General features: G+C 58.3%; 107 protein-coding genes, 2 tRNA genes and 1 pseudogene (1 of these 110 running past the window's edge). 62 read left to right on the top strand and 48 right to left on the bottom strand.

Features of this window, described 5'->3' with window-relative positions; translation table 11 throughout:
* Positions 1–1,269: the 5' portion of a hypothetical protein gene (locus A3709_RS00545; RefSeq protein WP_066048433.1), read on the bottom strand. The gene continues 1,815 nt to the left of window position 1, outside the view; only the first 1,269 of its 3,084 coding nucleotides appear in the window; the start codon lies at positions 1,267–1,269; its stop codon lies off the left edge, out of view.
* Between the two features lie 85 nt (positions 1,270–1,354).
* Complete coding sequence (locus A3709_RS00540) at positions 1,355–2,905, bottom strand: peptide MFS transporter (protein ID WP_066048432.1); 1,551 nt, start codon at positions 2,903–2,905, stop codon at positions 1,355–1,357.
* Between the two features lie 122 nt (positions 2,906–3,027).
* Between A3709_RS00540 and A3709_RS22945 the strand changes: the two genes are divergently transcribed.
* From A3709_RS22945 to A3709_RS00530, 3 genes are all read left to right on the top strand, one after another.
* Positions 3,028–3,171, top strand: a complete 144-nt coding sequence (locus tag A3709_RS22945) for a hypothetical protein (protein WP_156507507.1) — start codon at positions 3,028–3,030, stop codon at positions 3,169–3,171.
* Positions 3,172–3,190: 19 nt separating this feature from the next.
* A complete protein-coding gene (locus A3709_RS00535) occupies positions 3,191–4,750 on the top strand; it encodes an acetolactate synthase large subunit (protein WP_066048428.1) in 1,560 nt (519 codons plus the stop codon).
* 208 nt (positions 4,751–4,958) lie between these two features.
* Positions 4,959–5,429, top strand: a complete 471-nt coding sequence (locus A3709_RS00530) for a hypothetical protein (protein ID WP_066048423.1) — start codon at positions 4,959–4,961, stop codon at positions 5,427–5,429.
* Between the two features lie 6 nt (positions 5,430–5,435).
* Here A3709_RS00530 and A3709_RS00525 read toward each other — a convergent pair whose 3' ends face one another.
* Positions 5,436–6,416: a tRNA-dihydrouridine synthase gene (locus A3709_RS00525; protein ID WP_066048421.1), complete on the bottom strand. Its 981-nt coding sequence runs from the start codon at positions 6,414–6,416 to the stop codon at positions 5,436–5,438.
* 173 nt (positions 6,417–6,589) lie between these two features.
* Here A3709_RS00525 and A3709_RS00520 point away from each other — a divergent pair, with 173 nt between their 5' ends.
* Genes A3709_RS00520 through A3709_RS00505 form a run of 4 tightly spaced genes read left to right on the top strand, consistent with a single transcriptional unit; the run spans position 6,590 to position 10,348 of the window.
* Positions 6,590–6,835 carry an OadG family protein gene (locus tag A3709_RS00520; RefSeq protein WP_066048418.1) on the top strand — a complete coding sequence of 82 codons (246 nt, stop codon included), beginning with the start codon at positions 6,590–6,592 and terminating at the stop codon, positions 6,833–6,835.
* A gap of 13 nt (positions 6,836–6,848) precedes the next feature.
* Positions 6,849–8,645 (top strand): sodium-extruding oxaloacetate decarboxylase subunit alpha, encoded by a 1,797-nt coding sequence (gene oadA, locus A3709_RS00515; protein WP_066048416.1) that lies wholly within the window; start codon positions 6,849–6,851, stop codon positions 8,643–8,645.
* Between the two features lie 7 nt (positions 8,646–8,652).
* Entirely contained in the window at positions 8,653–9,957 is a 1,305-nt protein-coding gene (locus tag A3709_RS00510) for a sodium ion-translocating decarboxylase subunit beta (RefSeq protein ID WP_066048413.1), read from the top strand.
* 4 nt (positions 9,958–9,961) lie between these two features.
* Positions 9,962–10,348, top strand: a complete 387-nt coding sequence (locus A3709_RS00505; protein WP_082849780.1) for a thioesterase family protein — start codon at positions 9,962–9,964, stop codon at positions 10,346–10,348.
* Between the two features lie 3 nt (positions 10,349–10,351).
* On the opposite strand, the gene A3709_RS00500 is transcribed toward A3709_RS00505, so the two are convergent.
* The 9 genes from A3709_RS00500 to A3709_RS00460 form a co-directional block, all read right to left on the bottom strand.
* Positions 10,352–10,795: a GNAT family N-acetyltransferase gene (locus A3709_RS00500; RefSeq protein WP_197484017.1), complete on the bottom strand. Its 444-nt coding sequence runs from the start codon at positions 10,793–10,795 to the stop codon at positions 10,352–10,354.
* Positions 10,788–11,804, bottom strand: a complete 1,017-nt coding sequence (locus tag A3709_RS00495; protein ID WP_156507506.1) for a hypothetical protein — start codon at positions 11,802–11,804, stop codon at positions 10,788–10,790. The genes A3709_RS00500 and A3709_RS00495 overlap by 8 nt, the downstream gene beginning before the upstream one ends.
* Before the next feature lie 77 nt (positions 11,805–11,881).
* Positions 11,882–12,145 carry a hypothetical protein gene (locus tag A3709_RS00490; RefSeq protein ID WP_066048407.1) on the bottom strand — a complete coding sequence of 88 codons (264 nt, stop codon included), beginning with the start codon at positions 12,143–12,145 and terminating at the stop codon, positions 11,882–11,884.
* Between the two features lie 34 nt (positions 12,146–12,179).
* Positions 12,180–12,719 (bottom strand): nuclear transport factor 2 family protein, encoded by a 540-nt coding sequence (locus tag A3709_RS00485; protein ID WP_082849779.1) that lies wholly within the window; start codon positions 12,717–12,719, stop codon positions 12,180–12,182.
* The gene (locus A3709_RS00480; protein ID WP_066048400.1) at positions 12,719–13,483 is read right to left on the bottom strand and encodes a pyridoxine 5'-phosphate synthase; all 765 of its coding nucleotides are present in this window, start codon (positions 13,481–13,483) and stop codon (positions 12,719–12,721) included. Before A3709_RS00480 ends, A3709_RS00485 begins: the two co-directional genes overlap by 1 nt.
* Positions 13,480–14,061 carry a peptidylprolyl isomerase gene (locus A3709_RS00475; RefSeq protein WP_066048397.1) on the bottom strand — a complete coding sequence of 194 codons (582 nt, stop codon included), beginning with the start codon at positions 14,059–14,061 and terminating at the stop codon, positions 13,480–13,482. Before A3709_RS00475 ends, A3709_RS00480 begins: the two co-directional genes overlap by 4 nt.
* A 28-nt stretch (positions 14,062–14,089) precedes the next feature.
* Positions 14,090–14,764, bottom strand: coding sequence for a TIGR04211 family SH3 domain-containing protein (locus A3709_RS00470; protein WP_066048394.1), 675 nt, complete (start codon positions 14,762–14,764; stop codon positions 14,090–14,092).
* A gap of 114 nt (positions 14,765–14,878) precedes the next feature.
* The gene (locus tag A3709_RS00465; RefSeq protein WP_066048393.1) at positions 14,879–15,178 is read right to left on the bottom strand and encodes a YciI family protein; all 300 of its coding nucleotides are present in this window, start codon (positions 15,176–15,178) and stop codon (positions 14,879–14,881) included.
* A 3-nt stretch (positions 15,179–15,181) separates the two neighbouring features.
* Complete coding sequence (locus A3709_RS00460) at positions 15,182–15,781, bottom strand: inner membrane-spanning protein YciB (protein WP_066048390.1); 600 nt, start codon at positions 15,779–15,781, stop codon at positions 15,182–15,184.
* Positions 15,782–15,875: 94 nt separating this feature from the next.
* Here A3709_RS00460 and A3709_RS00455 point away from each other — a divergent pair, with 94 nt between their 5' ends.
* The 5 genes from A3709_RS00455 (at position 15,876) to rluB (ending at position 20,159) form a co-directional block, all read left to right on the top strand.
* A complete protein-coding gene (locus A3709_RS00455) occupies positions 15,876–16,742 on the top strand; it encodes a PHP domain-containing protein (protein ID WP_066048387.1) in 867 nt (288 codons plus the stop codon).
* Positions 16,739–17,362, top strand: a complete 624-nt coding sequence (locus A3709_RS00450) for an L-threonylcarbamoyladenylate synthase (RefSeq protein WP_066048384.1) — start codon at positions 16,739–16,741, stop codon at positions 17,360–17,362. The genes A3709_RS00455 and A3709_RS00450 overlap by 4 nt, the downstream gene beginning before the upstream one ends.
* A 112-nt stretch (positions 17,363–17,474) precedes the next feature.
* Entirely contained in the window at positions 17,475–18,281 is an 807-nt protein-coding gene (locus A3709_RS00445) for a ScpA family protein (protein WP_229801628.1), read from the top strand.
* 1 nt (position 18,282) lies between these two features.
* Positions 18,283–19,200 (top strand): SMC-Scp complex subunit ScpB, encoded by a 918-nt coding sequence (gene scpB, locus A3709_RS00440; protein WP_066048380.1) that lies wholly within the window; start codon positions 18,283–18,285, stop codon positions 19,198–19,200.
* Between the two features lie 5 nt (positions 19,201–19,205).
* Positions 19,206–20,159: a 23S rRNA pseudouridine(2605) synthase RluB gene (gene rluB, locus A3709_RS00435; RefSeq protein WP_082849778.1), complete on the top strand. Its 954-nt coding sequence runs from the start codon at positions 19,206–19,208 to the stop codon at positions 20,157–20,159.
* 441 nt (positions 20,160–20,600) lie between these two features.
* Here rluB and A3709_RS00425 read toward each other — a convergent pair whose 3' ends face one another.
* Genes A3709_RS00425 through A3709_RS00410 form a run of 4 tightly spaced genes read right to left on the bottom strand, consistent with a single transcriptional unit; the run spans position 20,601 to position 24,076 of the window.
* Positions 20,601–21,362: a YciK family oxidoreductase gene (locus A3709_RS00425; protein WP_066048374.1), complete on the bottom strand. Its 762-nt coding sequence runs from the start codon at positions 21,360–21,362 to the stop codon at positions 20,601–20,603.
* Between the two features lie 13 nt (positions 21,363–21,375).
* Positions 21,376–22,029, bottom strand: a complete 654-nt coding sequence (locus tag A3709_RS00420; RefSeq protein ID WP_231871058.1) for an HAD family hydrolase — start codon at positions 22,027–22,029, stop codon at positions 21,376–21,378.
* Positions 22,030–22,034: 5 nt separating this feature from the next.
* On the bottom strand, positions 22,035–22,745 hold the full coding sequence (gene ubiG, locus A3709_RS00415; protein WP_066048368.1) for a bifunctional 2-polyprenyl-6-hydroxyphenol methylase/3-demethylubiquinol 3-O-methyltransferase UbiG: 711 nt from the start codon (positions 22,743–22,745) through the stop codon (positions 22,035–22,037).
* Positions 22,742–24,076, bottom strand: a complete 1,335-nt coding sequence (locus A3709_RS00410) for a TRZ/ATZ family hydrolase (protein ID WP_066048365.1) — start codon at positions 24,074–24,076, stop codon at positions 22,742–22,744. Before A3709_RS00410 ends, ubiG begins: the two co-directional genes overlap by 4 nt.
* Positions 24,077–24,365: 289 nt before the next feature.
* Here A3709_RS00410 and gyrA point away from each other — a divergent pair, with 289 nt between their 5' ends.
* From gyrA to rpsA, 7 genes are all read left to right on the top strand, one after another.
* Positions 24,366–27,002 carry a DNA gyrase subunit A gene (gene gyrA, locus A3709_RS00405; RefSeq protein WP_066048362.1) on the top strand — a complete coding sequence of 879 codons (2,637 nt, stop codon included), beginning with the start codon at positions 24,366–24,368 and terminating at the stop codon, positions 27,000–27,002.
* 75 nt (positions 27,003–27,077) lie between these two features.
* On the top strand, positions 27,078–28,157 hold the full coding sequence (gene serC, locus A3709_RS00400; RefSeq protein ID WP_066048361.1) for a 3-phosphoserine/phosphohydroxythreonine transaminase: 1,080 nt from the start codon (positions 27,078–27,080) through the stop codon (positions 28,155–28,157).
* 4 nt (positions 28,158–28,161) lie between these two features.
* Positions 28,162–29,289: a prephenate dehydratase gene (gene pheA / locus A3709_RS00395; RefSeq protein ID WP_066048358.1), complete on the top strand. Its 1,128-nt coding sequence runs from the start codon at positions 28,162–28,164 to the stop codon at positions 29,287–29,289.
* Between the two features lie 18 nt (positions 29,290–29,307).
* Entirely contained in the window at positions 29,308–30,201 is an 894-nt protein-coding gene (locus A3709_RS00390; protein ID WP_369795097.1) for a prephenate dehydrogenase/arogenate dehydrogenase family protein, read from the top strand.
* A gap of 121 nt (positions 30,202–30,322) precedes the next feature.
* Positions 30,323–31,627 (top strand): 3-phosphoshikimate 1-carboxyvinyltransferase, encoded by a 1,305-nt coding sequence (aroA, locus tag A3709_RS00385; RefSeq protein WP_066048352.1) that lies wholly within the window; start codon positions 30,323–30,325, stop codon positions 31,625–31,627.
* A 6-nt stretch (positions 31,628–31,633) separates the two neighbouring features.
* Positions 31,634–32,311 (top strand): (d)CMP kinase, encoded by a 678-nt coding sequence (gene cmk, locus A3709_RS00380; protein WP_066048349.1) that lies wholly within the window; start codon positions 31,634–31,636, stop codon positions 32,309–32,311.
* 141 nt (positions 32,312–32,452) lie between these two features.
* The gene (gene rpsA / locus A3709_RS00375; RefSeq protein WP_066048346.1) at positions 32,453–34,129 is read left to right on the top strand and encodes a 30S ribosomal protein S1; all 1,677 of its coding nucleotides are present in this window, start codon (positions 32,453–32,455) and stop codon (positions 34,127–34,129) included.
* Positions 34,130–34,206: 77 nt separating this feature from the next.
* On the opposite strand, the gene A3709_RS00370 is transcribed toward rpsA, so the two are convergent.
* Positions 34,207–35,091, bottom strand: coding sequence for a hypothetical protein (locus A3709_RS00370; RefSeq protein WP_066048343.1), 885 nt, complete (start codon positions 35,089–35,091; stop codon positions 34,207–34,209).
* A 280-nt stretch (positions 35,092–35,371) separates the two neighbouring features.
* Between A3709_RS00370 and ihfB the strand changes: the two genes are divergently transcribed.
* The 8 genes from ihfB (at position 35,372) to A3709_RS00330 (ending at position 42,399) form a co-directional block, all read left to right on the top strand.
* Positions 35,372–35,668, top strand: a complete 297-nt coding sequence (gene ihfB / locus A3709_RS00365; RefSeq protein ID WP_066048341.1) for an integration host factor subunit beta — start codon at positions 35,372–35,374, stop codon at positions 35,666–35,668.
* A gap of 77 nt (positions 35,669–35,745) precedes the next feature.
* Positions 35,746–36,051, top strand: coding sequence for a lipopolysaccharide assembly LapA domain-containing protein (locus A3709_RS00360; protein ID WP_066048335.1), 306 nt, complete (start codon positions 35,746–35,748; stop codon positions 36,049–36,051).
* Positions 36,044–37,249: a lipopolysaccharide assembly protein LapB gene (gene lapB / locus A3709_RS00355; RefSeq protein WP_066048332.1), complete on the top strand. Its 1,206-nt coding sequence runs from the start codon at positions 36,044–36,046 to the stop codon at positions 37,247–37,249. Before A3709_RS00360 ends, lapB begins: the two co-directional genes overlap by 8 nt.
* Before the next feature lie 7 nt (positions 37,250–37,256).
* Positions 37,257–37,964: an orotidine-5'-phosphate decarboxylase gene (gene pyrF, locus A3709_RS00350; protein ID WP_369795102.1), complete on the top strand. Its 708-nt coding sequence runs from the start codon at positions 37,257–37,259 to the stop codon at positions 37,962–37,964.
* 116 nt (positions 37,965–38,080) lie between these two features.
* Positions 38,081–38,377, top strand: a complete 297-nt coding sequence (locus tag A3709_RS00345; protein ID WP_066048327.1) for a helix-hairpin-helix domain-containing protein — start codon at positions 38,081–38,083, stop codon at positions 38,375–38,377.
* 59 nt (positions 38,378–38,436) lie between these two features.
* A complete protein-coding gene (locus A3709_RS00340) occupies positions 38,437–39,333 on the top strand; it encodes an NAD-dependent epimerase/dehydratase family protein (protein WP_066048324.1) in 897 nt (298 codons plus the stop codon).
* Positions 39,333–40,304 carry a glycosyltransferase family 4 protein gene (locus tag A3709_RS00335; protein WP_197484016.1) on the top strand — a complete coding sequence of 324 codons (972 nt, stop codon included), beginning with the start codon at positions 39,333–39,335 and terminating at the stop codon, positions 40,302–40,304. Before A3709_RS00340 ends, A3709_RS00335 begins: the two co-directional genes overlap by 1 nt.
* Before the next feature lie 70 nt (positions 40,305–40,374).
* Entirely contained in the window at positions 40,375–42,399 is a 2,025-nt protein-coding gene (locus A3709_RS00330) for a nucleoside-diphosphate sugar epimerase/dehydratase (RefSeq protein ID WP_082849776.1), read from the top strand.
* Between the two features lie 9 nt (positions 42,400–42,408).
* On the opposite strand, the gene A3709_RS00325 is transcribed toward A3709_RS00330, so the two are convergent.
* From A3709_RS00325 to A3709_RS00315, 3 genes are read right to left on the bottom strand one after another with little or no spacing between them, the layout of a single operon-like run.
* Positions 42,409–42,825, bottom strand: coding sequence for a DUF6524 family protein (locus tag A3709_RS00325; RefSeq protein WP_066048803.1), 417 nt, complete (start codon positions 42,823–42,825; stop codon positions 42,409–42,411).
* Positions 42,826–42,859: 34 nt separating this feature from the next.
* A complete protein-coding gene (locus A3709_RS00320; protein WP_066048319.1) occupies positions 42,860–44,062 on the bottom strand; it encodes an iron-containing alcohol dehydrogenase in 1,203 nt (400 codons plus the stop codon).
* Between the two features lie 55 nt (positions 44,063–44,117).
* Positions 44,118–46,352 (bottom strand): 6-phosphogluconolactonase, encoded by a 2,235-nt coding sequence (locus tag A3709_RS00315; RefSeq protein WP_197484015.1) that lies wholly within the window; start codon positions 46,350–46,352, stop codon positions 44,118–44,120.
* A 260-nt stretch (positions 46,353–46,612) separates the two neighbouring features.
* Between A3709_RS00315 and A3709_RS00310 the strand changes: the two genes are divergently transcribed.
* Positions 46,613–48,814, top strand: coding sequence for a PQQ-dependent dehydrogenase, methanol/ethanol family (locus A3709_RS00310; protein ID WP_066048313.1), 2,202 nt, complete (start codon positions 46,613–46,615; stop codon positions 48,812–48,814).
* A gap of 134 nt (positions 48,815–48,948) precedes the next feature.
* On the opposite strand, the gene A3709_RS00305 is transcribed toward A3709_RS00310, so the two are convergent.
* From A3709_RS00305 to A3709_RS00290, 4 genes are all read right to left on the bottom strand, one after another.
* The gene (locus A3709_RS00305) at positions 48,949–49,305 is read right to left on the bottom strand and encodes a hypothetical protein (RefSeq protein ID WP_066048310.1); all 357 of its coding nucleotides are present in this window, start codon (positions 49,303–49,305) and stop codon (positions 48,949–48,951) included.
* A 448-nt stretch (positions 49,306–49,753) separates the two neighbouring features.
* Entirely contained in the window at positions 49,754–52,360 is a 2,607-nt protein-coding gene (locus tag A3709_RS00300) for a TonB-dependent receptor (RefSeq protein WP_066048307.1), read from the bottom strand.
* A gap of 128 nt (positions 52,361–52,488) precedes the next feature.
* Entirely contained in the window at positions 52,489–54,891 is a 2,403-nt protein-coding gene (locus A3709_RS00295) for a glycosyl hydrolase (protein WP_197484014.1), read from the bottom strand.
* 204 nt (positions 54,892–55,095) lie between these two features.
* A tRNA-Asn gene (locus A3709_RS00290) sits at positions 55,096–55,171 on the bottom strand.
* A gap of 164 nt (positions 55,172–55,335) precedes the next feature.
* On the opposite strand from A3709_RS00290, the gene uvrB reads away from it, so the two are divergent.
* Positions 55,336–57,360, top strand: a complete 2,025-nt coding sequence (uvrB, locus tag A3709_RS00285; RefSeq protein WP_066048301.1) for an excinuclease ABC subunit UvrB — start codon at positions 55,336–55,338, stop codon at positions 57,358–57,360.
* On the opposite strand, the gene A3709_RS00280 is transcribed toward uvrB, so the two are convergent.
* Entirely contained in the window at positions 57,357–57,680 is a 324-nt protein-coding gene (locus tag A3709_RS00280) for a hypothetical protein (protein ID WP_066048296.1), read from the bottom strand. The two genes, uvrB and A3709_RS00280, sit on opposite strands and share 4 nt — an antisense overlap.
* Before the next feature lie 186 nt (positions 57,681–57,866).
* On the opposite strand from A3709_RS00280, the gene A3709_RS00275 reads away from it, so the two are divergent.
* Positions 57,867–59,423, top strand: a complete 1,557-nt coding sequence (locus A3709_RS00275) for an arylsulfatase (RefSeq protein WP_066048293.1) — start codon at positions 57,867–57,869, stop codon at positions 59,421–59,423.
* Between the two features lie 79 nt (positions 59,424–59,502).
* Here the strand turns inward: A3709_RS00275 and A3709_RS00270 are convergent, their stop codons facing one another.
* Both A3709_RS00270 and pdsR read right to left on the bottom strand, forming a co-directional pair.
* Positions 59,503–61,566, bottom strand: a complete 2,064-nt coding sequence (locus tag A3709_RS00270; protein ID WP_066048289.1) for an ATP-binding protein — start codon at positions 61,564–61,566, stop codon at positions 59,503–59,505.
* Positions 61,554–62,243 carry a proteobacterial dedicated sortase system response regulator gene (gene pdsR, locus A3709_RS00265; RefSeq protein WP_066048287.1) on the bottom strand — a complete coding sequence of 230 codons (690 nt, stop codon included), beginning with the start codon at positions 62,241–62,243 and terminating at the stop codon, positions 61,554–61,556. Before pdsR ends, A3709_RS00270 begins: the two co-directional genes overlap by 13 nt.
* A gap of 142 nt (positions 62,244–62,385) precedes the next feature.
* Here pdsR and A3709_RS00260 point away from each other — a divergent pair, with 142 nt between their 5' ends.
* From A3709_RS00260 to A3709_RS00190, 15 genes are all read left to right on the top strand, one after another.
* Positions 62,386–64,578, top strand: a complete 2,193-nt coding sequence (locus A3709_RS00260; RefSeq protein WP_066048283.1) for a marine proteobacterial sortase target protein — start codon at positions 62,386–62,388, stop codon at positions 64,576–64,578.
* Complete coding sequence (locus tag A3709_RS00255) at positions 64,571–65,158, top strand: class GN sortase (protein ID WP_156507505.1); 588 nt, start codon at positions 64,571–64,573, stop codon at positions 65,156–65,158. The genes A3709_RS00260 and A3709_RS00255 overlap by 8 nt, the downstream gene beginning before the upstream one ends.
* Before the next feature lie 73 nt (positions 65,159–65,231).
* Entirely contained in the window at positions 65,232–66,608 is a 1,377-nt protein-coding gene (locus A3709_RS00250) for a wax ester/triacylglycerol synthase family O-acyltransferase (protein WP_066048280.1), read from the top strand.
* On the top strand, positions 66,608–67,870 hold the full coding sequence (locus A3709_RS00245) for an alpha/beta fold hydrolase (protein ID WP_066048277.1): 1,263 nt from the start codon (positions 66,608–66,610) through the stop codon (positions 67,868–67,870). Before A3709_RS00250 ends, A3709_RS00245 begins: the two co-directional genes overlap by 1 nt.
* A 285-nt stretch (positions 67,871–68,155) precedes the next feature.
* Complete coding sequence (gene thrS, locus A3709_RS00240; RefSeq protein WP_066048274.1) at positions 68,156–70,084, top strand: threonine--tRNA ligase; 1,929 nt, start codon at positions 68,156–68,158, stop codon at positions 70,082–70,084.
* 12 nt (positions 70,085–70,096) lie between these two features.
* Positions 70,097–70,630: a translation initiation factor IF-3 gene (infC, locus tag A3709_RS00235; protein ID WP_231871069.1), complete on the top strand. Its 534-nt coding sequence runs from the start codon at positions 70,097–70,099 to the stop codon at positions 70,628–70,630.
* 56 nt (positions 70,631–70,686) lie between these two features.
* Positions 70,687–70,881 (top strand): 50S ribosomal protein L35, encoded by a 195-nt coding sequence (gene rpmI / locus A3709_RS00230; protein ID WP_066048269.1) that lies wholly within the window; start codon positions 70,687–70,689, stop codon positions 70,879–70,881.
* A gap of 25 nt (positions 70,882–70,906) precedes the next feature.
* Complete coding sequence (gene rplT / locus A3709_RS00225) at positions 70,907–71,263, top strand: 50S ribosomal protein L20 (RefSeq protein ID WP_066048266.1); 357 nt, start codon at positions 70,907–70,909, stop codon at positions 71,261–71,263.
* A gap of 208 nt (positions 71,264–71,471) precedes the next feature.
* Positions 71,472–72,485 (top strand): phenylalanine--tRNA ligase subunit alpha, encoded by a 1,014-nt coding sequence (gene pheS, locus A3709_RS00220; RefSeq protein WP_066048263.1) that lies wholly within the window; start codon positions 71,472–71,474, stop codon positions 72,483–72,485.
* Positions 72,486–72,512: 27 nt separating this feature from the next.
* Positions 72,513–74,888 (top strand): phenylalanine--tRNA ligase subunit beta, encoded by a 2,376-nt coding sequence (gene pheT / locus A3709_RS00215; protein WP_066048259.1) that lies wholly within the window; start codon positions 72,513–72,515, stop codon positions 74,886–74,888.
* Positions 74,889–74,898: 10 nt separating this feature from the next.
* Positions 74,899–75,207, top strand: coding sequence for an integration host factor subunit alpha (gene ihfA, locus A3709_RS00210; RefSeq protein WP_007228977.1), 309 nt, complete (start codon positions 74,899–74,901; stop codon positions 75,205–75,207).
* Positions 75,182–75,544 (top strand): MerR family transcriptional regulator, encoded by a 363-nt coding sequence (locus tag A3709_RS00205; protein ID WP_066048258.1) that lies wholly within the window; start codon positions 75,182–75,184, stop codon positions 75,542–75,544. Before ihfA ends, A3709_RS00205 begins: the two co-directional genes overlap by 26 nt.
* 58 nt (positions 75,545–75,602) lie before the next feature.
* Positions 75,603–75,679: transfer RNA gene (locus A3709_RS00200), tRNA-Pro, on the top strand.
* 424 nt (positions 75,680–76,103) lie between these two features.
* Entirely contained in the window at positions 76,104–76,739 is a 636-nt protein-coding gene (locus tag A3709_RS00195) for a CoA pyrophosphatase (RefSeq protein WP_066048255.1), read from the top strand.
* A gap of 258 nt (positions 76,740–76,997) precedes the next feature.
* The gene (locus A3709_RS00190; RefSeq protein WP_066048254.1) at positions 76,998–77,870 is read left to right on the top strand and encodes a DMT family transporter; all 873 of its coding nucleotides are present in this window, start codon (positions 76,998–77,000) and stop codon (positions 77,868–77,870) included.
* Here the strand turns inward: A3709_RS00190 and A3709_RS00185 are convergent.
* Entirely contained in the window at positions 77,854–78,120 is a 267-nt protein-coding gene (locus A3709_RS00185; RefSeq protein WP_231871057.1) for a hypothetical protein, read from the bottom strand. The genes A3709_RS00190 and A3709_RS00185 overlap by 17 nt on opposite strands.
* 139 nt (positions 78,121–78,259) lie before the next feature.
* On the opposite strand from A3709_RS00185, the gene A3709_RS00180 reads away from it, so the two are divergent.
* Positions 78,260–79,582 carry a M24 family metallopeptidase gene (locus A3709_RS00180; RefSeq protein ID WP_066048249.1) on the top strand — a complete coding sequence of 441 codons (1,323 nt, stop codon included), beginning with the start codon at positions 78,260–78,262 and terminating at the stop codon, positions 79,580–79,582.
* Positions 79,583–79,675: 93 nt separating this feature from the next.
* Here the strand turns inward: A3709_RS00180 and A3709_RS00175 are convergent, their stop codons facing one another.
* Positions 79,676–82,054 carry a TonB-dependent receptor gene (locus tag A3709_RS00175; RefSeq protein WP_066048245.1) on the bottom strand — a complete coding sequence of 793 codons (2,379 nt, stop codon included), beginning with the start codon at positions 82,052–82,054 and terminating at the stop codon, positions 79,676–79,678.
* Between the two features lie 114 nt (positions 82,055–82,168).
* On the opposite strand from A3709_RS00175, the gene A3709_RS00170 reads away from it, so the two are divergent.
* Complete coding sequence (locus A3709_RS00170; RefSeq protein WP_066048240.1) at positions 82,169–82,960, top strand: SDR family oxidoreductase; 792 nt, start codon at positions 82,169–82,171, stop codon at positions 82,958–82,960.
* Here A3709_RS00170 and A3709_RS00165 read toward each other — a convergent pair.
* The 3 genes from A3709_RS00165 to A3709_RS00155 all read right to left on the bottom strand — a co-directional run bounded on the left by A3709_RS00165 (position 82,957) and on the right by A3709_RS00155 (position 85,568).
* Entirely contained in the window at positions 82,957–84,126 is a 1,170-nt protein-coding gene (locus A3709_RS00165; protein ID WP_066048238.1) for a GGDEF domain-containing protein, read from the bottom strand. The two genes, A3709_RS00170 and A3709_RS00165, sit on opposite strands and share 4 nt — an antisense overlap.
* A gap of 93 nt (positions 84,127–84,219) precedes the next feature.
* The gene (locus tag A3709_RS00160) at positions 84,220–84,987 is read right to left on the bottom strand and encodes an SDR family NAD(P)-dependent oxidoreductase (protein ID WP_066048236.1); all 768 of its coding nucleotides are present in this window, start codon (positions 84,985–84,987) and stop codon (positions 84,220–84,222) included.
* Between the two features lie 92 nt (positions 84,988–85,079).
* Entirely contained in the window at positions 85,080–85,568 is a 489-nt protein-coding gene (locus A3709_RS00155) for an Lrp/AsnC ligand binding domain-containing protein (RefSeq protein ID WP_066048233.1), read from the bottom strand.
* 117 nt (positions 85,569–85,685) lie between these two features.
* On the opposite strand from A3709_RS00155, the gene putA reads away from it, so the two are divergent.
* The 3 genes from putA to A3709_RS23515 are packed head-to-tail and all read left to right on the top strand — an operon-like array spanning position 85,686 to position 89,546.
* The gene (gene putA / locus A3709_RS00150) at positions 85,686–88,820 is read left to right on the top strand and encodes a bifunctional proline dehydrogenase/L-glutamate gamma-semialdehyde dehydrogenase PutA (RefSeq protein ID WP_231871056.1); all 3,135 of its coding nucleotides are present in this window, start codon (positions 85,686–85,688) and stop codon (positions 88,818–88,820) included.
* A 24-nt stretch (positions 88,821–88,844) separates the two neighbouring features.
* Positions 88,845–89,333, top strand: coding sequence for an SDR family NAD(P)-dependent oxidoreductase (locus tag A3709_RS23520; protein WP_197484013.1), 489 nt, complete (start codon positions 88,845–88,847; stop codon positions 89,331–89,333).
* A 12-nt stretch (positions 89,334–89,345) separates the two neighbouring features.
* Positions 89,346–89,546, top strand: coding sequence for a hypothetical protein (locus tag A3709_RS23515; protein WP_197484012.1), 201 nt, complete (start codon positions 89,346–89,348; stop codon positions 89,544–89,546).
* 484 nt (positions 89,547–90,030) lie between these two features.
* Here A3709_RS23515 and A3709_RS00140 read toward each other — a convergent pair whose 3' ends face one another.
* From A3709_RS00140 to A3709_RS00130, 3 genes are read right to left on the bottom strand one after another with little or no spacing between them, the layout of a single operon-like run.
* Positions 90,031–90,792: a heme ABC transporter ATP-binding protein gene (locus tag A3709_RS00140; RefSeq protein WP_066048226.1), complete on the bottom strand. Its 762-nt coding sequence runs from the start codon at positions 90,790–90,792 to the stop codon at positions 90,031–90,033.
* 4 nt (positions 90,793–90,796) lie between these two features.
* Positions 90,797–91,780, bottom strand: coding sequence for an iron ABC transporter permease (locus A3709_RS00135; RefSeq protein ID WP_231871055.1), 984 nt, complete (start codon positions 91,778–91,780; stop codon positions 90,797–90,799).
* Between the two features lie 35 nt (positions 91,781–91,815).
* Positions 91,816–92,652, bottom strand: coding sequence for a hemin ABC transporter substrate-binding protein (locus A3709_RS00130; protein WP_082849772.1), 837 nt, complete (start codon positions 92,650–92,652; stop codon positions 91,816–91,818).
* Between the two features lie 176 nt (positions 92,653–92,828).
* On the opposite strand from A3709_RS00130, the gene A3709_RS00125 reads away from it, so the two are divergent.
* The 3 genes from A3709_RS00125 to A3709_RS00115 are packed head-to-tail and all read left to right on the top strand — an operon-like array spanning position 92,829 to position 95,808.
* Positions 92,829–94,853 (top strand): TonB-dependent hemoglobin/transferrin/lactoferrin family receptor, encoded by a 2,025-nt coding sequence (locus A3709_RS00125; protein WP_197484011.1) that lies wholly within the window; start codon positions 92,829–92,831, stop codon positions 94,851–94,853.
* 11 nt (positions 94,854–94,864) lie between these two features.
* On the top strand, positions 94,865–95,266 hold the full coding sequence (gene hutX, locus A3709_RS00120) for a heme utilization cystosolic carrier protein HutX (protein ID WP_066048221.1): 402 nt from the start codon (positions 94,865–94,867) through the stop codon (positions 95,264–95,266).
* Between the two features lie 8 nt (positions 95,267–95,274).
* Entirely contained in the window at positions 95,275–95,808 is a 534-nt protein-coding gene (locus A3709_RS00115; RefSeq protein WP_066048218.1) for a HugZ family protein, read from the top strand.
* Positions 95,809–95,816: 8 nt separating this feature from the next.
* Here A3709_RS00115 and A3709_RS00110 read toward each other — a convergent pair whose 3' ends face one another.
* A complete protein-coding gene (locus tag A3709_RS00110; RefSeq protein WP_066048215.1) occupies positions 95,817–96,497 on the bottom strand; it encodes an SDR family oxidoreductase in 681 nt (226 codons plus the stop codon).
* On the bottom strand, positions 96,494–97,381 hold the full coding sequence (locus A3709_RS00105) for a patatin-like phospholipase family protein (protein ID WP_066048210.1): 888 nt from the start codon (positions 97,379–97,381) through the stop codon (positions 96,494–96,496). Before A3709_RS00105 ends, A3709_RS00110 begins: the two co-directional genes overlap by 4 nt.
* A 519-nt stretch (positions 97,382–97,900) precedes the next feature.
* Here A3709_RS00105 and A3709_RS00095 point away from each other — a divergent pair.
* Entirely contained in the window at positions 97,901–98,707 is an 807-nt protein-coding gene (locus tag A3709_RS00095; protein WP_066048203.1) for an alpha/beta fold hydrolase, read from the top strand.
* 387 nt (positions 98,708–99,094) lie between these two features.
* Here the strand turns inward: A3709_RS00095 and A3709_RS00090 are convergent, their stop codons facing one another.
* Genes A3709_RS00090 through A3709_RS00080 form a run of 3 tightly spaced genes read right to left on the bottom strand, consistent with a single transcriptional unit; the run spans position 99,095 to position 100,308 of the window.
* Positions 99,095–99,397 carry an aminotransferase class III-fold pyridoxal phosphate-dependent enzyme gene (locus tag A3709_RS00090; RefSeq protein WP_066048199.1) on the bottom strand — a complete coding sequence of 101 codons (303 nt, stop codon included), beginning with the start codon at positions 99,395–99,397 and terminating at the stop codon, positions 99,095–99,097.
* A 6-nt stretch (positions 99,398–99,403) separates the two neighbouring features.
* Entirely contained in the window at positions 99,404–100,099 is a 696-nt protein-coding gene (locus tag A3709_RS00085; RefSeq protein WP_066048196.1) for a class II aldolase/adducin family protein, read from the bottom strand.
* Positions 100,096–100,308 (bottom strand): hypothetical protein, encoded by a 213-nt coding sequence (locus tag A3709_RS00080; RefSeq protein WP_066048193.1) that lies wholly within the window; start codon positions 100,306–100,308, stop codon positions 100,096–100,098. Before A3709_RS00080 ends, A3709_RS00085 begins: the two co-directional genes overlap by 4 nt.
* A 138-nt stretch (positions 100,309–100,446) precedes the next feature.
* Between A3709_RS00080 and A3709_RS00075 the strand changes: the two genes are divergently transcribed.
* Positions 100,447–101,463 carry an AraC family transcriptional regulator gene (locus tag A3709_RS00075; RefSeq protein ID WP_197484010.1) on the top strand — a complete coding sequence of 339 codons (1,017 nt, stop codon included), beginning with the start codon at positions 100,447–100,449 and terminating at the stop codon, positions 101,461–101,463.
* On the opposite strand, the gene A3709_RS00070 is transcribed toward A3709_RS00075, so the two are convergent.
* Complete coding sequence (locus A3709_RS00070) at positions 101,460–101,984, bottom strand: aminoacyl-tRNA deacylase (RefSeq protein WP_066048187.1); 525 nt, start codon at positions 101,982–101,984, stop codon at positions 101,460–101,462. The two genes, A3709_RS00075 and A3709_RS00070, sit on opposite strands and share 4 nt — an antisense overlap.
* A gap of 84 nt (positions 101,985–102,068) precedes the next feature.
* The gene (locus tag A3709_RS00065) at positions 102,069–103,118 is read right to left on the bottom strand and encodes an isoaspartyl peptidase/L-asparaginase family protein (RefSeq protein WP_066048184.1); all 1,050 of its coding nucleotides are present in this window, start codon (positions 103,116–103,118) and stop codon (positions 102,069–102,071) included.
* Between the two features lie 78 nt (positions 103,119–103,196).
* Between A3709_RS00065 and A3709_RS00060 the strand changes: the two genes are divergently transcribed.
* The gene (locus tag A3709_RS00060; protein WP_066048181.1) at positions 103,197–104,237 is read left to right on the top strand and encodes a phosphotransferase; all 1,041 of its coding nucleotides are present in this window, start codon (positions 103,197–103,199) and stop codon (positions 104,235–104,237) included.
* 773 nt (positions 104,238–105,010) lie between these two features.
* On the opposite strand, the gene A3709_RS00055 is transcribed toward A3709_RS00060, so the two are convergent.
* Entirely contained in the window at positions 105,011–105,703 is a 693-nt protein-coding gene (locus A3709_RS00055; protein WP_066048178.1) for an anti-sigma factor, read from the bottom strand.
* Positions 105,704–105,716: 13 nt separating this feature from the next.
* Positions 105,717–106,217 carry an RNA polymerase sigma factor gene (locus tag A3709_RS00050; RefSeq protein WP_066048175.1) on the bottom strand — a complete coding sequence of 167 codons (501 nt, stop codon included), beginning with the start codon at positions 106,215–106,217 and terminating at the stop codon, positions 105,717–105,719.
* Positions 106,218–106,424: 207 nt separating this feature from the next.
* Between A3709_RS00050 and A3709_RS00045 the strand changes: the two genes are divergently transcribed.
* Positions 106,425–108,146 (top strand): S8 family serine peptidase, encoded by a 1,722-nt coding sequence (locus A3709_RS00045; RefSeq protein WP_231871068.1) that lies wholly within the window; start codon positions 106,425–106,427, stop codon positions 108,144–108,146.
* 1 nt (position 108,147) lies between these two features.
* On the opposite strand, the gene A3709_RS00040 is transcribed toward A3709_RS00045, so the two are convergent.
* Complete coding sequence (locus A3709_RS00040) at positions 108,148–109,065, bottom strand: surface lipoprotein assembly modifier (RefSeq protein ID WP_156507504.1); 918 nt, start codon at positions 109,063–109,065, stop codon at positions 108,148–108,150.
* A 158-nt stretch (positions 109,066–109,223) separates the two neighbouring features.
* Here A3709_RS00040 and A3709_RS00035 point away from each other — a divergent pair, with 158 nt between their 5' ends.
* From A3709_RS00035 to A3709_RS00020, 4 genes are all read left to right on the top strand, one after another.
* Positions 109,224–109,838: a triacylglycerol lipase gene (locus tag A3709_RS00035; protein WP_066048165.1), complete on the top strand. Its 615-nt coding sequence runs from the start codon at positions 109,224–109,226 to the stop codon at positions 109,836–109,838.
* Between the two features lie 84 nt (positions 109,839–109,922).
* Positions 109,923–110,195 carry a DUF3144 domain-containing protein gene (locus A3709_RS00030; protein ID WP_066048162.1) on the top strand — a complete coding sequence of 91 codons (273 nt, stop codon included), beginning with the start codon at positions 109,923–109,925 and terminating at the stop codon, positions 110,193–110,195.
* 16 nt (positions 110,196–110,211) lie between these two features.
* On the top strand, positions 110,212–111,690 hold the full coding sequence (locus tag A3709_RS00025; protein ID WP_066048160.1) for a pyridoxal-dependent decarboxylase: 1,479 nt from the start codon (positions 110,212–110,214) through the stop codon (positions 111,688–111,690).
* Positions 111,691–111,784: 94 nt separating this feature from the next.
* Positions 111,785–113,089, top strand: coding sequence for a nucleotide sugar dehydrogenase (locus tag A3709_RS00020; RefSeq protein ID WP_066048157.1), 1,305 nt, complete (start codon positions 111,785–111,787; stop codon positions 113,087–113,089).
* A 13-nt stretch (positions 113,090–113,102) separates the two neighbouring features.
* Here the strand turns inward: A3709_RS00020 and A3709_RS00015 are convergent, their stop codons facing one another.
* Together A3709_RS00015 and A3709_RS24360 are read right to left on the bottom strand one after the other, a co-directional pair.
* Positions 113,103–114,635 (bottom strand): FMN-binding glutamate synthase family protein, encoded by a 1,533-nt coding sequence (locus A3709_RS00015; protein WP_197484009.1) that lies wholly within the window; start codon positions 114,633–114,635, stop codon positions 113,103–113,105.
* Between the two features lie 252 nt (positions 114,636–114,887).
* A complete protein-coding gene (locus A3709_RS24360; protein WP_066048154.1) occupies positions 114,888–115,097 on the bottom strand; it encodes a hypothetical protein in 210 nt (69 codons plus the stop codon).
* Between A3709_RS24360 and A3709_RS24355 the strand changes: the two genes are divergently transcribed.
* The gene (locus tag A3709_RS24355; RefSeq protein ID WP_082849770.1) at positions 114,996–115,247 is read left to right on the top strand and encodes an aconitase family protein; all 252 of its coding nucleotides are present in this window, start codon (positions 114,996–114,998) and stop codon (positions 115,245–115,247) included. The two genes, A3709_RS24360 and A3709_RS24355, sit on opposite strands and share 102 nt — an antisense overlap.
* Here A3709_RS24355 and A3709_RS24920 read toward each other — a convergent pair.
* Positions 115,209–115,298 (bottom strand): annotated as a pseudogene (locus tag A3709_RS24920) (hypothetical protein); the annotation flags it as partial. The gene A3709_RS24355 and the pseudogene A3709_RS24920 overlap by 39 nt on opposite strands.
* Positions 115,299–115,343 lie beyond the last annotated feature (45 nt).

The following is a 115,343-nucleotide window of genomic DNA, read 5'->3' as shown; positions in this document are numbered from 1 at the left end:
GCCGCGGACAATGGCCTGTTCTTCGAGACGTTGGCGTTCGGTCTCGCGTTCTTTTTCCAGCGCCAGCTCGAGTGCCTTGCGTGCCTCTTCTTGCTGCTTGATATGCGCTTTTTCGGCTCTTCGTGCCTCGCGCTCCGCCTCTTGTGCCGCCCTTCTTGCATCGGCCTCGCGTTGGCGCCGGGCCGCTTCCTCGACCCGCTGGCGCTCAATTTTCTGCTGCTCGATACGTTTCTGCTCGGCGGCTTTGGCAGCGACGAGTGCCTCGGCCTGTTCGCGCTCTCGGCGCTCAGCGGCCTCTCGCGCTTTCTTTTCCCCCAACAGACGGGCTTTTTCCTTTGCCGCCGCTTCCTTTTCGGCTTTGCGTTTTGCGGCAGCCTCCTGCTCGGCTTTTTTGCGCGCCGCCTTTTCCGCCCGTCGCTTTTCGGCCTCTGCCTCGCGCCGCGCTTGATCTTCGCGTCGCCGGGCCTCTTCTTCGGCTTTGCGCTGCCTGGCTTCTGCTTTGCGCCGGGCCTCGGCTTCGGCCTTGGCCCGGCGTTGTGCCTCTGCCTCGGCTTCCTTGCGGGCTCGCTGCTCTGCCTTCACCCTGGCTCGCTCGTCGGCTTCGGCTTGCTTGCGGGCGGCCTCCTCGGCCTTGCGTTGCGCTATCGTCGCAGCGGCTGCCTGGCGTTGGGCTTCTTCTTCGGCCAGCTGGCGGGCGCGCGCAGCCGCTTCTTCCTGTTTGCGCCGGGCCTTCTCCTTGCGCAGCATGGCTTGCTTTTCTCGCTCGGCCTTGCGCCTTGCCGCCTGGGCGAGTTGCTCACGCTCCAGCTTTTGCTGGCGTGCTTTCCACTGCGCTTCCTGGGATTCGCGTCGTTCGCGCTGCTGGCGCTGGCGGCTGCTCTCGAGTTTACGTTGTGGCTCGCGAGCGATGCGCTCCTGGGCCTCTTGCTCGGCCTGGAGCCGGGCCTCTTCCCATTTGGCTTGTTTGGATTGGCTTTCCTGTTCTGCCGATTCCTCAACCTTGCGTGGGGCGTCGGGTTCGCTGGTCATACCGGAGGCATCGATCTTGCGCAGCTCTGCCTCAACGCCCAGCTTGCGCAGCTTGGCGTAGTATTCGGCGGCGACTTTGCGCTCGATATTGCGGCGAAGAATAATGGTTTCGCCGGAGAAGAAGCGTTCGAGTTGCTCCGGATCTCGGATGTCGAACATTTTGGCAAAGCGAGCCTTTACCTTTGCCGGGTCACGGCCCGGCAGAATCTCACCCCAGAACGTGAGGTTGAACTTATTCACCTCGCGTTTTCCATCCCCGTGTTATGTCGTTGTAAAGGGGCAATGTACGGCGTGCAATGCCCCTTTGCCAAGCGAGAACTTGCGTTTAGTGCACTCCGTGCATCAGGCGACGCAGAACAGGGGAAACCAGGAACAAGAGCACGGCAACGCCCAGGCCAACCCACAGCAGGTCGGTGAACAGGCTGTTGTAGCTGGCCAGCGCTGCACTCACATCGGTGACGCCGCCATCAACGGTCTCGATAGCGGCAAGTTTGGCCAGCTGGGCTGCGACAAATTCGGAGTAGGCGGTTGCCAGGAACCAGGCGCCCATCATCACGCCAACAACGCTAGGCACCGACAATTTGGTGACAGCTGACAGGCCCACTGGCGATAGACACAGCTCACCTGTGGTGTGCAGGAGATAGGCCAGTACCATCCACCATGCAGCGACTAGGCCTGCCTCGTCCGGGTTGGCAGCACCCCAGACCAGGGCACCGAAGCCGAGACCGGCCTGGGCGATACCCAGGGCGAACTTGACCGGTGTTGAAGGCTCCAGACCGCGTTTATCCAGCGCCGTCCACAGCCAGGCAAAGAAGGGCGCCAGGGTCATGATGAAGAAGGCGTTGAGGGAGCCGAACTGCGATGCGGTAAATTCAATACCGAACAAGGTGCGGTCCATAACCCGGTCTGCGAACAGGGTCATGGAGGCGGCGGCCTGTTCGAACAGGGCCCAGAACACCACCGTGGACATCGTCAATACGATGAGCGCAATCATGCGGCCACGTTCAACGGCGTTACAGCGCGTGGTAATAAACCAGGCGAGGCCGACCAGAACGACGACTGACAGTATGTTCAGCAGCGTGCCCACCGCACCGTGGAATTGCAGCATTTGCCAGGCCGCAAACACACCGAGCAGGGACCCCAGGTAAATGCTCCACTCTTTGTTCAGGCCAATCGGGGATTTCTCCTGCAATACTTCCGGGTTGGCTGGCTCAGCGTGCCCATGCAGGTGCTTCTGACCGAGAATAAAAGTGACCAGGCCGATCAGCATGCCGATACCCGCTGCGCCAAAGCCATAGGCCCAGCCGTAGGTCTCGCCCAGGTAGCCACACAGCAGCGTGGCCACAAACGAGCCGATGTTAATGCCCATGTAGAAAATGGTGAAACCGGAATCCCGACGGTGATCGTCTTCCGCGTAGAGGCGGCCGACAATGGTTGAGATATTGGGTTTCAGGAAACCGACGCCCATGACAATCAGGGCCAGGGAGAAATAAAAGACCTGTAGCGCCCCTTCATCGCGCACTACCTCGCCTTCCACGTAGCGCGCCTGCTCGCCTTCCACGGCCATACCCAGGTGGCCCGCCACCAGTAGTAGACCGCCAAATATGACCGCCTTGCGCATGCCGAGGTAACGGTCTGCCAACAAGCCGCCAATCACGGGCATTGCGTAAACCAGTGCAGCATAGCTGCCCAGAACTTCCAGGCCATTGGCGTCAGAGAACAGGTGATACTTGGTGAGGTATAGCAGTAACAGATACTTCATGCCGTAGAAGGAAAATCGCTCCCACAGCTCGGTGGCGAAGCAGACGAAAAGGCCACGCGGATGGCCGAAGAAGCCGGTGTCATCCGCCGGCAGAACGGCGCTGTTGCTGGTCATGTAAAGTCCTTGTGTTCCGAGGCCAAGTCAGGCGTTGGATTGTAAACGAACGAGAGCGCCAATACCGCAATCGAATAATTGTCCGTATGATATCGCTCCACGCCCTCAATAGGAGACATCTCATGCGAAAAATCATCCCTGTTTTGGGGGCAGCCCTCCTGGTGGCCGCCTGTGGTCCTGCGCTGCAATCTACGTCGGCGACGGTTGATCCTGTCGAAGCGAGCGGGGCATTCAGCCCCGAGGCCAGACTCACGGCAAGCCACTGACACTTTTGGGAACCAAATTATGAATGGTGCAGAGAGTCTGCTCACAACCTTGACGAACAATGGCATCGAGGTGTGCTTTACCAATCCAGGCACATCCGAAATGCATTTTGTCGCGGCGCTGGATGAGGTGCCCGAGATGCGCTGCGTACTGTGCCTGTTTGAAGGCGTCCTCAGTGGCGCCGCAGATGGCTACGCCCGTATGGCCGGAAAGCCGGCATCGACGCTGCTGCATCTGGGGCCGGGCCTGGGCAACGCGCTGGCCAATATCCACAACGCCAAGAAAGGCTTCTCTCCCATGGTGAATATTGTCGGCGATCACGCGACTTATCACCTGGAGTACGATGCGCCTCTCACGTCCGACATTGAAGGTATTGCAGGCCCGGTTTCGCATTGGGTGCACACTTCAACGTCATCTGGCGACATCGCGCGTGATGCGGCCGAGGCCGTGCGCCAAGCAGGAGTATCGCGGGTCGCAACACTGATGTTGCCGGCGGATGTCTCCTGGAGCGACAACCCCAATGGGCCCGAGGCTGTAGTCGAGGTGGCGACACCACCCTCGGTGTCTGTCGAGCGGATTGAGGAGGCGGTCGCAGCGCTGCAGTCGGGCGCGAACACGCTGATTCTTCTCGGTGGCCGGGAGGTGGGTATGCCCCATGGGCATTTGGCGGATCGCATCGCGCAGGCGACTGGCGCGCGTGTGCTGATTGAAGTGCTGCCCGCGAAGATTGCCCGCGGTGAGGGCACGGCGAACATCGATCGGCTCGCCTATCTCGCTGAGCTGGCAATCGACAGTATCAGGGACATTGAGCAGTTGATTCTGGTGGGGGCCGCCGACCCGGTATCCTTCTTTGCCTATCCTGGTGTCCCCAGTGCTATCGCGCCGGCCACTGCCCGGCGGATGGTGCTGGCCGGGCCGCGAGATGACACAGAGGGAGCGCTGACCGCGCTGGCAGAGGCCCTGGGCGCCATGGCAACGGAGCCGCGCGTACACGCGCTTAATTTACCGGACCTCCCTGCTGGTGAACTGGATGCAGCCAAGGTGGGCATGGCCATTGCTCATCATATGCCTGAGAACGCCATTCTCGTGGATGAAGGCATTACCTGCGGCATGATGGTCAACATGTTTACCGGCACGGCCCGATATCACGAGCAGCTCAACCAGACCGGCGGTAGTATCGGCTGGGGGCTGCCGGCGGCGCTCGGTGCCGCAGTGGCCTGCCCGGATCGCAAGGTGGTCTGCATCGAGGGCGACGGCAGTGCGATGTATACCATTCAGGCGCTGTGGAGTATGGCGCGTGAAAATACCGATATCACCGTCGTAATTTTCAGTAACCGCAAGTATTCCATTCTTGAGATGGAGTATGGGCGCACGGGTGCGCGGGACGGTGTGCCCGGCCCCAGTGCCGCCAGCACCCTAGATATTGGCAGCCCGGATATGGATTTTGTTGCCATGGCCCGGGGCATGGGCGTCCAGGCCGATCGCGCCACTACCGCTGAAGCGTTTAGCACGCTGTTTGAGCAGGCTATGGCCGAGCGCGGACCTCGTCTGATCGACGCCATTGTACCGCCGGTTTTTTAGTACTCTGACGTGGCGAAAGCGCTGGTTTTCGCTGCGCCGTCTAAATTAGCTGAAGTCTCCCAGCTAGTCTTTCTGCGCCGCAGGTGCCGAGCCAAATGGCGCCCATAAACATGCAGCTGTCGTGAACGGCAATGCAATCTGTCGCCTCGATGCGATGCAATAGACAGCATGGAAGACATGCCCTGCAGTGCATTGAGGAGGCAACGTGATGGCAATTTTTACCCGTATCTTCGGTCGGGGACGAGTGGAGGAGAAGCAACTGGGTTATGTCGATGCTCAGCGCAAGGTACTGGACTACGCCCGTTACCTGGAAATGCAGCCCCCCATGCCGGGACGTATTGTTGATCAGGATTCCCTGCCACATCCCAAGATTGAACTGAAAGTCGCGTTGAAGATGTGCATTGCCAATAGCGAGGACGTGCGCCTGGCCGAGCATCTCAAAAGCGGCTATCTGATGCTCTCTGCGTTTCAGGCCGGTGTCGGCGTCAAGGCGCTGGGCACGGATTTCGGTGTGCTCGATCTCGAGCGCGACCCACTGGATATCGCCACCCAGATTGAAGAGGAAGCAGAGATTGCCAGCTTCTGGAAAGCCTGTGTGCAGTCGGAGTTGGAACAGCTTCAGCAGGACATTTATGCCCTGGAGCTGGAGGTCAGTCAGCCCGCCAAAGTCTCCGCCTGATTCAGCTCAGGCCGCACTGCGTCCGGTAACGGGCGCAGCTTCTATTTCGTCGTCCAGTAGTCTACGCAGTTCCTCGGGGGTTCGCAGACGCTTGATACGCTCAAACAGCACCGCAGCCTGTGGGTAATAGCAACGCAGGTACACCAGCCATTGCTTGATCGGATTGCCCACGCAGCGTGCATCGTATGCCTCGATCGTGGCATCCAGATAGCCACTCACCAGCAGCAATACGTGCTCCCAGCGCAATGCATGCGCCGGTTCACCGTTGTCCAGTGCCCGGATGATAGCGGGCAGATCGGGGCGGCACAGGGCGCCGCGACCTAGCATGAGATCATCGCAGCCGCTGACCTCGCGGCAGCGCTGGGCATCCTCTGGGCTCCATATCTCACCGTTGGCTATTACCGGAATGTCGAGCAGCTCGCGCGCAGTAGCAATCTCTTCCCAGTAGGCTGGGGGCCGATAACCGTGACGCTTGGTGCGCGCATGCACCGTCAATTCAGTTGCGCCGGCCTCCCCAATGCCGCGGACGATGTCCTTGAACAATTGACTGTCTTCGTAGCCAAGGCGGGTCTTAACGGTCAGCGGGACGTGGCTGGGCACTGCCTGTCGCGCCGCCGCAGCGATGGCAGCAACCCGCTCAGGCTCGCGCAAAAGTATGGAGCCGCCATTGGAGTTGTTCACGGTTTTGGCCGGGCAGCCAAAGTTGAGGTCGATACCCGGTGCACCCAGTTCTGCGGCACGCGCAGCATTCTCGGCCACCACCTGGGGGTCGCCGCCCAGAATCTGAACATATACTGGCGCGCCTGACGGGGTGGTGCCACCGTCGTGCAGCTCGGGACACAGGCGATAGAACACCCGCGGTGGCAGCAGTTGATTACTGACGCGAACAAATTCAGTGACACAGCGATCCACCCTGCTCACAGAGGAGAGCAGAGTACGCATGGTGTGATCAACAACGCCCTCCATTGGGGCGATCATCAGGCGCATCGCGCGGTACCGGTCAGGGGGAGGCCGCGGATTATACGCTGGCCTACCCCCATAGGGGAATGTCAACCGCAAGCCCCGCCAATGGCGCAATAAGCCCGACTGATTTATTATTATGAACTTTCGGTGGGAGCCTCAATCGGCTCCCGCAATCCCTTTCCGGTTACGGTAGTGAAATGACAGACGATATTGTTGGCCAGGGCGTTGAGCTGATGGTGTACGGCATGGGCACCGTTGTGGTATTTCTGGCGCTGCTGGTGGTGATTACCACCATGATGTCACGCCTGATGACACGTTATTTTCCCGAGTTGCCAGCCCCCGAGCCCGCACCGCGCAAGCCCGTATCCGCCGCGCCCGCGGAAGGTGAGGTCGTCGCTGCGATAACGGCCGCCATTCATCAGCACCGCAATAAAAAGTCGTAATAGAGGTATGTCCATGGAAGAGAACAAACGCCCCTTGGGCCTTACGGATGTCGTGCTGCGGGATGCTTCCCAATCGCTGTTGGCGACCCGGGTGCGCATTGAAGATATGCTGCCGATTGCTGCCAAGCTCGATCAGGTGGGCTTCTGGTCTCTGGAAACATGGGGTGGGGCGACTTTCGATGCCTGTATTCGCTATCTCGGTGAAGATCCCTGGGAGCGCATTCGCGAACTGAAAAAGGCGATGCCGAACACACCGCAGCAGATGCTGTTTCGCGGCCAGAATATTCTCGGTTACCGCCACTATGCCGACGATGTCGTCGAGAAATTTGTGGAGCGGGCGGCATTAAACGGTGTAGACGTATTCCGGGTGTTTGACGCCATGAACGATATGCGCAATATCGACGTTGCGCTGCGGGCGGTTAAGGCTGTCGACAAGCATGCCCAGGGCACCATCTCCTATACGTCCAGCCCCGTTCACAATATCGATACCTGGGTGGACCAGGGCAAGCGTATTGAGGACATGGGGGCGGACTCGATCGCCATTAAGGATATGGCCGGTCTGCTCCATCCCTATGAAGGCTATGAGTTGGTCAAGCGCCTCAAAGACGCCTGTGATATTCCTATCGGGCTGCACTGTCACGCGACCACCGGTTTATCAACGTCCACGATTTTGAAATGTGTGGAAGCCGGAATTGATAACGTGGATACCTCCATATCGTCAATGTCTATGACTTACGGCCATTCACCCACCGAAACGGTGGTGGCTATGCTCAAGGGCACCGATCGCGACCCGGGGCTCGATATCAATCTGCTGGAAGAAATCGCCTCCTACTTCCGCGACGTGCGCAAAAAGTACGCCAAGCATGAAGGTTCACTGCGGGGTGTCGATTCGCGCATTTTGGTCGCCCAGGTGCCCGGCGGTATGCTGACCAATATGGAGAGCCAGCTCAAGGAGCAGGGCGCAGCGGACAAACTCGACCAGGTGCTCGAAGAGATACCACGCGTGCGCGAAGACCTCGGTTATATTCCGCTGGTGACACCGACCTCTCAGATCGTTGGTACCCAGGCGGTACTCAACGTATTAACCGGAGAGCGTTACAAGTCCATTTCCAAGGAAACCTCCGGGGTACTCAAGGGCGAGTATGGCGCGACGCCGGCAGCCGTAAATGCCGAATTACAGGCACGGGTGCTTGACGGCGAAGAAGCCATTACCTGCCGCCCCGCAGACCTGCTCGAACCCGAGTTGGATGTGCTGCGCGATGAACTGCTGAAGCTGGCGGCAGAGAAAGACCTGTCCCTGGCAACAGGCGATGGCGAAATCGATGACGTGTTGACTTACGCGCTGTTCCCGCAGATTGGTCTCAAGTTTCTCGAAAACCGCGGTAATCCGGATGCCTTTGAACCAGCACCGGGCAATGAACCGGAGCCGGTGCCCGCAGCCCCGGTTGCAGCGCCTGGCGAGGCCGAGGTTTACACAGTGAAGGTCAACGGCAACGCCTATGTTGTCGAGGTGAGCGAAGGCGGCGATATCTCCAGCATTGCCCCCGTTGCAACACCTGCGGCAGCGCCCGCGCCAGCTGCTGCTGTGGGCGGCGCGGGCGAACCGCTGCCAGCGCCGCTGGCCGGTAATATTTTCAAGGTGAACGTCGCCCCCGGTGACAGCGTTTCTGCCGGCGATGTCATTATTATTCTCGAGGCGATGAAGATGGAAACCGAGGTTCGCGCCAGTCGCGATGGCACAGTGGCCAGTGTCGATGTGAAAGTCGGCGATACGGTGGCTGTCGGCGACTCCCTGATTACCCTGGACTAAGTCAGCGATGGATAATCTTCTCGTTCTTTGGAATTCTTCTGGACTCGCCCAGATACAGGTGGGCCAGGTCGTCATGATGCTCATCGGCCTGGGGCTTCTGTTTTTGGCCATTCGCAAAAACTTTGAACCACTGCTACTGGTGCCAATCGGCTTTGGCGGTATTCTCGCCAATATTCCCGGTGCAGGGCTGGCGTACTCCGCCGTCGAAAATGCGTTGCATGCAGCTGACCCGGCGATGCTGGCAGAATTTGCCCGTGCATTGGGCGTGACAGTCTACGACAGTGCCAAAGATATCCAGGTCGCCTATGACAATGCCGGGGCCGGCGCACATCTTGCGGCGCAGCAACTGGCAATGGATGCCGGCTACGGCAACGGTATGTTGTACAGCTTTTACTCGGTCGCTATCGCCTCGGGCATTGCCCCGCTGGTCATCTTTATGGGCGTGGGCGCTATGACTGATTTCGGGCCGTTGCTGGCGAATCCAAAAACCCTGTTTCTGGGTGCCGCGGCGCAGTTCGGCATATTTGCCACGGTATTGGGCGCGGTGACCCTGACCTCGCTGGGCGTGATGGACTTCAGCGTTGCGGATGCCGCTGCGATAGGCATTATTGGTGGCGCCGACGGCCCCACGGCCATTTATGTCTCCAGCGTTCTGGCGCCAGACCTTCTCGGAGCGATTGCCGTGGCAGCCTACTCTTACATGGCGTTGGTGCCGCTGATTCAGCCGCCGATTATGCGTGCCCTGACCACGGAAGAAGAGCGCAAAATTGAAATGGTGCAGCTACGGCCGGTTTCCCAGCGTGAGAAAATTGTTTTTCCACTGGCGTTGCTCATTCTGGTTGCCTTGCTATTGCCCGACGCAGCGCCGCTGTTGGGTATGTTCTGCTTCGGTAATCTCATGAAAGAGTGTGGTGTTGTCGACCGGCTGTCGGACACGGTGCAGAACGCGCTGATAAACATCACTACCATTTTTCTCGGGCTGTCTGTCGGCTCCAAACTGGTTGCGGATAAGTTCCTGGACATGAATACGTTGGGTATCCTCGGCCTGGGCATTGTCGCCTTTGGCATTGGCACCGCTTCTGGCGTACTCATTGCCAAGCTCATGAATCGCCTGAGTGCCACGCCGATCAATCCGCTGATTGGGTCAGCCGGTGTTTCTGCGGTACCCATGGCCGCCCGAGTCAGCAACAAATTGGGCCTGGAAGCCAACCCCCATAATTTCCTGTTAATGCATGCCATGGGACCCAATGTGGCGGGTGTGATTGGGTCTGCGGTGGCTGCCGGCGTCATGATCAGCCTCGTCGGAGGCTGATGGCGTGGGAATTCCTGTTACGCGGATTACGCCGCGTTTTAATGAGACCGATGCCCTGGGTCACATCAACAATGCGGTGATGTCCGTGTGGTTTGAGGTGGCGCGCACCGACGCATTGAGTTACCTGCGCGATGGCCCTCGGTCTGAGGGGCGTTGGCTGGTGGCTTCTGTCACCCTGGATTATCTTCGCGAAACTTTCTACGGCTCAGATGTGACTATCAACATGTCGCGCGTTTTTGCCGGCAACACCTCGCTTACGATGGAATGTGAAATGCACCAGAACAATGAGCTGGTTGTGAAGGGCAAGGCGGTGCTGGTACACGTGGATATGGAAAGCAAAGCCAAGCTGCGGGTGCCTGATGTAATGCGCGAGAAACTCGCAACGCTGTAAACGCTAGATTGCCAGCGTCATTTCGACCCGGTGCATATCTGGTCCCCAGCCATGCTCAAGCTCCGAAAGGAAGTTCGCTCCGAATCGTGCGAAGAACGGCGCGGATTTATGGCTGGCAGCGATGGTGATTGCGCTGGCACCATGTTGGCGAGCTGCCGCGATAGCCCGCGTCATGATGGCCGAACCGAGACCACTGCCCTGATGATGCGGAGACAGTAGAATCCAGTTAAGGCTTGCTTCCTGCCCGCTCTGGGAATAGATCCCGTAGGCACCTACTGTGGTCTCTCCCTCCGTACACACTTCGTAGCCAGTGCCCGCGCTGCGTAAAAAGGCAAGATAGTCTTCCCTTTCATAGGGGGCGGAAAACATCGGACAATTGTCATCGAAAATCGCCAGGCATGCCGCTTCATCGCTGCGCTGAAAAGCGCGGAACACCGGGTCAGGCACGGCCGTTCGCCGTGCACGACGGCGCATCATCGCCCAGCGCCATGACCATCGACGCAACCCCACCTTCAGAGGTCGTAACGGGTTGCTGAATCGCTTCTGCCAACCAATCCAATGCGGAGGGCGGTACTGCTAATAGATCTTCCTCAGAGCTAATAGCACCAGCATCGTTGGCGCACAGATCCTCGTCAACGGAAAAGCCGACGCGCTTCTCAAATTCGTCCATGTCACGGGATTTGCGCCGCAATAGCTTGTCGTACAGGGTGCTATGAAAGCGCAGGGGCGGACCTTCGAGTTCGGTGAGACGGCGGACGATCTTGCGGTCGTTAATGTCCCTGGCCGGTTGCGCCTTGCGGTAGTGATACAACAATTGGATTGCCGGCAGGGACAAGCTTTCATTGTCCACAGAGAGCGTTTGAGCCGTGTGGTTTTCGCCGATAGCATTGAGAAAATGCTGAACGATATTGCCATCCGGAAAGTGGCGGCGATCAAACTTGTGCACATGGACCTGGCTTTTGCCGAAGACCTTGTCGAGAATTCTGATTCTGGAGGGATAGGCAAACGCGTAGTCTTCCTCCAGGTTGGTGTGGCGATGCTTCAGGCGTTCTTGAAACGAGCTCTCCATGAGTGACTTCATGGGCCTGAAGTAGATGTGGGTGGCGATATCCGTGAAGCGCTGGCTGAAGAAAGTGCGTGCCTCCGCCAGTTCTTCCTCGCTCATGGACGCCATCACCTCTGCTGATAGCACAGCGTCTTTTGAACCCAGCTTATTAATTTGCCGGGACAGACCCCAGCGAGCCAGCTCGCGCAGTCGTGCCAGTTCTTCCGGTGAAAGGTTTCGTCCTTTATAGATGCCTTTGTCACCGAGGTTGTCGCTAAATGCCTGGGTCATCCATAGTGAAGAGTTGGGGTCGCCGCGGTGCAGGAAGTGCCTGGAGAGGTCTTGCTGATGCTTCGCCAGGTACTGTTGAATGGCGGTCGTGCCGGTTTTACGTGTCCCCAGGTGGAGCACGATTTGATGGTCGGGCCGCTTCCGCAGACGTTGCAAGCGAGTAAGTAAAGCGCGCGGCCCGAGCATAGTGAGTGAGCTTATTCGGAAGGTGAGCTGATGGCCTCTTTGACCTTGTCCACATCGACAGAATCTGCGGCCTTTTCCATGTCGACAGCATCGTAGGCTTTCTTGTAGTCGATATTGTCGCCACTCACGGCATCCGTCATCTTGTCGGTATCGACCGAATCTACGGCCTTCTCTTTGTCCACTGCCTCGACCAGTTTGCCGAGATCTTGAGCGAAACTGACAGAGGCCAGCGGCAGCAGTGCCAGGGTCATGATTTGTAGGGTACGTTTGTTCATAGGGATTACCTTGTGTTGTTGTTACTGTTTGACATTATTTTGTCCGTTCACCGCGTCGCAACAGCCGGAAGAATGAGTAAGAGGGGTCTTGTGGCCCCGGGCAGCCGAGATGCGATCCGTCGATCAGTGGATGGGATAAATCCACCGCCGAAGGTGAGGTAATTGTAGCCCAGTCCGCCACCACCGCGCGCTCGGAAAATTTCCATTGGCCTGCGCGCTTGGTGTATTTATCGAAGTAGCGGCCGCCAACCATCAAGTCCAGGGTACCTTCTTCTGTGCGCACCTTGTGGAAGGCCAACACGTAGATTTCACCTTCCGCGTAGTCAACTTCCAGCGCCAGGTTCACGGTAGTTACATTGTGATGGAGAATTTCCATGGGGGCCTGGATTTGCGGCAACTGGTCGATGAATTCCATGGCCAGGCCCTTAAAGAAGGCTCCGTGGTCATCGGTAGCATCCGGGTGGTAAAGCTCACGCAGTTTGTCGTGATCATGCCGGTCAGAGGCATTGCAGTAGGCGTGCACCAGTTCAGTGATGGCCTGCTTGTCCAGCAGGGCCTGAAGCTGCGGGTCCACTATTTACCCAACGCGCGCTGATAGGCAGCGACAGTAGTGGCAAGGCCCACACGAATGGCATCGACGGTTAATGCGTGGCCGATAGAGACCTCCAGCAGTGCGGGAACCTCAGCGGCGAAGCGCGGCAGGTTATGCAGGTCCAGATCGTGTCCGGCGTTCAGTCCCAGGCCTTCTTCCGCGGCCACTTCACCGGCACGAACAAACCTGGCGAGTGTCTCTTCAACTTGTTCACCTGTCTTCACGGCGTGCGCGTAGCTCTCGGTATACAGCTCTATGCGCTGTGTGCCCGTTTGCGCGGCGAGGCGAATCTGCTCTTCATCCGGGTCCATGAACAGGCTGGTGCGAATGCCCAGCGATTGCAGCTCGGTTACCAGAGGGGCTACACGATCACCATCTTTTTTGAGGTCAAAGCCGTGGTCAGAGGTGAGCTGGCCATCCCCATCCGGTACCAGGGTGACCTGGGCTGGACGGATTTCCCGCACGAGCTCCATAAAGCCTGGGTAGTCGCTAACGCCTGGGCGCTCGCTTTTGCGCGCAGCAGTGAAGGGGTTGCCTTCGATGTTGAACTCCACCTCGAGCATCGCGGCCAGGTCGAAGCAGTCCTGGGCGCGGATGTGTCGCTGGTCCGGCCGCGGATGGACGGTAATCCCGTCGGCACCTGCATCAATACACATTTGCGCGTGCTCGGGAACGCTGGGATTGGTCGTATCCCTAGAATTGCGGATTAGCGCAATTTTGTTGAGGTTGACCGACAGGGCGATCACAGAATGGATTTCCGTTTGACCTCGATAATGGTCACGGTTTCTGTGGGTACGTCGCTGTGCGGCCCGGCCTGACCGGTGGGAACAGTAGCGATGAAGTCGATCACTTTCATGCCTTCAATGACTTCGCCAAACACGGTGTAGCCGTCGCGTCCCGGTGCCCAGTCCAGGCGCAGGTTATTGCGCAGATTGACAAAGAACTGGGAGGTGGCTGAGTCGGGATCATTGGTTCGCGCCATCGCCACTGTGCCGCGGGTATTGTGCAGGCGGTTGCGAGATTCGTTCTTGATGGGCTCGTGGGTTTCTTTCTCGCTCATGTCGGCGACAAATCCGCCGCCCTGAATCATGAAGTCAGGGATGACACGATGGAAAATGGTTCCATTGTAAAAACCCTCATCGACGTATTTGAGGAAATTCTCCACTGTGGCTGGCGCCTTGTCGCGGAACAGGCGCAGGGTAAACGTGCCATCGGAGGTTTTTACCGTGACCAGTGGATTGGGCAGCGGCGTCTCTTCTTTGTCAGCCGCGACAGCGGCGGGGGCCAGGACCAGGGCCAGGATCAGGGTAAACGTCTTCAGCATTTCTTGTCTCCGTATGCGCGGCGGTGGGCTACCAACTGGAGCCCCAGCTTGAGGGTTTGCGGCGTTTTGGCCACAGGCGGGGCACAACCAGCGTGATGATGACGCCCAGCAAAACAGCAAGTGCCCCATTCATGAACGCCTCGCTCTTGACCTTGTCGTTCAGGCGCAGGTTTTCTGCTTCGAGAGTGTCTACGTCAGCGCGCAGCTTCTCAGATTCTTCCACCAGGCGCCGATTGTCCAAGTCCAGTTGCACAGCATTACCGGAAATGGTCTTGAGTTCGGACAGCTCCCCACTGACCGCGGCCAGCTCGGCTTCGGTGCTGGCAATGCGATTGAGTAAATCGTTTTTCTCAGCCTGCAGTGAGCCAAGATCGCTATTGAGCGTGGCATTTTGTTCGGAGAGTTGGTCGGCACGCGCGACGGCAGCGGTTAGTTGTACCTGGGCGGGGCGTTCTGCCGTCAGAAATTCGGTGCGTACCCAGCCGGGGGTGCCCCGCGCTGTGGTGACTTCGGTCCAGTCACCCTGTGTGCTCCCAGCGTTGAGACGTGTGCCCGGTGTCAGTTTTGCAGCCCAGCGATATTCTGCGCCCGGGCCCTTGTGCAGAACAATGAACACCTGGTCACTGACGTAACGGGTTTCCTGCGCCTGGGTACCCATGGTGAGAAATAGAGAGAACAACAAGATGGGCAAAGAGCGCAACAAAACATGAACCTTTTTAGCGTGTGGTGGAGGGGCTCTAGTTTAGCGCCGAATCAGGTGTATTAGTAGGCGTGGCATGTGCCCGCGTTGCAGCCGTCGACACGATGCCAGCAGGGGTCAGGGCAGCACTTTCTTGTAGGGCTTGACCGTGACTTTGGCAAAAACACCGGCATCGACATAGGGGTCGGCGTCGGCCCAGGCGGTGGCTGCCTCGAGGCTATCAAATTCAGCGACAATCAGACTCCCGGTAAAGCCGGCTTCACCGGGATCTTCGGAGTCCAGGGCCGGGTGGGGGCCTGCGACCAGCAGACGGCCGGCATCGACCAGTTCCTGGATGCGCTCCAGGTGGGCCGGTCGCGCTTCGGCGCGCAACGGCAGGCTGTTTTCGACGTCTTCGCAGAGAATGGCATACAACATGTTTCAGGCTTCCTGATTGTCAGTCACGGGGGTGTCTTCTTTGAGATGGGGGCTGATGATAATGGCAGTAAGAATGGTCAGCGCCAGGGTAAAGCCGATAGCGGAGTAGAGCTTATAGCTCACCCATGTGGCTTCAGAGAAACTGTATGCGACGACCAGATTGAGCGCTCCCACCAGGGTGAAATTGCCCACCCAGAGCATGTTCAGGCGCGTCCAGACATAGCGGGGCAGGACGATCTGGCTGCCGAGAGTGCGCTCCATCAGGTTCTTGTCGCCGATAAATTGCGAGCCACCAAACGCCAGTGCCAGCACCCAGTTGAAAATGGTCGGCTTCCACTGGATAAACAATTCATTTCTCAACACCAGCGTGGCGCCGCCGAAGATAATGATGGCGGCCGCCATCCACAGGGCGCGTTTTTCCAGTTCCCGGGTCAGTGCCCAGGAGAGCCCCACTTGCACAAGAGTGGCTACCATGAGGACGGCGGTGGCGGTGAAAATACCGTCAAAGGTGTATTCCCATCCACCCAGGGCAAGGGTTTCGCCGTCCAACTGGTAGACGATGAAAAAGAGGGCGATGGGGATGAATTCTGCCAATTGCTTCATGGTGTGCCGTATACCTCGGCTGTTACTATGTGGGTTGTCCACTGATTATTGTTGATCCGGCACTGAAGTGTCGGAGCGCCTAAGTGTAAAGATTGTGTTGATTGACTTCCATACCCATACCACAGCTTCAGATGGTGCCCTCGCGCCGCGCGAACTGTTACAGCGCGCCAGCGATGCCGGTATTGAGCTGTTTGCCATGACCGACCACGACACCGTGGCCGGGTATCTTGAGGCACGCCAGTATCAATCAGACTTCCCGGGCGTAGAACTGGTGCCTGGCATCGAGTATTCCTGCCGCTGGTCCGGCACCACAATTCACGTTGTGGGTCTGGGTATGGACTGCAGTCACCCCGCGATGCAGGAAGGCCTCGCAGAATTGGACGTGGCCCGGGCTGAGCGCGGCGTCAAAATCGGCAAAAAGCTGGCGGATCGTGGCTTTACCGGTGCACTGGAGGGCGCCCTGGCAGAGGCGGGTAACAGCCAGTTGGGGCGGCCGCACTTCGCGGCCTGGATGGTGGCTCAGGGACATGTGCCAGACCACAACACGGCCTTCGACAAATACCTGGGGCAGGGCAAGCCCGGCGATGTCAAAGCCTTCTGGCCCGAGCTTGCCCGCGCCGTTGGCTGGATTGTCGACGCCGGTGGCATTGCGGTGCTGGCGCATCCCCTCAAGTACAAATACACGCGCATGAAACTGCGTCGGCTGGTGAAGGACTTTGCCATCGCAGGCGGCAGCGCCATTGAGGTGCTCAGCGGGCGGCAAACGCCCGACCAGGTGGCCCAGTTACTGCGCCTGGCGGAAGATTTCGAGCTGGAAATTTCAGTCGGCAGCGATTTTCATCGCGACGGCCCCTATAGCCCGTCCCTGGGTGTAGAATTGCAGCGTCTCGAGGCCCGGGCCGGGGTGTGGCAACACTTCGGCCCCGGCCGTTCGGCAGTGCAATCGCAGGAGGCCCGGTGAGCCAGTTTTTCCAGATACATCCCGAAACCCCGCAGAAACGCCTGATACGCCAGGCTACCGATATCGTGCGCGAGGGCGGTGTGGTGGCCTATCCAACGGATTCCGCCTATGCCCTGGGCTGCCATCTGGGGGACAAGAATGCCCTGGACCGGATCCGCCGCATTCGCAAGCTCGATGATCGCCACAACTTCACCCTGGTCTGCCGTGACCTGTCGGAGATTGCCAGTTACGCGCGAGTCGACAATGCCGCATACCGGCTGCTCAAGCACTGCACGCCGGGCCCCTACACGTTTATTCTGCGGGCCACTTCTGAGGTGCCGCGGCGTCTCATGCACCCCAAGCGGAAAACCGTGGGCCTGAGGGTGCCGGACAACGCTATCGCCCAGGCCCTGCTGGCGGATCTGGGTGAACCCATGATGAGTGTCACCATGATTATGCCCGGTGATGAGTATCCGCTGATTGACCCCTACGATATTCGCGAAACCCTGCAGCACGATGTCGATCTGGTCATCGATGGCGGCTATTGCGGTATGGAGGCCACCACGGTGGTGGACATGGTCGAAGATACCCCGCTGGTGATGCGTGCCGGCAAGGGCGATATTGCCCCATTCGAGGACTGATCCTGTATACTGTTGGAAGATAACCACAGGTAATCCCGTGTCTGCCAACGAACCCGAATCCGAAGTACCCACCGAAGCCCCCGAGGGGGCCGCCGACGCGCCTGAATCCCCGGTGACTGCCGGACCGGATTTTCCTCAGCAGGGCGAGATGCCATTCGCCGTGGTGATGGGGCAGGCGGTCACTGAACTGCCCAAGGATTTGTACATCCCCCCACAGGCGCTGGAGGTGTTTCTGGAGGCATTCGAAGGCCCCCTCGACCTGCTCCTGTACCTGATTAAACGCCAGAATCTCGATATTCTCGATATTGACGTATCCAAGATCACCGAGCAGTACATGCACTACGTCGATCTCATGGATGCCATGCAGTTTGAGCTGGCGGCGGAGTATCTGCTGATGGCGGCTATGCTGGCAGAGATCAAGTCACGCATGCTGTTGCCGCGCTCCACGGACGTCGACGAGGACGAGGAAGATCCTCGCGCCCAGCTGATCCGGCGCTTGCAGGAGTACGAGCGGTTCAAGAAGGCCGCAGAGGATATCGAGGAAATGCCGCGCATGGAGCGCGACACCTGGGTCGGCAGCGCCAATCCGCCGGATATCAACCGGGTCCGCCCCGATCCCGACGTCGATATGCGCGAGTTGCTGGTGGCGTTGTCGGAAGTGCTGCGCCGCGCCGATATGTACGAGAGCCACCATATTCAGCGCGAGGCCCTGTCGACGCGTGAGCGTATGTCGGATGTTCTGGAGCAGCTCGCAGGGCAACAATTTGTGCCTTTCGTGGCGTTGTTTACTGCTGAGGAAGGTCGCCTGGGCGTGGTGGTCACGTTCCTGGCGGTGATGGAATTGATCAAGGAATCATTGGTGGAAATTGTGCAGACCGATTCATTCGGTCCCATCCACGTTAAGGCAAGGTCCGAATAACATGTCAGAAACTGGTCTGGTACAGATTCTCGAAGGTGCATTGCTGGCCGCAGGTAAGCCGCTGTCGGTGGCGCAGCTGGCCGAGTTGTTCGAGGAGCGCGAACGGCCAGAGAACGCCGCGATTCGCGAGGCCATGAAAGAAGTGGCTGAGCGCTGTGAGGATCGTGGTTTCGAAGTGGTAGAGGTCGCCAGCGGCTTTCGTTTTCAGGTGCGCCAGAATCTCAGTCCCTGGGTGGCCCGACTGTGGCAGGAACGCCCGGTCAAATACTCGCGTGCGCTGCTCGAGACGCTGGCACTGATTGCCTATCGGCAGCCCATTACCCGCGGTGAGATTGAGGAGATTCGCGGCGTGGCGGTGAGCTCCAACATCATCAAGACTTTGCACGAGCGTGAGTGGATTCGCGTTGTGGGGCATCGCGATGTACCAGGGCGCCCGGCCATGTATGCGACGACGCGTCAATTCTTGGACTATTTCAATTTGAAGAACCTCGATCAACTGCCGGCCCTGGCAGAGATTCGCGATCTGGAAACGCTCAATGCCGAGCTGGGCTTCAGTGAGCCGCTCAAGGACAGTGAAAAAAATGCCACCGGTGAAGAGGGCAGTGCCCCGCAGGATGCACCGGAATTGACCGTGGTAGGCGGTACCGATCACGTCGCCGCTGATGAGCCCTACGCCGACTTTATCGCCGCTGCCCCGGCGCCTGTAGACTCCGACGAGGCAGCGCCGGAGACCCCCGAATCTGCTGATGACCTGGCTGAGGCCATGTCTGACCTGACCGACAGCGCCGAGCCCGTGGATAGCGCTGAGCCGGTCGACAGCCCTGAGACGGTAGACAGCTCTGAGCCTGTAGACAGCCCTGAGCTCATAGATGGTCAAGACAACCTGGCGGGACTCGCCAAGCCCGAAAACCAGGCCTGATTAGTATGTCATCTACCTATGGAAAGGCGCGAGGCAGCGCCGGTAAGCCCAGCTCCAAGCGCAAGCCCAGCGACAATGTCGTGGAGGTGGGTGCGGATGCAGCGCCTGAAGAGAAACCTGTTGCGGGTGAAAAACTGCAGAAGGTGCTGGCGCGAACCGGTATCGGCTCGCGTCGCGAGATGGAGCGTTGGATTGAGTCCGGCCGCGTAGCGGTTAATGGCAAGCCGGCCCGTCTGGGTGACCGGGTAGAGGATCGCGATCGGATTACTGTCGACGGTCGACCGCTGGATCGCGCGTCGGCACAGGAAACCCGCTGCATTTTGTATCACAAGCCCACCGGCGAGGTTTCGTCGCGCAAGGATCCCCAGGGGCGCCGCACGGTGTTCGAGCGCCTGCCGAAACTCAAGGCCGGGCGCTGGATATCCATTGGTCGTCTCGACTACAACACTTCGGGCCTGCTGCTGTTCACCACCGATGGCGAGCTGGCCAACACGTTGATGCATCCCTCGGCCAATATCGAACGCGAGTACATGGTTCGAGTCATGGGTGAATGGGATGAAGAGATGCTCAAGCGCCTGCTTGAGGGGGTGATGCTGGAAGACGGTGTCGCTCGCTTTACCGATATTCAGGACGGCGGTGGCGACGGTATAAATCACTGGTTTTACGTTGTCATTATGGAAGGCCGCAATCGCGAAGTGCGCCGTCTTTGGGAGTCCCAGGGCCTCACCGTGTCACGTCTGAAGCGCGTTCGCTACGGCGATGTTTTCATTCCCTCCAAGGTCAAGCAGGGGCAGTGGGTGGAACTGGAGCCCAAGGAATTGAAAAGCCTGTATCGCATGGCCGATATGGAGCTGAAGAATCAGAAGCGCGGCACCCACAAAGAGCGCGAAAAGATGGAGCGCCAGTTCACCAAACGCAAAGGCCCCGGTGCGGCCAAGTCGCGGCGGCGTCCCCGTTAGCTGCGGCTCTTCTGCGAGGGCGAACAGGTGCCCTCGAATGTTTGTTTCCCAATTGCCTTATTGTGCCGTGTTGCAGTGGCCTCATACCTGATGGCGCCGCTTGAGGGGGTGTAGCTCAGACTGCGGGTGCCGAGCATGTTGGGCTCATCGCTGTAGGCGAGCTGCTTGCCGTTATCACTGGCCTCGATGAGTGCCCCTTTTCCCAGCCCCAGATACATTTTGCCCTCGTGGCGGCGAATCAGCAGCGTATTGTGCTCGGAGCGCGATTCGCCACGCTGTCCGGTTTCCAAATTGTGCGCCTGGCTGGTGCCGACGCACTCCAGCACCTGGTCAGCCGCATACAGAGGGGCGGCTGCAAATGTGAGCAGGGGCGCGAGGAGGGGGGTGAGCAGGCTGCGCAGGTTCATTTCGCTGGCGGGTATCTTGGTCCGGGNGCCAGCGTTACGGCTGAGCATCGAAGGAACTACCGCTGATCTCTCCGCTATCCTTGCCCATCAAGTACAGGTAAACCCCCATGATGTCTTCCGGTGCAGGGTTGGTGTCCGGGTGTTCCGCCGGATAGGCAGAGCGGCGCATGGCCGTGTTGGTAGCGCCTGGGTTGATACAGTTCACCCGGATGTTGGACGTTTCATCGAGCTCCGCCGCGAGGACTTCCATCAGACCTTCGGTGGCAAATTTGGAGACCGCATAGGCTCCCCAGAAAGCCCGGCCCGTGCGGCCTACGCCGGAGGATGTGAATACGATGGAGGCGCTGGGCGCCGCCTGGAGCAGCGGCAACAGGTGACGTGTCAGCAGGAACGTGGCATTCACATTGACCTGCATGACTTCCTGCCAGGCTGCATAGGTGGCGCTTTCGATCGGGCGCCGCTCGCCGAGCACGCTGGCGTTGTGCAGCAGTCCGTCGATATGCCCGAACTCGTCTGCCAGTTGGGCCACCAGTTGCATGCATTGCTCTTCAGACACGGTCAGCAGATCCATCGGCACAATGGCCGGTTTCGGGTAGCCTGCCGCTTCGATCTGGTCGTAGAGGGCGTCCAGTTTACTCTCTGTGCGCCCCAGCAGGATGACAGTAGCGCCGTGGGCGGCGTAGGCGAGGCTGGCGGCCCGACCAATGCCGTCGCCGGCGCCGGTGACCAGTATCGTTCTGCCCTCCAGCAGGGCGGCTGAAGGCTGGTAGTCGGCGGGCGCGGGTACGATGTTCATAAGGGGTGCTCGGTCAGTCGTTGAGTATCAGTGAGTAGAGGTCTTCGCTGCGCGCGGCGACGACATCAGCGCCCCAGTCGGCGGCGTTGTCGCCCGGCTCGATATAGCCATAGGCGGCGGCGATGGTGTACATGCTGGCCCGTTTGCCCGCTTCAATATCCCGTAGGTGATCGCCCACGTAAATAGCTTCATGGGGTGCGCAGTCCAGTTCCCGGCAGTTGAGGTATAGCGATTCCGGGTGGGGCTTGCGGTCCTGGACATCGTCGGGGCAGACCAGACTTGGGCAGTCCAGCCCGATCCGGGGTAGCAATGGCTCTGCATAGGCTCTGGGCTTGTTGGTGGCAACACCCCAACGGATGCCGCGCTCCGCAAAAGCGTCCAGCAAGTCCCTGATGCCCGGGTAGGGTGCCGCCGCAGTGCCGAGCACCTCGGCGTACAGCTCGAGCAGGCGCAGGCGCTTGGATTCGAATTCCGGTGCGTCAAAATCGATACCCAGGCTCAGGTTGACCAGCGCCCTGGCGCCGTTGGAGACCGAAGCTCGAATCCGTTCCGGGTCCATGGTATCGAGGCCGTGCTCGGCGCGCAGTTGCTGCACAACCACTACAAATTCAGCCGCAGTATCAACCAGTGTGCCGTCCAGATCGAACAGCACTGCTTTCAGGTTCATGGGCTTCATGCGGGTTTTACCGCGTGCACCATGTAGTTCACGCTGACATCCCGGGGGTTGAGTCGATAGGTCTGGGTGATTGGGTTGTATGTCAGCCCGGTCTGGTCCTTCAACAACAGGCCTGCGTCACGAATCCAGCCAGCTAGCTCCGAGGGTTTGATGAACTTGTCGTATTCGTGGGTACCCGCCGGTAGCAAGCGCAGAATGTGCTCGGCGCCGACGATGGCAAAGGCGTAGGCCTTGAGGTTGCGGTTGATCGTGGAAAAGTAGAGATTTGCACCGGGTTTGGCCATGTCGGCACAGGCCTGAATGATAGCACCCGGGTCGGGTACGTGCTCAAGCATTTCCAGGCAGCACACGATGTCGAAGGCCGCCGCTTCATTTTCCGCCAGCGCTTCGGCAGTGCTCTGGAAGTAATCGACCTCTACGCCGGACTCCAGGCCGTGCAATTTGGCGACAGACAGTGGCGCTTCGCCCATATCGATGCCCGTGACGTTGGCGCCACGCTGGGCCATGGCTTCTGCCAGAATGCCGCCGCCGCAACCCACATCTACCAGGCGCTTGCCCGCCACCGGTGAGAGCCGGTCGATGTAATTGGCGCGCAGGGGGTTGATGTCGTGCAGGGGTTTGAATTCGCTGTTGCGGTCCCACCAGCGCGATGCCAGTTCTTCAAATTTGGCGATTTCCGCCGGGTCTACATTCTTGTGTGTGCTCATGCTTGTTGGATCATCTCAATTTTAATGCGCCAGTCTTTCGCTCGGGCGAGCAGCTCTGGCAAGTCTATACGGGTCAGGTGACGATCACGGAGCAGTTGGCTGCCGGCCACCCAGCTGTGGCGCACCTGGCTGCCATTGCATGCATAGACCAGCTGCGACAGCGGGTTGTAGAGCGGCTGGCATTCCGGGCCGGACAAATCCACGGCGATGACGTCTGCCTGTTTGCCCGTTTCCAGACTGCCAATCTTGTCGTCCAGGCCCATGGCTCGGGCGCCGCCCAGGGTGGCCATGTAGAGGGCGTCTGCGGCGGTGAGAGCGGTGGCATCCTCGCTGGAGAGTTTGGCCAGGAAGGCGGCGCTCTGCATTTCACCAAACATGTTCAGGTCGTTATTGCTGGCGGCGCTGTCGGTGCCCAGGGCCAAGTTGACGCCGGCCTCCAGCAGTTTCTTCACTGGTGCTGCCCCGGACGCCAGTTTCATGTTCGATTGCGGGCAGTGCACCACCGAGGCCCCGGACTTGGCCAGTGTTTCGATATCCTGATCGCCCAGATCGGTCATGTGGACGCATTGGGTACGCGGTCCCAGCAGGCCGATCTCGTTGAGCGTATCCAGCGGGCGTGCGCCATCGGCCTCTACGGCCTGGAGTACCTCACCGCGGGTCTCGTGGAGGTGAATCTGGATGCCCGCGTCGAGCTCTGCGGCCAGGGTCGCCACCCGCAGCAGGTTGTCGGTGGACACGGTGTAGGGGGCGTGCGGGCCGAAGGCAATATTGACCAGGTCTAGATGCTTGGTCTCATCGCGCAGGCGCAGGCCCTTGCTGATGTACTCATCGGCATTGCGCGCCCAGGCCGTCGGAAAATCCAGAACCGGGAAAGTGATCTGACAGCGCAGTCCTAGACGCTGTGCAGTGGCAGCGCAGGTGTCGGGAAAAAAGTACATGTCAGAGAAGGTAGTGGTGCCGGAACGGACCATCTCGGCGATGGCGAGCGCCGTGCCGTCGGCGACAAAGCCGGCATCCACGTGTGCGCCCTCGGCGGGCCAGATGTGTTGTTCCAGCCAGGGCATGAGCGGCAGGTCATCGGCATAGCCGCGCAACAGGCTCATGGCGGCATGGCCATGGGTATTGACCAGTCCCGGCAGCAGCGCATGACCGGGTAGTTCCAGCACTTCATCGGCAGTGATAGCAGTGGTTTCATCGCGCGGTAACAGTGCGCTGATGTGATCGTCGGTCAGGCCCAGGCTGTAGCCCTCAAGCACGGTGCCGCGCGGGACGACAGGGATGACCCAATCGGCGTGGATAAGGGTGTCCACATGGCTCGGTATCTGGCTCATTGCGCTCCCGGTTCAGGCTTGTTGGTGGTCAATTTTTCATCAGCTTGGCCGGCGCTTTGTAGCGGGCCTAGCAGAGGCTCGAGAGTATACCCCCTGGGCGGCGTAAATGTCGGCGAAATTCAGCAAAAACATGGTAGTTACGCGGTCAATTCCGTATAATCGGTGGTTTGTGTCCGGGGGTGTTTCGGGGCGTTTCACCAGGCCGTAAGGTCACGCTCCCTGGCTCTCGATCGCAGCATAATTAATTTAGAACAAGGCCTCCCGGATAGGCCGTGGGAAACCATCATTCATGGGTGATTTAGCCAAAGAAATTCTCCCCGTCAATATCGAAGACGAGATGAAGCAATCCTACCTCGATTACGCCATGAGCGTGATCGTGGGTCGTGCACTGCCAGATGTGCGCGACGGGCTCAAGCCGGTGCACCGGCGCGTGCTGTTCGCAATGAATGAGCTCAACAACGACTGGAACAAGGCCTACAAAAAATCGGCACGTGTGGTCGGTGACGTGATCGGTAAATACCACCCGCATGGTGATTCCGCGGTGTACGACACGATTGTACGTATGGCCCAGCCTTTCTCCATGCGCTACATGCTGGTGGACGGTCAGGGTAACTTCGGCTCCATCGACGGCGACAATGCGGCGGCGATGCGTTACACCGAGATCCGCATGCAGAAAATCTCCCACCAGATGCTGGCTGATCTGGACAAGGAGACAGTGGACTTCGTTGACAACTACGNCGGCACTGAACAAATTCCCGCCGTTCTGCCAACACGAATTCCCAGCCTGCTGGTGAACGGCTCCTCCGGTATCGCCGTGGGCATGGCGACCAATATCCCGCCGCACAACCTCACTGAGGTTATCAGCGGCTGCCTGGCCCTGTTGGCCGAGCCTGAACTCACTGTCGATGACCTGATGGAGCATATCCCCGGACCTGACTTCCCGACTGGGGCCATCATCAATGGCCGTGCCGGCATCATCCAGGCCTACCGCACCGGCCGCGGTCGTATTTACGTGCGTGCCCGTGCTGAAGTGGTCACTGACGAGAAACGCGGCAAGGACACTATCATCATCCACGAGATTCCTTACCAGCTGAATAAGGCGCGCCTGATTGAGCGTATCGCCGAGTTGGTGAAAGAGAAGAAGGTGGAAGGGATTACGGAACTGCGGGACGAATCCGACAAGGACGGCCTGCGCGTGGTGATCGAACTGCGGCGCGGTGAGGTGGGCGATGTCGTCCTGAACAACCTCTACGCTCAGACGCAGCTGCAGTCTGTTTTTGGTATCAATATGGTGGCGCTGGTCGACGGCCAGCCCAAGATCCTCAATCTCAAAGAGGTGATTGAGGCATTTATCCGCCACCGCCGCGAAGTGGTTACGCGCCGTACGGTTTACCTGCTGCGCAAGGCACGCGAGCGCGGCCATATCCTCGAAGGCCTGGCGATCGCCCTGGCCAATATCGATCCGGTTATCGAGCTGATCAAGGCCTCGCCCAGCTCTGCCGAAGCCAAAGAGAAGCTACTGGCGCGTTCCTGGGAGCCGGGCGATGTCATGGGTATGCTGGAGCGTGCGGGTGACGATGCCTGCCGTCCGGATGATCTCGACCCCATGTATGGCCTGCGCGAGGGTAACTACTACCTGTCACCGGCCCAGGCCCAGGCGATCCTCGAGCTGCGCCTACACCGCTTGACCGGCCTCGAGCACGAGAAGCTGCTCAACGAGTTTGAAGAGAAGCTGCGTGAAATTGCCGAGTACCTACAGATCCTGTCGGATCCGGAGCGCCTCAAGGCGGTTATCCGCGAGGAACTCGAAGAGGTCGTCACCGAGTATGGCGACGAGCGCAAGACCGAGATTACTGCGTCTCAGCACGACCTGACGGTGGAAGATCTGATCACCGAGGAAGATCGCGTGGTCACCATTTCCCATGGCGGTTACGCCAAGACCCAGCCCCTCACCGATTACCAGGCCCAGCGCCGCGGCGGTATGGGTAAGTCTGCGACTGCAGTGAAAGACGAGGATTTCGTTGAGCACCTGCTGATTGCGAGTACCCACGCAACCATTCTGTGCTTCTCCAACCTCGGCAAGGTTTACTGGCTCAAGGTTTACCAGATTCCCCTGGCCGGGCGTAATTCCCGCGGCCGGCCCATGGTTAACCTGCTGCCTCTGGAAGAGGGCGAACGCGTCACCTCGATTTTGCCGGTGGAAGAGTACACCGAAGGCCATTACATCTTTATGGCAACCGCCAACGGTACCGTGAAGAAGACCGCCCTGACCGATTTCTCACGCCAGCGTTCCGTTGGCCTGCGCGCCCTCGACCTCGAAGAAGGCGATGTGCTCGTGGGTACCGCGATTACCACTGGCGATTGCGACGTCATGCTGCTCTCCAGCGAAGGTAAGGCGGTGCGCTTCAAGGAAGGTGACGTGCGCAAGATGGGCCGTACCGCCAAGGGCGTTCGCGGCATCAAGCTTGGCGATGGCCACGAGATGATTTCCCTGATTGTGCCGCGCGAAGATGGCCATGTACTGACGGTATCTGAAAATGGCTACGGTAAACGCACAGAAGTCACTGAGTTCCCCACCAAGGGTCGTGGCAACAAGGGTGTCATCGCGATGGCGACCACCGAGCGCAACGGTAAATTGGTTGGCGCTGTACAGGTGTTTGATGGGGATGAACTGATGCTTATCTCCAACCAGGGCACTCTGGTACGCACCCGCGCGGATGAGATTTCCATCCTGGGCCGTAACACCCAGGGCGTGCGCGTGATTCGCACCAAAGATGGCGAATCGCTGGTCAGCGTTGAGCGTATCGATGAGCCAGAAGATGACGAGGTGCTCGAAGGCGAAATCGTTGAGGCTTCCGTCGAGAGTTCTGTCGCTGACGAGCCCTCAGCTGGTGAAGAGCCTTCAGTCGATAGCGAACCCGAATAATGCGGACAGCCCCCCTTTTAAAAGGGGGTCTGTCCGCAGTCCCCGTTTTGAGACCTTGAAAGTGAGATCCGACCTATGACTCGCAAGTACAATTTCTGCGCCGGTCCTGCTGCTCTGCCTGAGGCGGTGCTGGAAAAAGCGCGCGACGAGATGCTCGATTGGCACGGCGCTGGCCTGTCTATTATGGAGATGAGCCACCGCAGCCCCGAAGTTGTGAGTGTGGCAGAGCGCGCCGAGGCGACTTTGCGCGAGCTGATGGGTATTTCCGATGACTACGCCGTGCTGTTCCTGCAAGGGGGTGCCAGCACCCAGTTCTCGGCGGTGCCCCTGAATCTCATGGGCGACAACGGCACAGCGGATTACATCAATACCGGACAGTGGTCCAAGAAAGCCATTGCCGAGGCCAAGCGATACGGCAATGTCAATGTGGCTGCCTCTTCCGAAGACACCAACTTTGCCACCATCCCGCCCCGGGACAGCTGGCAGCTGACTGATGGCGCGGCCTATCTGCACTACACACCCAATGAAACGATCGGCGGTGTGGAGTATTTCTGGGTGCCCGAAACGGCGGCGCCGCTGGTGGTGGATATGTCGTCAACGATTCTGTCCCGTCCGGTCAACGTCGACGATTACGGTGTGATCTACGCCGGCGCCCAGAAGAATATTGGCCCTGCCGGCCTGACTATTGTCATCGTGCGGCGCGAACTGCTGGGCAACGCCCAAGCGGTGTGTCCGGCCATGCTGAACTGGCAGACGGCGGCGGACAACGATTCCATGTACAACACCCCGCCCACGTTTGCACTGTACCTGGCCGGCCTTGTGTTCGACTGGTTGCAAGAGCAGGGCGGTCTGACGGCGATGGAGGCGGTTAACCGCCGCAAAGCCGAGAAACTGTATGCAGAGATTGACGGGTCGGATTTTTACGCCAACCCGGTCGAGTTGCAGAGCCGCTCGCTGATGAACGTACCATTCACCCTGGCTGATGCCGGCCTGGACAAACAGTTCCTGGCGGACGCTGACGAAGCCGGCTTGCTCAACCTGAAAGGGCATCGTTCGGTGGGCGGAATGCGCGCCAGCATTTATAACGCAGTGGGTGAGGACGCGGTCGACGCGCTGATAACTTTCATGCAGGACTTTGAGCAACGCAACGGGTAAGCCCATGGCGGACAACGGTGACAATCGTACTCTCGATGAAGTGCGCGTCGATATCGACGCGATTGATCGGGAAATCCAGCAACTGATCAGCCGTCGGGCCAAGTGTGCCCAGCGGGTGGCCGACATCAAACTGGCCGAGGTGCAGGCTGCCCAGGAAGCGGGCGACGCGGAAGCCGAGGTGGTGTATTACCGTCCTGAGCGTGAGGCCCAGGTGTTACAGCGCATTATTGATCGCGAGCAGGGACCGCTGGCGGGTGAAACCGTGGCGCATATTTTCCGCGAGGTTATGTCCGCCTGCCTGGCGCTGGAGAAACCGCTGCAGGTGGCCTACCTTGGCCCCGAGGGTACGTTTACCCAGGCGGCAGCCATCAAGCACTTTGGCCACGCTGCGGTCTGTGTGCCTCAGGGCACGATTGCCTCTGTGTTCGCCCAGGTAGAGTCGGGCGAATGCAATTACGGTGTGGTACCGGTGGAAAATTCCACTGAGGGCATGGTCAGCCACACTCTGGACAATTTCATGGATTCTTCCCTGAAGATCTCCGGTGAAGTCGAGATGGGTATAGCCCACCACCTCTTGGTGGCCGGCCACACGGGCAAGGGTGAGATCAAGCGCATCTGCGCCCACCAGCAGGCCCTGGCGCAGTGTCGCAATTGGCTCGACCGCAACTGGCCGGACATCGAGCGCGAGGCTGTCAGCAGCAACGGCGAAGCCGCGCGTATGGCCCTGGAAATTCCCGGTGTCGCCGCAATCGCGGGCGATATGGCCGCGGAGCTGTACGGTCTTGAGAAGCTCGCCGAGCATATCGAAGACTACGCCGACAACACCACCCGCTTCCTGATCATCGGCCGTGAAGAAGTGCCTGCGTCAGGACGCGATAAAACCTCAATTATTGTCTCCAGCCGCAACAAGCCCGGAGCCCTGTTTACCTTGCTGGATCCGTTCCGCAAGGCCGGTGTCAGCCTCACGCGTATTGATACCCGACCCTCGCGCACGGAGAAGTGGGCCTACGTCTTTTTCATCGAGTTCGAAGGCCACATGCAGGACGAGAACGTCGCCGGCATTGTCAGAGAACTGGAAGAGCAGTCGATTCTGCTCAAGCCTCTGGGCTCTTACCCACAGGCGGTGCTCTAGGTTCCGATGGCAACACGTGTGAATACAGTGGCCGTGCTCGGCCTCGGCCTGATTGGCGGCTCTCTGGCCCGGGCGCTGAAAGCGAATGGCTTTTGTGAGCGGGTTATTGGTTATGGCCATCGCGCGCCGTCACTGGAGAAAGGTGTGGAGCTGGGCGTTATCGACAGTTTTACCCTGGATCTCGCGGAAGTAATCGACAGCGCGGACATACTGGTGATCTGTACCCCGACGCTGGTGGCCGAACAGGTGCTGGCACAGATTCTGCCGGCCATTGCCGGGCGCGCTGACGCGCCGATTGTCACCGACGCCGCCAGCGTAAAAGGTAATTTGGAGCGCGCCGCTCGGCGTATCTGCGATGGCCAATATCCCCCCCGCTTTGTGCTGGGTCACCCTATCGCCGGTTCCGAGCAGAGCGGTGTCGCCGCTTCGCGCGCGGACCTGTACATTAATCACCGTGTCATTCTGACGCCGGTGGCCGAGAACGATGCCGATGCCGTGAGCCTGGTGCGCGATATGTGGCTGGCCACGGGCGCCGATGTGGTCGGCATGGACGTGGCTCAGCACGATGCGGTGCTGGCCGCGACCAGCCATCTGCCGCATGTGCTGGCCTATGCGCTGGTGGATGCCCTGGCGCAATCAGATGCCAGCGATGACATCTTCCGATTTGCGGCGGGTGGTTTTCGAGACTTTACCCGTATAGCATCCTCTGACCCGGTGATGTGGCGAGATATAGCGATAGCCAATAAAGCCGCATTGCTCGAGGCGATAGACCTGTTCAGCGGTCATCTGGCCGATTTGCGCACCGCGGTGGCCGGCGAAGATAGCGACGGAATGCACGCGACATTTACGCGTGCCAAGGCGGCCAGGGACGAATTTGCCGCCATACTTGCTGAGCGCGCCAGGGGCAAATAAATTTGCGTCGTCATGCCAGCGTTGGCCGGCGTCCGGAGAGGTATGGGTTTGTAGCTCATGGCTCTCTGGATTCCTGCCTTGGCAGGAATGACGGTGTGTAAGTTAGAGAGAAAGAAAAACTATGGAATTCCTGCTCAAACCCGGTGGCACCATTAATGGTGAAGCCCGTGTTCCCGGCGACAAATCCATGTCGCATCGCTCCATCATGCTCGGCGCCCTGGCCGAGGGCACTACCCACGTAAAGGGCTTCCTCGAAGGCGAGGATGCGCTGGCAACCCTTGGAGCCTTCCAGGCTATGGGTGTGGAGATCGAGCGCCGCGGCGAGGGTGAAGTCATCGTGCACGGCGTCGGCCTGCACGGTCTCAAAGCACCGTCCGAGCCGCTGGATCTGGGCAATGCCGGTACGGGTATGCGCCTGATGGCCGGCCTGATGGCGGGCCAGCCCTTCGATACTGTACTGACAGGCGACGCCTCGCTGTGCAGTCGCCCGATGGGTCGGGTGATTACCCCGCTTGAAAACATGGGCGCGGAGATTGCGTCGGAAGAGGGTGGCCGTCCACCACTGCGTATCAAGGGCGGCAAGACCCTGGAAGGGATTCACTACGACCTGCCCATGGCCAGCGCCCAAGTGAAATCCTGTGCGCTGCTGGCGGGCCTGTATGCCCAGGGACGGACCTCCGTCACTGAACCAGCCCCAACACGCGATCATACCGAACGCATGCTGCGCGGTTTCGGCTATGAGGTGAAGTGCGAGAATGAAGTCATCAGCCTGCAGGGAGGCGGCAGCCTCAAAGGCGGTGAAATCGATGTGCCGGCGGACATCTCCTCGGCGGCATTCTTCCTGGTGGCCGCAAGCATTGCCCCCGGTTCTGATCTGTTGTTAACCCACGTGGGCATTAACCCCACGCGGATTGGCATTCTCAATATTCTCACGCTCATGGGGGCGGATATCACCCTTAAAAACGAGCGTGAGGTCGGCGGCGAGCCTGTCGCAGACATTCATGTGCGCTACGCGCCGCTGAAGGGCATCGAAATTCCCGAGGACCAGGTGCCCTTGGCGATCGACGAGTTTCCGGTACTGTTCATTGCGGCTGCCTGTGCCGAGGGTCGCACAGTTCTGCGCGGCGCCGAGGAGCTGCGGGTTAAGGAAAGTGACCGTCTCGCGGCCATGGCCGAAGGCCTGGACACACTCGGCGTCAGCAACGAATTGCTCGACGACGGCATTATCATCGAGGGCGGTAAAATGGGCGGCGGCGAGATTCGCACGCACATGGATCATCGTATCGCCATGGCGTTCAGCATTGCCGCCCTGCGGGCCGAGCAGGAAATCCGGGTACTGGATTGCGACCATGTGGCCACCTCCTTCCCGGGTTTTGACGCATTGGCGCGAGGGCTGGGGCTGCAAATTACGGCGCAGGCGGGCTAGTAGCCTATGACGAGTCCGGTTATTACCGTGGATGGACCCTCAGGCGCCGGTAAGGGCACCATCAGTCACCTGCTGGCGGAGAAGCTCGGCTGGCACTTCCTCGATAGCGGCGCCCTGTATCGTGTCACCGGCCAGGCTTGCCTCATGGAAGGGGTTAGCTGGGATGATCATCCGGCGGTCACCGAGGTCGCGCGTCACCTGGATGTCAGCTTCATCTACGCTGACTCCGGTGAGGTGCTGGTGGCCTATAAAGGTACCGATGTGTCCGGTGTCATTCGCACGGAAGAGGGCGGTCGCGGTGCTTCCAAGGTCGCTGCGGTTCCCGCCGTACGCGACGCATTGCTCGCCCGGCAGCGCGAGTTTTGTCGCCCGCCGGGACTGGTCGCTGACGGTCGCGACATGGGTACCGTGGTTTTTCCGGCGGCTCCCCTCAAGTTTTTCCTCACGGCCTCTGCCGAAGAGCGCGCCGAGCGCCGCTATAAGCAGTTGATTTCAAAGGGCGAAAGTGTTAGTCTCCCGCGCCTTCTGGAGGACATCCAGGAGAGAGATGCGCGCGATTCAAGCCGCTCTGTCTCTCCCCTGGTGCCCGCAGCAGACGCCATCGTCATCGATAGTACCGCCACTCCGATCGAGCAGGTTTTTGATCAGGTGATGCTCGAAGTGACGCGAAAAGGTCTAATTTAGCGGCTAACGTTAGCGAATTCCTTTAAATGGCTTAAACATCTCGGTTCCTGCCGAAATCCAGACAGGGCGGGGCAGAGGTGTGAATTTAATTGACCCGCGCCTGCTGGAGGCCCGGACAACCAAACCTATAGGTAATGTGTAATGAGCGAATCTTTCGCCGAATTATTTGAAGAGAGCCTGAAAACCGTCGACATGCAGCCCGGTGCCATCGTGACCGGCGTTGTTATCGACATCGACAACGACTGGGTTACCGTTCACGCGGGCCTGAAGTCTGAAGGTATCATCCCCCGTTCCCAGTTCACCGACGCCACCGGCGAGTGCACACTCAGCATTGGTGACGAAGTACAGGTCGCCCTGGAATCCGTAGAAGATGGCTTTGGTGAAACCAAGCTGTCTCGCGAGAAAGCCAAGCGCGCCGAAGCCTGGAAAGAGCTGGAAGCCGCCCACGAAGCTGAAGAAGTGGTTAAGGGCGTCATCAACGGCAAGGTCAAAGGTGGCTTCACCGTCGACATCAACACTATCCGCGCGTTCCTGCCGGGCTCCCTGGTTGACGTACGTCCCGTTCGCGAGACCGTCCACCTGGAAGGCAAGGAACTCGAATTCAAGGTCATCAAGCTGGACCAGAAGCGCAACAACGTGGTTGTTTCACGTCGCGCTGTTATGGAAGCAGCCAACAGCGAAGAGCGCGAAGCTCTGCTGGAGACCCTGCAGGAAGGCATGTCCGTCAAGGGTATCGTCAAGAACCTGACAGACTACGGTGCTTTCGTAGATCTGGGCGGCGTAGACGGCCTGCTGCACATCACCGACATGGCCTGGAAGCGCATCAAGCATCCTTCCGAGATCGTAGAAGTTGGCCAGGAAATCGACGTCAAGATCCTCAAGTTCGACCGCGAGCGCAACCGCGTTTCCCTGGGTCTGAAGCAACTGGGTGAAGATCCCTGGGTGGAAATCACCGGTCGCTACCCCGAGGGCAGCCGCGTCAAGGCGAAGATCACCAACCTCACCGACTACGGCTGCTTTGCCGAGCTGGAAGAGGGTGTCGAAGGTCTGGTACATGTGTCCGAAATGGACTGGACGAACAAGAACGTACACCCCTCCAAAATCGTCCAGCTGGGCGACGAAGTGGAAGTTATGGTTCTGGATATCGACGAAGAGCGTCGTCGTATCTCCCTGGGTATCAAGCAGTGCATGCAGAACCCCTGGGACGCTTTCGCGGCCAAGTGCCAGAAAGGCGACAAGATTTCCGGCTCTATTAAGTCCATCACTGACTTCGGTATCTTCATCGGTCTGGAAGGCAACATCGACGGCCTGGTACACCTGTCCGACATCAGCTGGAACGAAGCTGGCGAAGAAGCAGTTCGCAACTACAAGAAGGGCGACGAGATCGAGACAGTTATCCTGTCCATCGACCCCGAGCGCGAGCGCATCTCCCTGGGCATCAAGCAGCTGGAAGACGATCCCTTCGGCAACTACATCGCTGTCAACGACCGTGGCTCCATCGTGAGCGGCGAAGTTATCGAAGTCGATGCCAAAGAAGTGATCATCAAGCTGGCTGAAGAAGTTGAAGGCATCCTGAAGGCGTCTGACATCTCTCGCGACCGCGTTGAAGATGCTCGCAACACCTTCAAGGTTGGCGACACTGTTGAAGCCAAGATCGTTTCTGTGGATCGCAAGAACCGCGGCGTAGTACTGTCCATCAAGGCCAAGGACTACGACGACGAGCAGGAAGCTGTGAAGTCCCTGAAAGAGTCCGAGCAGGAAGCGGCCTCTCCAGGTACTATCGGCGACCTGATCAAGGCGCAGATGGGCGAGAATTAATTCTCTAGCCCCTCAAGAGAAAGGCCCGCATTAGCGGGCCTTTTTTTTATGGGGCCCCTGTTGAGAAACCGTGTTGGTTAGCGGCGACGCTGCAGTCCTCCACCCAGTCCTGCGATCAGCAGGGCAAGCACAGCCAGCTGCCACAGCCCCAGGGCGGGAACGGGGCGCGGGTCGGCAGCACTCAGAACTGCCTGGTAGCGGCTACCCGAATCGGCGGCGACGACGCTTGGGTTGGTCAGCCTGATACCTGAGGCCAGCCCTTCAATGAGCACCGAAGCACTGGGGTCAATCGTAATGTTGTTGGCATTGAGCAGGTTGATGGTCTCTGAATCACCGGGTGCGGGCTGGTAGTTAACGCGAATCACCACTTCACCGGCAAGCATGACATTGTCTGCGTCAATCGCTGCATAGAGGCCGTCGCTGCCAAGATTGCCCGGTGATGCCCGGGTGGGGCCGTTCACATTGAGGATGACCCGGTCGCCTTCGCTCACAATGAGTTGGTCTGCTTTCAGGTAGCTCGGGTTGAGTTCCAGTGAACCGTTGGCCGTGCCTTCATGATTTGCGGCAACCATACCCACCTCGACGGAGGGGCTATCAAGCGACAAACTCTGCAGGGTCAGGGTGCCAAACGCATTGCTGGTAGTGGCGCTGCTTGGCACGGTAATGCCACCTTCCAGCGAAGAGCTGATATCGATAACTCCCACGCGCACAATGCTTTGTACTTCGGCCTTCACGTTGGCCATGGTGACCGTGCCCTGTGCTGTCGCTGTACTCTGGTTGACGCCGGTATCTCCCTCATCATCGCCCAGGGCGATAACGCCGATATCAAACTCGCCATTGGTTGAGTCTGTGCCAATCATCAGGCTGGGGATATCCGTCAGGAGCAGGGTGCCAATGCTGTTAATGGTGGTCTGGGCAATAGTGTCATCGCTATCGTTAGTTTTCCCATAGATTTTTCCCACCTCAACATCGTCGCTCCGTTGCTGTTGATGGTGCCGGTGGCATTCTCCCCACCATTGGAGAAAGTGCTCGCGCGGCTGACTTCAATGTCGCTGTCCATCAGCAGTGATTGGACCGCCGTACAGCCCCTGTCTGTCTGTCCCAGCATTTGTAGGCCTGGAGGGGGTAAAGCGCGCTGAGCTGTGAACAAATTCACACTTTTTCTATATAAAATAAGAACTTGCGCTTCGTAGAATCTGGGTCCACAATATCTCCCCGGTGAAAAAACAATCGATAAGAGCCATGACCAAAAGCGAATTGATCGAATCCATTGCGGCCAAGCAGAACCAGCTGTCCTCCAAGGACGTTGAGCTGGCGGTGAAGACCATTCTCGAGCATATGTCGCAGTCGTTATCGACTGGCGATCGCATCGAGATCCGCGGCTTTGGCAGTTTCTCCCTTCACTACCGCGAGCCGCGTCGAGGCCGGAACCCGAAAACCGGTGATGCAGTAGAGCTGACCGGCAAGTACGTGCCCCATTTCAAGCCCGGCAAAGAACTGCGCGAGCGTGTGAATCTGGGGCTTCAGCAAGGCCTTTAAACTTGCCCTGAACAATACAGGCGGTATGATCGCACCGGTCATGCCGCCTTTTTATTTCCGCTATTCTGGGTACTCACATGAAGCTGTTACGCAAACTGATTTCCATTGCTCTGATCCTGGCGTTTGCCGCGGTTGGTGTACTGTTCGCGTTGCAGAATGAGCAGCTGGTACCGCTGGATATGCTGTTCTATACCTTCCAGCCCCACAGCCTGGCGCTGTGGGTGCTCAGTGCGTTTGCGATCGGTGGGGTGCTGGGCTTGTTGCTGTCTTCCGGTATGATCATGCGTCAGCGCGCATCGCTGGCCAGCGCCAACCGCCAACTGGCCAAGGCGCGAGCCGAAGTGGACAAACTGCGCACGGCGGGCCTCACCGACGGTGAATGATTATCTTGTCTTTGCTCTGCTGTTTGCGGCCATAGCAATCGGCTGGTTTCTGGGGCGTCGGTCCCAGCGTAAGGTGGTCGCCAGTCCGGAGCTACCGGGGCAGTATTACAAGGGCCTGAACTATTTGCTCGACGGTCGCCCCGACGGCGCGATCGATGCTTTTATCAATGCCCTGGAAGTCAATTCCGAGACCATGGAAACCCACATCGCCCTCGGCAATCTGTTGCGGAAGAAGGGCGAGGTGGAACGCGCCATCCGTATTCACCAGAATTTACTCGCGCGTCCCAGTCTGCCGCGTGCCCAGGTGCACGCGGCACACCTTGAGCTGGCCCGCGACTACATCAGCGCCGGCTTGCTGGATCGGGCTGAGCGCCTGCTTCTCGACCTGGTTGAGGAGTCGCCACAGCAGCGTCGCGCCAGCCAGCGCCACCTGTTGGACATTTACCAGAGTGAGCGGGAGTGGCAGCGGGCCATTGATGTCGCCACCAATCTGATGCCGCGCAAAACACTGCTTGGCGGTACGCCGCAGGAACCGGCTGAGCTGGGCCAGGACGTGGTCACCGTGATTTCGCACTATTTCTGTGAGCTGGCGGCCGAGAAGCGTGAGCTGGGTGACCTCAAGGGCGCCCGGGGGCTGTTACAGGACGCGCTGGATCAGGATCGGGCATGTGTGCGTGCCTCCATCATGCTGGGCGAAGTGGAATGTGATGCGGGTAACTTCAAACAGGCGATCAGGGCATTGCGACGCGTGCGCCAGCAGGACCCCGACTACATTAGCGAGACGATTGGCGTGCTGCGCCGCTGCTACCGTGAACTGGGCGACGAAAAATCCCTGCGTGCCTATTTGCGCGAGTGCCTGGAGGCGCATTCTTCACCGCCGCTGGTGATTGCCGCAGCAGAAGATATTCTGATGTCTGAGGGGACTGACGAGGCGGAGGCTTTTCTGGCCAGGCAGCTGGAATTGCGACCGTCGATGCGCGGCCTTGAGCAGCTGATTGGCCTGCAGATGAATGTCAGTGAAGGGCGGGCGCGAGACAACCTCGATCTGCTGCAGAAACTCGTTGTGCGACTCATCGAGGAGCGTCCGGCCTATCGCTGTACTCACTGCGGATTTTCCGGGCGCCATATGCATTGGTTCTGCCCGGGCTGTAAATACTGGGGCACGATGAAAACCATCCGTGGCACCAGCCTGGAATAAGCGAGAATTGACGATGAACGACAAACCCGTACTGGTTGCTCTGGACTACCCCGATGCCGAATCCGCGCTGGCATTTGCCGCCCGGCTGTCGCCGCAGTTGTGTCGGGTGAAGGTGGGCAAGGAATTATATACCCGCAGCGGTGCTTCCTTGGTGGAGTCATTGCAGAAGCAAGGCTTTGAGGTGTTTCTCGATCTCAAGTTCCACGACATTCCAAACACCGTGGCCGGCGCCGTTCGTTCGGCTGCAGAGCTCGGCGTGTGGATGGTTAACGTTCACGCCAGCGGTGGCCGGCGGATGATGGAAGCAGCGGCTGAGGCACTGCAGGCTTACCAGCAACGACCGATCTTGATCGCGGTGACCGTGTTGACCAGTATGTCTGACGACGATTTACGCGAATTGGGTTATACCGAATCTGCGGCAGAACGAGTGTCGCGCCTGGCCGCACTCACTCAGTCCAGTGGCCTGGATGGCGTGGTCTGTTCTGCCATGGAAGCGCCGGGACTGCGCGTCGACCGCGGCGACGATTTTTGTCTGGTGACTCCCGGCATCCGCCTGGCGGGAGATGATGCCGGTGACCAGCGCCGCGTGCTTACTCCGGCGGATGCCATCGCCAACGGCTCTGATTACCTGGTGATCGGCAGGTCCATTACCGCCGCGGCGGATCCCATTGCGGCGCTGGAGCGGGTCCACCGCGAGCTGGGACTCTGCAGCTAAATCCCCGTTTCATCTATTGTGCTCTCCTGCGCCCTGGGCGTGGTGGCCGCTGCTACACTCAGCCTTGATACGGATGCCTGCACGGATGCAGCATTCCAAGCGCAAGGAGAGTCGCTATGCACACAATCATTCACCGAAAATTCATGTTCGCGGGGCTGCTGGCTCTGTTGCTCGCCCTCGGATTGGGGCCAGCCCAAGCCGACAGCTCGCCCGTAAACACTGTTAATCTCAATACAGCCACCGCGGCTGAACTCGCCGCAGCGCTCAATGGGGTCGGGGCGAGTCGCGCCGAAGATATTGTCCGCTACCGCGAGGCATTCGGGCCTTTTACAACCCTCGAGCAATTGACCGAGGTTAAGGGTATTGGCCAAGCCACCATCAATCGCAACCGCAAGGTAATAACGCTGGATTAAGCCGGGCGCATCCGTATCATGAGGGGGCATATGCCCCCTTATTTTTGCCACATTCTATCGTGACCGGGAAATGCCTGGTTACCGGCGCTACCGGATTTATCGGTCGCGAGCTATGTCCTGCGCTCGTTGCTGCGGGCGCTGACGTGGTTGCTGTCAGTCGCACAGCGAACCCTTCGGCGGTGGGGCAGATGCTGGCGGTTGACCTCGCTGAGCAGCCTTTGCCAGAGCAGGCCCTGGAAGACGTTGCCACCGTGATACATCTTGCGGGGGTGGCTCACCAGAAAGCAGAGGCTAGCCTCTACACGCGCCTTAACCTCGACGCGACGCTCGCGCTGGCGCGCTCCGCACAAGCCGCTGGCGTGCGTCACTTCATCTTTGTTTCCAGTGTGAAGGCCATGGGGCCCGCTTCTGATGATCATGCCCGCAGTGAAGCCGATGTGACGCCCACTGACGATGCCTATGGGCACAGTAAGTGGCGGGCTGAAGAAGGCCTGCGCGACCTCGCCCGTGAGGGCGATATGGCCGTGACCATACTGCGTCCCGCGCTGGTCTATGGCGCCGAGCCCAAGGGCAACCTGGCGCTGCTGGATCGCGGAATCAGCATGGGATTGCCGCGCCCGCCGGAGGCGGGCGGGCGTTCCATGATTGGCCTGCCCGATCTGGCAGTGCTGTTGGTGAAGTTGGTGTTCCATCCACCGCAGGGATGCCATACCTGGATCGTCTGCGATGGCCAGCGCTATTCCAGTCGCACTGTCTATGACGCGCTGCGAGCGCGCCGCGGCCTCGGCCTGGCGCGCAGCTGGTTGCCAGCGTGGATGTGGCGCAGCGCCGCGAGTGTGCTCGGTGTGCGGGACAAGCTGTTTGGCAGTGAGTATTACGATAACGGCGCTCTGATGGCGGCACTGGGATGGGCGCCAACAGTCTCCCTGGCCGAAGTTTTGGGAGAGCGCGACTAGTGCCACTGGTGATGATTACGCTGGCGATATCCATCGTTTTTTGCGGCCTGTACCTGTTGCTGGCCCGGCGCCTGCAGATTTTCGATCAGCCGAACGAGCGCAGCTCTCACACGCTGCCCACGCCTCACGGCGGTGGGGTGGCCATGCTGACGGCGTTTGCCGCGGGGCTGGCCATCGGTCACGTGATGGGCGTGGCATGGGAGGGGCCCTACCTGATACTTGCCGGGGGCGCGCTATTGTTGATGTTGGTGGGTGTGGTCGATGATCTGCTCAGCTTGTCGGCGCGCTTGCGATTCGCGCTTTATTCGGGCGTTGCGCTAATGGCGGCGAATGCGCTGCTGGCGCCGGCAGGGGGGCACTGGCTGGTTCAACTGGTGGCGGCCTTCGCCTTGTTGTGGATGCTCAACCTCTACAACTTCATGGATGGTATCGATGGCATTGCCGCACTCCAGGCAGTGAGTGTCTGCGTAGCTGCAGCGCTGCTCAGTTGGTTTTACGCGGGCGATTTGCAGTTTTTGTTTTTTTGTCTGGTGCTGGCGGCGGCCCAGGTTGGGTTCCTGTGCTGGAACTGGCCGCCCGCACGGCTGTTCATGGGAGATGCGGGCAGCGTCCCCACCGGCTTTCTGCTCGGAGGTCTGGCGCTGCTGGGCGCTGTTGAGGGGGCGTTGCCGCTGGCTTGCTGGGCGATATTACTGGCGCTATTTGTGACCGATGCCAGCTATACCCTGTTGGCGCGAATGCTGGCAGGTGAACGCTTCACTGAGCCCCATCGCCAGCATGCCTATCAGCGCCTGAGTCGCCACTGGGGTAGCCACCTACCGGTGGATATTTTGCTGCTCGCAATTAATGGCCTGTGGTTGTTTCCTTTAGCCCTGACCACAACTTTGTGGCCCAAGTTCTCATTTTTATTGGTAATTTTGGCATATATACCCTTACTCTACGGCATGGCGAAAGCCCGAAAATTGGGCTAGTATTTCCCTTTTGCTGCAGTCACAAAAATTTAAAGCAGCGACGTGACCATACAAGGATCGAGGGAAGGATTTGCTGAAAGTTCTGGGCAGCATTGTATCGCGCACCGTCTCCACTCTGGTTGGCGGCCTCCGGGACGTCCTTGAACGGCTCATAGAGCTTCCCCGCAATATCAAACAGGCAGGCCTGTTGGCGCTGGACATGTTCTATGTGTCCGTGGCGATGTGGGCCGCCGTGGCGTTTCGCTACGGCCATACCGATTTCAAGCTCGGCTCAATAGAAATTATGTGCGGCGTGTTCACCCTGCTGGTGAGCGCGGTGATATTCCTGCGCCTGGGCCTGTACCGCGCGGTGATCCGGTTTATGGGCCAGCAGGCAATCTGGGCCATTATCACGGCCGTGAGCTATTCCACCCTGGTGCTCGGCGGCGCGGTATTCTTTGCCCAGGCCGAGGTGCCTCGCTCCATGCCCTTTATCTACTGGGGTCTGGCCATGCTCGGTATTGGCGGCACCCGCTTGAGTGTGCGTGCCTATTACCAGGCCAAGCTGCGCTCCATGTCCGAAAACGTGATTATCTATGGCGCCGGCGCCTCCGGCCGTCAGCTGCTGACGGCGCTGAACCACGGCGACCAGTATCGGGCTGTGTTCTTTGTGGACGACGATATTCGTCTGCAGCACGCCGTTATCAACGGTCTGCAGGTTGCCCACCCCGACCATATTGAACAACTCATTGCCGCTCACGATATTACCCAGGTGTTGCTCGCGGTGCCCTCCGCCTCGCCCGAACGTCGCAAGGAAATCATTAATTCGCTGGTGGGCCTGCCCGTTTATGTGCGCACCGTGCCGCGGATTACCGAACTGGTGGCCGGTGAGGCCAGCGTGAACCAGATTCAGGATATCGACCTGGACGATTTGCTGGGACGTGAGCCCGTGCCTGCCAAACCCGAGCTGATCGACCGCTGTATTACCGACAAGGTAGTGATGGTGACCGGCGCCGGCGGCTCAATTGGCTCGGAGCTGTGTCGCCAGATTCTCACAGCCGCGCCTCGCGAACTGATTCTGCTGGATAACTCTGAATACGCGCTCTACAACATCGAGCGCGAATTGCGCGCCAGCCTTGAAAACGCCGATCTGGAAGTGAATATTGTGCCCCTGCTTGGCACCGTCCAGGATCAGCGTCGTCTGGAGAGCATTTATCGCACCTTTGCCGTGAACACCGTGTATCACGCCGCGGCCTACAAGCACGTGCCAATGGTTGAGTACAACGTGGCCGAGGGTGTTGCCAATAATGTGTTTGGCACCTGGTATGCGGCCGAGGCAGCCCGCAAGGCTGGCGTCGACACATTTGTTCTGATCTCGACCGATAAGGCTGTGCGTCCCACGAATATCATGGGTGCCTCCAAGCGTTTCGCAGAGATGATTCTACAGGGGCTCGCCCAGCGCGATACCCATACCCGTTTCTGTATGGTGCGTTTCGGCAATGTGCTCGGTTCTTCCGGGTCGGTTGTGCCGCTGTTCCGCGAGCAGATCGAGCAGGGTGGCCCTGTTACCGTGACTCACCCTGAGGTGACCCGCTATTTCATGAGCATTACCGAGGCCGCACAGCTGGTGTTGCAGGCCGGGGCCATGGGTACGGGTGGTGACGTGTTTGTGCTGGACATGGGTGAGCCGGTGCGGATTGTGGACCTGGCCCGCCGTATGATCCGCCTGAGCGGTTATGAGATGGATCACGACACCCACGTGGGCGAGCACATCGATATTGAATTTATCGGCCTGCGCCCGGGTGAGAAGCTCTATGAAGAGCTGTTGCTGGGCAGTAACGTGACCGGTACCGGCCACGCCATGATTATGCGCGCTGAAGAGGAGTGCCTGTCCTACGGCCAGGTTCATCACTATGTGTCAGAACTCATGCGCTACTGCGACGCGCTGGATTGCGATGGCATTACCAAGGTGTTGCGGGCTGCGGTGAGTGGTTTCACCGAACACGAGGTACGTCACGATCACCTTTGGACCAAGCAGGGCCAAGTGGGTGAGCAACCGCATGCACCCACCGTGGTGTCCAATGTGAAGGAACTGTTCCCGGAAAAGTCGCCCTGACGTTTTCCGCTATTCCTCGATATCGTCGACGTCGACCTGGCCAGTGAGCCGGCGGCGGATATGTGACCATGACAGTCCCACCGCCAGAATCAACGCCAGCACAATCAATGCCAGCCAGGTGATGGCGCCTGTTGAGTCGATACTCAGCCAGCCCAGGTCTACGAATAGCCAGATTATGCAGCCGAACAGGGCCGCTCCCAGGGTGACTCCGAGCCAGCCCAGGGATAGAAACGTGGCGCGCAGAAAAACAATCCAGGCAATGAGCAGTAGCAGGCCGATGATGGCAGTGATCGGCCCGAATTCGTGGCCTTCGGCCAGCACATAGCTCACATAAGAGAAACTGGTGGGGTTATAGGTGCCGAACACCAACACCGCTGCGAACAGTACCCGCAGCAGAAAACTTCCCCCGTCAAAATCTTTAGCCATAGCGATTCCCTTTTTTTTGTAGAGCTTATTCGAGTCAGGCAGCTTCAAGCAAGCCGCGAACAATGCCGGTGATTTCCGCTTCAGACATGTAGCGGGGTACCGGGTACAGGCTGCCGGCTTCGGCGATGGCCTCCTCTACAATATCCGGCACATCGCCCTGTGTCAGGCCCTTGGGCTTGAGGGGCAATTCCATCTCGACGCGCATGTCGACTATGGCCTGAATAAATTGCTGCGCGAGTGCGGCATCGTCGTCACCCGGTGCGCCAATTCCGACGATACGGGCCAATTGGGCCAGGCGCTCGTGAACACAGGCGCCGTAGTTGGCTAGCACCTCAGGCAGCACCATGGCATTGGCGTTGCCGTGGGGCGTGTGACAGACCCGGCCGAGCTGGTGAGCAATACCGTGAACATAGCCCACCGAAGTGCGACCAAAGGCGGAACCAGCGTAAAAGGCGGCGAGCGCCATGGCATCGCGCGCTTCCAGGTCATCGCCCTGGTGCCAGGCACGAGTCAGGTATTTGAAGATCAGTTTGACCGCTGCGGTCGCCTGGACCTCGGTGGCAGGCGTGGAAGAAGTCGCCACGTATGACTCTACCGCGTGGGTGAGTGCGTCCATGCCTGTGGCCGCTGTAATGCCCGGGGGCATGCCCTTCATAATATCCGCGTCCAGGGCGACGTAGCCGGGCATCAGCTTGCTGTCGATCACCGGGACTTTCTTGTGGGTGTCAGGATCCGAAATCACCGACACATAGGTGATTTCAGAGCCGGTGCCGGCAGTCGTGGGCACAACAAACAAGGGCACGCCGACATTCTTGGCCTTCTGGATACCGTCAAAGTCTTCCAGTTTGCCGGGGTTGGTGTGCAGCAGGGAGATCAGCTTGCCGGCATCGAGCACGGAGCCGCCGCCGACGGCGAGTACCGCGTCGCAGTTCTCGGTGCGCAGGGTGGCTTCGCCGGCCTGGATCTGGTCAAACGCAGGGTCGGGGAATACACCGTCGAAAATGGCGTACGCCGTGCCGTTTTTATCGAGCACGGATTTGATGCCGTCGAGAATACCGGAACCCGCCAGGAAGCTGTCGGTAACGATCAGTACCTTACTGTGGCCCAAAATCGCGAGCTGCTCAGCCAGGGTGTTGGCCGAGCCTATGCCCGAGAAAAGCACCGGCGCCGGGCGCGGCAACAGCCGCAGCAGCCAGGTGACAATAAAGGCGCGGAATTTGTAGTACAGCGATTTCATTATGAGCGTTCCGTATCAGGACAATTGGGCGCCCATCATACGAAACGCGGGGGCATCAGGCCACCTTGCGGGATTTGCCTTTGCGTTGGGTCTTGCGCTGCCAGCGCTCGACACTGGCAAGGCTGCTAATGTCGCCGCGGGCGATGGCCCTGGCCAGATTTTCATTGACGAAACGGGTCATCGCAGCGGTGATCTGGCGGGCCATGCGATTGCCCTCGTGATTGGTGGCCATAATCAGCAGATGGGGGTTGAGCGGATCAATCGGGAGATCCTCATCGCTGCGCTCAATGGCTATGTGCCTGATAGTGGCGCTCAGTTGGTCAGGATGGTTTACACCTTCCTTGAGCATCCGCGCGCTTGCCAGATATTCGAATTCCTCTCGATGACGCCGCGCGGAGACCAGAAAGTCATCGCTGTGAATAACGCTTAGCCAGGGAATGTCATAGGCGATGAGAATATCGAGGGCCTTGAGATGGCGGCGCTGGTATTGCGCCGGATTGCACAGTGCCGCTTCGATTTCCCTGGTCAGGCCGTACATCGAGACGGTGCGCAGCAGGCGGCTGCCCACCAGACGCAGCGCATAGGGCATATCGGCATTGAGCAAACGGTGCTGGACGGTCGTGCTATTGAGTAGCGCCCGCACGCCCAAGTTGAGGCTATTGATCAGTGGTCGAGCGATTTTCCGCTGGAGAAATCGCTGCAATCCCGCGATGTCCTCGTTGCTCCTGGCAATGGTTTCGGCGTGAACCGGATTCAGCTTACCTTGCCGATCCACCTGGTAGGTTTGTTCGAAACCTCCATAGTCCAGGGCGGTTTCATTGCGCCAGTGCGAGACCAGCGATTTAATGTTCTCGCCGGTGTTGGGGCCATCTGCAGGTGACCACGTGGCCAGGTGCACCATGCCCGCCGTGCGCAGGGCATCGACCAGGTCACGGTCGTCGCGGTCCAGGCGCTCGTAAGGCAATGGTTTGCTATCTTCGTCCGGTAGCAGCGATAACAGCAGATGATCCATGATGACGCCGGCGATACTGTGTCCGGCCACGGGCGTAGGACGGCCCTGGCGCCAGTTGCGCAATATGGCCTTGCGCACCGCGAGGGCGTAGTGGGGGAAAATCTCTTCCCGGGGCAAAAATTTCGCCCGACTGCCGCGGTGCAGGGCCGATACCGTCCATGAGCTTGGCAGGCGCACGAGCAGGTTGGCAAAGCTGAACAGACCCAGAAAGCCATGCAGTAACAGTGCGTGAACGCCATTGTCTTCATCGCCCAGGCGGGTCTCGGCCTTGTTCTGAATGCGTTGACCTTTAGCCCGGTACTCGAAGATGGTCTCGTCAAAGTGCAGGGCCTGTTCATCGGCAAACAGATAGACTTTGTTCGCTATCTCCCAGGTCTCCCGCAATAGCCGCAGCGGTGTCTCCATGACGGTTTGCTCAAAAGGGGTGGCCTCTTCCATCTCCAGGCGGCCCAGGGCTTTCAGCTTCAAGGTCCCAGCGACCATCAGGTGAATACACTCGGCGTGGGTGAATACGCCGCGATTGAGGGCAATGCGCAGCGCTCCCTGCGGCTGCTTCAGTAGCGTGGTGGTCGGCGCTGTTTCCTCGAGTTGTGGCGCGTAAGGGCTCAGTGCGCCCAGGCTGCCGTCTTTACCAACGCCACTGAAGATCTGGTGAAACGACATTGTGGCGCCCAGATGACCGCATATCAGCGCCTGATAACGCGCCTGTTCCTGTTGCGCGAGGGCGAGAGCGCGGCGGGGCTTATTGTGGCGCAATGCCTGCTGTGCCGGAGTGAGGTCAATTGGATGACAAAGGCGTTGTATAAAGGCTTCGACCACTTCGGCGGGGGATGCTGAGCGGGTCAGTTTCAGCTTTCTTCGCAGTGCGTTGCTACCGCGCCCATGGCTCAGTCGTTCAGCCAGGGGTTGCAGGAAATTCACCCGCAGCGACTGTTCGGGGCTTTCCCAGCCCGCTTCGCCCGTGGAGTCTTCGAGAAAGAAAAAACGCACGCGGCCCAGCCAGTCGATGGAACGCGCATATTCATCAAGCCAAGTGTTGTAGAGTGCCTTGAGCGTATTGCCACCACCGATGGCTATAGTGAAATACTGCTGCTTGTAGGTGCCCCAGGCGAGTAATCGATCGTGATCGAGCCACTGGCGATAGCGGTCGAACATCAACGCCGCGGTATGGTTTGCAGCTGAGGGCAGATCTGGTGATATGCCCACATGGATCCCGGAATCTTCCTGCACCATGGTAGTGGTAGTGGTGGTGGACATACCTGACAAGCGGGTTTTCATGTCGTCTATCGTCGCACAATTGCCGCGCCCGGACATAGCCTGTCTGGGGTAAATGATTGAGGATGTTGCGCATAGGTTCCTGAACGGTGAAGTGGATTCTCCCTCGTCTAGGCTGAAGCTTTCTCCACCTCAGACCGCGCTAGGCGGCATGCGCTGTGATGGAAGTTACTTCAGGAATGGGCCATTATTTACCTGACGCACTGCACCGGCAATTCGTTGACCTTACTGCTAAAATGCGTGTCGGCTAACAGGATCAATACATGGATGATACTACGAAGACTCGTCCCACCTTACTTCAGCTTATACTGCTGGCGTTCGTCCCTGCGGTGGTGGCGTGCAGCGAAGGAAAAACGCTACAGAACGGCACTGCCTTGGCGCCCCCGCCCGCAGCTAGTGATGAACCTGCACTGGAGAGTTCCCGGCCTGCAGCAGTGGATGCCGTGCGCCTGCTTGCTGCAGATAGCGAGCCGGGAAACTGGATGAGCCATGGTCGTACCTACGCAGAGCAACGCTTTAGCCCGCTGGCTCGTATCAATCTTGATAATGTCGAGGAACTGGGCCTTGCCTGGAGTTTTGATTTCGGCACAGCGCGCGGCATCGAAGCCACTTCTATCGTCGTTGACGGTGTGATGTACACAACCTCTTCCTGGAGTGTGGTACACGCACTGGATGCACGGACCGGTAAGGAATTGTGGACCTATGATCCGAAGGTCGCCCGCGATAAGGTGCGCCACGGTTGTTGTGGTCCTGTAAACCGAGGGGTCGCCGTTTGGGAGGAACAGGTTTTCGTCGGTGTTTTCGACGGCCGACTGGTCGCGCTGGACGCTGCCACTGGCGAGGAAAACTGGTCGGTGGCCACGATCGACCCGAAACTTCCCTATACCATTACCGGTGCCCCCCGCATCATTGACGGCCGTGTGTTGATCGGCAATGGCGGCGCAGAATTTGGTGTTCGGGGTTTTATTGCGGCCTACGCTGCAAGTTCGGGTGAGCAACTCTGGAAGTTCTACACCGTGCCGGGAAATCCGGACGAGCCTTTCGAGAATGACGCCATGGAGATGGCGGCCGAGACCTGGAACGGTAAGTGGTGGGAGCTGGGCGGCGGAGGGGGTACCGTGTGGGACTCCATGGCCTACGATCCGCACCTGGATCTGCTCTATTTCGGTGTCGGTAACGGCGCTCCCTGGAACCGGGAAATCCGCTCTCCCGGTGGCGGCGATAATCTATTTCTGTCATCGATTGTGGCGGTTCGGCCGGATACCGGTGAGTATGTCTGGCACTATCAGACAACGCCGGGTGAAACTTGGGATTACACGGCGACTCAGCACATCATACTGGCGGATATGGAGATAGACGGCAAAACCCGCAAGGTGCTGATGCAAGCGCCCAAGAACGGTTTCTTCTATGTGCTCGATCGCACCGACGGCAGCTTGATCAGCGCTCAAAACTATATCGATCTGAACTGGGCGACCCATGTGGATCTTGAAACGGGCCGTCCGGTGGAAGTTGAAGGGGCTCGCTATGTCGACAATCCTTACATGGTCACGCCCAGCTATCTAGGTGGGCACAACTGGCACCCCATGTCCTTCAGCCCGGACACCGGACTGGTGTATATCCCGGTACTGGATTTCTCGGCCACTTACGGCCAGCCGGAAGAGTTTGTCTATCGTCCCGGGTTTGTCAATACCGGGGCCGATGGTATTGTCGGTAGCCTGCCGGATGACCAGGCCATACGCGACGCGCTGCGCCCTTTGATCAAAGGAAGATTGCTGGCCTGGGATCCAGTCGAACAGCGAGAGGCGTTCAGGGTTGAGCACCGGGGTGCCTGGAATGGCGGCATGCTCACTACCGCCGGCGGGCTGCTGTTTCAGGGTACTTCCGACGGTGAACTTGTGGCGTTCAATGCCGCCACAGGTGAAAAGCAGTGGGCATTCTCAACCCAAACAGGGGTAGTGGCCCCGGCTGTCACGTATGAGATAGATGGCGAGCAGTATGTCTCGGTGAATGTAGGTTGGGGCGGAGCATTTGCACTCGTGTTTGGTGAGTTTGTACAGCCTGAGAGCTTGCCGAATGTTAGCCGCGTGCTCACCTTCAAGCTTGGCGCAGCCAAGGAATTACCGCCGGTGGAATGGAAGTCCGTTGTGGTCTTTAACCCCCCGGAGCGCACCGCTGACGAAGCGACGGAGCGCGAGGGATTCGGCTTGTACCAGGATATTTGCATGGGTTGCCATGGCCTGAATGCGGTTTCAGGCCTGCTCGTACCTGACCTGCGCGGCTCTGCATTGCTTCACACGGCCGATGGTTGGGACAAGGTGGTGCGAGAAGGGCTACTGGCAGAGCGAGGCATGGCTTCATTTGCACGCCACCTCAGTAAAGAACAGAGTGAGGCGATCCGCGCGTATGTGATTTCCCAGGCCTGGCGCGGTAAAGAATTGCAGCAATCGCTGGCCAAAGAAGAGTGAGGCTTTCTCATGCGCTGCGCCTGGGATGGTAGAAATCTGGGCCAGCACTCAGGATGCATCGCTGCTCGCTAGTCGCTCGCGCCTATTGCTGTGGCGGTAGCATATGCCGTGCGGGCGGTTGAACCGGGTTTCAGTCAGGTTTTCTTGTCAGGAAAGGCAACAATGCCCTGCTTAGCTCGACGTTCCTCTGCGGAGGCAGCAAGGCTGGCCTGGGCGTCGTTCAGCAGCGACTCGCGATGATGGACAGACTCTCGTTCGGCGCGATGCAGGCTGTGTGCCTCCAGGTCGCCACTCCATTGTTTGTTCTGTCGGGCAACATGCCGCTCTATCGTCTCCTGTTCTGATTCCGGTCGGAACAGACGATAGCTCAGCCAGCTGAACCCGATGACCAGCAGTATGTTGGTCCACGGACGCGTCCAGGGATAGACGACATAAGTCGTAACGATCAGAACGAGACTCAGGCCGTAAAAGATGCCGGTTAGGGTCTGCATGTTCTTAGCATAGTCGCTTTTCAATCTGATGCACTAGGTGCTGTCTGTCCGAGACAGCGTGTCAACGAAAGTTGAGGACGGGGGGCAACCCGAATCGTAGTATTCAGAGTCCGGGAAGCAGTACCAGGAAACAACAGGCAAAATTTGCCAACGAGGTGACAACATGGCCCTGGGCCTGGAAAACGCGGCACCGCAGTGTGGCGCTGGCGTCGTCGGATACCGCTGGATAGATAACGCAGACCGAGTGAGTCGAGTCTGATATTGCTTTCGCAAAGTGCAGTGCGAACATGGCCACAGCAAGTTGTATTATTCGCCTGATTGCCGCTCACTGAGAACGAATGTGTCCGGTCAAGAATAGCTGATGGCGGCCCGGTCGATGGTCTTTTGTCAATGTCTCGGCAACATTTGTCCGGCAGTATGAGCCGAAGTTCTCCCAAACGGTCCAGTGCTACCAGGTAAAGGCCGCTTCTATTCCATACATGCGCGGCAGGTTGTACTGCTTGCCTGCAGTCTCCAGCACATCCACCAGCGGTACGCCGCCTATGACATAGCGCTCGTCGGTGAGGTTTGTGCCGTAGGCCGTAATACGCCACTGTTCTTCCGGCGACGTCCAAGTTAGCCGGGCGCCCAATGATTCCTGATCGCCTCTGTAAATGCCGGACTCACAGCTGGACTGGTCGAAACAGTTCTCAACCTCCGTGCGATAAGACCATGTAAACAGCGGAGTAATCAGACCAACAGAGGTTTCCCAATTGTACTGTAATGCCAGGTAGTAGATTTGCTCTGGCAGGCGGGGCAGGTCTTCGTCAGAGCGATCAACCAGGCACACATCGATGCCTGGGGGGGTGGCCGGTGCCACGCAAGTGGGGTTATCAAGTGCGCCCGAAGTCACAATGCGCACATCCTCATACTTGTCTATATCGCCCTTGTTAAAGGTGACGTTGGCGATGATCTGCAGGTTGGGAATGGGCAGCAGAATAGACTCGATTTCCAGGCCTGCGATGGTGGACTTCTCGGCGTTAATCGTAGAGCCGGCAATACGGCCGGTGGTGGGGTTAACCGTTACGGTGGTCAGCTGGCGATCCTGGTAATCCGTATAAAACAGCGCGGTGTTGAGTCGCAGGCGTCGGTCCCAGGCGTCCATTTTAAAACCGATTTCATAGTTCCAGACTTTCTCCGGCTTATAGGCATAAATCTCACCGGTGAACACGTCTGTTGTGTCCGAAACACCGCCAGACAAAAAGCCGTTGGCCGCAGTGATATAAGCAGTGCCGTACTCCATGAATCCCGTCTCGCCAAAGTTGCGTTGCAGGCTGACCATGGGCGTCCAGTCATCGTTATCGATTTTCATTGTCTGGTCATACAGGGGGTCGACAGATCCAGGGTCCAGCGGGTCGGTGAGGGAGGGCACAAAGCCATGATGTGGGTTGAAAGACGATGGCCCGTCGGGGAAATAATAGAAATTTCCGCCTTTGAATATGTCGCCGATTCCCGCGATTTCAAGCGGAGGCGTGCCAGTGGATACATCATTGGAGAAGTCCGGCGTTTGGAAAATACGCTGTAGCTCCCGCTCCTCACTGGTGTAGCGCAAGCCCAATGTCAGGCGCCAGTCGTCATTGAAGTTCCAGTCCGCCTGGCTATAAAGTGAATAGGACGTATTTTCGGTGTACAGCGTGGTGGTCTGGTTAATGTAAAAAGCACAGTTACCTGTGGTGCAATCCTCACCGGTAACAAACGGCGGGAGATCGTATAGAGAGCCGAAGAATGGTCCTGAAGGCGATACCGCGGTGCCTGCATCCGTTTCTTCCCAGAAGCCGAAGAAACCGACAATGTAGTCCAACTTGTCGTCAAAGGCCGTGCCAGTGAATTGAAATTCCTGGGAGAATTGATCTGTGGCCCTGAGCTCTGCATCAGCAAAGTCGAAATTGGTCCTGTGAAGAAGTGGAATGCCCGTGCCATCCAGATCATTGGTTTCCCCACCTTCGGTGGTGCGATAAGCCGTAATGCTGCGAAAGCTCAAAGAGTCGTTGATATACCAATCTGCAGTGAGTGCCAGAGATTGCACCTCGGACTCGTAGCGGCCGGGTAAGTCAGACTGTATCGTTTCGGGGCCAAGATCGGCATTGGCCTGACACCAATCTGCGATTGATTGCCCCGTGGCGGGTTCAACAATGGTGGAGTTTTGCAGTGCAGCTTGCCAGCCCGTGCCGTCAATACCCGTCACTACCTCGCAGTCTAGCCCCCTGGCACTCTGGTCGCTGGCGTTATAGTTGTAGTTCAGATCGAATACCAGGTCGTCACTCGCAATCCAGCGCAGTTGTGCCTGGCCGCCATGTCGGTTCACGTCTGTAAATTCATCGCCATCGAGCGAATCATTCCCTGGCGCGCCGCTTAGGTCGTTAGTCATCAGGCCGTCGCGCGATGTGCTGTACAGTGAGAAGCGAGACATTATCGAGTCGCCCACCAGAGGTACGTTAACTGTGAGCTTGCCATCGAGACGGTCGTAATTGCCCACGCGGACCTCTGCGCTGCCTTCAAATACATCCACCGGTTTGTTGGTGGTGTATAGAATGGCGCCGCCCGTTGTGTTCTTTCCAAACAGTGTGCCCTGCGGCCCCCTCAAAACCTGAATACTCTGCAGGTCGACATTATCGAGCACTGCGCCGTCCGGACGCGAAACGTAGACCCCATCGACATAAATGCCCACGCCGGAGTCAAAGTTCACCCCGGTGTTGCGCGCACCAATACCGCGAATAAACACACTGCCTGCACCGCTGGTGCCATTGCCATCACCAGAGTCTACGTTGGGTACTACTTCACTCAGATTGGATATGTCGCGAAGGCCCAGATCCTCGAGGTCATCGCCGGAAAGTGCTGATATGGCGACGGGAGTTTCCTGTAGCGATTCTTCCCGCTTACGCGCGGTGACAATCACCTCTTCCAATACCATTTGGCTGTGCGCCACTATGGGCGACATGCCGGATGTTCCTATAGCGATTGCCAGGGCCGATTTGGATGCGACCACGAGGTTAAACATACGAAACTTGGCGTACATAGGTATTCCCCACCATTTTATAGTTATAAGTAGAGGTTCACCGTCCTAGAGTGATCAAATTTGCTGGTTCGTGCAAGTTTTCATGGTGAATAGCGGCGAAATTAAGCCTTCTTCGAAAATGAACAAAATCAGGGCAAAAGATAGTGGTAAGCGTAGCCGTGATGAACCGTGCGGTTAATGCCGGCCGAAAACGCGTGTCCCGCAAGAAAGTAGTAGTCGTCCGGTGTCAGCGCATCGAAATCCAGAGTGAGCGAGATAAACGACTCTGATGAAATAAAACGTCGTCCGGCCACATTGCCCGCCGAGGCGGCAAGTTTGAGAAAATCGTAGCTGCCAGAGGCAAACAAGGCTTCAGATTCTGGAACGTCTGCAATCTTGTAGCTGTCAAGATAATCGCCGTAACCCCCGTGCGCTTGTACCCGCAATTGCACGCCACGCTGCTCGCTCCAGTCCTTCATTGGCCGTAGAAATCCAGATTCAAACAAATGTTCACGTGTAAGCTCATAGTCTTCTCTGATGCGCGCGGCCATCTCGTCGGTCGACTGATAAGCCGAGTCGGAGGGAATCACCACATTGACGTACTTGGACTCGCCCCGGCTCTTGAAGACCAGTGGCAGATAGGGGGTGATGTCATAGTCGTGCATGCTCTCGAATGTGGACGCGAACACCGAGGACCAGGGTAGTTCACCGATCAACTCAAAACTGTCGATAAACACTGCGCGGGGTTTATAGGGTGCGAGCGAATCCAGCCAGGGATTGGCCAGTGTATCGATATATTCCGCAGCCCCCGCCGGGTCCAGATGGTCCACTACAGGCGATTCCAGGCGGCCGTTGGTATAGGCAGAAGCCGCCACGTTGTGCGCTGTTTTATTCTCGTACAGCGCGAAAATGCGATGTTTGCCAGCGGGAACTTGCCATCGCAAGTTCCCGCCGTCCACGTGTTGAGTCAGGTCTACCAACTGTGTCAGTGTGGGTGGAGCAGTGGCGTCGTCGAGCTTGCCGGCCACAACGGCGTGGAGAACCGCTCCGTCATCAAAGGTGCCAATGGTATTCTTGATCACAAGGTTGGTCAGGCCAACATAGCCCGGTTCGCTTGCCGGTGGCAGCGGAGCGCTATGCATGGCCGGGCCGATCACGTCCATACTGGCTGTCAGTAATTGCTTTTCAGGAAAGCGTTTAATAAATGGCCCGCCACTGGACCAGCCGCTGCCCAACGTGATATCCACGCTCATACCGAGTTCCTCGGCAAGCGACATAACCGTTTTGATATTGTCGAAGTAGGCGGGGCTACCCACCTGATAGATACGCTGTTCCTGGTCGTGCAAATGCTGCTCGGTCATCCCGATCGTTAACGTCTGTAGTTCCACTGCGCGGAACGCCGCTGCGTGCATGCTCCTCAGTTCAGTGCGCAGTTGTGCCGTTTCCACCGCATTGCCTGGCCACCACCAGCGAATAGAGGGGTACATTGAATCGGGTGGGCTTTTCCAAAGGCGCCAATCAAATTGATTGACCTCCTCCTCGGTGCTGGCTGTCCGTGCTTGTGTCCCTTGTAGCAGGAGCAGCCTGCTCCGTCTGGCCGGCACTGATAGCGACAACTCGCCTTTCGGTCCGCTGGTTATTTCCGTCGCGTCGCCGGTTTCAGGATCGAGCAGAAATGCGCGCTCAAATGGCGTGTCCGGTATTACGGTCTGTTGGTAGCCGCTGTTGTGCTCGTTAAACAACAGGACTAACTCGCCGGCCGCGAACCGGCGGCGTTGACTGCGGATCGTCGCGGGTGCATCGCCCACTACACGCAGGCGTGGCAGGACACCTGCTGCATGCAATGTCTCGATCACCTCACTCCCGGATGCCTGTTGCACCTCTTTTGCAAGCTGTGCGCGTTGTTCGCTCACCAACTGATCACGTCGCACGTGGTCGGACCAGCCAATAGCGCGTCTCGGCAAGTCCCCAAGCCAGACAACGGGTATGCCTTGACGCGCAAGCGCGATCACGTTTGCTAGCATGAGGGGGTTGGCCGCGCTCACATTGTCGATGAGCAACGCGCGATACTGTGCTTGGCCGACCTGTAGCAGGCCATTCTGGCCTGTGGCAGTGGTGAGGTCCTCGCGGCTGATACGGTCATAGTCATAGCCCGCTGCGGTTAGTGTTTTGCTAAGCGCTGTCTCGGCGCCATTGGGGTTGGGAGAACCTCCTATAGGGCTTGGGCTATCTACCCATTCACCGTGATTGAACAACCAGGCGATTTCGATATCTGCCTCACCCCGGCTCATGGCATACGTCATGCGCGCCTGGGTGAGATTCAGGGCCGGCATCGCATCCCATGCGGGGCTGTCTTCTCGCGCATTGGTGGTCATCGCGAAAGGACCCGTGGTGTAGTAATCAGAGAATACCGACACAATAAAGGGGTACCACCATCTTTCGGGTGGCTTGGAATAGCCGAAGGTAATTAGCAGGATCGCGCCAGCGACAACGACGGTTCCGACCAAGGCTGAGGTTGCCAGCAACAGTTTCTTCAGGGGAAGGGGGTTCAATATGCACCTATTATTATTGTTGCACCCAGACACCATAGTGCATCGAACAATGCATGCATGCAAATGACTATTGACCCGGCAATGTGGAGCGTGTTCGTTGGCTAGATGGGGCTTCCCGGTTCGTTGATTTATTTGTAGTCGCAGCAGCGATCTACCGGGCAAAAAAAAAGCCCCGAAGCAATGCTTCAGGGCTTTTTCAGAATTTGGCTCCGCCTGCTGGGCTCGAACCAGCGACCCAATGATTAACAGTCATTTGCTCTACCAACTGAGCTAAGGCGGAATTGATCTCGTCAGAGGCCGCGTATATTAATGATGGAGGGGGGGATGGTCAACACCCCGAATCGAATTATTTAAGATTCTTTTCGAGGGTCGAAAACAGGCTGCAATTCCGTCCTATGTGGATGATAATTAACGGCTATTTTTTGATCGCAAGAGCTGTCCACGATGTCGCGTCCCTTCAAAGTAGAGTCCAAGTTCGAGCCCGCTGGCGACCAGCCGGAGGCGATTAGTCAGTTGGTGGAAGGGGTGCAGGCGGGGCTGGCCTCCCAGACCCTGTTGGGGGTGACCGGGTCGGGTAAGACCTTCACCATGGCCCAGGTGGTGGAAAAGCTGCAGCGGCCCACCATTGTCATGGCGCACAATAAGACACTGGCGGCCCAGCTCTACGGCGAATTCAAGGAGTTCTTCCCCAATAACGCGGTGGAATACTTTGTCTCCTACTACGACTACTACCAGCCCGAGGCCTATGTGCCGTCTTCGGATACCTTTATTGAGAAAGACGCCTCGGTGAACGACCACATCGAGCAGATGCGGCTATCCGCCACCAAGGCGTTGATGGAGCGCGATGACTGTCTGGTGGTGGCCACGGTATCGGCGATCTATGGCCTGGGTGATCCCGAGTCCTACTACAAGATGCGTATGCACCTGTCCCGCGGGGAGATTATTGACCAGCGCAAGATTCTCCGGCACCTGGCGGAGCTGCAGTACACCCGCAACGACGTGGATTTCTCCCGTGCCACCTACCGGGTGCGCGGCGATGTCATCGATATCTTCCCGGCAGACTCCGAGCGAGAAGCAGTGCGTATCGAGCTGTTTGACGAGGAAATCGAGAACATCTACCTGTTCGACCCCTTAACCGGAGCTGTCGAGGCCAAGATACCCCGGATTACGATTTTCCCGAAAAGCCATTATGTTACCGAGCGCGATGTTATGCTGCGCGCGGTAGATCAGATCGAGGCAGAACTGGAAGTGCGGCTCGATCAACTCAAGGATCTCGACAAACTTGTTGAGGCCCAGCGTCTGGCCCAGCGGACCAAGTACGACCTCGAGATGATTCGTGAACTGGGTTACTGCCAGGGGGTGGAAAACTATTCCCGCTATCTGTCTGGCCGTGCCGCCGGTGAGCCGCCGCCGACGCTGTTTGAATACCTGCCCGATAATGCGCTGGTGATTGTCGACGAATCCCACGTAACCATTCCCCAGATCGGCGCCATGTATAAAGGTGACCGGTCGCGTAAGGAAACCCTGGTGGAATACGGTTTCCGGCTGCCATCTGCCCTGGATAACCGGCCGCTGCGTTTTGAGGAGTGGGAGCGCTTGGTGCCCCAGGCAATCTTCGTCTCGGCCACGCCAGGCAAGTATGAGGACGAACACGCCGGACGGGTGGTGGAGCAGGTGGTAAGACCCACCGGGCTGCTTGATCCCGAGCTCGAAGTGCGACCTGCGACCACCCAGGTCGATGATTTGCTCGGCGAAATCCGGACAACTGTGGAGCGGGGCGAGCGTGTGTTGGTGACCACCCTGACCAAGCGCATGGCGGAGGACCTCACCGAGTACTTGAGCGACCACAGCGTGCGCGTGCGCTACCTGCACTCCGATATCGATACCGTGGAGCGGGTCGAGATTATTCGCGATCTACGCCTGGGTGAATTCGACGTGCTGGTGGGCATCAATCTGTTGCGGGAAGGTCTGGATATGCCTGAGGTGTCGCTGGTGGCTATTCTGGATGCCGACAAGGAGGGCTTCCTGCGATCGGATCGCTCGCTTATCCAAACCATTGGCCGGGCGGCGCGAAACCTCAATGGTCGCGCAATTCTGTATGCCGACAACATTACCGGCTCCATGGAACGGGCCATGGCCGAAACGGAGCGTCGCCGGCAGAAACAGCTCGCCCACAATGCTGAGCATGGCATTACCCCGAGGGGCGTGGAAAAATCGGTTCAAGACATCATGGAAGGTGCCCGGCGCATGCCCACCAAGGGCAAGGCAAAGGCCAAGAAGGTGGCGGAGCCCAAGCTCGCCTTTGGGGCCGAGATCGCCAGCCTGTCACCGGCGGCCCTGTCGCGCAAACTCAAGCAACTGGAAGACCAGATGCAGGAGCATGCCAAGAATCTGGAGTTCGAGGAGGCCGCTGCGCTGCGCGACCAGGTCGCCGAGATCAAGCAGCAGGCCTTCCTCTTGGAGGCCTAGTTGGCGGCCTCCTTGGCCATCACGCTTTCGAAGTAGGCTTGCGCTTCTGGCGTGGCAGTCATTTCCAGGGTTTCCAGCTCGCCCTCATCGTTGCGCCAGCTGACGAAACTCAGCTCGTTATTCGCGGGTGTGGCGGTGGCCTCGTGCTTGCTGACCACTTTTTCCTTGGCGGCGCACATTTCTTCGCGAATGGACTCTGCCCCATGAAAGTCGCCGCGAGCGAGCATCTCTATCAACTCCCGCTTACGCGAATCATTGGCTGGCACCTGGGCCTCAGGCTGGTGCGGGCGGGGGCGTTTGGGAATAGCAACAATAGCCATATTCTGATCCTCCTTTGGTCATAAGAATCATCCTAAGGAGGCGGCAGGATGGCGCACATGGCAGCCGGCGACAGGATCATGGCCGTCAACGCCATGGAATGGGATAACGTGCATTGCGGATCAGGTTGCGTGGTCTATATTCAGAGAGGAAAGCAACTTTCCGCAAGACATTCCAAGGAGTTATCAATGCTGAAATACACCAAGTTGTTAGTGGCTGGAGCCTTCGCGTGCATTGCGCTTGGTGCCCAGGCGGCTGACAAGCCCAACATCCTCGTCGTATGGGGTGATGATGTTGGCCAGTCCAATATCTCTGCCTATACCAAGGGGATGATGGGCTACACTACGCCCAACATTGACCGCATCGCCAAGGAAGGCATGATTTTTACCGACTACTACGGTGAGCAGAGCTGTACCGCTGGTCGCTCATCTTTCATCATGGGACAGTCGGTTTTCCGCACCGGTCTGAGTAAGGTCGGATTGCCGGGTGCAGACCTGGGCATGCGGGAAGAAGATCCCACCATTGCCGGTCTGCTCAAAAACCACGGTTATATGACGGGGCAATTTGGCAAAAATCACCTTGGGGACAAAGACGAACACCTGCCCACCAACCATGGTTTCGACGAGTTCTACGGCAACCTGTATCACCTCAATGCAGAAGAAGAGCCCGAAAACTACGACTATCCGGATGACCCTAGTTTCCGCGAGCAGTTTGGCCCGCGAGGTGTGATTCGCTCTTTCGCCGATGGCAAGATCGAAGACACCGGCGCACTCACCAAAAAGCGCATGGAAATTGTCGACGACGACACTGTGGCGGAAGCCCTCAAGTTTATTGAGAAGGCCGTCAAAGTCGACAAGCCGTTTTTTGTCTGGTGGAGCGGCACGCGCATGCATTTCCGCACCCATGTCTCTGATGAGAAGCTGAAGTGGTGTCAGGAGACGTATCCACGTCGTGGTCGCGATCCTTACACCTGCGGCATGTTGGAGCATGATGCCCACATTGGCCTGTTTCTGGAGAAACTGGAAGAGCTGAATATCGCGGAAAACACCATTATCTTTTATTCCACTGACAACGGGCCTCATATGAACACCTGGCCCGACGCTGCCACGACGCCGTTCCGCGGTGAGAAAAACACCAACTGGGAAGGCGGCTGGCGAGTGCCGGCCATGGTGCGCTGGCCTGGCAAGATTGAGGCTGGCTCCGTGTCCAATGAGATCATGCACCACATGGACTGGCTGCCCACGTTCCTGGCCGTAGCCGGTGAAGCAGACGTAAAAGACAAATTGCTCAAAGGCCACCGAGCGATTGGTCGGCGCTACAAGGTGCACTTGGATGGCTACAACTTCCTGTCATTCCTCACCGGTGAAGAGACTGAGACACCGCGTAACGAGATCTTTTACTTCTCTGATGACGGTGACCTGACCGCTATGCGCTATCGCGACTGGAAACTGGTATTTATGGAGCAGAAAACCCAGGGTGGTTTCCGGGTGTGGATGGACCCCTTCGTGCCTCTGCGTGTGCCCCTGATCTTCAATCTGCGCCGCGATCCGTACGAACGCGCGCCGCTCACTTCCAATACCTATTACGACTGGCTGCTGGACCGCGCTTATTTACTTGTGCCCGCACAGGCTTACGTAGGGCAGTTCCTGGAGACATTCAAGCAGTACCCGCCGCGCCAGAAAGCGGCGAGCTTCTCGCTTGATGAGGTGATGGACAAACTGACTGATCCCGGCGGTCCGCAGTGACGGACAACGGTAATTGATCAAGGGCCTCTTCTGAGGCCCCTTTTCTTGGTCCAGTGTCAGCGATTGTCGCTTACCAGGCTTAGCCGCCATCGCCGGGCAGTGAGAGCGTAAACCGTACACCGCCGGCCACGTTGTCCGCAAAAACGCGGCCTTCATGATACTCCGCAATCAGTCTCACCACGTGCAGGCCCAGGCCCAGATGCACTTCACCGGCGTCGCCTTTGCGCAATGACACCATGGGTTCGAACAGCCGATCGCGCAGTTCGTTCGGCAGCGGCGGACCTTCGTTGCTGATCGCTATCCGCCAGTGGTCATCGGCTGCCTCCAGGCGAATCACAATCGGTGTCTGCAGTGGCGCAAATGAGGCGGCATTGTCGAGAAGTTTATCCAGCGCCTGGGCGAGTAGTTCGGGTGCGGCACAGATGTTTGCCTGCTCGCTGCCGGTCTCGAAGCGCACCGTATGCCCGCTATGTACGTCAGCGTAGGCCGCGCTGATCTCCTGCAGGAACGGCACCAGATCGAGGTCCCGACGCGGATTACTGCGCACGCTTTCTTCCAGACGATTGGCTTCGCTCATGGCCGTTAGAATGGCTTTGAGTCGGTCCAGCCCTTCTCTCGCCCGCAACTGGTAAGTCTGGTGCTGCTGCGGTGAGGCGTCGGTGTGCTCCAGGTTTTCCAGTGACGACTGAATCACGGCAATGGGGGTGCGTAGCTCGTGGGCAAGCTTGCGGCTGAGGGTGCGCAGGTAGTCATTGTACTCGCGCAGTTTGGCCAGCAGGTCTGCATAGGCACGTGATAATTCGCCGATTTCGTCCTGTGCGCGACTGCGGGGAAACACGCCCTGGATAGAACCGTCGTTGGCGATCACAGTGTGTGCGGCGCGATTGAGCCGGCCAATGCGGAATGACAACACACTGGCATAGCCCAGCAAACCCAGCACGCCGGTGCCCAGTGCCAGCAGGCTATAGCCCAGTAGCCGGCTAAAAGCCTGGTCGGTAAGCGAAAGGTATTGCTCGCCACTCTGGCTGACGATGACGGCGCCTATCGGCTGCTCGGCACCCTCCACGGGGGCGGTCGCCAGTAAAAGGTTGCGGTTGGCATTTCGCGGATCGCGAAAGCGCAGGTTCTCGGCGGTGCCTGCCAGGGCCTCCTCAATCACCGCTGGTGGGGCCTTGCCCGGCGTCTCGCTTTGTGGCGGCACCGGCAAGGTTTCCTCGGCGAGAATGCTGCGATACAGCAGCCGTACTAACCAGAACGTATTGCCGTCGGCGCGATGGCTGATGGCGCCGGCGCTGGCCAGCTGCCAACCGTCACGGTCCACTACTTGAATATTGACCTGTTGTTTGTCGAACAGGGAGAGGGCGGCCTGCAGGTTATCGCTGGTGTAGATCAGCCAGGGTGGTGAGCTTGCGCGCAGGGGCCGGATGTTGCCCAGGGTGACAACGTTGCGCCCTTCGCCGTGGCCCACGTCATTGATATACAGCCCCAGGCGGCCACCGGTCATGGCCATCGGCATCTCCACTTCGATCGTGTAACCATCGACGGCATCCTGCCAGTAGCCGCGAATTTTGCCGGGGTCCATGCCGCGGGTGCGACGACTCGCGGCGCGTGCACGCACACTGCCCGGGGCAGCTGTGGCAATCACATAGTCCTGGCGCCAGTCGGCCTGCCAGGTGCGAATCACCAGCCGATCGCCATTGGGTTCTGGAGAGAGGCCTGGGTTGTGGTACACCACCTCGTTGTCTTTGACTTGTACCAATAACAGTAGCCGGTCGTCGCGGGTCAGGGCCTTGATGGAAAGTGCCAGCTCAGTGTTCTGACTCTGCAGTGTCAGTGCCGGTGTTTCTTCCCAGCCCTCGGCATAACCATCGATGGCGATGGGCAGCGTCGCGGGATGAGCGTGAACGCTGGGGCGCTCTTCAGCAGGCGCGCTGAGTCGATCGGGATAGGGGTAGATAATCTGGGTGTCTGCCCCCACCACCGCGGCCACGGCCTGGGCGGTGGCCTGTAGCGTCTGGGCCTGACCATGGCGCAATGCGCCTTCCATCTCGCGGACGAACTGGCAGCCCGCCCAGGGCAGTGTGAGCAATAGCAGGGCGACAACAATCAGTTGCCGGCGCAGGCTGAATGTCAGCCTTTCCATCGGTAGCCCACACCGTAGGCGGTTTCGATGTTCTGGAACGTGTCATCGACGGCCTGAAATTTGCGTCGAATCCGCTTGATGTGCGAGGTAATGGTATTGTCGTCGAGAACCACATCGGCGCTATTCATTAACTGCTGCCGCGATTTCACATGGCCCGGGTGGCGAGCCAGGGCGTAGACCATCCAGAACTCTGTCACGGTAAGCTCTACCGGCTGGTGGTTCCAGCGAACCGTCATCCGTTCACGGTTGAGTTCAAGCTTACCTTGACGGATTACATCATCTTTCTTTTCCGGGCTGGCCAGCGCGCGAACCCGTCGCAGCAGTGCATGGATGCGCGCCACTAACTGCGCTTGGCTGATGTCCTTGGTGAGATACTCATCCGCCCCCAGGCGCAGGCCCGAGATAATGTCGAGTTCCGAGTCGCGCGCCGTTAGGAATACAATCGGCAACTCTGCAGAGCGCACCCGCAATTCCCGGCACAGCTCGAAACCACCTTCCATTTCGTCGCCCAGGCCCACATCAATAATCGCCAGATCCGGCAATGCCAGGGCAAAGGCGCTCGCCGCCTGCTGGCGATCGGCGTAAAGCTGGACGGCGAAACCCTCGCGTTCCAGGTGGTCGCGGTAGTTGGCGGCAATGGCCGGCTCGTCTTCGACAATGGCAATCTGTTGTGGCATGTCGCGATGGTTTCAAATATCCGGTGCCAGCTCAAGCGGCTGCCACAATTCATCATAATTCATCGCTGCATCGCCACGCTTCAATCGTGGTTTTGCCACGGTGGCGATTTTCAATACAGGTTCCCTGATCTGGAGACCTGTTATGAAAACCGAACGTTTACCCCAAACCTTACAGCGCGAGATGTTCGACTTTGGCGGACCGTTGCTGTGGTTGTGTTTCCGTTGCCTGCCGGTGCTGCTACTGGCGGGTATTTCGCTGTTGTTACTGGTCAGCACAACGGTGCGGGCCGAAAGCACGCTTAATGATGCCGAAACCGGCCAGCTTTACTTGCAGGGCGATGCCCCTGGGTACCAACCCGCCGTGCTGCACGGCAGCAGCATGTCTGTTGATGCCTCCGGGATGATCGCTGTGGTCACGCTAAAGCAGATCTTCAGTAACCCCTCCGATCAATGGCGAGAGGGGGTCTATGCCTTTCCACTGCCCGATGACGCGGCAGTGCGGGCCATGGAGATGCGTATTGGTGAGCGTCGGATTGTCGGCGAGATCCGCGAGCGCAAGGAAGCTCAAAAAGCTTACAAAAAGGCCCGCGAAAGTGGCAAGAAAGCATCGTTGGTGGAGCAACAGCGCCCCAATTTGTTTACTAACCGGGTGGCCAATATCGGCCCTGGCGAAGAGATCGAAGTTACGCTGGAGTATGTGCAGCCGATAGCTTACCGCGACGGTGTGTTTGCGCTGCGTCTGCCCACGACGATCACGGCGCGCTACATCCCCGGTGGGGCGCTGACTGAGCCTGCGCTTGACGATGACACGCCAATGACGGTGTTGCCTGCCCATGGCTGGGCGAGGGCCACATCACAGGTGCCGGATGCGGCAGACATAACGCCTGTGCAGCACCCGCAGCCCGGCGCTGACGGCGCGCCCCACAATCCGGTCGTCATCGATGTGCGTCTGGATCCCGGTGTCCCACTGGCGGGGGTGGAGTCGCTGTACCACGACGTGGCTCTGAGCCGCAGTGGTGGCGTTTACACGATCACGCTGGCCACGGGGCAGGCTGAAATGGATCGTGACTATGTCCTTGAGTGGCGTCCCGCGACCGGCAGTAAACCTGCCGCCGCGCTGTTTACCGAGCAGGTGGACGGCCAGTATTTTGGTTTGCTGATGGTCGTGCCGCCGGCCCTGGAGCGTGTGTCTCCTGCCACGCCCAGGGAGATGATCTTCGTGGTAGATACTTCCGGCTCCATGGGCGGTGTGTCGATTCGTCAGGCCCGCGGGAGCCTGCACGAAGCCCTGCGTATGCTGCGGCCTGAAGACACCTTCAACATTATCGCGTTCAGCAGTGATTACCGCAGTTTGTACCCGCGTGCCGTGCCGGCCAGCCGTCACCACCTGCAGCAGGCGCAGGAGTTTGTGCGCCACCTGGACGCTAATGGCGGTACGGAAATGTTGCCAGCGCTGCGCGCTGCGCTGCAGCCAATCGGGGAGCCGGACGAGTTCACGCCGCATGCCAGTCTGCGGCAGGTAGTGTTTATTACCGACGGGGCAGTGGGGAATGAGGAGGCATTATTTGCAGAGATTCAGCATCTGCTGGGTCCCAGTCGCCTGTTTACGGTGGGGATTGGTGCTGCACCCAATAGCTGGTTTATGCGCAAGGCCGCAGAGTTTGGTCGCGGCACATTTACCTTCGTCGGTGATGTCGGGCAGGTCAGTGAGAAAATGACCGCCTTGTTCCGTGAACTGTCCAGCCCGGTAGCGGTGGATCTTGCGGTCAGTTTACCCGAGGAGGCCGATATGTGGCCCCAGCGGCTACCTGATCTGTATCGCGGCGAGCCGCTGCTGATTGCAGTGAACTTCGGTACACAACTGCCTGCTGATGACGTCACTGTCAGCGGCACTATTGCCGGGCAGGCATGGCAGCGACAACTGGGTTTTGGCGGGGCAGATCCACAACAGATAGCGCAGCATGAGGGTGTCGCCTCCCTGTGGGCCCGGCGCAAAATTGAGGGCTTGCTGGACGACAAGGTACGTGGCGCCGACCCAGACACCATTCGCGCTGCGGTGCTGCCCCTGGCGCTTGCACACCAGTTGCTAAGCCCCTACACCAGCTTTCTGGCCGTGGAGCAGCCTATTTCCCGGCCCGCTGACTCGCCGCTGCGCAGCCATCCGGTACCCAACTCGCGGCCCCAGGGGCAGACGAGCCAGCCTCCCGCGGCCGCGCAAACCTATGCCTACCCGCGCGGGGCGACTACTGGCCCGGCGAAGCTCTGGTTTGGCGCTCTGCTGATGTTTGTGGCGCTACTGGTGCGGGCTGTCCGCGGGGAGGGTGCCGATGCCTGATCTGCTGTGGCGAGCGCTGTGGCCATTGCTGCTGCTCTTGGCCCTACAACAGTTGGGTGGGGCAGGGCTGATCCATGCCAAGGCCTGGGTGGCGCCACTGCTTATGGAGCGCGCCTTCGCCGAAAGTACTGCTCGTGGCGGTGCGGCGGTGCGACCCTGGCCATGGGCAGATACCTGGCCGGTGGCCGAACTGCAGGTGCCCTCAATGCGTATCTCGCGCATGGTGCTCGCCGGTGATAGCGGTAATGTGCTGGCGTTTGGTCCCGGTCATAGCGCGGGTTCTGCGCCGCTGGGTGAGCCCGGGGAGAGTGTGATCGGCGGGCATCGGGACACCCATTTCGGCTTTCTTGAGCAGGTCGCTCCGGGCACGCCTGTCCTGCTGCAACTTGCGGATGGTCGCGGGGTGCACTATCGGGTGGTCGCCACGGAGGTTGTCGATACCCGCCGTCATGCCCTGCAGACAGGTGTCAATGAAACACGCTTGCTGTTGGTCACCTGCTATCCCTTTGATGCGCTCGACAGCAATGGGCCGCTTCGCTATGTCGTTACCGCCGAACCTGTGGCGCGTATGCATTTGTAGTGATATTTGCCCGTGGCTGTGGGTACGGGCGCTGCTATAATGCGCCGTCTTTCTGGTGCCCGAGCACAATGTTATGTCTGCTTACAAGCTGAAGCCGCTGGACTCCGTGTGGATGATGATGGAGACCCCTGATACCCCCATGCACGTGGGCGTATTGGCGATTTTTCGCAAGCCTGCCAAGGCCGGGGTAAATTACACGGCCGATCTGGCCGCGCAATTGCGTGAAGCCAAAGCTGTGGCCCCCTGGAATTGTCGCGTCAGTGGCAGCCTGAATCGACAGCTTGTCGAAGACGATGAATTTGAGCTCGACTACCATTTTCGTCGCTCAGCCCTGCCTGACCCCGGTGGTGAGCGGGAACTGGGACGCATGGTGTCGCGCCTGCATAGCAATCCGCTGGACCGTTCCAGGCCACTGTGGGAATTCCACCTGGTGGAAGGGTTGGAGAACCATCGCTTTGCGTTCTACATCAAGATCCATCACACCCTGGTGGAGGCAGTAAACGGCGTGCCAGCGCTGCTTTCGACCCTGGCGAGCAATGCGCGGGCCCGCAATGTTCAGCCGATCTGGACCACACCGCTATCTGCCTCGGGTGCAGGCGGTGACCTGATCGAAGAGTTTGCCGGCAGCGGCGTGGAAGAGGCGATTGAGTCTGCTGGCGCGCTGGGGCGCGCCGCGGTGGAAATGGCTAGAGGCGCCTTACAGCCAGCCGAGCGCAACAGTTTCCTGTTTCCCCGGGGAACGCCTCGCTCCACCCTGAACCGACGCATTAATGCCCAGCGCCGTTTCGCCACCCAGCAGATTGAGCAAGGCCGTATCGAGGCCCTGGCCGAGGCCACGGACAGCACGGTTAATGAAATGCTCACTTACCTCATGGGGAGTTCGCTGCGCCGTTTTTTCAAAGAGTACAACGCACTGCCGGACGAGTCCCTGGTGGGTATGATGCCGGTCTCCCTGCAGGAGCGCGGCCAGCATTTGGCGGGCAATGCCATCGCCGGCCTGCGAGTCTCCCTCGGGACTCATCTTGGTGATCCGCTGGCGCGCTTGGAGTCAGTGAAAACGTCTATGCAGGAGGTACGTCAGGATCGCGCCTCGCTGCCGGAAGATGCCGTCACCTCGTATGTGATGCTGCGCGCTGCGCCGCTGTATGCGAGTCAGGTGGGCGCTCTCGGCCGATTCATTCCGCCGCTGTACAACCTGGCTGTCTCCAATACGCCGGGCGCTGAAAAGTCGCTGTACTTCAATGGCGCGCGTCTGGAAGCGGTGTACCCCATGGCGCAGCTGATGCAGCACAGTGCCCTCAGCGTTGACTGCGTCAGTTATAACGGTCATTTCAATATCGGCTTTACCGGTGCCCGCGATACCCTGCCGCATTTGCAGCGCATGGCCGTGTATGTGGGTAAGGCCTTGCAGGATCTTGAAGAACTGGTTGCGAGCGGGGAGGTCGCCTGATGAATAAACTGGCCAATACCCTGATTCAAAAGGGCCTGGAACTGAATCACCGCATGGCCTCGTCCACGGCCAATAGCGTCGACTGGCTGTTCAAGCGCGATACCCTGATCAAGTCCGGACGCACCTGGTTTGAACTGGTGCACGATGGCGACCTGATGTCAGTGCGTTACTACGAACTGCCGGATGATGACGAAATCGAACTGGTCGATGGGACCCATCTGCCGATTGAGCGACAGCAGCACGCGCTGCCGCTGGTGTTGATTCCACCGCTGGGCGTGACGACCGAAACCTTTGATCTGATGCCCCAGCGCAGCCTTGTCCGTTACATGGTGGCACGCGGCTTCAAGGTATACCTGGTTGACTGGGGTAAGCCCAGAAAGGAACACGCCCATCTGGGCATGCTTGATTATTGTGACGACATGATGGGTACCGCGCTGGACAAAATCCGGCGCCATTCTGGAAGCCAGGAACTGTCGTTAATGGGTTGGTGCATGGGTGGCCTGTTCTGTCTCATGTACCAGGGGCTTAATCAGGATCCCAATATCCGCAACATGATTACTGTGGCCAGCCCGATTGATCTGGAAAGTGGCAAGGGTGTGGTCGGCATGGTGGCCGGTGCGGCCCAGGCGCTGGATGGCCCTGCCCAACTGGTGAGTAACTACACCAACCTGCGCCTGAATACCCTGGACCCGGCGCGCCTGTCGCTGCCTGACTGGGCCACCACGATTGCCTTCAAGATGACAGACCCCGTGGGCAGCGTAGCCACCTACTGGGATCTCATGACCCGGCTGTCAGATCGAGAGTTTGTTGAATCGCACTCCACCACCTCGGATTACCTCAATCACATGCTGCGGTATCCGGGTGGTGTGGTCAGGGACATGGTGGGCAGCGTCAATGAAAACCAGATTGCCAATGGCAAGGTGTACATCGGCGATACAGTGGCCGATATCGACGAGATCCGCTGCAACCTGCTGGCGTTTGCCGGTGAAACGGATGCGTTGGTGCACCCTGATGTGGCCGGCGCTATTGTCGATGTGGTCGCGTCAGAAGAGCGCGAATTCCGCGTCGCCCCTGGCGGCCACATGGGGGTGATTATTGGCAGCAAGGCCCCCAACGCCGTGTGGAAAGAATCCGCCGACTGGCTGGCGCCGCGTTCTGAAGTCAAGCTGATGAAGAAGAAACGCAAGGCACCAGCGAGCAAAGCCAAAGCAAAGCCGAAGGCAAAAGCCAAGTTGAAGGTGAAACCCAAGCTGCGTAAGTGATTGCCCGGCTAGACAGTCGCCCATGCATCGTGCCGCAATGAGGGGCTCCGCTGTGTGGCCCCGTGACACTGGTAATCCTTCCTCTTTCATTTCTGCATTCATTATTTGATAATGCGCGTCCCCTGGTTGGGGGAGAGGTGGGAATTCAATAGGGTTAACCCAATGTATGGTGTTACCAGAGTTGCCGCCAACAACCAGCCGACCAACTTAAATGTCAAGAAAATCAAATGCTTGGCGATGACATGTGGCCTTTAGTAGGGGTCACCACTGACACAAGGAAAGCTCATGCCTGTTATTACTCTGCCTGATGGCTCCCAGCGCTCGTTCGACGAGCCCGTTTCCGTAATGCAAGTGGCCGAAGATATCGGCCCCGGTCTTGCCAAGGCGACCCTCGGCGGTCGTGTCAATGGCGAGCGCCGCGACACGGTCGATCTGATTACCGAAGACGCTGAACTCAGTCTGTTTACTGCCCGCGACGAAGATGGTCTGGAGATCATCCGCCACAGCTGTGCCCACCTGATCGGCCACGCTGTGAAGCAGCTCTGGCCCGACGCTAAAATGGCGATCGGTCCGACTATCGAAAACGGCTTTTACTACGACATCGACCTCGAACATCGCCTCACCGACGCGGACATCGAGAAGCTCGAGGCGCGTATGCGCGAGCTCGCAGCGACCGAATACGATGTGGTGAAAGAGAAAGTCGACTGGCAGACCGCCTACGACACCTTCAAGGAACGCGGCGAAACCTACAAGATGGAAATCCTCGATGAGGATATTGCCAAGGACGATCACCCCGGCCTGTACCACCACGAAGAGTACGTGGATATGTGCCGTGGCCCGCACGTTCCCAACATGCGCCACTGCCAGCACTTTAAGCTGATGCGCGTATCCGGTGCATACTGGCGCGGCGACCAGAGCAACAAAATGCTGCAGCGTATCTACGGTGTGGCATTCGGCGACAAGAAAGCCCTGAAGAAGCACCTGCAGATGCTGCAGGAAGCGGAAAAGCGGGATCACCGCCGCCTCGGTCGCGAGCTGAACCTGTTCCACTTCCACGAAGATGCGATCGGTGCGGTGTTCTGGCACCCCGACGGCTGGACCCTGTTTCAGACCCTGATCGACTACATGCGCAAGCGCCAGCAGGAAGCGGGCTACGTGGAAGTGAACACGCCTGACATGATGGACCGGGGGCTGTGGGAACTGTCAGGGCACTGGGAAAACTACCAGGAGCACATGTACACCACCGAGACTCCCGACGACAAGACTCTGGCGCTCAAGCCCATGAGCTGTCCGGGCGGTGTGTTGATGTACAAGACCGGCCTGAAGAGTTACCGCGATCTGCCGATTCGCATGGCGGAATTCGGCAAGGTGCACCGCTACGAGCCTTCGGGTTCGCTGCATGGCCTGTTGCGGGTGCGTCACTTCACCCAGGACGACGCTCATATTTTCTGTACCAGTGACCAGATGCAGGCCGAGTGTGCCGACATTATCGAACTGGTGCTGGATATCTACCGCCAGTTTGGCTTTGACGATGTCACCATCAAGCTGTCGACTCGCCCTGAAAACCGCATGGGCGACGACGCCAGCTGGGACCTTGTTGAGGGCGCCCTGGTGGAATCACTCCAAGGGCTCGATCTGCCCTATGACCTGAACCCCGGTGAGGGCGCGTTCTACGGTCCGAAGTTGGAATTCGTCCTGCGCGACGCTATCGGCCGTGACTGGCAGTGTGGCACTTTGCAGGTAGATATGAACCTGCCTGAGCGCTTCCAGCTGGAGTTTGTGGACGATACCGGGACCCGGCAGGTGCCAGTTATGTTGCACCGGGCACTGTTTGGGTCGCTGGAGCGATTTATCGGTATTTTGATCGAACATTACGAGGGAGTTTTCCCCACCTGGCTGGCGCCAACACAGGCCGCGGTCATCAATATCACCGATAAACACGCCGAATATGCCAAATCTGTGGAAGATTCCTTGAAAAACAAGGGCTTCAGGGTCATTTCGGACTTGAGAAATGAGAAAATCGGCTTTAAAATCCGCGAGCTCACGATTCAGAAGGTCCCTTACCTGCTCGTGGTAGGGGATAAAGAAGTCGAATCGAACCAAGTGGCCGTGCGCGCACGTCGCGGTGAGGACCTGGGATCCATGGATCTCGATGCGTTTGAAACGCTCCTTACCGAGGATATTGCGCGACGCGGTCGTATTGCAGTGGATTAATGGAGAATCAGCATTAAGAGAGATAGCAAAGGCGCCGCCAAAAAGGCGCTGACCAACGACCAGATCACGTCGGACCCGGTCCGACTCATTGGTGCCGATGGCGAGCAGGTGGGCATTGTGTCCCTGTCTGAAGCCAAGGCGGCGGCGGAAGCTGCCAGTATGGATCTCGTATTGATTGCTGATTCCGATCCCGCAGTCTGTAAGGTGATGGACTACGGGAAGCACATCTTTGAAGCGAAGAAGCAGAAAGCGGCCCAGAAGAAAAAGGCCAAGCGGACTCAAATCAAGGAAATGAAGTTTCGTCCAGGGACGGAAGAGGGAGATTATCAGGTAAAACTACGCAACCTGACACGTTTCCTAGAAAACGGCGATAAGGCCAAAGTCACCCTGCGTTTTCGCGGGCGTGAAATGGCTCACCAGGAAATTGGCATGGAGCTACTCAAGCGAGTAGAAGCTGATCTGGCCGAGTTGGGTGGTGTCGAGCAATTCCCGAAAATGGAAGGCCGACAGCTCACTATGGTTATTGCCCCCAAGAAGAAGAACTGACGGCTTGTGACGCCCCAGTTTCTTAGTGTTTAACTTGCAAATGCGGAGTATTTGATATGCCCAAAGCAAAAGTTCACAGTGGTGCAGCCAAGCGGTTCAAGAAGACTGCTGGCGGCTACAAGCGCAAAAGCGCACACAAGAGTCACATCCTGACCAAAATGACCACCAAGCGGAAGCGTCAGCTGCGTGGAACCTCCATGATTCACAAGAATGATGAGGTTCTGATCGATCGTATGCTGAAGACCAAGTAACCGGTTATAGGAAAGGAGTAGACTAATGCCTCGAGTAAAACGTGGTGTGGTGGCTCATCGCCGTCACAAGAAAATCCTGAAGCAGGCCAAGGGTTACTATGGTGCCCGCAGCCGTGTCTTCCGCGTTGCCAAGCAAGCCGTTACCAAGGCTGGCCAGTATGCATACCGTGACCGCCGTCAGCGCAAGCGTCAGTTCCGCGCGCTGTGGATCACTCGCATCAACGCCCAGTCTCGCGCCAATGGCTTGAGCTACAGCCGTCTGATCAATGGCCTGAAAAAGGCTGACATTGCCCTGGACCGTCGCGTACTGGCGGACCTGGCTGTGCATGACAAGCCGGCTTTTGCAGCGATCGTGGAGCAAGCGAAGGCCCAACTGGCCTAAGCCCACCCCGCCGCAGTGATGTTGACTGCGGATTCGCTGGCTACACTGTAAAACCAAAAGGGAAAGGGCCTCGCTCTTTCCCTTTTTTATTTTAATTCCGTCATCCCCGCGCAGGCGGGGATCCAGAAAGGATGGGAATATGCCTCGGGCTTCACTGGATTCCCGCCTGCGCGGGGATGACGGCCTGAGATGAAATCGAGACCAAAAAATGGAAAACCTCGAAGCCTTGGCCGCCGAAGCCAAAGCCGCAATCGAAGCAGCCAATGACGGCGCCGCGCTGGAACAACTGCGTGTAGATTACCTGGGTAAGAAAGGCCAGATCACCGGCCTACTGAAAGGCCTGGGCAAACTGTCGGCGGAAGAACGTCCCGCTGCTGGCGCCCAGATCAACGTCGTCAAGCAGGAGCTACAGGACCTGATCGGCGCGCGCAAAACCGCGATGGAAGCTGCGGCGGTCGAAGCGCAATTGGCTGCCGAAACTATCGATGTGACCTTGCCGGGTCGCGGCCAGACCACGGGCGGCATTCACCCGGTAACCCGCACCATGGAGCGCATGGAAGAGTTTTTCGCTGCTATTGGTTTCGAGGTCGTCGAGGGTCCTGAGGTAGAAGACGACTACCACAACTTTGAGGCGCTCAATATTCCCGCTCACCACCCGGCGCGGGCCATGCACGACACCTTCTATGTGGATGAGCACACGGTATTGCGCACGCACACCTCTCCGGTGCAGGTGCGGGTGATGGAGTCCCAGCAGCCGCCACTGAAAATTATCTGTCCGGGCCGCGTTTATCGCTGTGACTCGGACCTGACTCACTCGCCAATGTTTCACCAGGTGGAAGGCCTGCTGATCGATGAGCAGTCCAGCTTCGCCGACCTCAAGGGCATTATCGAGCGCTTCCTGCAGGTGTTCTTCGAAAAAGACCTGCAAGTGCGCTTCCGCCCCTCATTCTTCCCGTTCACTGAACCCTCTGCGGAAGTGGATATTCAGTGTGTGAACTGCGGCGGCGAAGGCTGTCGTGTGTGCAGCCATACTGGCTGGCTGGAAGTGCTGGGCTGCGGCATGGTGCATCCGAAAGTACTGGAGTACTCCAACATCGATCCGGAAAAGTATTCCGGCTTCGCCTTCGGCATGGGCGTGGAACGCCTGGCCATGCTGCGCTATGGCGTGAACGATTTGCGCCTGTTCTTCGACAACGATCTGCGATTCCTCGAGCAGTTCTAAGCCACCGTATTCTGGAGTAAGTGAAAAGTGATTATCAGTGAACAGTGGCTGCGCGAATGGGTCAGCCCTGCCATCAATACCGAAGACCTCGCCCACCAAATTACCATGGCGGGCCTGGAAGTAGACGCGATCGACCCCGTGGCCGGTGACTTTTCCGGCGTAGTCGTCGCGGAAATTATCTCTGCGGAGCAACACCCTGACGCAGACAAGCTGCGTGTGTGTGAAGTGAATGCCGGAGGTGAAACAGTGCAGATCGTGTGTGGTGCACCGAATGCACGCGCCGGCCTGAAAGCGCCCCTGGCTACGGTCGGCGGTGTTTTGCCCGGTAACTTCAAGATCAAAAAAGCCAAGCTGCGTGGTGTGGAATCCTTTGGGATGCTCTGCGCCGAGCAGGAACTGGGCCTGTCGGAAGAGAGCGATGGCCTGATGGAACTCGCCGCGGACGCGCCGGTAGGTACGGACATTCGCGAGTACCTCGGTCTGGACGATCAGGTGATCGAGATTGGCCTGACCCCCAACCGTGCCGACTGCCTTGGCGTGGCGGGCATTGCCCGTGAAGTGGGCCTGCTCAACGATGTGCCGGTCAACGCCCCCGAGATTAATGCCGTAGCGGCCAGTCACCAGGAGAGCTTTCCGGTAGAGCTTGTGGCGCCTGAGCGTTGCGCCCGCTTTTTGAGCAGGGTGATTCGCGGCATCGACGTGAGCAAACCCAGCCCCCTGTGGATGCAGGAGAAACTGCGCCGGGTGGGGCTGCGCTCCATCGATGCGGTGGTGGATGTGACCAACTACGTCATGATGGAACTCGGCCAGCCCATGCACGCCTTCGACTACAGCAAATTGTCGGGCGGCATTCGAGTGCGCCTGGCAGAGCAGGGCGAGGAGCTAGAGCTGCTTGACGGCCAGACTGTTGAGTTGAACGACGATACCCTGGTGATTGCCGACCACGACAAAGCCGTTGCCATGGCGGGAATTATGGGCGGCCAGGCCACAGCCGTGTCAGACGCCACCACCGACCTGTTCCTGGAAGTGGCCTTCTTCACGCCTGAGCTGATGGCGGGTAAGGCTCGTAATTACGGCCTTCACACCGACTCCTCGCACCGCTTTGAGCGCGGGGTTGATTTCAAGTTGCAGGCCACGGCTATGGAGCGTGCCACGCAACTGCTGCTGGATATTGTCGGCGGCGATGCTGGGCCGCTGTGTGAGGCCGTTAGTGAGGAACATCTGCCAACGCGTCCCGATGTCAGCCTGCGCGCTGCCCGAATCAAGAAAGTACTGGGCTTTGAGATGGACAGTGCCGAGGTCGAGCGGATTCTGTCCGGCTTGGGGCTGGGCGTTACCACGACAGCAGATGGCTGGACTTGCACTGTACCCAGCTGGCGTTTCGATATCGCCATTGAAGCCGACCTGCTCGAAGAGCTGGCGCGCGTGTACGGCTACAACCGCCTGCCGGTCAGCCACATCAAGGCCGATCTTATCCTGCCCGAAAAAGCGGAGACTGAGCTCGGTATTCGTGGCCTGCGCCAGCACCTGGCAGCGGCGGGCTACCAGGAAGCGATTACCTACAGCTTTGTCGATCCCAAGTTGCAGCAGCTGTTTGATCCCACACTGGACCCTGTGGCCTTGACCAACCCGATCTCGGCGGATATGGCGGTGATGCGCACTAGTCTGCTGCCTGGTCTGCTGACGGCGTTGACGCGCAATACCAAGCGCCAACAGCCCCGCGTGCGTCTGTTCGAGACTGGCCTGCGCTTCCTGCCCGGGAGCGAGGGCCTGGTACAGGTGCCCACCCTGGCCATAGTGATCACGGGCGATCAACTGGAAGAGGGTTGGGCCGAGAAGGCTCGCCCGGTCGACTTCTTCGACCTCAAAGGGGATATCGAAGGCCTGCTGGCACTGACCCGCGCCGCCGACACCTTCGCGTTTGCTCCCGGCCAGCGCGATGCGCTGCACCCCGGCCAGACAGCGTCCATCAGCCGCGGCGGTGAAGCCATTGGCTTCCTCGGTGCCCTGCACCCATCCGTGGCCAAAGAGCTGGGGGTGAGCGGCAGCGTCTACGTAGCCGAAATCACCCTGTCGGCGGTGCTTGAGTCGAAGCTCCCGGCCTTTACCGAGCTGTCCAAATTCCCCGAGGTTCGCCGCGATCTGGCGGTGCTGGTGGACAAGGAAGTGCCAGCCGGTGACATCCTGGCAAATGTTCGAGCGTCAGCGGGCACTTACCTCACAGACTTAACCCTCTTTGATGTGTATGAGGGCAAAGGCATTGATCCTAAACGAAAAAGTCTTGCTTTAGGTTTGACATTCCGGGATTCTTCGCGCACTCTTAGTGACCAAGACGTGAATCTAGCGGTAGAGCAAGTGGTTGATTCGCTGGAAAAAAACTATAAGGCCGAGCTTAGGAACTAGGTAAGGGAACGTGACTGCGCTGACAAAATCTGAAATGGCGGAACGCCTGTTTGAGGAGCTTGGGCTCAACAAACGGGAAGCCAAAGAGATTGTTGAGCTCTTCTTCGAGGAAATCCGCGCGTGCCTCGAAAACAACGAACAGGTGAAGTTGTCGGGTTTCGGCAACTTCGACCTGCGCGACAAGAGCCAGCGTCCCGGACGCAACCCCAAAACCGGCGAGGAGATCCCCATCTCTGCTCGCCGCGTTGTTACCTTCCGCCCTGGGCAAAAGCTGAAAGCCCGAGTAGAAGAGTATGCTGGAACCGAGCAACAACCATGAATTGCCCGCGATCCCGGGGAAGCGTTACTTCACCATTGGCGAAGTAAGCGAACTCTGCGCAGTTAAACCCCATGTGCTGCGTTACTGGGAGCAGGAATTCCCTCAACTGAAACCCGTCAAGCGTCGCGGCAACCGCCGCTACTATCAGCGCGACGACGTCCTCACCATCCGCCAGATTCGCAGCCTGTTGTACGATCAGGGCTACACCATTGGCGGTGCTCGTCAGCGCATGACCGACGAAGATGACGGTGCCGCCGGCCCCGAAATCCAGGCTGTGATTCGCGAGACGATCGAAGAGTTGGAAGAACTGCTCAAAACCCTGTCACTGGGCAAATAAGTATTTGTAAGCAGGGTGGTTTTGAGTATAATGCCGGCCTCGCAAACAATGCGATTCTCGGGGCGTAGCGCAGTCTGGTAGCGCACCACACTGGGGGTGTGGTGGTCGTAGGTTCAAATCCTGCCGTCCCGACCAACTCATAAAAAAAGGCCACCCTTTTGGGTGGCCTTTTTTTATGAGCCGGCGGCCCGGCGGATTTGTTCTTTAGCGATCGCCAAAAGCGATCGCGTACCCAGGTTCACAAATTCTCCCCACTGGAGAATTTGCAACGAGGCGCAAAGCGCCGAAGCCCGCAGGGGCAGAACAGCCCCAAGGCTGTTCTGATTCAATCCTGCCCCTACACCCATAGCCGAAACGCACCCTTTTAGGTGGCCTTTTTTTATGAGCCGGCGGCCCGGCGGATTCATTCTTAAGCGAGCCCTCCTGGCGAGCCTAACCAGACTCACAAACTATCCTCCACGCAGTCCATACGCCCGCAAAAATTCAACCCCCTGTCAAACACCACCCCATCCATGGCACATTAAGCCTCCACACCCTTGGCCTTAAACTGACATCACCCGTGCAAGCACTCCAAAACTTCCAGTTCACTCTGCGCAATCGCCTGCAAATCGTCGAAAATCTCGACCTGTTCAAAAGCGATGAAGTAGGGCACACGCAAGCCAAGCGTGCCGCAGTCGCTGTCACCATTATTCGCAACCACGCGGAGTCTGTCGTCGTTATTACCCGGCGCTCCAGCGCCCTGCGCGCACACGGCGGGCAGTGGGCATTGCCCGGCGGCAAAATCGACCAGGGGGAATCCGTGGTCGAAGCGGCGTTGCGTGAGTTGTACGAGGAGGTCAACGTGTCCCTGGATGAGTCATCGGTGCTTGGCACGCTGGATGACTACACGACCCGATCCGGATATCTGATTACCCCGGTGGTTATCTGGGCCGATATCGATTGGGATGCAATGTCACCTAATCCTGATGAGGTCGAAAGTATCCATCCGTTTACTTTTTCGGAGCTAGCCCGGCCCGAGTCACCTTATCTCGAAACCATCCCGGAAAGCACCGCGCAAGTGCTGTCAATGCATTATGAGCGTGATCGGATCTATGCTCCGACGGGAGCTATTCTGTATCAGTTCCGTGAGGTGGGAATTCTGGGGCGACCGACCCGGGTTGCTCACTTCGAACAGCCGGTGTTTGCCTGGCGCTAGCAGCCTGATTTATGCTTGCAACTAATCCCATAGCTCATGATCCGTCGTAACGGGCGCTATCACGATTGACCAAAAGGAAGCCCTTGGTCAATAGCTAGCCGTTACTGTATCTCCTCATACCAAGCACGACTCGGCCGACCCGACGGAGACCACCAACATTATCAAATTCAGCCTCAACATCGGCATGTGCGACCCTTCCCATTGTCGCGGTCAGCTCGCAAATGTTCTGTTGTTCACGGAAGTGCAGACACTCGCAGCATGAATGCAGCACTTTACCTAGCAACCGTCTTTATCTGGGGCACGACCTGGCTGGCGATCTACTACCAGGTCGGCGAGGTGCCGGTGGTCGTCTCGGTGTTTTATCGCTTCGTGTTGGCTGCGGCGATCATGTTGCTGGCGATGTTGGTGTTGCGCAAGTTGCAGAAGACCACCCGCCAGGATCATTTGTTCTTCCTGCTGCAGGGCGGCTGCCTCTTCTCGTTTAACTTCATTTGTTTTTACACGGCTACCGAGTCCATCGCGAGTGGGCTGGTGTCTGTCGTATTCTCGCTGGCGACGATATTCAATGCGGTGAACAATCGCCTTATCTGGAAAGAAACGATCCCGGCCAGAGTTGTTCTGGCGGGCGCTGTGGGAGCACTGGGGCTGGTGCTGTTGTTTTTGCCGGAGCTTGGTGGACAGTCCATGGGGATGAGGTCCGTTAAAGGCCTGCTGCTGGCCACCGTGGGCACTTATCTGTTCTCGCTGGGCAATATGATTACCCGCCGCAATGGCAGTCACGGCCTGCACCCGGCTACCACCAATACCTACTCGATGCTTTACGGCACGGTGATACTGGCGATAGTGCTGCTGATAACCGGCCAGCCCCTGGTCGTACCGACGGGTGAGTTTTATCTGCCGGCGCTGCTGTACCTGAGTATCTTTGGCACGGTGATCGGCTTTACCACCTATCTGATGTTGGTCAATCGTATAGGCCCCAATCACGCGGCCTATGCCACGGTGTTGTTCCCGGTGATTGCGCTGTTCCTGTCGAGCTGGTTTGAAGGATACAACTGGCAGCTGGCGAGTTTTGTCGGCCTGGGCCTGGTGTTGCTCGGCAATGTCATCCTGATATTCAGGAAGCCTGGTTAGTTTGCTGGCGGCGCTGCACGTACTTGTACAGGCCGATGAGCGAAGCGGCAATCCAGAACAGTTCAATCACAAAGCTTGCCAGATTGAAGTTCACACACAGGCTGATGAGCAGCAATATGGCGCTTATCAAATTCAGGGTGTTGTAGGTCAGACTGGTCGCTGCAATGCGCTCCAGTTGCAAAAGCAGGTAGGCGATAACAACCAGTGCAGTGCCGGTCATGCCGAGCAGGTCGGTGAGATCAAATTCCAAAATTCAGGCCCGTACAATGTTGGATTGAAGTTGTTATCCTACTAGAAACAAACCGTCGATGTGTCCATGGCTCGTTGATAGCCATTGTGTAGGGCGCGACACTGGCGCAACTATTCGCTACAGCATTACAAGGTAATTCATGTCTATTCGTATTCTCGCCCCTCTGATCCTGTGGGCATTCCTGATTGCTCAAGCCCATGCCTTCGAACCAGCGGCGCTCAAGGAACGCGCCCAGTTGCTCGACAAGATAACCCAGGAGCGCCTGACCGAGGTGCTGCCCGAATTAATGCGCCGTCAGAACATCGATCTCTGGGTCATCATGTCGCGCGAGTACAACGAAGACCCGGTCCTGAAGACGATGCTGCCCGCCAACTGGATGTCGGCTCGTCGCCACACCATGCTGGTCATACATGATCCCGGTGCGGGTAGGGCGCTGGAGTATCTTGCAGTCGCTCGCTACCCCGTCGGTGAGTTATTCCAGTCCGTCTGGGATCCTGAGCAACAGCCCGATCAATGGCAGGCGCTGGCACAGCTGATTGCTGCGCGCGATCCCGACACCATTGCAGTGAATACGTCTGACAGCTTTGCGCTGGCCGATGGTATGTCGAGCACCGAATGGCGCGAACTCAACGCCGCGCTCAGCCCCACAATGCGCGCCCGCGTGGTCTCTGCCGAGTCACTTGCCATCGCCTGGTTGGAAACTCGCAGTGCCACCGAAATGGCGTATTACCCGCAGTTGGTGTCCAAAGGCCACGAACTGATCGCCCGGGCGTTTTCTAATGAGGTGATTACGCCCGGGGTTACGACGACTCAGGCCGTGGGATGGTGGTTGCGCGAGCAGTCACAGGCGCTGGGGCTGGCGAACTGGTTTCATCCCGCGGTTTCATTGCAGCGTCGCGGTGAAGCTGGATTTAACCGCCAGGGTGTTATTCAGCCGGGCGATCTCATCCACGTGGATTTTGGTCTGACCTGGCTGCGCCTGAATACGGACCAGCAACAGCATGGCTATGTGCTGCGAGAGGGGGAAACCGAACCGTCTGCTGGCGTCGTGCAGGCCATGGCTGCGGCGAATACGCTGCAGGACATTCTCACTAGCAACTTTGTCGTCGGTCGCACTGGCAATGAACTGCTCGCCCTGAGCAGGCAGCAGGCTTTGGCCAGTGGCTTGCGCCCCACCATTTATTCGCACCCACTCGGGTTACACGGCCACGGTGCCGGCCCGACGATAGGTATGTGGGATGCTCAGGAAGGTGTGCCGGTTAATGGCGATTATCCGCTGTTCGCCAATACGGCTTACTCTATCGAGCTGAGTAATACCGCAGCGGTGGCTGAGTGGGGTGGGGATGTGCGTATCATGCTGGAAGAGGACGCCTTTTTCGATGGCCAGCAGGTACGCTATCTCAATGGACGACAGACTAAACTGCACATTATTTGCAGCGGTGCTGCCGCAGTAGTCAGGTAGCTGTTGTCCAGACCTCTGGTCTCACAGGGCCCGAGCATCCGGGGGTAGATTCCGCTGCCCACCCTGCGGGCAGCGGGTTGCAGTTGCAGCGCCTCAGAAGGCGTAGCGCAGGTCGAGGCCGTAGGTAATGGTATCGCGGATACTGGTGTGGGCGGCTCCCAGGGTATCGGCAGCGAGGCCACCTGGGTTGGACGCGTACTCTTCGTCCAGCAGGTTGTCGCCCCACAGCGCTATCTCAAGATTCTCCTGCTCGTTGGTCCACGCCACGCGCGCGTTGAGAATTTTGCGATCCTGGAAGTACCAGGGCCCATCTACAAAGATCGCCGTATCCGGGTCAAACTTGGCCGGGTCCTCATTGAACACATAGTTCATATGCAGCAGCAGGAAACCGGTGGGGATCTCCGGTGTCCAGTCCAGGCGCAGGGTGTAATCGTTGTTGGTGCGCGACGTGAATTCCTCGCCACCGGCAGGTTCACCGGCCGCATTGAAATACGCTTCTTCGATTGAGCGGGTCTCGCGATAGGTGGTGAGGCCGGCGATGCGCAGGGTGTCGGTAATGCTCCAGGTCACGACAATCTCGATGCCTTCGGCTTCCTCATCACTGGTGACTACCGTGGGGGCGGCAGTGGGATCATCGGGGCTGTCCTTGGTCGATTTGGAATTCTGCTTGCCATCGAGTTCGTGGTAGAAAAGCGCCGCCTCCACCCGCAGGGTATCTGCAAAGAAGTCGCCTTTCAGGCCGATTTCGTAGCTGGTCATGTCTTCAGGGTCGAAGGGGCCGGCCGCGTAGGCGGAGAACGACTGGCCGTCGAAGCCGCCCGATTTGTAGCCGGTGGCTGCCGAGGCGTAGAGCATTGCATAGTCACTGAACTCCCAATCCAGCACCAGGCGTCCCGTGGTTTTACTCCAGTCGTCCTTCAACTTGAACTGGTCCAGCCAGACTTCTTCTGGGGCGCCTGATTCTGCCGGGTTGTATGCGACACGCTCTGGGGCGTACGGCCAGTCCAACTGGGATTCGTAGGTTTGCCAGGTGTACTCTTTTTCGTCGTAGCTGTAGCGTAAGCCAGCAGCGAGACTCAGCGTGTCGGTTAACTGGTAGGTGGCATCGGCGAATATACCCCAGTTAACGAAGTCGCCTGTGTTGTCCATGGTCTCGGTGAAAAATTCGCCTGAGAACGAGGGGGGTAGCACCGCAATGCCTTCTGCTGCAGAGAGTGCGAGATACAGTTCCTCGCTGGGTGGCAGTAAATTCCAGATGTGGTCATCCGGACCGCCGAAGCCGCCAAGGATAGTCAGGAATTGCATGTACGAGTCGGCCAGCAAGCCGATGTCGGTGCGCTGAAACACGTCTTCCTTACTGTAGTTACCACCGGTAATAAAGTTCAGTTTGTCGGTGACGTAATGGAAGCGCAGTTCAGAGTAGAAGATGTCTGAGTCTTCGATATTGTTAGTGTCCAGGTAGCGACGCGGGTCGGCGGTACCGTCTTCTTCCTGGAGATTGGTGGTGTCCCAGTCGCGATAACTGACGATACCAAATGTCGACCATTCATCAGTCAGCTCACTCTCCAGTTTCAGCGACACACCGTACATTTCGCGCGTCTCTTCGCCGCCAATCACATCGTGAGCGGTCTCTCCGGAGAAGGGGTCATCGCTGGCCTCATAGGCATATTTGCCCACGCCGATGATGACGGATGGCGCTTCATCGCGATCTTCCACATCCACGGCAAGTTGTAGCGATGTGCTGTCGCTCACGTCCCACAGCAACGCTGCGCGAGCTGCAATGTATCCCTCGTCCTTAACGTCGTCGCCCACGCCTTTCTGTTCAGTTAGGCCATCGCGCTGATGGCTGAATACATTCGCCCGCAAATACACTTCGTCGGTGACGGGGGTGTTTACCATGCCTTCCAGACGCAGCAGGTTGTGGTTGCCGACCCGGGTCTTCACAAACGCTTCGAACTCGTCGTGGGGGCGGTTGGGTACAATATTGATCACGCCGGCGGTGGCGTTGCGCCCGAACAAGGTGCCCTGTGGCCCCTTCAGAACTTCTGTGCGAGCGATATCGGTAAAGGGAATCGACGTTGCTGCCCGGGGCATATAGGTGCCGTCGTAAAACGTGGCCACCGACGGATCGCCACCGGAGCTGATGTTGGGGCTGCTGACACCGCGGACGGTGACACCGGCCTGGGTAGATGAACCGGAACCAAAGGCGCTGCCAATTTCCACGCCGGGCATGAAGGTGTCGATGTCGCGAATATCATCGGCGCCGGTATTTACCATGTCCTGCGCGGTGAAGGCGTTTACCGTGACCGGCACGCTCATGAAATTCTCTTCGCGCTTCTGGGCTGTGACCACCACTTCCTCCAGTTGCAGACTGTAGCGCCTGCTGTCTTCCTGGGCAGTGGCGGGGATGGCGAAATTGGCTGCGATTAGCGCAGTAGCGATTGGCGTCAGGCGACTATTGCGGGTGTGCACGATAGGTACTCCTTATAATTATAGTTTCTTATACTAACTTTTTTGCATGACTAAGACACGCGTGGTCTATTGAATGCATCACCAGCCTGAAACAAATACTAAAGAAGGTCTGTTATGTCTGACTATCTCGAATCGCTCTTTTCGTTGAAGGGGAAAACTGCGCTTGTCACCGGCGGTGGCAAGGGCATTGGCCGCATGATTGCCGAGAGCCTGCTGCAGGCGGGTGCCCGGGTGTATATTTCCTCGCGCTCGGCAGAGGACTGCGAGGCCGCGGCGGCCGAAATGGCGGCGCTTGGCGATTGCCGGGCCTACCCCTATGACTTGTCACAACTAAACAATATTGAAGCCCTGGCGGGCGAGATTGAGGCGGCGGGGCAGGGCTTGCATATTCTGGTGAATAACTCCGGAGCCACCTGGGGTGCACCACTGGATAAGTTCCCTGAGGCGGGCTGGGACAAGGTCATGAACCTCAATGTAAAAAGTCCCTTCTTTCTGATTCAGAAACTGTTGCCGCTATTACGAGCAGCGGGTACCCAGGAAGACCCGGCCCGGGTGATCAACATCAGTTCAGTGGCCGCGACCATGGCGGGTAGCCAGAGTGCCTATTCCTACATGGCCAGCAAGGCGGCTATTTCCCATCTGACCCGCGGGTTGGCGGTGGATCTTGCCAAGCAGCACATTGCCGTGAATTCGATTGCGCCGGGTTTTTTCCCGAGCAAGATGACCAGTCATATGACGACCGACGAAGGGCTGGCGTTCATGCGATCGCTGGCGCCCATGGGGCGCATTGGTGAACCTCAGGATATTGCCGGTGTGATGCTGTTGTTGTGCGGTGCAGCAGGGTCATTCATGACGGGCGCCACGATTCCGATCGCCGGCGGGATGGACCTCGGAGCGGGCTATTAGCGGCGACTCTGCTCGCCGCCGGGGCGGCGAATCGGCGTGACGTTGTCACACAGTTCGACCCTGTTTCTGCCCGCGGTTTTGGCCACATACAGTGCCGAGTCAGCCTGGCGCAATGCATCACTGAATTCGCCGCGTACTTGGGCGACGCCGAAACTGGCGTGAATAATCGCCTCGCCATCGGGGAATGCGAAGGGTATTTCATACAGCTGGCGGCGCATCGCTTCCGCCACCACCTGGGCTTTTTCCGCCGAGGTCCCGGGTAATAAAATCGCAAACTCTTCTCCGCCGATCCGGCCGCAGATGTCAGACTCGCGCACCAACTCGCGCAGCATTTTCGAGACGTGTTGCAATACCTCATCGCCCACCGCGTGGCCGTAATTGTCATTCACACCTTTGAAGTGGTCCAGGTCCAGCAGTACCAGCGACAGCGGATTGCCGGTGCGTTGCGCCTGGGCGGCCTGCAGGCGGCTGTACTCATTGAACGCGCGGCGGTTGTAGAGGTTGGTCAGTTCGTCGACGCGTGCCAGTCGTTCTGCGACCGCATTGGCGTTAATGAGTTGGTGTTTGAGGCGCAGGTTGGAGTCGATGGTGCCGGCCAGCACCCGTGCCGAGCGCGTTGCCGATAGCAGGAATATGAGGCCGGCGGTCGCCATACCCGCTTCGGGCAGGGAGCCCTGGGCGAAAAACCAGGACACAATGGGCAGCAGCAACAGTGCCACTGCACCGATTTGCAGCGGCCAGTTGGCGGAGAATACCGCCACTGCGCTGCCGGCGAGACCAATCATAAAGTACAGCACAATGATCTGGTCGGCGTAGGAGGCCTTCGGCATGATCCACAGGCTGCCAATGCCCCACCAGGCAAAGTAGGTCAGGGTGGCGGCGAAGTAGATGAATTCCCGGTGGCTGTTTTCGTCGACCTCCGGGGGGTGGCGCCGGAAGCTCTGGTACATGGCAATGCGCACACTGGCTGTGGCGACAATGCCGCCCATCCATGTCAGCAGGCGATCAGACGATTGCTGCTCCCAAAGCACAGCCAGCAGAATCGCGGCCACCACCACAGAGATGTAGGCGGCAATATGGGACTGCTGCAGGAGTAAGGTCAGTTTCTCCTGATGTACAGTACTGGGCAGGTTGGCGGGGCCCGCGCGCTGGTCTTTATTTATCATCTTTTAAGTGTAGCAGCCGCGGGGCGGGCAGGGCATTGCCGTGAGCAACAAAAAAGGCGCCCCGTGGGCGCCATTGCGAGTGTGGATGCGGGCCTAGAACTGTACGCGCTTGGTAAAGCCACCGTCGACCACCAGGTTGGTGCCAGTGACAAAACTGGCCGCGGGGCTGGCCAGGAAGACGACCGCGTTCGCTACCTCTTCAGCGCTGCCCAGTTTGCCTCCGGGGAAGCCACTCTCAACCTGCTGGAACACTTCGGGTGCACCCTGGTTCACCATGTCCCAGTTACCACCGTCGAAATAGGTGGGGCCGGGGGAAACGCAATTCACCCGAATGCCCTGCTCACCCACGGTCTGCGCGAGCTGGCTGCTATAGGTGATCAGTGCGGCCTTGAGGGCATTGTAGGGCTGGGGGGCAAAGAAGTTCTCTACCGCCGCGGTAGAACTCATCAACACGATGGAGCCCGCGTCAGATTTGGCGAGATAGGAGACCGCGGCGTCCACACCGCGGCTGGCTCCCATGATGGTAGTTTCAAAGTTGGCGCGCCAGGAGTTTTCGTCCACTGCACCGCCAACGCCGCTGGCCATGATGATGAGAATGTCGATGGTGCCCATGGCTTCGCCGCAGCTCTGGATCCAGGCCTCATAGCCGGCCTTGTCTGTGACATCGACCGCGGCGCCAGAGGCCATGCCGCCGTTTGCTGAGAGAGCGGCAACCGCTTCATCTACCGTAGCGGCATCGCGGGCACAAATAGCGACTTCTGCGCCTTCGCCGACCAGCAGTTCTGCCGTGGCGCGCCCAATACCTCGGGCGCCGCCCACGATGACTGCCTTCTTGCCTTCAAGGCCGAGAGAAAATTTCATGATTGTGAACTCCGGTGTTGTTTGTTGGCTTATGGAACCGAAGGTCTACGCTAGCTGAGCTGATGAAATAAAACAAGCCTACCTGATTGTTTTTATGCGTTGGCGGGGGCCACCGGTATCGCGGTCTCGTTCTTTACTTCCTCGATCACCACGTAGGTGTGGGTCTGGGAAATCATCGGTATCGCGCCCAGGTGTTCGCCGAGGAATTGCTGGTAGTCCTGCATATCGGCGCAGCGAATCTTGAGCAGGTAGTCAAAGCCGCCGGCCACCATGTGGCAGGATTCCACTTGGGGCAGGGCCTGCATGCGTTGATTGAACTCGCGCAGTATTTCAGTGCTGGTGTTGACCAGCGATACCTGAATAAAGGCCAGGGTATTGGCGTTGAGTCGTGCCGGGTCGGCCAGGGCGACATAGCCAGTTATGTAGCCCTCGCGCTCCAGGCGCCGCACTCGCTCCAGGCAGGGTGTCGGGCTCAGTGCAACTTCACGGGCAAGGTCTACATTGGATATGCGGCCATCCTGTTGGAGCAGGGTCAGAATTTTGCGATCGGTTCGATCGAGTTCACGCAGTCGTTTGTTCATAGTGAATAATCCTGATAAACCCCTTTGTTCAGCATAATACGCTATTTAAGTAGCAAATAAAGAGACAAATATTATGCTAAATACGGAAAATACAGCCAAACACTAAGGAGAATGGCTGTGACTGATACCTTGCAACACTACCGGGATAACATCCGTGGGGCGTATTGCGCCGACGAGCACAAGACTGTGGCGGGGCTGTTGGATACCTGTCGCCTCGGCGCTGAGGCACGCGAGCAGATTCGCAGTGATGCGATTCAGTTGGTGGAGCAGTGTCGCGGCCAAAGCGATCGCGCCGGCACCCTCGATGCGTTCCTGCAGGAGTTCGGTCTGTCGAACAAAGAAGGCATCGCGCTGATGTGTCTGGCGGAATCCCTGCTGCGGGTGCCGGATCAGGAAACGGCGGACAAGCTTATCGCCGAAAAAATTCTCTCCGGTGACTGGGCTGCCCACAAAGGCAAATCCGGTTCGCGTTTTGTGAATGCCTCGGTATGGGGCCTGATGTTGACCGGACGCATCGTCCATCTGGATGATGAAATCACCGGTGACACCGCCTCCTGGATGAAAAAACTGGTCAGCGGCATGGGCGAACCCGTGGTGCGTCGCGCTGTACTCCAGGCCATGAAGATTATGGGCGGGCAGTATGTCTTGGGCCGCACCATAGAGGAGGGCGTGCAAAAAGGGGTTGCCGGTAATCGCCCCGGTACGCGTTTTTCGTTCGATATGCTGGGAGAGGGAGCGCGCACCGACGCCGACGCCCAGCGCTACTATGACGCCTATGCGCAGGCTATCGAGTGCATTGTCCGCCTCGGTAGTCGCGAGGGCGTGATTCAGTCTGACGGTATTTCAGTCAAACTGTCGGCGCTGCACCCGCGGTATGAATACCGACAAAAGCGCCGGGTGGTCGCGGAGTTGCTGCCCAGGGTTAAGGCCCTGGCGCTGATGGCAAAGCAGGGCAATATCGGGTTCAGTATCGACGCCGAGGAAGCCGACCGACTCGACCTCTCCCTGGACCTCTTTGAGGCCCTGGCCCGCGATCCCGATTTACGTGGCTGGGACGGCCTGGGTTTCGTGCTGCAGGCTTACCAGAAGCGCGCCGTGGAAGTGGCCCGGTGGTTGATTGCGCTCGCCGAGAGTGCCCAGCGCCGGTTGATGGTGCGACTGGTGAAAGGTGCCTACTGGGACGGTGAGATAAAACACGCTCAGGAAATGGGTTTGGCAGATTACCCGGTCTTTACTCGCAAGTGCCACACGGATTTGTCGTACCAGGTTTGTGCCCAGGTGCTGTTAAGTGCCCCTGAGGATATCTTCCCTCAATTCGCTACACACAACGCCCATACCGTGGCATTGGTTCAGGCGCTGGCCCCTGACCCTGCCGCATTCGAGTTTCAGCGCTTACACGGTATGGGCCATCTGCTGTATGACCAGGTTCAGGAAGCCTCACCGCAGACGGTTATCCGCGTGTACGCGCCGGTCGGCAATCACCGTGACCTGCTGCCTTACCTGGTTCGACGTCTACTGGAAAACGGCGCCAATAGCTCGTTCGTTAACCGTTTCCTCGATGCACAGGTACCTGCGGCAGAACTCATTACGGACCAGGTGGATCTCACCCGGTCGGCGCATCCGTATCGTCACACTCGTATCCCGCTGCCCATCGATCTGTACCAGCAGGCGAATGTGCCCTGGCAAAATTCCCGCGGCATTGATCTGGCCGACCCGGTCGCTGTTTCGCCGCTACTGGAAGCCATGGCTGCAGGCGTTCGACCTGACGCTTTAGCTGGCCCTGTCATTGGGGGAGAGCGCAAACCTGGTGACACAACGCTGGTCATCTCGCCGGCCGATCACGGCGTTCAGGTGGGCAAAGTTATCGACGCCAGTCCGGCCCAGGTGACTGAGGCTATGGCGCGCGCCTATGCCGCCCAGCCGGCCTGGGATGCATTGGGTATCGATGCACGCGCTGCCTGTCTTGAGCGCGCGGCCGATTTGCTGGAGCAGGAGTGCGAATCGCTGATGGGGCTGATTGTCGCCGAAGCCGGGCGCACGATTGACGACGCTCTGTCCGAGGTGCGAGAGGCGGTGGATTTCTGCCGCTACTACGCGCGCCAGGGACAGCACAGTTTGCGCGGCGATGATCATCTTCCCGGGCCCACGGGTGAGGACAATCGACTCAGCTTGCACGGACGCGGTGTGTTCCTCTGTATCAGCCCCTGGAATTTCCCGCTGGCCATTTTTGCCGGCCAGGTGGTCGCCGCGCTGGTCGCGGGCAATTCTGTGGTCGCTAAGCCTGCCGAGCAGACACCGCTGATCGCGGCGCGCGCCGTGGACATTTTGCATCGTGCCGGCGTGCCCGGTGATGCGTTGCAATTGTTGCCCGGCGACGGCGCCATGGTTGGTGGCGCAGCGGTTCGCGATCCGCATCTGGCAGGGGTCGCATTTACCGGCTCCACCGCCACTGCGAAACTCATTAATCGCCAGCTGGCTGAGCGCGATGGACCTATCCTGCCGTTGATTGCCGAGACAGGCGGCCTCAACGTCATGCTGGTTGACTCAACGGCCCTGCCGGAACAGGTGGTTGACGATGTTATCAGCTCTGCCTTTCAGAGTGCCGGCCAGCGTTGCAGTGCGCTGCGCGTACTGTATTTACAGGAGGATGTGGCGGATAACATCATCACCATGCTGCGCGGTGCCATGGCTGAATTGAAACTCGGTGACCCCGCGGCGCTGAGCACAGATATCGGTCCCGTGATTGACCTGGACGCGCGCCAGATGCTGGAGCGTCACGAGCAACGCATGCAGCGCGAGGGGAAATTACTCGCCAGCTGCGAACTCGACGCCGCCCATCGCGAGGGTAACTTCTTTGCCCCGCAGGTTTACGAAATCGAAAAACTCGGTCAGCTCGAGCGCGAGGTGTTTGGCCCTATACTGCATGTGATTCGTTACAAGGTCGCCGACCTGCCGCGAATCTATGATGACATCAATGCCAGTGGTTATGGCCTGACCCTGGGGGTGCACAGCCGCATCGATGCGTTCGCCCGTGAGGTGTTCCGTGCAACGCATGTCGGCAACACCTATATCAACCGCAATATGGTTGGTGCCGTGCCGGGTGTGAATCCATTTGGCGGTCACGGCCTGTCCGGCACCGGACCCAAGGCGGGTGGCCCGAACTACCTGTTGCGCTTCGCCACGGAGCGCACGCTTACCGAGAACGTGGTGGCTCGCGGCGGCAACACCCAGCTGTTTGGGCTGGAGGAATAAGTCTGACTTGGGGCAGTCATTCAGATGAGTAAGAAAATACTGATCATCGGTGCCACCGATGGCATTGGTCTGGAGGCAGCGAAAAAACTGGCGGCAATGGGGCGTGAGGTACTGATCCACGGCCGCCACCCAGCCAAGCTCGAAGCAGCGGCCCAGGCGCTAGAGGAGCACGCACAGTTCCCGCTGGCGCGTTACATGGTAGACCTGTCTGACCTTGCTCAGGTGGCGGCGATGGCAGACGAGATTGTCAGCGAGCACCGGGCGCTGGATGTGTTGCTGAACGACGCCAGCATTTTTCGCACGCCAGATCCCGTACTCGCCAACGGCATGGACGTGCGCTTCGTCGTCAACGCGCTGGCACCGCTACTGTTGACCCGTCGCCCGCTGCCGTTGCTGGGCAACGAGGGTAGAGTAGTGAACCTGTTATCTGCCGCGCAGGCTCCCGTCGATCTGGATGCGCTTACAGGCAAGGTCCAGATTCCCGATCACTTCGGCACCTATGCCCAGAGCTAACTGGCCCTGATCATGTGGTCGCGCAAAATGGGCATGGCCGAAAGACCGGCGGTCGTCGCCGTGAATCCGGCTTCCATGCTCGCCAGCAAAATGGTCAAGGAAGGCTTTGGTGTTGTCGGGAACGAGCTCAGTATCGGCGTCGACATTCTGGTCAGAGCCTGCCTCGATGGTGAGTTTGGCGCGGCCTCCGGTAAACACTTCGACAACGATTAGAGGCGGTTTGCGGCACCCCATGCCGGTGCGCTTAATGACGCCAAGGTCGAGCAGGTTTGTGAGGCGCTGGACAGCCTGTTGTAAAAGATCAGATTTTTTTCATTTATCGCTTGCAAATGCGACTGGGAATGATAATAATTCTCATATGGTTGAGCGAACGGGGAATTCCCGGTAAACGGGGAAGTTCGTTCAGCCAGCTGTCAAAGACCAGCAATGGAGTCTCCCCCGGAGCTACGCTTTGACAGCATGGAGGCCACCCTCGGCCTCCATGGAGACGATTGTCTTCATGTAAATGTGTGGAGCTTAAAGCCCGCCGGTGTGAGCAGCCGGCGGGCTTTTTTTTGCCTTGAAAGAGGGTGGATGGTCGCAGGCCAGTTATGTCACAGTGGTGGCGTGATGGTGTTGCTCATCTGTACAAGCCCGCACGCGGGACAGAAGAAGACTGTGCTTGCGCGGCAGCGTAGAAGCAGAAAGGGCGAAAAGGTCAGGCGACCACGAGAGCACCATCGGCGGTGTGCAGGAGTTGCGCGTTGTAACCCCAGTATTTCGCTATGCTGTCAGTGCTTAACACTTCCTGCGGCGCGCCCTGGGCCACGCTGCGGCCGGCATCGAGATGCAGGCAGTGAGTGGTGTGGCGCAGTGTCAGGTTCAGATCATGGAGAATGGCCACAACAGCATAGTTGTGTTCGCGAGCGAGGCCGCTGGCGAGTTCCAGCATGCGGTGTTGCTGGCCGAGATCCTGAGCAGAAGTGGGTTCGTCTAATAAGAGCACCGGCGCGTGTTCTGCCTGGCTGAGCTGCACCAACACCCGGGCCAGGTGAATACGCTGCCGCTCGCCACCGGACAGACGCGGATAGGGCTTTTTCGCCAAATGGGCACAGTCGGTCGCGCGCATCACGGCTCGCACGGTCTGTTGCGCGTTTCGCCAGCCGGTGTTCAACGGAGTCAGGCCCAGTGACACCACCTCTTCAGCGGAGAACGCAAAACTCAATGAGCTGGCCTGGGGGAGTACGCCGAGATGGCGGGCGCGTTCCAGTGCGCTCCAGTCTTGCAGGCGTTGTCCGTGCAACCTTATGTCGCCGCCGGTAGGAGCCTCCTCGCCGCACAGCAGTTTGAGGAATGTCGATTTACCTGCGCCATTGGTTCCCAGCACTGCTTGCACGTGGCCGGGACTAGCCCGCCAGTCGGCAACTTGCAGGGTGAATTCGCGCCCGCGGCTGAACTTGAGATCGTGTACGTGCAACATGTGGCTATGCTCGATGTCGCTGCTGCAATAGCAGCACCAGAAAAAAGGGCGCGCCGAGAAGCGCGGTCAGAATGCCCACGGGTAGTTCGGCCGGAGCGAGAAAAAGTCGTGCGCCGATATCAGCGAGCAGTAGCAACAAGGCTCCTCCCAGGGCCGCCAGTGGCAGTAGCGTCGTGTGATTGGGTCCCGTCAGCATGCGCACAAAGTGGGGCACAACCAGACCGATGAAACCAATGACACCCGCGGCAGAAACCGCCAGCCCCACACCCAGCGCAACCAGGAGCACCAGTTCGCGCTTTAGCTGTTCGACATCAATACCCAGATGGCGAGCTTCAGCCTCGCCGAGTAACAGCGCGTTGAGGCCGTTGGCGCTGCGCTGCAGTCGCCAGGCTATCAGCGCGAATGCGGCGGCTAGAATCCATAGCCGGCCGCCGTCAGCAGAGGCCAGAGAACCCATTTGCCACAAGCTGAGATCCCGCAGCCGGGCGTCGTCAGCGATATAGCTGATAAACCCAATAAATGCACCTGCCAGCGCTGAGATGGCAATACCCGCCAGAAGCAGAATGAAAACCGACGTGCCTGTGGACCCTCTGGCCAACTGGTAGATAAGCACGCTGGTGCCGAATCCGGCGGCAAAGGCGCCCAGGGGGACGATCCACCAGGCCAGCTCGGGCGGCGAAAGAAATATCGCCAGCACCGCCCCGACAGCGCTGCCGGATGACACGCCGATAATACCGGGGTCTGCCAGCGGATTGCGAAACATACCCTGCATTGCCGCGCCACATTGCGCAAGGATTGCGCCCACCAGTACCGCGAGCAAAGTTCGCGGCAGGCGCAATTCGACAATGACTGCGCGCTGGTAGTTGGCCAGATCAGCCGCGTTGCTGCCAATAGCTGCGTCAATCAGTGCCAGTAGACTCTCTTCGGCCGGGATAGCCATTGCACCTTGAGTGACAGAAGCCACGGCGCCGAGCATCAGCAGACTCATGAGCGCGATGGCACTATTTCTATACGACAAGCGCATCATTGTGCCGCGGTCGATTGGCCAAGCGAATCTGCTAGACGCACCGCGTCAGCGATCGCACCGGGGCTCAGCCCGGCAACAAGATTCGCCGCGTTCACGCTGAGTATTCGTCCGCGCTTCGCGGCATCCCCGTATTCGAGTATGGCGTTCAATTCCACGAGTCGCGCTGGGGAAGCACCCTCGTGGCTTGCGACCAGAATAAGCGAGGGGTTTAGCTCCAGCAGTGCTTCGGCAGACAGTGTGCGATAGGCATCGAAGCCGCCGATATTGCTCGCGCCAAGTAACTGGATGAAGGCATCGCCGGCGGTGTTTGTACCAGCTACGAGCAGTTTGCCGGGTTCGATACTGAGGATGAATGCGACTTTCTCAGCGCTGAGGTCTGCTGCGGCAAGTCGCTGCGAATCTGCTTCGATGGCCGAGATCACTTCAGCGACATGGTCGGTGGCACCTGTGTACTGCGCAATTTCCTGCACGTTGGCTTTCAGGGTGGCGACACTGTCGGGGGAGGGCAGTTGTAGCACCGCGACGTCAGCGCTGGCGAGTGTGGATAGTACCGCCGCGGGCCCAATGTGCTCCGAACCAATGACCAGATCAGGCTGAAGTGCCAATACGCCCTCCGGGGACAGTGCACGGTGGTATCCGACATTCGGCACTGAACGATATCCCTCCGGGAGAGCGCTGGTGACATCGACCCCGACCAGAGCGCTGTCCACGTTAAGCGCGAACAGAATCTGCGTAGCACCGCCGTCGGTGCTGATGACGCGAGGTTGGGCGTGGACGCCAAAAGAGACGGCCAGCACCAGGCCGAACATCAGTGCCATAAATCCGCGTTGCATTCGTAGTACTCCAATTTTCGTCGAAGGCCTGTCAGGCCCTGTGTGGGTGAGCTAGCCCATAGTACTTTTTGCAAATAATAAATACAATAAGAATCATTATCATTTACATGTGGGGAATTCGCTGCTAGATTGCCGGCCTTTCCAACACGCAATCCCAATACACAGGAGATCGAGCGATGCACAAATGTGGGGTATTCAAATCACTAACCATGGTGACCGCCGTCGCTGCGGCGGTTAACTCGTCCTGGGCCGAAGAGACTGTCAGCGAGCAGCAAGCCGCCCTGGAAACTGTTGTCGTAACTGCAACGCGTATCGAAAAGCCGCTCAATGAGGTGGCGCGTAGTATCGCTGTGGTGGACCAGGAAGAGCTCTTGCAAATTCAGCCCAAGTCGATTGCTGAAGCCCTGGCGTACTCGCCGAACATCACAACCAGTGGTGGGCCTCGAGCGGCCAACCAGACGGTTAACGTGCGAGGCCTGACTGGCAACAAAGTATTGCAGACTATCGATGGCGCCCGACAAAACTTCGAGTCTGGCCATCGTCCCAGTTATTTCCTCGATCCAGAGTTGGTCAAGTCCGTTGAGGCGGTGCGCGGTCCGGCGAGTAGTCTCTGGGGATCCGGTGCCATCGGCGGGGTGGTCGCGCAGAACACGATTAACGCTGACGATCTGGTCGACGGTGACAGCGGGTTGGGCGGTTTTGCGAAAGGTGGTTACAACGACAATAACGACGGTGCCACGGCCACTATGGCCCTCGCCGGCAAGCAAGGTGACTTTGGCTGGCTTGTGAGCGGCTATGGACGCGATAGCGACCACCTCGAAATGGGTAATGGTAAAGAACTGCTGGGTTCAGAGTCTGAGTCCTGGGGGGCGATGGGTAAACTGAACTGGAACCTTGCAGAGGGCCAGGATATTGAGCTCGCCTATCGTCACTCTGACTGGGACGGTGCGGTCCCGACCAATGCCGCTGCAGAGCTCAATGGCACCAGCAACTTCATGATTGATCGCAAGCAGACCACCGACAACACCAACCTGTCCTATCGCCTGGATGCAGGTAACGACTGGCTGAACCTCGAGGCCCGTTTGTATAACAATCAGGTAGAGATGGATGAGGTCCGCGTCGCCGATGGCCGCGCGGATACCACAGAGATTGACACCTGGGGCTTCAATCTGACCAACCAGAGCCTGTTGGGTAATACGCGTCTGCTCTACGGAATCGATACCTACATTGAAGATTTCGACACCGCGCGCGGCGGCGAAAATCGCCCACAGCCGCCGGAAGCTCAGACCACATCCTGGAGCGTGTATGGCCTGGCGGAGGTGCCACTGGCGGATGCCTGGAACCTGGAGTTCGGATTGCGCTACGACGATTTCGAAACCGAGGCGAAAAATCTCGATGCCAGCTCCAGTGACAGCGCCACTTCACCGTCGGCAGCGATTGTCTGGGATGCAGCAGATTGGTTGGTTCTCAGCGTGCGTCACGATCGTGCTTTCCGCGCGCCGGGTTCCGAGGAGTTGTACAGCACCGGATATCACTTCTGCATGTTCCCCGGTTTTTGCAATACCTTTGAACCCAATCCAGAGCTCGAGCCAGAAGAGGCAGCTAACACGGAGTTGAATGCCAAGATGGCTTTCGCGGATACGCTTGGCGCCGATGTTATTCACGTGGAAGCGGCAGTGTTCCAAAACAATGTCGACAACTTCATCGAACAGGTCGTGGCGTTCCCGGACTTTACCCGCTTCGATCCTGGCACTACCTCCTGGTTTAATGTTGATGAAGCCATCCTGGAAGGTGCGGAGATCTCTGCAGCCTACCTGCGTGGGCCTCTCGCACTTAAAGCCTCTTACGGACAGGTGCGCGGCGAAGATGACAATACCGGTGAAGACCTCACCAATATTCCTGCCGATACCTGGAAGCTTGATGCGTCCTTTGGTTTTGAATCTATCAATATGCTGGCCGGCGTGCGTTACGTATACGCCGATGACCAGGCGCGTACGGATTACGAAGAAAATGTGGGTGGCACGGTTTATGACAGCTATGGCGTTACCGATCTGTATCTCAGCTGGCAGCCACAGGCAGTTGACGGCGTGCGCTTCGATCTGTCAGTTAACAACCTCGAAGACAAATACTATCGCCAGGCCTGGGAACAGCTTTACTCCGCTGGCCGCGAAGTGATTTTCAGCGCGCGATATCGTTTCTAGGAGTGATCGATATGAGTCATGAATCAGCGCCCGCACTTGCGGGCAGTGAGGCCGAGGCGCTGCTGCGCGAAGTGGCCACCTGGGGAAAATTGACCACGGTTATCCTCCATGGTGGCTGTGTGTTTGAGTTCAAAGGCAGTTTCCCCGCCGGTGACATTGGCATGGGGTTCTACAACCTCGATGGCCGTACCTCGGGTGGCTTTGAAGGCCACATCCGCCTCGACGCCATCGCATCGATCGGCTTTCAGGACAAACTCCATCGTGGGCGCGCAAGTTATGCGTTCACCTTTAATAACGCCAGCGGTGAAAACTTGTTCAAGGTCTTTCTCGGGCGCGACGAGCAAGGTGAGGTTTTTGCCGCACAGCTCGAAAAATTCAACATGATCCGCGATCAACTCAAGGTCGCCGCGTAAGGAAAACTATGAAAAACAAAGCAATGCAGGTTCGCCTCAGTACCGAGGTGAGAGACTTTATTGATGCACGCAAGAGTTTGCAGCTGGCCAGTATTGATGCGGACGGTTACCCCTACGCTTCTTATGCGCCGTTTGCTATCGGTGAGGATTGTCTCTACGTGCTGTTGAGTGAGATAGCCGTTCACGGCGTCAACCTGCAGAAGAACCCGAGAGCATCAGTATTAATTGTGGAAGATGAGGATTCAGCGGAGGAACTCTATGCGCGTATTCGCGTTAACTACGCCATGGACGTGCAGCAGCTTGAGCACGGTTCTGACGACTGGCAGACAGCGCTGGACTGTCTCGTCCAGCGCCACGGCGACCGCCCGGGCAATCTGAGTAAGCTTGCCGATTTCAAAATGTTCCGCCTGGTGCCGACCCACGGTCGTTATGTGAAGGGCTTTGGTCGTGCCTTCCATCTCGCGGGCAAGACTCTCGCGGGAGAGGTGCTGACCCACATGACCGACGGCCACAAGCCCCGGGCTGAGGCAGCGAACGCCTGAGTCTTGGCTTAGCGGCCTACCCAGCCACCGCACATCGGGAATACCTGGCCGACAAAACAGTCGGCCACGTCTGAGCAAAGGTAGGCGATCAGGCTGACATCCTCTTTAGCAGTGACCAGCCTGCCCAGGGGAACCTCGCGTTTCAGACGCTCCTGAAAGCGCGGGTTCTCCTGCACTTCCGTGGGAAAGTAACTCGGGTTCTCCACAAAGTTCTGTGCGATACAATTCACCTGAATGCCATGCCGGGCCATTTCCAGTCCCACAGCCTGGACCCACGACACCTGGGCACCGCGCGCGGCGCAGTAGGTTGACGTGCGATTAATGCCGCGCAGCGCAGAAGCACTACCAACGACAATCAGCTTGCCGCTGCCACGCGCCTCCCAGGCAGGCAGCACGGCACGGGCAAGTCGCGGCAGGGGGTGAACCAGGGCGTCAAAAACGGCTGTCCACTCTTCATCCGCAACCTCGGTGGCCGGTGTTGTTGGAGCTGCAATGGCGAGGTTGGCAATGAGGATGTCGAAGTCACCCGCTGAATCAATGGCATCAATCACGGCCTCTGGTGTTGTCAGTGCACCCTCGTGCCGAATGACGTCGGCACCTTGAGCCGTGAGTTCGTCACAGATTGCGGGCCCCATGAATGTTTCAGCCTGGGTGACGAGAATACGTTTGCCTTGTAATGCCTGGCTCATAATGTGATTCCTTTAGGGGTGTTTTCCCAATGTTGGGATGTATAAGTCTTGCCATCGGCATAGCCTAGATCATAGGTGTCCTGGAGTCCCTGCGGATTGGCGTAGTCAAATTTATCGAGATGGATTTGCTCGCTGGGCTGTACGTAGATACGCGTATCAGATGTGGGCAGAGCCTGGCGATAGCGCTTGCTCAGTAGCACCAACGTGTTTCCCTCGCGGTCGTCGGCCATGAAGGCGGGCACGTTGTCGATGATACCGCCATCGAGTACACGCATCCCCCGATAGCGACCAAAAGGCAGTACCGGCGGCACACAGGACGATGCAAGGATCGTGTCGATCAGATCGGCAATGGTGGCGGCGTTCTGGTTGCCGTAACGCAGTGGCTCAAATCCCAATTTGCTTGTCCAGTTGGGGTGCAATACCCCGGTGAGATGTTTTTCCAGGCCGTAGATGCTGAACGCCAGCGGTGTGCCGATGGCGTTGGGAAGCCACGCGGGAAACCGGGCCATCAGAAATTCCAATTTGCGCCCCGCCAGTGCTTGAAGATCATCTTCCGTGAGAAAGTGCTTCAGGGCATGACGGTACATGTTCATGTGCGGAAGCAGCGGTGCACCAGAGCCGGGTTTTAGATTGTGCCAATGGATGTTGGCGGGGTTCTGATCGGTTAGCACCTTGAACATGGCCAGCGCCTCAGCCCCGCGCCCGAGCATGCATGCGGTGGCCATGGCGCATCCCGCACTGGTACTGGCGGCATAGTCCACGCTGTCCTGCAGGCCCAGTCCCGCGCTATTGGCACCGTCCCAGAAACCCACCTGCCACAGGCAGCGGCTGCCGCCGCCAGCAAAAATAGCGTTCTTGATGGGCGCGCGCGTGGTCGATGTCATTGCGTTGGAAAGTTACCGTCGGACGAAGCTCCATAATATGTTCCCCGAGCTGGGAAAGTTAAGGTTTATTTCATGCGCCGGCTCAATACTTGACGCCAAGCCGCTAGAACCTGATTACTACCAGCGTGAGACAGACTATGAAAGCCCAGCGCTTTATCGCCGTTACGACCAACATCAGCACCGTTGCGATGCTCGTGTTTCTGTATTTCTTTGTATAGACCGGGGCTTCATGTTTCTGGGCTACCACCACACCCGTGCCGGCGTGACGCCAGCCAAAGACACCATCTTCAGCGGCCTTTTTTGGCCAATGATTAGGCCTCGGTTCCATGCGGTGCATTCACAAGTTGCCTGGTGTATGGCCATATCCAGGACCCCGCTATTTGATTATGGGGGCCTTTGGGATAGGCTGTTACCAACGTCTGCTTTCGTCCACAAAGCGGGCCCCCACATTGAGGGGGAATTCACGTGCACATTCACTTAGTTTTTAGATATTGCAGTTAGTGTTATTTGGTGATTTTTTTGAAATTCATTTTTTTATCGTTCTTTGTGTTGTCTTTTTCTGTGGTCGCAGAACCGAAGTTTTCAAAAGTTGGAGACTTTGAGCTGGAATATGAAATCGCTGGCAGTGGTGAGTATACAGTGCTTCTAGAAGGCGGTGCTGGTGCGGGCTTATCTGACTGGGATGCTGTTTTCTATGAAATTGCTGAAGAAGCGACAGTTATTCGCTACTCAAGGGTAGGTAATGGCAAGTCAACTAGGATAAAGCGCCATTTTACTTCTGACGAGTACGCTCAATATGCCAGCAACCTTTTACTAAATTTAGGAATTACGCAGCCTGTCATTTTGGTTGCTCATTCTTATGGCGGAAATGTAGCTAGGGATTTTGCAGTGGCTTACCCTGCTCAAATACAGGCATTACTGATGCTTGATCCATCTTCGGAGCATGATGTGGATATTATGCGGGCTATTAATTTAGAGCAGGCTAACAGAGAAATTGCAGCGGTTAAGCTCGCTGATATGGAAAATGGCATGTCAAACAACTACTTGGATTTTTGGAGTAAGAGGCCTTTACCGAACTACCCACAAATCAAAGACATGCCTGTTACTGTAATCGCTTCGATCAAAAAGAATCCCAATCCCCCACACTTGCTTGCTAGTGACCAAGGTGTAGTTAAGTGGGGCGAAACATGGAAACAATGGGCTGAAGCTTTTCCACAGGGGCGTGCAGTGTTATCAGAGTCGAGTGGTCATTTTGTGCAGTTTGACGAGCCTGAATTAGTAATCGATGAGCTTACGCTGATTATTGAGCGGCTTATAAAACACTAACAAAGCGCGTTAGTTAATGAGCGTCCGCTTCTGGCCCCAAAGCTGACACTGGATTCCCGCCTTCGCGGGAATGACGGGAAGTGGCCTCAAAGCGGACACTCCGATCTGTGGCCATGCTCTATATTTGAGCAGATTTCGCGAAAATCCAGTTAGGTCTGGCTCTCGGATGCTCGCCCCTGTAAGCAAAAAAACATGAAAACTCTTACATGGTCACTTGCTAGCAAAATCCATGAGTTACACGTATGTAAGGGTTGCGAGACAAACTAAAGGAGCGTCGCGGCAAGTGTGGCAATCCGACACCGCTGTTTGATGCTGTGCAGGGGCGGGTGGTACTCGGTTATAACCTCAGCGGCCTCAATGAACCTGTCCGACACCACAGCGCCGCGGTCATGACCAGCGACGATGGCGGCCTGAGCTGGGCCCGGTCGCGGCATCGACGATGGCCTGTTGTTTTAGGGCCGCCGCATCGACCTTGGGATGACAGTAGCCGAGCAGATTGGTGCCATAGCCGCACATAAAGTCGATGTACTGATTGTCATCGGTGTCCCACCAATACGGACCTTCGGCCCGGGTGAAGAACTGCGGATGCATGGGTGACAAAGAGGCGGAGGCCTGGTGGCCATAGACACCGCCGGGAAACGCGCGCTGGGCGCGCTCGCGCAGCTTGAGGTCGTTGTCGATCGAGTACATGGCGTATCAGTCCTTGTTGAGTTTGTTGCCCCTGGCCAGGTCTTTGCGCTCAGCCTGTTGTCCGTAGCTGGCGAAGGCGACCAGCACGTCGTCCATTTGCGCTTTGTCCAGGACGACGGGGCCGCCTATGGCCAGGGTGCCCCAGTAGCAGTGCGCCTGCTCCTCGACTAATTCGGCGAGTTTGAGTGCGCTTTCGATGTTGAAGCCGGTGGCGAGTTGGCCGTGATTGGCCAGCAGGCAGGCCAGCGAGGAGGACAGCGCGTCGACGTTGGCGTCAGACAAGGCCTGGCTGCCAAAGGTGGCATAGTCCGCCAATGGGATACAGCAACTGCCGGTTGCCGCCACCATATAGTGCATGGCGGGAATAGGTTTGCGTGCGCACGCGAGTATGGTCGCGTAGGGCGAATGACAGTGGACAACCGCAGTAATGCCCGGCTTGTTGGCATAGACATCGGCGTGCATTTTCCACTCGCTGGAGGGCGTGAGCTGGTCTGCATCGGGTTGCCCGTCAAGTGTCATGTGAACAATATGCTCTGGCTGCAGTTGTTCCGGGTTGACGCCGGTCGGCGTAATCAGCATGCCATCGCTGGTGGCTACCGAGACGTTCCCCGATGTGCCTTTGTTAAGGCCTTTGTCTCCCAGAGCGACCAACGCATCAACCACCACCTGGCGGCTGCGGGTATCGTTGCTGTATTGAGTCATGGTGTAGTCTCCTCAGTGGGCATGGTACCTGCATTCATGATCGCCAGCGTATCTGTATAACTGCCCACAGCGCCATCGGAGCCAACGGCACTGGCCAACTGGGCGGCGGTGGCGGCGCCAAAGCGGGCTGCCTGCTCGGGGATGCTGTCGATCTGATAGCCCACGATGTCGAGGATTGTGGCCCCCATACTGACAAATGACCTGGCCATCTGGCGCTCCGCTCAGAGTTATGATTGAGCCTACATAGTAAGTGGCACTGCGTAAGGTTAGGAGGGCGAACTCGTTCAAATACTGGTCAATTTCGGTCAATGTTCGTAGACTGGCGACAGGACTTGATGGGGCTCGCTATGGGCGCGGACACACAATGCATACGTCCGTTCATGTTCAACCTGATGGTCAGGGTGCTGGAAGAGGAGGGCTGCAAAGCCGACACGCTCGTGCGTGGGCTGTCGCTCGAGCTGGGAGACCTATCGTCCCAGGACACGCGTATTTCCTTCGATCAGGCGCTGATCATGATCGACAACGCCTATCGTATCTCCGGGGATCCGGCCTGGGGGTTGCGGGTTGCCGGTGCGGTGAATATTGGTGACTGGGGCATGATGGGTTACGCCGTGGCCAGCTGTGCCACCCTGTGGGATGCCATGTTGATCGGTCAGCGATTCAGCCGAGTTGCCACTCGCCTGACTGATACCCGGGTCACTGAAGAAAATGATTTTTTCAGCCTGAGTTCGCGACCACTTTATCGCGCTGGCGAGGCTACCCGCTTTTTGGTGGAAGAGGACCTCGGCGGCGTGGTTGGTTTGTTACACCGCTACCTAGGTGATGACACCGTGCCCTATGAAGTTCACCTGAGCTATCCCGAACCACCGTACGTGGCCATGTATGAATCGCACTTCCGGTGTCCTCTCAAATTTGAGCAAGCGCGCAATTGTATTCTCTGGTCACGCGACCTGATGCAACGTGAAATTCCTTCACGTAATCCCGCTGCCACTCAGATGGCGATTCGCCACTGCGAGACGCTTATCGCAGACGAGGAGGGCAGTGGCGGTATTGCGGAGCAGGTACGCACACGCCTGGTGCAGCAACCGGGCCGCTACCCACCCTTAGCGGAAGTTGCCGCAGATTATGATATGAGTGAGAGTACGCTGCGCCGTGCTCTCACTGCGGAGGGAACGTCTTATCAACTGCTGCTCAATGACGTGCGACGCAAACTCGCGATCGAATACCTCACAACCTCGCGGTTGAAGCTGGAGGAAATAGCGGTACTGGTTGGTTACACCGACCTGAGTAATTTTCGTCGAGCGTTTAAATCCTGGACCGGCGAAGCACCACTGGCCTACCGGCGCAGGGCGACAGCTAGCTAGCGCTGCCCACCCCAGAACTCAGAGGTCTGATAAGCCAGATAATCATCACTTGGCTGGCTGATAATACCGTGCGGGAACGCATCGAACAGACGGTGGAATTCAGCCTGGGTAATTTCGATCAGCCCTTCGTGATCGCCCGCCTCGAAGTACACACTGGGCTGTTGGCCCAGATCATCATCCCAGACCATATCCAGTTGGTAGGCCTGACCAAGGCCCGGCACCGCGCCTAGCTCACAGTCGGGGAAGACATCACTCAGTTCTGCTTCGCGGGCAAGTACCGGATCTGCCGCTGTGTTTTCGCGCACCCAGCCGAGATTGATCCGATTACAGGCGGGGGTGAGTGCTATCAGATACTGCCCGCTGCGTCGGTCGCGTAGCAGCACGGATTTTGCTACCCGGGCTCTCGATAAGTGGGCAGCATGTGCCGAATCGACGGCTGATTCGGTGTGGCGGTGATCGACAGTGCGATACTCGGTCTGGCTTAGGCGCAGGAAGTTATCCAGTCTCGGCGCAGTGCTCATAGCGTGACCTCCCTTTGATGTCACATAAGTATGGCTAAAGCTTGCGGCGACCTAATAACGTTTACTGCTATCGAAATAGTGCTGTTAGTCCGCCTTGTAGATGCCGGTTTTCACTGGTTGTTCCCTGGAGCGCGAGGCCCGATACATGCCCGGTGTATTGAAACTCATACTGATGTTCCCGGCCGGATCGAGCACGATAACGCCCCCGGTTCCACCTGCCGGCATCAGCACATCGTGAATCACATTATCGGCCGCCTGTTGCGCGGATTTACCCTGATACTTCACGCGAGCACAAATATCGGCTGCAACGTGGAAGCGGATAAAGTATTCACCGTGACCGGTAGCGGACACGGCACAGCTGGCATTATCCGCCCAGGTACCCGCGCCAATAATGGGTGCATCGCCAATTCTGCCGTAGCGCTTGGCCGTCATGCCGCCGGTAGAGGTGCCTGCAGCAAGGTTGCCGGAAGCGTCGAGGGCTACGGCACCAACTGTGCCATAGCGGTAATGGAGGGGGAGGGCGTCGAGAGCGGCCTGGTAGTCTTTGCCCCGTCGCTCTTCTTTCTCCAGTTTCTGTTTGGCCTTTTGCAGGGATTCGTAGCGTCGCTCGGTATTGAAAATACTGTTTTCGACCATGGGTACATTCTGGCTGCGGGCAAATGCCTCGGCACCTTCTCCCATTAACATCACATGTGGAGAAGCATCCATCACCAGGCGAGCGAGCGAGATCGGATTGCGGATATGTTGGACCCCCGCCACAGCCCCCGCGTTCTGGTCGGCACCGTCCATGAGTGAAGCGTCGAGTTCGTGGTGCCCTTCATAGTTATACACCGCCCCGCGTCCCGCATTGAACAGCGGCGAATCCTCGAGAATCCGAATGGCAGCGATCACCGCGTCCATGGCTGAGCCATTGCTCTCAAGCACCGCATAGCCGGCGTTGGTGGCCTCTGTGAGCTTGGCGCGTACCGCTTTTTCAGTGACCTCGGTCATATTTTCCTTGAGGATTGTGCCCGCCCCACCGTGGATGACGATGGCCAGCGGCGCTGACGTTTCTGATGATGCTGCCATTCCCGAGGCAGCTACCGCGAGGGAGAGGGCGGCAATGGCGGGTTTCAGAATCTGTACCTTGAGCATAATTTGGTCTTCCTTCCGCTGAGTGTGGAGCAGAGCGTATTACACTTTGCAGTAACGCCCAAAACCGGAACTCCCTCTATGGCTATTCCCGACAGTGTTACCCAGCTATCCGCCGGCTGGTTGAGTGAAGCGTTGCAGACCCCAATCGCCAGCGTGAGCACCCTGGACCAACACGACGGCACAACAGGACGGGCGGCACTCGCACTGCAGCGGGAGGACGGAACCTCGCAACGCATCTTTGCCAAGCTACCGCCGGCAGATGAGCAGCAGCGGATGTTTGTTGTTGCCACCGGCATGGGCGAGCGCGAAGCGCGCTTCTACGCGGAACTCGCTGCGGAAGTGCCGGTGCGTGTGCCCGCATCCTACTATTCAGAATGGGCTCCCGGTGGTGAACACTACATCATGCTGCTGGAAGATCTTGAGGCGAGTGGCTTCGGGTTCCGTACTGCCAGCGAGCACTATTCTCTGGCCTACGTGGAATCCGTGCTCGATGCGTTTGCCAGGCTCCACAGTCAGTACTGGGAGACACCGCGCTTTGCCACCGACCTGGACTGGATAAGTGCGCCTCCCCAACACCCGATTGCCCCGGTGCTTGTCGCCCAGGCGCACGAGGCCTTTGCAGATCAGATGCCTCCGGTGTTCAGTGAGTTGGCCCAGCTTTATACCGAGCACACCGATGCCATTCACCGGCTCTGGGAGCGGGGGCCGCATACGCTGGTTCACGGCGATGCCCACGACGGCAATATGTTTGCCGACGGCGATTCGCCGGGTTTTCTGGACTGGGCCTTGCTGGCCAAGACTAACCCGATGCGCGATGTGGGCTACTTCCTGGCGGGCACGGTTGAGCCGAACGATCTCAAAGCCTCGGCAGGCACATTGCTGGCACGATACCGGGAGGCCCTGATCCGCGAGGGTGTGACACCGCCTGACGCTGCCCAGATGTACTGCGACTGCCAGTTGCACGCGGCCTACGTATGGGTGGGGGCCGTCACCACCCTGGCCATGGGCGACGCCTGGCAACCCCAGAATTATGTACTCAAGACCCTGGAACGGCTTCATCAGTCGCTGGAATTCCTGGAAACTGCAAAAACTATCGAATCGGAACTTGCTGATTTATAAAGGAAAAGTAATTTATTCCGGCTCACGGGCAATTTTTTTCAATTTTTTTGTGAATTTTGGGAATAAAAGGGGACGCCGAACCGTCAAGTAGTCAAAGTGGAGTGAAACACCGCTTGAGGTTGCAGTGGTGGCATACCATTTGGGTACGCATCACAGGCCCCTGAGGCCACCATAGAATGCGTGGTAGTCACTGCTCTCCTCTACTTCTTTTACCGGAGCGTTCCTTGGGGACGCTCCGGATCACAGCTCCCAGAGCGGGGACCGCTAGCCCTCCGCACTGAACTTCAGGGTCTGTCATCTACATGGGGTGGCAGGCCCTGTATCTCTTCTGGGATTCCAATTTTTTGTTATCTACGCGACGGCACGGGAGCAGGTGAAGCTTTGCGAAACCGCTGCAAGGCCATCCATGGCGTGCTTTGGCGTACGGCATCCTGCCTCCCGACAATTTCGCAAAGCTTCACCTGCCCCCGCACCTGGGGTTGTTCTACGTTGCCAAGATTACCCATAGCATCCTGTTCCTAGGTGCAGGCGCTGTTTGAGTGTTTCGAAATCGTCGGGAGCTATGGAGGGCGCGGCCGGCGCTCCGGGACGCGAAAGTGAACATATGGATGTGTTTGTAGCGATTTCGAAAGACTCCAGCAGTGCCTGTGCCGACGGGTAGAGAAAGTGCAAAACTAATTGCCAGTCAGCACTCTGGGGGCACGAACACCCACCAAATCGCAGGCAAAAAAATACCCGGCATATAGCCGGGTACAAGTGGAACTGGCGTGAAATCAGTTCCAGTGATTCTCGATCAAGCTGGCCTCTTCAGAAGCGCTCAGCGGAATGCTGTCGGCTTGTTCGGCCAGGAAGTTGGCCACCGGGTTGGCGTCAGCAGCGCCTGCGGGGCGGAACTGGCCAGCGTCGCCGGGGATCTCAGTGGCGGCCAGTACCTGGGTTTGCCATTCCCCAGCGGCGCGACAGGAGACACCGCGGGAGGCTTCGCCTGCTTCGGTGATTAGAAACTCGCGGCACCAGTTGCCGGCTCTATCTTTAAAGCTGAGGACCGGGCGAACCTGGTCGCCGTTGTCCAGGGTCTGCCAGCCGCTGGCCATGGAGGGGCTGGTTTCCAGTACGTTGGCCAGCATCTGGTCGGCGCTGGGGGCCTGCTGCCAGGCCGGGCTGATCGCCAGGCCGGCTGCGGCAATCAGGGATGCTGCCACCGCGTATTGCCAGGTGGGGCGAGCCTTGCGCTGCGGCAGGGCAACCACGTTGCTTGCCGGTTCCAGCATGGCGCGAACCGTCGCCGGGGCTTCGGCTGTGGTGTTCAGGGCGCTGCGAATTGCGGCGTCCTGGCCTTGCAACTGTGCCAGTGTGGCAGCGAGCTCAGGCTCCTGCTGGAGGCGCTGTTCCAGCTGGCGTGTGGTGAATACATCCAGTTCACCATCCAGGTACTGCGACAGCTGTTGGTAATCCTGTTCGTTCATGGTCTCATTCTCTTCAGTCCGCCCCTGGCGGGCTGTAAATGTCTAGTAAGTTCTTTCTCGCCCGGGCGATTCTGCTCATGATGGTTCCTACTGGAACCTCGAGAATCTCTGCCGCTTCGGCGTAACTTTTACCTTCTACCGTGACCAGGGTGAGCGCCAGTCGCTGATCTTCGGGCAGTTGTTCCAATGCCCTTGATACGGCGTCCAGTGCCTGTTCGCCTTCGGCGACGGCTTCGGTGGACCGCGCATCTTCCTCTTCATCTGCGATGCTGGGATAGCGCTGGCGCACCTCGCGGGACCTCAGTTCGTCAATCCAGACGTTCTTGCAGACCCGATAACTCCATTTAGCAGTATGCGCATCTTCCGGAATTCCTTTACTCAGCAGCTTTTCTACGGTCGCCTGCAGCAGGTCATCCGCGTCAGCGGCATTCCCGGTGAGGGAGTAGCAGAATCGGCGTAATCCACCCAGTTCGGCCATAAGGGCCTCACGTTGTGAATCGCTGAGCGATGGCATACGAATCCTGTTAGAATGAGTGACGTTTGGGCGGCGGATTTTATTCCATGATTTGGAATTTTTCTTCGCGTAAATCGTCTTTAATAGTAATTACGGCGTTAAATCCAGGTGGTGGATACTACCATGTTTTTTTGCAAGTCATTGAATTTCAGACATTTAATATCCTTTGAGGGTAATTTTCCCGCATTTTGCCTCGCGTTGGCGCTGGTGTTGACCGTCGCGCTGGCCACGCCGCCGGCAGCGTTTGCCCAGGTCCCAGGGTCGCTGACCGGGGCTGAGGAGCAGGTGGAAGAGGATGTCGAAGAGAATGTTGAAGAAGAAGTAGAAGAAGAAATCGTCCAGGAAGAGGTCGAAGAAGCCGTTGAGGAAGAGGTCGAGGAACAGACCAGTGAGCTTGTGCTCGGCTACACCGAAGACATTCTGGAAGACGACGTCGAGGAAGAAGTGGTTGAGGACGTCGAGGAATCCGTAGAGGAAGTGGTCGAGGAAGAGATCGTCGAAGAGACGGTGGAAGAGACCATCGAGGAAACTGTTGAAGAGCAGGTGGCGGAAACCGTCACCGAAGACGTCGAAGAGAATGTCGAGGAAACCGTTGAGGAAACGGTGGAAGAGACGGTTGCCCAGGACGTCGAAGAGGTCGTCGAAGAGAGCGTTGAGGAAGAGGTTCAGGAACAGGTTGCCGAGACGGTTGAAGAGAGCGTTCAGGACGATGTTCAGGAGCAGGTCGCCCAGACCTTTGAAGAGACCGTTGAAAGCGGCGTAGAGCAAAATGTCGATCTCGCTGTGGCCGTCCAGGTTGAAACCGCCGTCGAAGAGCGCCTCGAATCAGAAATTGACGATATTCTCGACGCCGTTGAAAGCGACCTGGAAATTGACGAAGAGCGCATTCATCGCGAGCAATGGTTGGTTATGGCTGAGCCTGAGGTCTTCGAAGAGCTGGCCGAGGAAGGCTATTTGTTCGATACCGTCACTGATCTGCCAGGCCTTGGCATGCGCCTGGCTGAGGTTGCCGGACCTTCAAGTTTTGACATCACAGCGGTGCGCCGCGGCGTGCTCGACGTGGTCGGTAAAGATCGCGCCGAGGTCGACCTCAACCACATCTATACCGCAGGCACCCAGCTGGCCAGTGCAGAACACGGCGTAACGCCGCGCACGGTCATGCAGTTACCGGCAGGGGCCCAAACGGTTGCGCCCCGTATTGGCATGATCGACAGCTCAGTGGATACCTCGCATCCAGCGCTGGCGGAGTCGCAGATTGAGAGCCGTGTCTTTGTCGGCAGAGGTGCCGATGTACCTGAATTCCACGGCACCGCCATCGCTTCGATTATCGCTGCCAATTCACCGGACTATAGCGGCCTGGCACCGAATGCCGAGGTATATGCTGCCGGCGTATTTGAAATCAGCGAAGAGCACGGCGAAATTGCTTCTACCGTCAGTCTGCTTCGCGCTCTGGACTGGTTGATTTCATCCGAGGTTGATGTGGTGAACATCAGCCTGGCGGGTCCGCCGAATCGTCTCCTGGAGGCTGCGCTGGGTCGCGCCAAGGAGCAGGAGGTGGTGGTACTGGCTGCCGCGGGTAATGGCGGTCCGGTCGCCGCACCCATGTATCCTGCCGCCTACGATACGGTGGTAGCAGTCACAGCCGTGGATAGCAGTCATCAGGTGTTTCGCCTTGCTAATCGGGGAGAATATCTGGATCTGGCAGCGCCCGGTGTTGACCTGTTGCACGCCCGGGCGGGTGGTGGCTTTGTGGCATCTTCCGGCACATCGTTCGCGGTGCCCTTTGCGGCGACAGCTGCGGCGAGTCTGTTGAGCCAGCAGCCCGGTGAAGATGTGATGAACCTGCTTTATCAGTCAGCCGAGGATCTTGGCCCACCGGGACGCGATGAAATCTACGGTCATGGCTTGTTGCGCCTGGCCGGTAACTGATTTATTCCCAGCGCCAGGACAGGCGCGTGCCGACTACGTGCTGGTCGTAGGCAGCCCGGGGAAAGTTTGAGTCGTAATCGGAGTAGCCGCCGTAGATTTGCAGCAGCGTTCGCTCGCTTAGCGGGTACTCCATGTCGATCTTCCAACGATGGCGCTGATCAGCGCGCTCTTGATCAATGCTTGGCGTAATGCCGCTGTAGTCGCGGTCCTCGTAGCGCCAGGAGAATTCCATTTTCAGCACATCGCCCCACAGGTCGAAGCGGTGGATATATCGCAGCTTTACGTTGTGGGCCTTGTAGTCGTAGCGCTCAGCGGTGGCGTCTTCGTCTTTGAACTTGTAACCGGCATTGAAATAGCTGCGAAGTCCGCGGCGAAAAAAGTAGAGGTCAAATTCGCCGGCGTGGCTCTCTGCGTCCCGGTCTGGATTTTGGGCAATGGTTTTCTCGGAGTACACGTAGGCGCCGCGGGCAAACCATTTCTTGGCCAGAAAGCCCGATACATAGGGCGAGCCCCGGTAGTACTCCAGGAAGTCGTTACCGTCGAGCTGGGCGTTGATGTAGTAGAGCGCCATGCCCGTGTTAACCGCACCCAGGTCGGCGCCGAGATCTGCACCCACCAGGTGAGTGGTGCGGTCGAGGCGTTCGAAGCGGTCGTAATTGGTCTGGCTGACGTTGTAGTTCAGTGACAGGTCGACCTTCTCGCCCAGTTGCTGATCGAGCCCGAGGTCGGCGTCGGCGATGTAGGCGTAATCGCTTTCGTTGCTGGTGGCGTCCAGTTCATCGACAGAGACGTTGCTGTCGTATTCTGCGCCCAGGCCAAACTCTGCTGAAAACTCAGTGCCGGCGGCAATGACAGGCGCAGCGGCAACCCACGCGATCAACGCGCAGGAAAATCTAACCGTTTTTATAGGCCATGCCATTTATTCTAATCCTGGAAAGTCCGGGGCCAGCGCTGCGGCGCGGCGTTGCCCGGCGCGGGAATCGGCTAATGATAGCAAAAAGCCGCGCAAATCGAATCGAAAATACCAGGGAAAGCCAAAGGTATACTTTGTGTCCAACGTTCTGCAGTGAGCCATCCATGCCTGTTGTTCGAAAAGTCGCCAGTTTCGGCCTGATACTCTGGCTGTTGCTTGCCCCTCAGGTCCGGGCCGATGATTACCTGGCGGCCAGTGCGGATCGCTGCGTGATCCTGCTGCACGGTATGCTTCGATCGTCGCTGTCGCTCAAGCCCATGCAGTGGTACCTCGATCACGCCGGCTACACCACGGTCAACCTGAGTTACCCCTCATTGCTTTATCCGATTCCTGAATCGGCGGAGATGGCGGTGACCCAATCGCTGCGCACCTGTCATTCCAGGGGTGCCCACCAGATCAACTTCGTGACCCATTCTCTCGGCGGCATCCTGGTGCAGCTGGGGAAGGGCGATGAATCTATTCCGCTGACGCTTGGGCCGGTGGCATTCGAATTGGATGTCATCGCCGGCACCATTCCTGACATTACCCTGTTGCCCTGTTTCCCGGATGAACTCAGCGATGGCACCGTGTCACTGAGCGAGGCCAGGGTGCCCGGCGTGAAGGAATTGCTGACCATGCCGGTGACGCATACGGTCATGATTCTTAATCCTGAGGTCATGCGCCATAGCGACGAGGGGGAAAGGGGCATGCATCTGGGTCTTGTTATTGCACTCCTCTGACATTGAAGAAAGCACAACCCCACCTCAATATAGTGCTAGAATCCTGCGCCACTTTTGTTTCGAATCACTTTCAGGAGAATCGCCATGTCCAAGACAGAGGCTCAGCAGCACCACGAAACCATGAATCGCTTTATCGACCTGGCCAATGAGGTCAAAAACGAAGGCGTAGGGACCCACGTGGTATCCGCAGCGTTGATGACGGCATCGGCGGTCTACGCCAGCTATGTGGCTGCAGGCAATGAGGGTGGCCTCAATCCTTCCGGTATCGAAAAGGTGGTTGACGCCTATCGCCACCAGATGGAACAAATCCAGGAAATGAAGCGCGCTGAGCTGCAGCAAAAGCAGCAGGATCAGTAAGTTCGAGTCACTGTTTGTGGAAGACCAGGAAAAATCGCTGCTGGAACCGGCTGACTGGGGCAGCTTTCGCGAGGAGGCCCACCGCGCACTGGATATAGCGCTGGACTTTGCACGCGATCGCGCCAAAGCGCCGGTCTGGGCGCCGCTGCCCGAATACGCCCGCAATATCGAAGAAGGGCTGCCGCGAAGCGGTGCGCCGCTAACGACTGTTGTCGATGAAATTCAGCAGCGCGTGCTTCCCCATACACTGGGCAATACCCATCCGCGTTTCTGGGGCTGGGTGAATGGCTCTGGTACCCCCAGCGGCATTGTCTCGCAATTGCTTAATGGAGCCATCAATGCCAATGTGGGCGGGCGTGACCACAGCCCGATATACATTGAGCGCCAGCTGATTCGCTGGATGTGCGAGCTGTTCGATTATCCGCTGGATGCCGGCGGTATCGTCTGCACCGGTACGTCTACAGCCACGTTGTATGGTCTGGCTGTCGCCCGTCACCGCACGCTGGGTGACGACGTGCGCCAGTTGGGCAATCAGGACACAAGGCTGGTGGCCTACTGCTCCGCTCAGGCCCACGTATCTGTCAGCAAGGCGATTGAACTCATGGGGCTGGGTAGCGATGCCCTGCGGGCAATCCCCGTGCAAGACGATTTCGCCATAAATGCCCACGCACTGGCCGAGCAGATTGTTGCCGACCGCGCGGCCGGCTTGCAGCCCTTTGCGGTAATCAGCTCGGTGGGTAGCGTCAATACCGGTGCCATCGACGATCTTCAGGCTATCAACGCGATTTGTGCCGAGCATCATTGCTGGCACCATGTCGACGGTGCATTTGGGGCGCTTATCGCCCTCTCTGACACCATGCGCCCGCGACTTGCGGGTATTGAGCAGGCGGATTCCATCGCCTTTGATTTTCACAAGTGGATGCACGTACCGTATTCTTCTGCCTGTTTGCTGGTGCGTGATCGTGAAGAGCACCTTGCGACCTTTGCTACAACCCACGCGTATCTCAAAGGCGAAAATCGGGGTGTGGCCGGCGGAGCACCCTGGCCGAATGACTTTGGTATTGATTTGTCGCGGGGTTTTTCCGCGCTTGGGCCATGGATGCTGCTTAAGGAAATGGGCAGTCAGCGCCTCGGTGCCGCCATTGAACGCAATTGCCGTCAGGCGGCCTGGCTGGGCGAGCAGGTGGATGCGCATCCGGCGCTGGAACGACTGGCGCCCGTGTCACTGAATATCGTCTGCTTCCGGTTTGTCACCGACAGCATCGGCGCCGACCAGCTGAATCGTCTCAATCGTCATCTGGTCGTTGAGCTACAGTGTCGCGGTATTGCCGTGCCTTCATTTACCCGACTCAACGGCAACACAGCCATCAGGGTGTGCATTGCCAATCACCGCACCACGCGCGCTGACCTGGCCGCGCTGATCGAGGCTGTGCCGCTGCTCGGCGAAGAGTTACTGCGCGCCGACGGCGAACCCGCTGCTTTCGAACTTCAATAGCGATTTCGACAACACGCCTTTGCCAAGCGGCTAACGCTTGGGCACACTAACTGCTTTCAGGGCCTCAGTGCCTGGTCATGTGTTTAGGATAACAATGTATAAAACAGCAGCGGTAGTGGGGCTTGGCTATGTGGGGCTGCCGGTGGCGGTCGCCTTCGGGCGTCATCTTCGCACCATAGGCTTTGATCTCGATGAGAGCAGGCTCGATCAATACCGCGCCGGTACCGATCCCAACGGCAGTGTCAGCACCGCGGAACTGGCTGCGGCGAATCAACTGGAGTACACCAGTGATCCCGCGGCGCTGGCGGAGGCTGAAATTATCCTGGTGGCTGTGCCCACGCCTATCGACGATGCCCGGCGTCCGGATCTCAAACCGCTGCACGGTGCCTGCCTTACGGTCGGCCTGAATATGTCAGAAGGTGCCACGGTCGTCTTCGAATCGACGGTGTATCCCGGGTGCACTGAGGGATATTGTGTGCCCCTGCTCGAAAAAGCTTCAGGCATGCAGTGGTCGGGCAGAGGGGCGCGCACGCAAGAACAGTTTCACGTGGGCTATTCGCCCGAACGCATTAACCCCGGTGACAGCGCGAACCGATTGGAAACCGTGGTGAAGGTAGTTGCTGGTGATAGCGCGGATACTCTCGAGGCCGTCGCCCGGTTTTACGAACTGGTGGTTGCGGCGGGTGTGCATCGGGCGCCCAGCATTAAAGTCGGTGAAGCAGCTAAGGTCATTGAAAACGCTCAGCGCGATCTGAATATTGCCCTGATGAATGAGTTGGCGTTGATTTTCAATCGTCTCGATATCGATACCCAGGATGTGCTGGATGCTGCCGGCACCAAGTGGAACTTCCTGCCGTTCCGGCCGGGCCTGGTAGGCGGCCACTGCATCGGCGTCGACCCCTACTATCTGACCTATAAGGCCGAAACCGTGGGCCACCATCCCCAGGTGATTCTTGCGGGCCGCCAGACCAATGATGACATGGCCAAATTTGTCGCAGAGCAAACAGTGAAACAACTGCTCAAGCAAGGCTGTTCTCCGGACAAGGCCCTAGTCGTGGTGCTGGGGCTGAGCTTTAAAGAAAACTGTCCGGATATCCGCAATTCCAAGGTGGCAGATATTGTGACGGAGTTGCGTGATTACCAGTGCCAGGTGCTGGTCCACGATCCCATGGCCGATCCCGCCGAGGCTGAAGCTGAATACGGTATTGCCTTGTCCGGCTGGGAGGCTTTGCCGCCTGCGGATGCATTGGTGCTGGCGGTGCCACACGCGACGTACCTTGATATGGGCGAGGACGCCATTGTCGGACTGCTCTCGGAGCGGGGCATCGTGATCGATGTGAAATCCTGTCTCGATCGCGACAAGCTCGCCAGCCTGGGCGTCCCCGTATGGCGGTTATAGGCCAGGGGCCTGTCTAGTCGCTGCTACTGCGTTGGTATTGCGGCAAGGGCTGAGCCTCCGGGTGCAGGGTCAGCATCGGCTGCGGCAGGCCGACCTCGTCGATGATCTGGGCGTGACTGCGATCCAGGTCCTGGGGCTCCTCCACCCCGCAACAGTGCGCAATGACTTCCACCTCATGCATCAGGTTGCGGGCGTAGTTGGCTACCCGGCGAGCCTTGTCCGTTGGGTCCAGGCCCTTCTGTAAATCTTCGTCGTGGGTGGTAATGCCCGTTGGGCAGGTATTTTTGTTGCACTGCAGTGCCTGAATGCAGCCCAGAGAAAACATAAAACCACGCGCAGAGTTTACCGTGTCGGCGCCGAGGCACAGCGCGGCTGCCACCCCGGAGGGATTGACCATTTTGCCCGAGGCAATCACTTTGATGCGCTCGCGCAAGCCATAGGCCACCAGCTTATCCACTACCAGCGGCAGACTGCGGCGCAGGGGAAGCCCCATAAAATCGATCAGGCTCTGCGGGGCAGCGCCGGTGCCGCCGTCGGCACTGTCGACGGTAATAAAGTCCGGTGCGTATTCCAGGCCGCGTTGCTGAATATGCTGGCACAGATCATCCAGCCAGGCCGATTGTCCGATCACTGCCTTGAAGCCAGTGGGCTTGCCCGTGACCTGACGGACCCGGACGATCATGTCGAGCAGTTCATCAATGGTGCTGATGTCTGTGTGGCGATTGGGGCTTAAAGAGTCTTCACCGGCGGGGATACCCCGGGTGCTGGCAATCACTTCGGTCACCTTGGCGCCAGGAAGAATACCGCCCTTGCCCGGCTTGGCGCCCTGCGAGAGTTTGATCTCAAACATTTTGACTTCAGGGTGGCTGGCGATCTCGCGCAGTTTCTCCTCATCCAGTGCGCCGTGTTCATCGCGCACACCGTATTTGGCGGTGCCGATCTGGAACACAATGTCGCAGCCACCCTCCAGATGATAGGTTGAGATAGCCCCTTCACCGGTATTGAGCCAGATGCCGGCTTCAGCGGCACCGGCAGACAGCGCGCGGATGGCCGGCGCTGACAGTGCGCCAAAACTCATGGCCGAAATGTTGAAAAACGCCCGGGTGTGGTACGGCGCTTCGGCGAAACCGGCACCGAACACAATTTCGCTTCTGGGCCGTACTTCTTCTTCCAGTGGCGGGAACAAGCCATTGAGAAAGACAAAGTCACCCGGTTGGTTTAGCGGGTGGGTAGAGCCGAAGGCCACGGTGGCGTCAACGTTCTTGGCGGCGCGGTAGACCCAGCTGCGCTGGGCGCGATTAAACGGTAGTTCCTCGCGATCCAGGGCAAAAAAGTACTGCCGGAAAAACTCACCTAGGTGTTCGAAAAAATAGCGGAAGCGGCCGATGATCGGGTAGTTGCGACGGATGGTCTGCTCGCGCTGAGTGACGTCAGCAACGTACATATAGACCAGTGCGATAGCCAGCAGCAGTACCCCTAAGGCCATCACCAGGGCGCTGATTTCGAAGAAGGCCAGGGTAAAAGCCTTGAGTGTATCCATTTCCATGATCTGTCCCCCGGGGCGTGGTTTGGCGGCCATTCCACCGATTAAGTTATAACGCTATATTTATATAACAAATAAGCTGAAGGCTATGACCTGCCGCTCAAAATGACTCTGCACTAAAGATATAGCACAGCTATGGCTGCAACCCTTTTTGACAAACTCTGGCGTGAGCATCTGGTTGAGACCCAGTCAGATGGCACCGACCTTATTTACATCGATCGGGTGTTCCTGCACTAGCGCACCGGATCCATTGCGCTATAGAGCCTGCAGGCCGATGGTCGTGAGGTGTTTTACCCGCAGCAGGTGTTCTGCTGTATGGATCATATTGTCGATACCTAACCTGACCGCACGGACGACACGACCATGCCCAGTGGTAGCGACTTTGTCGTCGCCACGCGTGAGGGCGCCAATGCGGCCGGATTGGCCCTGTTTGATCTCGACGATTCGCGCCAGGGCATTGTTCACGTGGTGTCACCGGAGCAGGGCATAGTCCAGCCGGGTGCCACACTGGTCTGCCCCGATAGTCATACCTGCACCCAGGGCGCACTGGGTGCAGGTATGACTATCGGGGCAGACCAGTGTGGCACCCGGCTGGACTATGCCCTGCTCCGGTGACACCACGTGAACAATGCCCTGGCGCGAATCGTCGAGATCAAACAGGGCCAATCCGGCCGCATTGGCGCCCTCACGCGTGGCGACGACAAAGTCGCT

The sequence above is a fragment of the Halioglobus sp. HI00S01 genome (assembly GCF_001635445.1).
Taxonomy (GTDB): domain Bacteria; phylum Pseudomonadota; class Gammaproteobacteria; order Pseudomonadales; family Halieaceae; genus Halioglobus; species Halioglobus japonicus.
Note: the sequence above shows the minus strand (reverse complement) of the source record. Positions and strands in the feature narration are given on the sequence as shown.

Coding starts and splice junctions, on each gene's coding strand:
- A3709_RS00540 (WP_066048432.1), bottom strand. CDS start 2,905: ATGACCAGCAACAGCGCCGTTCTGCCGGCGGATGACACCGGCTTCTTC.
- A3709_RS22945 (WP_156507507.1), top strand. CDS start 3,028: ATGCGAAAAATCATCCCTGTTTTGGGGGCAGCCCTCCTGGTGGCCGCC.
- A3709_RS00535 (WP_066048428.1), top strand. CDS start 3,191: ATGAATGGTGCAGAGAGTCTGCTCACAACCTTGACGAACAATGGCATC.
- A3709_RS00530 (WP_066048423.1), top strand. CDS start 4,959: ATGGCAATTTTTACCCGTATCTTCGGTCGGGGACGAGTGGAGGAGAAG.
- A3709_RS00525 (WP_066048421.1), bottom strand. CDS start 6,416: ATGCGCCTGATGATCGCCCCAATGGAGGGCGTTGTTGATCACACCATG.
- A3709_RS00520 (WP_066048418.1), top strand. CDS start 6,590: ATGACAGACGATATTGTTGGCCAGGGCGTTGAGCTGATGGTGTACGGC.
- oadA (WP_066048416.1), top strand. CDS start 6,849: ATGGAAGAGAACAAACGCCCCTTGGGCCTTACGGATGTCGTGCTGCGG.
- A3709_RS00510 (WP_066048413.1), top strand. CDS start 8,653: ATGGATAATCTTCTCGTTCTTTGGAATTCTTCTGGACTCGCCCAGATA.
- A3709_RS00490 (WP_066048407.1), bottom strand. CDS start 12,145: ATGAACAAACGTACCCTACAAATCATGACCCTGGCACTGCTGCCGCTG.
- A3709_RS00475 (WP_066048397.1), bottom strand. CDS start 14,061: ATGCTGAAGACGTTTACCCTGATCCTGGCCCTGGTCCTGGCCCCCGCC.
- A3709_RS00465 (WP_066048393.1), bottom strand. CDS start 15,178: ATGTTGTATGCCATTCTCTGCGAAGACGTCGAAAACAGCCTGCCGTTG.
- A3709_RS00460 (WP_066048390.1), bottom strand. CDS start 15,781: ATGAAGCAATTGGCAGAATTCATCCCCATCGCCCTCTTTTTCATCGTC.
- scpB (WP_066048380.1), top strand. CDS start 18,283: ATGTCAGAAACTGGTCTGGTACAGATTCTCGAAGGTGCATTGCTGGCC.
- rluB (WP_082849778.1), top strand. CDS start 19,206: ATGTCATCTACCTATGGAAAGGCGCGAGGCAGCGCCGGTAAGCCCAGC.
- A3709_RS00425 (WP_066048374.1), bottom strand. CDS start 21,362: ATGAACATCGTACCCGCGCCCGCCGACTACCAGCCTTCAGCCGCCCTG.
- A3709_RS00420 (WP_231871058.1), bottom strand. CDS start 22,029: ATGAACCTGAAAGCAGTGCTGTTCGATCTGGACGGCACACTGGTTGAT.
- ubiG (WP_066048368.1), bottom strand. CDS start 22,745: ATGAGCACACACAAGAATGTAGACCCGGCGGAAATCGCCAAATTTGAA.
- A3709_RS00410 (WP_066048365.1), bottom strand. CDS start 24,076: ATGAGCCAGATACCGAGCCATGTGGACACCCTTATCCACGCCGATTGG.
- serC (WP_066048361.1), top strand. CDS start 27,078: ATGACTCGCAAGTACAATTTCTGCGCCGGTCCTGCTGCTCTGCCTGAG.
- pheA (WP_066048358.1), top strand. CDS start 28,162: ATGGCGGACAACGGTGACAATCGTACTCTCGATGAAGTGCGCGTCGAT.
- aroA (WP_066048352.1), top strand. CDS start 30,323: ATGGAATTCCTGCTCAAACCCGGTGGCACCATTAATGGTGAAGCCCGT.
- cmk (WP_066048349.1), top strand. CDS start 31,634: ATGACGAGTCCGGTTATTACCGTGGATGGACCCTCAGGCGCCGGTAAG.
- rpsA (WP_066048346.1), top strand. CDS start 32,453: ATGAGCGAATCTTTCGCCGAATTATTTGAAGAGAGCCTGAAAACCGTC.
- ihfB (WP_066048341.1), top strand. CDS start 35,372: ATGACCAAAAGCGAATTGATCGAATCCATTGCGGCCAAGCAGAACCAG.
- A3709_RS00360 (WP_066048335.1), top strand. CDS start 35,746: ATGAAGCTGTTACGCAAACTGATTTCCATTGCTCTGATCCTGGCGTTT.
- A3709_RS00345 (WP_066048327.1), top strand. CDS start 38,081: ATGCACACAATCATTCACCGAAAATTCATGTTCGCGGGGCTGCTGGCT.
- A3709_RS00325 (WP_066048803.1), bottom strand. CDS start 42,825: ATGGCTAAAGATTTTGACGGGGGAAGTTTTCTGCTGCGGGTACTGTTC.
- A3709_RS00320 (WP_066048319.1), bottom strand. CDS start 44,062: ATGAAATCGCTGTACTACAAATTCCGCGCCTTTATTGTCACCTGGCTG.
- A3709_RS00315 (WP_197484015.1), bottom strand. CDS start 46,352: ATGAAAACCCGCTTGTCAGGTATGTCCACCACCACTACCACTACCATG.
- A3709_RS00310 (WP_066048313.1), top strand. CDS start 46,613: ATGGATGATACTACGAAGACTCGTCCCACCTTACTTCAGCTTATACTG.
- A3709_RS00305 (WP_066048310.1), bottom strand. CDS start 49,305: ATGCAGACCCTAACCGGCATCTTTTACGGCCTGAGTCTCGTTCTGATC.
- A3709_RS00300 (WP_066048307.1), bottom strand. CDS start 52,360: ATGTACGCCAAGTTTCGTATGTTTAACCTCGTGGTCGCATCCAAATCG.
- uvrB (WP_066048301.1), top strand. CDS start 55,336: ATGTCGCGTCCCTTCAAAGTAGAGTCCAAGTTCGAGCCCGCTGGCGAC.
- A3709_RS00280 (WP_066048296.1), bottom strand. CDS start 57,680: ATGGCTATTGTTGCTATTCCCAAACGCCCCCGCCCGCACCAGCCTGAG.
- A3709_RS00275 (WP_066048293.1), top strand. CDS start 57,867: ATGCTGAAATACACCAAGTTGTTAGTGGCTGGAGCCTTCGCGTGCATT.
- A3709_RS00270 (WP_066048289.1), bottom strand. CDS start 61,566: ATGGAAAGGCTGACATTCAGCCTGCGCCGGCAACTGATTGTTGTCGCC.
- pdsR (WP_066048287.1), bottom strand. CDS start 62,243: ATGCCACAACAGATTGCCATTGTCGAAGACGAGCCGGCCATTGCCGCC.
- A3709_RS00260 (WP_066048283.1), top strand. CDS start 62,386: ATGAAAACCGAACGTTTACCCCAAACCTTACAGCGCGAGATGTTCGAC.
- A3709_RS00255 (WP_156507505.1), top strand. CDS start 64,571: ATGCCTGATCTGCTGTGGCGAGCGCTGTGGCCATTGCTGCTGCTCTTG.
- A3709_RS00250 (WP_066048280.1), top strand. CDS start 65,232: ATGTCTGCTTACAAGCTGAAGCCGCTGGACTCCGTGTGGATGATGATG.
- A3709_RS00245 (WP_066048277.1), top strand. CDS start 66,608: ATGAATAAACTGGCCAATACCCTGATTCAAAAGGGCCTGGAACTGAAT.
- thrS (WP_066048274.1), top strand. CDS start 68,156: ATGCCTGTTATTACTCTGCCTGATGGCTCCCAGCGCTCGTTCGACGAG.
- rpmI (WP_066048269.1), top strand. CDS start 70,687: ATGCCCAAAGCAAAAGTTCACAGTGGTGCAGCCAAGCGGTTCAAGAAG.
- rplT (WP_066048266.1), top strand. CDS start 70,907: ATGCCTCGAGTAAAACGTGGTGTGGTGGCTCATCGCCGTCACAAGAAA.
- pheS (WP_066048263.1), top strand. CDS start 71,472: ATGGAAAACCTCGAAGCCTTGGCCGCCGAAGCCAAAGCCGCAATCGAA.
- A3709_RS00205 (WP_066048258.1), top strand. CDS start 75,182: ATGCTGGAACCGAGCAACAACCATGAATTGCCCGCGATCCCGGGGAAG.
- A3709_RS00190 (WP_066048254.1), top strand. CDS start 76,998: ATGAATGCAGCACTTTACCTAGCAACCGTCTTTATCTGGGGCACGACC.
- A3709_RS00180 (WP_066048249.1), top strand. CDS start 78,260: ATGTCTATTCGTATTCTCGCCCCTCTGATCCTGTGGGCATTCCTGATT.
- A3709_RS00170 (WP_066048240.1), top strand. CDS start 82,169: ATGTCTGACTATCTCGAATCGCTCTTTTCGTTGAAGGGGAAAACTGCG.
- A3709_RS00165 (WP_066048238.1), bottom strand. CDS start 84,126: ATGATAAATAAAGACCAGCGCGCGGGCCCCGCCAACCTGCCCAGTACT.
- A3709_RS00160 (WP_066048236.1), bottom strand. CDS start 84,987: ATGAAATTTTCTCTCGGCCTTGAAGGCAAGAAGGCAGTCATCGTGGGC.
- A3709_RS00155 (WP_066048233.1), bottom strand. CDS start 85,568: ATGAACAAACGACTGCGTGAACTCGATCGAACCGATCGCAAAATTCTG.
- A3709_RS23520 (WP_197484013.1), top strand. CDS start 88,845: ATGAGTAAGAAAATACTGATCATCGGTGCCACCGATGGCATTGGTCTG.
- A3709_RS23515 (WP_197484012.1), top strand. CDS start 89,346: ATGTGGTCGCGCAAAATGGGCATGGCCGAAAGACCGGCGGTCGTCGCC.
- A3709_RS00140 (WP_066048226.1), bottom strand. CDS start 90,792: ATGTTGCACGTACACGATCTCAAGTTCAGCCGCGGGCGCGAATTCACC.
- A3709_RS00135 (WP_231871055.1), bottom strand. CDS start 91,780: ATGAGTCTGCTGATGCTCGGCGCCGTGGCTTCTGTCACTCAAGGTGCA.
- A3709_RS00130 (WP_082849772.1), bottom strand. CDS start 92,652: ATGCAACGCGGATTTATGGCACTGATGTTCGGCCTGGTGCTGGCCGTC.
- A3709_RS00125 (WP_197484011.1), top strand. CDS start 92,829: ATGCACAAATGTGGGGTATTCAAATCACTAACCATGGTGACCGCCGTC.
- hutX (WP_066048221.1), top strand. CDS start 94,865: ATGAGTCATGAATCAGCGCCCGCACTTGCGGGCAGTGAGGCCGAGGCG.
- A3709_RS00115 (WP_066048218.1), top strand. CDS start 95,275: ATGAAAAACAAAGCAATGCAGGTTCGCCTCAGTACCGAGGTGAGAGAC.
- A3709_RS00110 (WP_066048215.1), bottom strand. CDS start 96,497: ATGAGCCAGGCATTACAAGGCAAACGTATTCTCGTCACCCAGGCTGAA.
- A3709_RS00105 (WP_066048210.1), bottom strand. CDS start 97,381: ATGACATCGACCACGCGCGCGCCCATCAAGAACGCTATTTTTGCTGGC.
- A3709_RS00090 (WP_066048199.1), bottom strand. CDS start 99,397: ATGTACTCGATCGACAACGACCTCAAGCTGCGCGAGCGCGCCCAGCGC.
- A3709_RS00085 (WP_066048196.1), bottom strand. CDS start 100,099: ATGACTCAATACAGCAACGATACCCGCAGCCGCCAGGTGGTGGTTGAT.
- A3709_RS00080 (WP_066048193.1), bottom strand. CDS start 100,308: ATGGCCAGGTCATTTGTCAGTATGGGGGCCACAATCCTCGACATCGTG.
- A3709_RS00075 (WP_197484010.1), top strand. CDS start 100,447: ATGGGCGCGGACACACAATGCATACGTCCGTTCATGTTCAACCTGATG.
- A3709_RS00070 (WP_066048187.1), bottom strand. CDS start 101,984: ATGAGCACTGCGCCGAGACTGGATAACTTCCTGCGCCTAAGCCAGACC.
- A3709_RS00065 (WP_066048184.1), bottom strand. CDS start 103,118: ATGCTCAAGGTACAGATTCTGAAACCCGCCATTGCCGCCCTCTCCCTC.
- A3709_RS00060 (WP_066048181.1), top strand. CDS start 103,197: ATGGCTATTCCCGACAGTGTTACCCAGCTATCCGCCGGCTGGTTGAGT.
- A3709_RS00055 (WP_066048178.1), bottom strand. CDS start 105,703: ATGAACGAACAGGATTACCAACAGCTGTCGCAGTACCTGGATGGTGAA.
- A3709_RS00050 (WP_066048175.1), bottom strand. CDS start 106,217: ATGCCATCGCTCAGCGATTCACAACGTGAGGCCCTTATGGCCGAACTG.
- A3709_RS00040 (WP_156507504.1), bottom strand. CDS start 109,065: ATGGCATGGCCTATAAAAACGGTTAGATTTTCCTGCGCGTTGATCGCG.
- A3709_RS00035 (WP_066048165.1), top strand. CDS start 109,224: ATGCCTGTTGTTCGAAAAGTCGCCAGTTTCGGCCTGATACTCTGGCTG.
- A3709_RS00030 (WP_066048162.1), top strand. CDS start 109,923: ATGTCCAAGACAGAGGCTCAGCAGCACCACGAAACCATGAATCGCTTT.
- A3709_RS00020 (WP_066048157.1), top strand. CDS start 111,785: ATGTATAAAACAGCAGCGGTAGTGGGGCTTGGCTATGTGGGGCTGCCG.
- A3709_RS00015 (WP_197484009.1), bottom strand. CDS start 114,635: ATGGAAATGGATACACTCAAGGCTTTTACCCTGGCCTTCTTCGAAATC.
- A3709_RS24355 (WP_082849770.1), top strand. CDS start 114,996: ATGCCCAGTGGTAGCGACTTTGTCGTCGCCACGCGTGAGGGCGCCAAT.